The organism is Streptomyces roseoverticillatus (assembly GCF_000719265.1).
GTDB classification, from domain to species: Bacteria; Actinomycetota; Actinomycetes; order Streptomycetales; family Streptomycetaceae; genus Streptomyces; species Streptomyces roseoverticillatus.
On record NZ_JOFL01000012.1, the window covers coordinates 1 to 112,026 of the forward strand.

The 112,026-nt window shown below is 71.9% G+C and carries 107 protein-coding genes and 1 tRNA gene (1 of these 108 only partly in view); 51 read left to right on the forward strand and 57 right to left on the reverse strand.

Annotation, left to right across the window (positions count from 1 at the left end; genetic code table 11):
* Positions 1-103 precede the first annotated feature (103 nt).
* A complete protein-coding gene (locus tag IF61_RS0116165) occupies positions 104-1,138 on the reverse strand; it encodes a hydroxyacid dehydrogenase (protein WP_030367091.1) in 1,035 nt (344 codons plus the stop codon).
* A gap of 75 nt (positions 1,139-1,213) precedes the next feature.
* Here IF61_RS0116165 and IF61_RS0116170 point away from each other — a divergent pair, with 75 nt between their 5' ends.
* The 4 genes from IF61_RS0116170 to IF61_RS0116185 all read left to right on the forward strand — a co-directional run bounded on the left by IF61_RS0116170 (position 1,214) and on the right by IF61_RS0116185 (position 5,115).
* Positions 1,214-1,777 (forward strand): GNAT family N-acetyltransferase, encoded by a 564-nt coding sequence (locus IF61_RS0116170; RefSeq protein ID WP_030367092.1) that lies wholly within the window; start codon positions 1,214-1,216, stop codon positions 1,775-1,777.
* A gap of 31 nt (positions 1,778-1,808) precedes the next feature.
* A complete protein-coding gene (locus tag IF61_RS0116175) occupies positions 1,809-3,065 on the forward strand; it encodes a sensor histidine kinase (protein ID WP_052392742.1) in 1,257 nt (418 codons plus the stop codon).
* The gene (locus tag IF61_RS0116180) at positions 3,062-3,718 is read left to right on the forward strand and encodes a response regulator transcription factor (RefSeq protein ID WP_030367094.1); all 657 of its coding nucleotides are present in this window, start codon (positions 3,062-3,064) and stop codon (positions 3,716-3,718) included. Before IF61_RS0116175 ends, IF61_RS0116180 begins: the two co-directional genes overlap by 4 nt.
* Positions 3,719-3,855: 137 nt before the next feature.
* Complete coding sequence (locus IF61_RS0116185) at positions 3,856-5,115, forward strand: serine hydrolase domain-containing protein (protein WP_052392743.1); 1,260 nt, start codon at positions 3,856-3,858, stop codon at positions 5,113-5,115.
* 45 nt (positions 5,116-5,160) lie between these two features.
* On the opposite strand, the gene IF61_RS0116190 is transcribed toward IF61_RS0116185, so the two are convergent.
* The 6 genes from IF61_RS0116190 to IF61_RS0116215 all read right to left on the reverse strand — a co-directional run bounded on the left by IF61_RS0116190 (position 5,161) and on the right by IF61_RS0116215 (position 12,460).
* Entirely contained in the window at positions 5,161-6,870 is a 1,710-nt protein-coding gene (locus IF61_RS0116190) for a type IV secretory system conjugative DNA transfer family protein (RefSeq protein WP_030367096.1), read from the reverse strand.
* 29 nt (positions 6,871-6,899) lie between these two features.
* Entirely contained in the window at positions 6,900-8,303 is a 1,404-nt protein-coding gene (locus IF61_RS0116195) for an ATP-binding protein (protein ID WP_030367097.1), read from the reverse strand.
* 9 nt (positions 8,304-8,312) lie between these two features.
* Entirely contained in the window at positions 8,313-9,866 is a 1,554-nt protein-coding gene (locus IF61_RS0116200; protein ID WP_043189469.1) for an SCO6880 family protein, read from the reverse strand.
* A gap of 2 nt (positions 9,867-9,868) precedes the next feature.
* Positions 9,869-11,191: a hypothetical protein gene (locus IF61_RS0116205; protein ID WP_030367099.1), complete on the reverse strand. Its 1,323-nt coding sequence runs from the start codon at positions 11,189-11,191 to the stop codon at positions 9,869-9,871.
* Complete coding sequence (locus tag IF61_RS0116210) at positions 11,181-12,014, reverse strand: DUF8175 domain-containg protein (protein WP_030367100.1); 834 nt, start codon at positions 12,012-12,014, stop codon at positions 11,181-11,183. Before IF61_RS0116210 ends, IF61_RS0116205 begins: the two co-directional genes overlap by 11 nt.
* A gap of 137 nt (positions 12,015-12,151) precedes the next feature.
* Positions 12,152-12,460 (reverse strand): hypothetical protein, encoded by a 309-nt coding sequence (locus IF61_RS0116215; protein WP_030367101.1) that lies wholly within the window; start codon positions 12,458-12,460, stop codon positions 12,152-12,154.
* Between the two features lie 375 nt (positions 12,461-12,835).
* Between IF61_RS0116215 and IF61_RS0116220 the strand changes: the two genes are divergently transcribed.
* Positions 12,836-14,242 carry a serine/threonine-protein kinase gene (locus tag IF61_RS0116220; protein WP_078660253.1) on the forward strand — a complete coding sequence of 469 codons (1,407 nt, stop codon included), beginning with the start codon at positions 12,836-12,838 and terminating at the stop codon, positions 14,240-14,242.
* 40 nt (positions 14,243-14,282) lie between these two features.
* Here the strand turns inward: IF61_RS0116220 and IF61_RS0116225 are convergent, their stop codons facing one another.
* A complete protein-coding gene (locus tag IF61_RS0116225) occupies positions 14,283-14,489 on the reverse strand; it encodes a DUF397 domain-containing protein (protein WP_030367103.1) in 207 nt (68 codons plus the stop codon).
* 155 nt (positions 14,490-14,644) lie between these two features.
* Here IF61_RS0116225 and IF61_RS0116230 point away from each other — a divergent pair, with 155 nt between their 5' ends.
* Positions 14,645-15,631: a C40 family peptidase gene (locus IF61_RS0116230; RefSeq protein ID WP_043189472.1), complete on the forward strand. Its 987-nt coding sequence runs from the start codon at positions 14,645-14,647 to the stop codon at positions 15,629-15,631.
* A 205-nt stretch (positions 15,632-15,836) separates the two neighbouring features.
* The gene (locus IF61_RS0116235) at positions 15,837-16,568 is read left to right on the forward strand and encodes a phosphatase PAP2 family protein (RefSeq protein WP_030367105.1); all 732 of its coding nucleotides are present in this window, start codon (positions 15,837-15,839) and stop codon (positions 16,566-16,568) included.
* 417 nt (positions 16,569-16,985) lie between these two features.
* On the opposite strand, the gene IF61_RS0116240 is transcribed toward IF61_RS0116235, so the two are convergent.
* Positions 16,986-18,647 (reverse strand): FAD-binding oxidoreductase, encoded by a 1,662-nt coding sequence (locus IF61_RS0116240; protein WP_078660254.1) that lies wholly within the window; start codon positions 18,645-18,647, stop codon positions 16,986-16,988.
* 107 nt (positions 18,648-18,754) lie between these two features.
* Positions 18,755-18,931, reverse strand: a complete 177-nt coding sequence (locus IF61_RS36315; protein ID WP_169748824.1) for a hypothetical protein — start codon at positions 18,929-18,931, stop codon at positions 18,755-18,757.
* Between the two features lie 93 nt (positions 18,932-19,024).
* Here IF61_RS36315 and IF61_RS0116250 point away from each other — a divergent pair, with 93 nt between their 5' ends.
* Together IF61_RS0116250 and IF61_RS36320 are read left to right on the forward strand one after the other, a co-directional pair.
* On the forward strand, positions 19,025-19,972 hold the full coding sequence (locus IF61_RS0116250; protein ID WP_052392744.1) for an SCO4651 family lipoprotein: 948 nt from the start codon (positions 19,025-19,027) through the stop codon (positions 19,970-19,972).
* A gap of 202 nt (positions 19,973-20,174) precedes the next feature.
* Complete coding sequence (locus IF61_RS36320) at positions 20,175-20,348, forward strand: hypothetical protein (RefSeq protein ID WP_168092826.1); 174 nt, start codon at positions 20,175-20,177, stop codon at positions 20,346-20,348.
* Positions 20,349-20,516: 168 nt separating this feature from the next.
* Here IF61_RS36320 and IF61_RS0116260 read toward each other — a convergent pair whose 3' ends face one another.
* Positions 20,517-20,897 carry a metal-sensitive transcriptional regulator gene (locus IF61_RS0116260; protein ID WP_030367108.1) on the reverse strand — a complete coding sequence of 127 codons (381 nt, stop codon included), beginning with the start codon at positions 20,895-20,897 and terminating at the stop codon, positions 20,517-20,519.
* 229 nt (positions 20,898-21,126) lie between these two features.
* On the opposite strand from IF61_RS0116260, the gene IF61_RS0116265 reads away from it, so the two are divergent.
* Positions 21,127-21,747 carry a DUF47 domain-containing protein gene (locus IF61_RS0116265; RefSeq protein WP_030367109.1) on the forward strand — a complete coding sequence of 207 codons (621 nt, stop codon included), beginning with the start codon at positions 21,127-21,129 and terminating at the stop codon, positions 21,745-21,747.
* A gap of 6 nt (positions 21,748-21,753) precedes the next feature.
* Entirely contained in the window at positions 21,754-22,752 is a 999-nt protein-coding gene (locus tag IF61_RS0116270; RefSeq protein ID WP_030367110.1) for an inorganic phosphate transporter, read from the forward strand.
* Between the two features lie 224 nt (positions 22,753-22,976).
* Here IF61_RS0116270 and pstB read toward each other — a convergent pair whose 3' ends face one another.
* From pstB to pstS, 4 genes are all read right to left on the reverse strand, one after another.
* Positions 22,977-23,756 (reverse strand): phosphate ABC transporter ATP-binding protein PstB, encoded by a 780-nt coding sequence (gene pstB / locus IF61_RS0116275; RefSeq protein ID WP_030367111.1) that lies wholly within the window; start codon positions 23,754-23,756, stop codon positions 22,977-22,979.
* Between the two features lie 30 nt (positions 23,757-23,786).
* Positions 23,787-24,872 carry a phosphate ABC transporter permease PstA gene (gene pstA / locus IF61_RS0116280; protein WP_030367112.1) on the reverse strand — a complete coding sequence of 362 codons (1,086 nt, stop codon included), beginning with the start codon at positions 24,870-24,872 and terminating at the stop codon, positions 23,787-23,789.
* Positions 24,869-25,855 (reverse strand): phosphate ABC transporter permease subunit PstC, encoded by a 987-nt coding sequence (gene pstC / locus IF61_RS0116285; RefSeq protein WP_030367113.1) that lies wholly within the window; start codon positions 25,853-25,855, stop codon positions 24,869-24,871. The genes pstA and pstC overlap by 4 nt, the downstream gene beginning before the upstream one ends.
* A 113-nt stretch (positions 25,856-25,968) precedes the next feature.
* The gene (pstS, locus tag IF61_RS0116290) at positions 25,969-27,099 is read right to left on the reverse strand and encodes a phosphate ABC transporter substrate-binding protein PstS (protein WP_030367114.1); all 1,131 of its coding nucleotides are present in this window, start codon (positions 27,097-27,099) and stop codon (positions 25,969-25,971) included.
* Between the two features lie 398 nt (positions 27,100-27,497).
* Here pstS and IF61_RS0116295 point away from each other — a divergent pair, with 398 nt between their 5' ends.
* Both IF61_RS0116295 and IF61_RS0116300 read left to right on the forward strand, forming a co-directional pair.
* Positions 27,498-28,571 carry a C40 family peptidase gene (locus IF61_RS0116295; RefSeq protein WP_030367115.1) on the forward strand — a complete coding sequence of 358 codons (1,074 nt, stop codon included), beginning with the start codon at positions 27,498-27,500 and terminating at the stop codon, positions 28,569-28,571.
* A 305-nt stretch (positions 28,572-28,876) separates the two neighbouring features.
* The gene (locus IF61_RS0116300; protein ID WP_078660255.1) at positions 28,877-30,184 is read left to right on the forward strand and encodes a PP2C family protein-serine/threonine phosphatase; all 1,308 of its coding nucleotides are present in this window, start codon (positions 28,877-28,879) and stop codon (positions 30,182-30,184) included.
* Positions 30,185-30,318: 134 nt separating this feature from the next.
* Here IF61_RS0116300 and IF61_RS0116305 read toward each other — a convergent pair whose 3' ends face one another.
* The 4 genes from IF61_RS0116305 to IF61_RS0116320 form a co-directional block, all read right to left on the reverse strand.
* The gene (locus tag IF61_RS0116305; protein WP_030367117.1) at positions 30,319-30,666 is read right to left on the reverse strand and encodes a DUF2516 family protein; all 348 of its coding nucleotides are present in this window, start codon (positions 30,664-30,666) and stop codon (positions 30,319-30,321) included.
* Positions 30,667-30,775: 109 nt separating this feature from the next.
* Positions 30,776-31,399 (reverse strand): hypothetical protein, encoded by a 624-nt coding sequence (locus IF61_RS0116310; RefSeq protein WP_030367118.1) that lies wholly within the window; start codon positions 31,397-31,399, stop codon positions 30,776-30,778.
* 18 nt (positions 31,400-31,417) lie between these two features.
* Positions 31,418-31,795: a helix-turn-helix domain-containing protein gene (locus IF61_RS0116315; protein WP_030367119.1), complete on the reverse strand. Its 378-nt coding sequence runs from the start codon at positions 31,793-31,795 to the stop codon at positions 31,418-31,420.
* 247 nt (positions 31,796-32,042) lie between these two features.
* Positions 32,043-33,578, reverse strand: coding sequence for an alpha/beta hydrolase (locus IF61_RS0116320; protein ID WP_078660271.1), 1,536 nt, complete (start codon positions 33,576-33,578; stop codon positions 32,043-32,045).
* 179 nt (positions 33,579-33,757) lie between these two features.
* Here IF61_RS0116320 and IF61_RS0116325 point away from each other — a divergent pair, with 179 nt between their 5' ends.
* Complete coding sequence (locus IF61_RS0116325; protein WP_030367121.1) at positions 33,758-35,038, forward strand: sensor histidine kinase; 1,281 nt, start codon at positions 33,758-33,760, stop codon at positions 35,036-35,038.
* Complete coding sequence (locus IF61_RS0116330; RefSeq protein WP_397945912.1) at positions 35,035-35,763, forward strand: response regulator transcription factor; 729 nt, start codon at positions 35,035-35,037, stop codon at positions 35,761-35,763. Before IF61_RS0116325 ends, IF61_RS0116330 begins: the two co-directional genes overlap by 4 nt.
* Positions 35,764-35,791: 28 nt before the next feature.
* Here the strand turns inward: IF61_RS0116330 and IF61_RS0116335 are convergent, their stop codons facing one another.
* The 4 genes from IF61_RS0116335 to IF61_RS0116350 form a co-directional block, all read right to left on the reverse strand.
* Complete coding sequence (locus IF61_RS0116335) at positions 35,792-36,154, reverse strand: winged helix-turn-helix transcriptional regulator (protein WP_030367123.1); 363 nt, start codon at positions 36,152-36,154, stop codon at positions 35,792-35,794.
* Positions 36,155-36,373: 219 nt separating this feature from the next.
* Complete coding sequence (locus IF61_RS0116340) at positions 36,374-36,967, reverse strand: NADPH-dependent FMN reductase (protein ID WP_030367124.1); 594 nt, start codon at positions 36,965-36,967, stop codon at positions 36,374-36,376.
* Between the two features lie 209 nt (positions 36,968-37,176).
* Complete coding sequence (locus IF61_RS0116345; RefSeq protein WP_030367125.1) at positions 37,177-38,436, reverse strand: GNAT family N-acetyltransferase; 1,260 nt, start codon at positions 38,434-38,436, stop codon at positions 37,177-37,179.
* A gap of 84 nt (positions 38,437-38,520) precedes the next feature.
* Complete coding sequence (locus tag IF61_RS0116350; protein WP_030367126.1) at positions 38,521-39,111, reverse strand: RsiG family protein; 591 nt, start codon at positions 39,109-39,111, stop codon at positions 38,521-38,523.
* A 153-nt stretch (positions 39,112-39,264) separates the two neighbouring features.
* Between IF61_RS0116350 and dtd the strand changes: the two genes are divergently transcribed.
* On the forward strand, positions 39,265-39,690 hold the full coding sequence (gene dtd, locus IF61_RS0116355; protein WP_030367127.1) for a D-aminoacyl-tRNA deacylase: 426 nt from the start codon (positions 39,265-39,267) through the stop codon (positions 39,688-39,690).
* A 142-nt stretch (positions 39,691-39,832) separates the two neighbouring features.
* On the opposite strand, the gene ygfZ is transcribed toward dtd, so the two are convergent.
* The 6 genes from ygfZ to IF61_RS0116385 form a co-directional block, all read right to left on the reverse strand.
* On the reverse strand, positions 39,833-40,816 hold the full coding sequence (gene ygfZ / locus IF61_RS0116360) for a CAF17-like 4Fe-4S cluster assembly/insertion protein YgfZ (RefSeq protein ID WP_030367128.1): 984 nt from the start codon (positions 40,814-40,816) through the stop codon (positions 39,833-39,835).
* Positions 40,817-40,826: 10 nt separating this feature from the next.
* Positions 40,827-41,276 (reverse strand): Fur family transcriptional regulator, encoded by a 450-nt coding sequence (locus IF61_RS0116365; RefSeq protein WP_030367129.1) that lies wholly within the window; start codon positions 41,274-41,276, stop codon positions 40,827-40,829.
* A 19-nt stretch (positions 41,277-41,295) separates the two neighbouring features.
* Positions 41,296-42,321, reverse strand: coding sequence for an ABC transporter substrate-binding protein (locus tag IF61_RS0116370; RefSeq protein WP_030367130.1), 1,026 nt, complete (start codon positions 42,319-42,321; stop codon positions 41,296-41,298).
* Between the two features lie 26 nt (positions 42,322-42,347).
* Positions 42,348-43,121 (reverse strand): ABC transporter ATP-binding protein, encoded by a 774-nt coding sequence (locus IF61_RS0116375; protein ID WP_030367131.1) that lies wholly within the window; start codon positions 43,119-43,121, stop codon positions 42,348-42,350.
* 61 nt (positions 43,122-43,182) lie between these two features.
* On the reverse strand, positions 43,183-44,211 hold the full coding sequence (locus IF61_RS0116380) for a FecCD family ABC transporter permease (protein ID WP_030367132.1): 1,029 nt from the start codon (positions 44,209-44,211) through the stop codon (positions 43,183-43,185).
* Positions 44,212-44,538: 327 nt separating this feature from the next.
* Positions 44,539-45,135, reverse strand: a complete 597-nt coding sequence (locus IF61_RS0116385; RefSeq protein ID WP_030367133.1) for a heme-binding beta-barrel domain-containing protein — start codon at positions 45,133-45,135, stop codon at positions 44,539-44,541.
* Positions 45,136-45,407: 272 nt separating this feature from the next.
* On the opposite strand from IF61_RS0116385, the gene IF61_RS0116395 reads away from it, so the two are divergent.
* A complete protein-coding gene (locus IF61_RS0116395) occupies positions 45,408-45,773 on the forward strand; it encodes a DsrE family protein (protein WP_030367134.1) in 366 nt (121 codons plus the stop codon).
* Between the two features lie 16 nt (positions 45,774-45,789).
* On the opposite strand, the gene IF61_RS0116400 is transcribed toward IF61_RS0116395, so the two are convergent.
* The 6 genes from IF61_RS0116400 to IF61_RS0116425 all read right to left on the reverse strand — a co-directional run bounded on the left by IF61_RS0116400 (position 45,790) and on the right by IF61_RS0116425 (position 50,290).
* A complete protein-coding gene (locus IF61_RS0116400; RefSeq protein ID WP_030367135.1) occupies positions 45,790-46,047 on the reverse strand; it encodes a DUF3099 domain-containing protein in 258 nt (85 codons plus the stop codon).
* 120 nt (positions 46,048-46,167) lie between these two features.
* Entirely contained in the window at positions 46,168-46,455 is a 288-nt protein-coding gene (locus tag IF61_RS0116405; RefSeq protein ID WP_030367136.1) for a DUF1416 domain-containing protein, read from the reverse strand.
* Between the two features lie 39 nt (positions 46,456-46,494).
* Positions 46,495-47,337, reverse strand: coding sequence for a sulfurtransferase (locus tag IF61_RS0116410; RefSeq protein WP_030367137.1), 843 nt, complete (start codon positions 47,335-47,337; stop codon positions 46,495-46,497).
* 427 nt (positions 47,338-47,764) lie between these two features.
* On the reverse strand, positions 47,765-48,478 hold the full coding sequence (locus IF61_RS0116415) for an LmeA family phospholipid-binding protein (RefSeq protein WP_030367138.1): 714 nt from the start codon (positions 48,476-48,478) through the stop codon (positions 47,765-47,767).
* 110 nt (positions 48,479-48,588) lie between these two features.
* Positions 48,589-49,965: a hypothetical protein gene (locus tag IF61_RS0116420; RefSeq protein WP_030367139.1), complete on the reverse strand. Its 1,377-nt coding sequence runs from the start codon at positions 49,963-49,965 to the stop codon at positions 48,589-48,591.
* Positions 49,966-49,975: 10 nt separating this feature from the next.
* Positions 49,976-50,290 carry a MoaD/ThiS family protein gene (locus IF61_RS0116425; RefSeq protein WP_245684526.1) on the reverse strand — a complete coding sequence of 105 codons (315 nt, stop codon included), beginning with the start codon at positions 50,288-50,290 and terminating at the stop codon, positions 49,976-49,978.
* 115 nt (positions 50,291-50,405) lie between these two features.
* On the opposite strand from IF61_RS0116425, the gene IF61_RS0116430 reads away from it, so the two are divergent.
* Both IF61_RS0116430 and IF61_RS0116435 read left to right on the forward strand, forming a co-directional pair.
* Positions 50,406-52,139: an ABC transporter ATP-binding protein gene (locus tag IF61_RS0116430; protein ID WP_030367141.1), complete on the forward strand. Its 1,734-nt coding sequence runs from the start codon at positions 50,406-50,408 to the stop codon at positions 52,137-52,139.
* A 137-nt stretch (positions 52,140-52,276) separates the two neighbouring features.
* Positions 52,277-54,175, forward strand: a complete 1,899-nt coding sequence (locus IF61_RS0116435) for an ABC transporter ATP-binding protein (protein ID WP_043189486.1) — start codon at positions 52,277-52,279, stop codon at positions 54,173-54,175.
* A gap of 199 nt (positions 54,176-54,374) precedes the next feature.
* Here the strand turns inward: IF61_RS0116435 and IF61_RS0116440 are convergent, their stop codons facing one another.
* Positions 54,375-55,253 (reverse strand): alpha/beta hydrolase family protein, encoded by an 879-nt coding sequence (locus IF61_RS0116440; protein ID WP_078660258.1) that lies wholly within the window; start codon positions 55,251-55,253, stop codon positions 54,375-54,377.
* Between the two features lie 263 nt (positions 55,254-55,516).
* Between IF61_RS0116440 and IF61_RS0116445 the strand changes: the two genes are divergently transcribed.
* From IF61_RS0116445 to IF61_RS0116455, 3 genes are all read left to right on the forward strand, one after another.
* The gene (locus IF61_RS0116445) at positions 55,517-56,293 is read left to right on the forward strand and encodes a response regulator transcription factor (protein ID WP_030367144.1); all 777 of its coding nucleotides are present in this window, start codon (positions 55,517-55,519) and stop codon (positions 56,291-56,293) included.
* Positions 56,294-56,317: 24 nt separating this feature from the next.
* Entirely contained in the window at positions 56,318-57,346 is a 1,029-nt protein-coding gene (locus IF61_RS0116450; protein WP_030367145.1) for a LacI family DNA-binding transcriptional regulator, read from the forward strand.
* Positions 57,347-57,469: 123 nt separating this feature from the next.
* A complete protein-coding gene (locus IF61_RS0116455; RefSeq protein ID WP_030367146.1) occupies positions 57,470-58,297 on the forward strand; it encodes an aminotransferase class IV family protein in 828 nt (275 codons plus the stop codon).
* A gap of 163 nt (positions 58,298-58,460) precedes the next feature.
* On the opposite strand, the gene mshD is transcribed toward IF61_RS0116455, so the two are convergent.
* Positions 58,461-59,384, reverse strand: coding sequence for a mycothiol synthase (mshD, locus tag IF61_RS0116460; RefSeq protein ID WP_030367147.1), 924 nt, complete (start codon positions 59,382-59,384; stop codon positions 58,461-58,463).
* A gap of 182 nt (positions 59,385-59,566) precedes the next feature.
* Between mshD and IF61_RS0116465 the strand changes: the two genes are divergently transcribed.
* Both IF61_RS0116465 and IF61_RS0116470 read left to right on the forward strand, forming a co-directional pair.
* On the forward strand, positions 59,567-60,895 hold the full coding sequence (locus tag IF61_RS0116465; RefSeq protein WP_342668001.1) for an RNA-guided endonuclease InsQ/TnpB family protein: 1,329 nt from the start codon (positions 59,567-59,569) through the stop codon (positions 60,893-60,895).
* Between the two features lie 94 nt (positions 60,896-60,989).
* Complete coding sequence (locus IF61_RS0116470; RefSeq protein WP_030367149.1) at positions 60,990-62,858, forward strand: bifunctional metallophosphatase/5'-nucleotidase; 1,869 nt, start codon at positions 60,990-60,992, stop codon at positions 62,856-62,858.
* A gap of 48 nt (positions 62,859-62,906) precedes the next feature.
* Here IF61_RS0116470 and IF61_RS0116475 read toward each other — a convergent pair whose 3' ends face one another.
* Both IF61_RS0116475 and IF61_RS0116480 read right to left on the reverse strand, forming a co-directional pair.
* The gene (locus IF61_RS0116475) at positions 62,907-63,335 is read right to left on the reverse strand and encodes a YidB family protein (protein ID WP_245684527.1); all 429 of its coding nucleotides are present in this window, start codon (positions 63,333-63,335) and stop codon (positions 62,907-62,909) included.
* Between the two features lie 69 nt (positions 63,336-63,404).
* On the reverse strand, positions 63,405-64,265 hold the full coding sequence (locus IF61_RS0116480; RefSeq protein ID WP_030367151.1) for a helix-turn-helix domain-containing protein: 861 nt from the start codon (positions 64,263-64,265) through the stop codon (positions 63,405-63,407).
* Positions 64,266-64,410: 145 nt separating this feature from the next.
* Between IF61_RS0116480 and IF61_RS32385 the strand changes: the two genes are divergently transcribed.
* The 4 genes from IF61_RS32385 (at position 64,411) to IF61_RS0116500 (ending at position 68,781) form a co-directional block, all read left to right on the forward strand.
* Positions 64,411-64,872, forward strand: a complete 462-nt coding sequence (locus IF61_RS32385; protein WP_043189424.1) for a hypothetical protein — start codon at positions 64,411-64,413, stop codon at positions 64,870-64,872.
* Positions 64,873-65,037: 165 nt separating this feature from the next.
* Positions 65,038-66,300 carry an MFS transporter gene (locus tag IF61_RS0116490; RefSeq protein WP_030367153.1) on the forward strand — a complete coding sequence of 421 codons (1,263 nt, stop codon included), beginning with the start codon at positions 65,038-65,040 and terminating at the stop codon, positions 66,298-66,300.
* Positions 66,301-66,310: 10 nt separating this feature from the next.
* On the forward strand, positions 66,311-67,546 hold the full coding sequence (locus IF61_RS0116495) for an ATP-grasp domain-containing protein (RefSeq protein ID WP_030367154.1): 1,236 nt from the start codon (positions 66,311-66,313) through the stop codon (positions 67,544-67,546).
* Positions 67,547-67,713: 167 nt separating this feature from the next.
* Entirely contained in the window at positions 67,714-68,781 is a 1,068-nt protein-coding gene (locus IF61_RS0116500; RefSeq protein ID WP_043189426.1) for a threonine aldolase family protein, read from the forward strand.
* A 153-nt stretch (positions 68,782-68,934) separates the two neighbouring features.
* Here IF61_RS0116500 and IF61_RS0116505 read toward each other — a convergent pair whose 3' ends face one another.
* From IF61_RS0116505 to tgmA, 6 genes are all read right to left on the reverse strand, one after another.
* Positions 68,935-70,326, reverse strand: coding sequence for a sensor histidine kinase (locus IF61_RS0116505; protein ID WP_030367156.1), 1,392 nt, complete (start codon positions 70,324-70,326; stop codon positions 68,935-68,937).
* Entirely contained in the window at positions 70,323-71,048 is a 726-nt protein-coding gene (locus IF61_RS0116510; RefSeq protein ID WP_030367157.1) for a response regulator transcription factor, read from the reverse strand. Before IF61_RS0116510 ends, IF61_RS0116505 begins: the two co-directional genes overlap by 4 nt.
* Positions 71,049-71,122: 74 nt before the next feature.
* On the reverse strand, positions 71,123-72,241 hold the full coding sequence (locus IF61_RS0116515) for a S1C family serine protease (RefSeq protein WP_030367158.1): 1,119 nt from the start codon (positions 72,239-72,241) through the stop codon (positions 71,123-71,125).
* 118 nt (positions 72,242-72,359) lie between these two features.
* A complete protein-coding gene (gene tgmC / locus IF61_RS0116520; RefSeq protein ID WP_030367159.1) occupies positions 72,360-73,562 on the reverse strand; it encodes an ATP-grasp peptide maturase system methyltransferase in 1,203 nt (400 codons plus the stop codon).
* On the reverse strand, positions 73,546-74,514 hold the full coding sequence (gene tgmB, locus IF61_RS0116525; RefSeq protein WP_030367160.1) for an ATP-grasp ribosomal peptide maturase: 969 nt from the start codon (positions 74,512-74,514) through the stop codon (positions 73,546-73,548). The genes tgmC and tgmB overlap by 17 nt, the downstream gene beginning before the upstream one ends.
* Complete coding sequence (gene tgmA, locus IF61_RS0116530; RefSeq protein ID WP_030367161.1) at positions 74,511-74,813, reverse strand: putative ATP-grasp-modified RiPP; 303 nt, start codon at positions 74,811-74,813, stop codon at positions 74,511-74,513. The genes tgmB and tgmA overlap by 4 nt, the downstream gene beginning before the upstream one ends.
* A 565-nt stretch (positions 74,814-75,378) precedes the next feature.
* Between tgmA and IF61_RS0116535 the strand changes: the two genes are divergently transcribed.
* From IF61_RS0116535 to IF61_RS0116580, 10 genes are all read left to right on the forward strand, one after another.
* Positions 75,379-76,626: a helix-turn-helix domain-containing protein gene (locus IF61_RS0116535; protein ID WP_030367162.1), complete on the forward strand. Its 1,248-nt coding sequence runs from the start codon at positions 75,379-75,381 to the stop codon at positions 76,624-76,626.
* Positions 76,623-77,165: a flavoprotein gene (locus IF61_RS0116540; RefSeq protein WP_030367163.1), complete on the forward strand. Its 543-nt coding sequence runs from the start codon at positions 76,623-76,625 to the stop codon at positions 77,163-77,165. Before IF61_RS0116535 ends, IF61_RS0116540 begins: the two co-directional genes overlap by 4 nt.
* Positions 77,166-77,405: 240 nt before the next feature.
* Positions 77,406-78,410: a hypothetical protein gene (locus tag IF61_RS35895; protein WP_052392745.1), complete on the forward strand. Its 1,005-nt coding sequence runs from the start codon at positions 77,406-77,408 to the stop codon at positions 78,408-78,410.
* Between the two features lie 100 nt (positions 78,411-78,510).
* Positions 78,511-78,858 carry a DUF6247 family protein gene (locus tag IF61_RS0116550; protein WP_030367165.1) on the forward strand — a complete coding sequence of 116 codons (348 nt, stop codon included), beginning with the start codon at positions 78,511-78,513 and terminating at the stop codon, positions 78,856-78,858.
* Positions 78,859-79,002: 144 nt separating this feature from the next.
* Positions 79,003-79,425 carry a GntR family transcriptional regulator gene (locus IF61_RS0116555; RefSeq protein WP_043189430.1) on the forward strand — a complete coding sequence of 141 codons (423 nt, stop codon included), beginning with the start codon at positions 79,003-79,005 and terminating at the stop codon, positions 79,423-79,425.
* Positions 79,426-79,486: 61 nt separating this feature from the next.
* A complete protein-coding gene (locus IF61_RS0116560) occupies positions 79,487-80,425 on the forward strand; it encodes an ABC transporter ATP-binding protein (protein ID WP_030367167.1) in 939 nt (312 codons plus the stop codon).
* Positions 80,422-81,447, forward strand: coding sequence for an ABC transporter permease family protein (locus IF61_RS0116565; RefSeq protein WP_052392746.1), 1,026 nt, complete (start codon positions 80,422-80,424; stop codon positions 81,445-81,447). The genes IF61_RS0116560 and IF61_RS0116565 overlap by 4 nt, the downstream gene beginning before the upstream one ends.
* A gap of 168 nt (positions 81,448-81,615) precedes the next feature.
* A complete protein-coding gene (locus IF61_RS0116570; protein ID WP_245684528.1) occupies positions 81,616-84,162 on the forward strand; it encodes an RNA degradosome polyphosphate kinase in 2,547 nt (848 codons plus the stop codon).
* A gap of 196 nt (positions 84,163-84,358) precedes the next feature.
* Positions 84,359-85,477 carry a CHAD domain-containing protein gene (locus IF61_RS0116575; protein ID WP_030367170.1) on the forward strand — a complete coding sequence of 373 codons (1,119 nt, stop codon included), beginning with the start codon at positions 84,359-84,361 and terminating at the stop codon, positions 85,475-85,477.
* Positions 85,474-85,890: an NUDIX hydrolase gene (locus IF61_RS0116580; RefSeq protein WP_030367171.1), complete on the forward strand. Its 417-nt coding sequence runs from the start codon at positions 85,474-85,476 to the stop codon at positions 85,888-85,890. Before IF61_RS0116575 ends, IF61_RS0116580 begins: the two co-directional genes overlap by 4 nt.
* 221 nt (positions 85,891-86,111) lie before the next feature.
* On the opposite strand, the gene IF61_RS0116585 is transcribed toward IF61_RS0116580, so the two are convergent.
* Positions 86,112-86,921 (reverse strand): class I SAM-dependent methyltransferase, encoded by an 810-nt coding sequence (locus IF61_RS0116585; RefSeq protein WP_030367172.1) that lies wholly within the window; start codon positions 86,919-86,921, stop codon positions 86,112-86,114.
* 160 nt (positions 86,922-87,081) lie between these two features.
* Between IF61_RS0116585 and mshA the strand changes: the two genes are divergently transcribed.
* The gene (gene mshA / locus IF61_RS0116590) at positions 87,082-88,443 is read left to right on the forward strand and encodes a D-inositol-3-phosphate glycosyltransferase (protein ID WP_030367173.1); all 1,362 of its coding nucleotides are present in this window, start codon (positions 87,082-87,084) and stop codon (positions 88,441-88,443) included.
* Positions 88,436-88,957 carry a type III secretion system chaperone family protein gene (locus tag IF61_RS0116595; RefSeq protein ID WP_043189434.1) on the forward strand — a complete coding sequence of 174 codons (522 nt, stop codon included), beginning with the start codon at positions 88,436-88,438 and terminating at the stop codon, positions 88,955-88,957. The genes mshA and IF61_RS0116595 overlap by 8 nt, the downstream gene beginning before the upstream one ends.
* Positions 88,958-89,266: 309 nt before the next feature.
* Here the strand turns inward: IF61_RS0116595 and IF61_RS0116600 are convergent, their stop codons facing one another.
* Positions 89,267-90,640 (reverse strand): MDR family MFS transporter, encoded by a 1,374-nt coding sequence (locus tag IF61_RS0116600; RefSeq protein WP_052392747.1) that lies wholly within the window; start codon positions 90,638-90,640, stop codon positions 89,267-89,269.
* A 153-nt stretch (positions 90,641-90,793) separates the two neighbouring features.
* On the opposite strand from IF61_RS0116600, the gene IF61_RS0116605 reads away from it, so the two are divergent.
* Positions 90,794-91,555, forward strand: a complete 762-nt coding sequence (locus IF61_RS0116605) for a phosphoglyceromutase (RefSeq protein WP_030367176.1) — start codon at positions 90,794-90,796, stop codon at positions 91,553-91,555.
* 187 nt (positions 91,556-91,742) lie between these two features.
* Here IF61_RS0116605 and IF61_RS32390 read toward each other — a convergent pair whose 3' ends face one another.
* Positions 91,743-92,360: a hypothetical protein gene (locus IF61_RS32390; RefSeq protein WP_043189437.1), complete on the reverse strand. Its 618-nt coding sequence runs from the start codon at positions 92,358-92,360 to the stop codon at positions 91,743-91,745.
* A gap of 175 nt (positions 92,361-92,535) precedes the next feature.
* Here IF61_RS32390 and IF61_RS0116620 point away from each other — a divergent pair, with 175 nt between their 5' ends.
* Positions 92,536-93,423 carry a class F sortase gene (locus IF61_RS0116620; protein ID WP_078660261.1) on the forward strand — a complete coding sequence of 296 codons (888 nt, stop codon included), beginning with the start codon at positions 92,536-92,538 and terminating at the stop codon, positions 93,421-93,423.
* 327 nt (positions 93,424-93,750) lie between these two features.
* Here IF61_RS0116620 and phoU read toward each other — a convergent pair whose 3' ends face one another.
* Positions 93,751-94,440: a phosphate signaling complex protein PhoU gene (gene phoU / locus IF61_RS0116625; RefSeq protein ID WP_030367179.1), complete on the reverse strand. Its 690-nt coding sequence runs from the start codon at positions 94,438-94,440 to the stop codon at positions 93,751-93,753.
* A gap of 201 nt (positions 94,441-94,641) precedes the next feature.
* On the opposite strand from phoU, the gene phoR reads away from it, so the two are divergent.
* Both phoR and phoP read left to right on the forward strand, forming a co-directional pair.
* Positions 94,642-95,862 carry a two-component system sensor histidine kinase PhoR gene (gene phoR / locus IF61_RS0116630; protein WP_030367180.1) on the forward strand — a complete coding sequence of 407 codons (1,221 nt, stop codon included), beginning with the start codon at positions 94,642-94,644 and terminating at the stop codon, positions 95,860-95,862.
* Between the two features lie 139 nt (positions 95,863-96,001).
* Positions 96,002-96,673, forward strand: coding sequence for a two-component system response regulator PhoP (gene phoP / locus IF61_RS0116635; RefSeq protein ID WP_465269372.1), 672 nt, complete (start codon positions 96,002-96,004; stop codon positions 96,671-96,673).
* 248 nt (positions 96,674-96,921) lie between these two features.
* Here the strand turns inward: phoP and IF61_RS0116640 are convergent, their stop codons facing one another.
* Positions 96,922-97,584, reverse strand: coding sequence for a copper chaperone PCu(A)C domain-containing protein (locus IF61_RS0116640; protein WP_030367182.1), 663 nt, complete (start codon positions 97,582-97,584; stop codon positions 96,922-96,924).
* Positions 97,585-98,154: 570 nt separating this feature from the next.
* On the opposite strand from IF61_RS0116640, the gene IF61_RS0116645 reads away from it, so the two are divergent.
* From IF61_RS0116645 to ispF, 3 genes are all read left to right on the forward strand, one after another.
* A complete protein-coding gene (locus tag IF61_RS0116645) occupies positions 98,155-98,637 on the forward strand; it encodes a CarD family transcriptional regulator (protein ID WP_003953493.1) in 483 nt (160 codons plus the stop codon).
* 312 nt (positions 98,638-98,949) lie between these two features.
* Positions 98,950-99,723, forward strand: a complete 774-nt coding sequence (gene ispD, locus IF61_RS0116650) for a 2-C-methyl-D-erythritol 4-phosphate cytidylyltransferase (protein WP_030367183.1) — start codon at positions 98,950-98,952, stop codon at positions 99,721-99,723.
* Complete coding sequence (ispF, locus tag IF61_RS0116655) at positions 99,713-100,213, forward strand: 2-C-methyl-D-erythritol 2,4-cyclodiphosphate synthase (RefSeq protein WP_030367184.1); 501 nt, start codon at positions 99,713-99,715, stop codon at positions 100,211-100,213. Before ispD ends, ispF begins: the two co-directional genes overlap by 11 nt.
* A gap of 151 nt (positions 100,214-100,364) precedes the next feature.
* Here the strand turns inward: ispF and IF61_RS0116660 are convergent, their stop codons facing one another.
* From IF61_RS0116660 to IF61_RS0116670, 3 genes are all read right to left on the reverse strand, one after another.
* Complete coding sequence (locus IF61_RS0116660) at positions 100,365-100,772, reverse strand: PPOX class F420-dependent oxidoreductase (protein ID WP_030367185.1); 408 nt, start codon at positions 100,770-100,772, stop codon at positions 100,365-100,367.
* 159 nt (positions 100,773-100,931) lie between these two features.
* Positions 100,932-102,233, reverse strand: coding sequence for an acyltransferase family protein (locus tag IF61_RS0116665; protein ID WP_078660263.1), 1,302 nt, complete (start codon positions 102,231-102,233; stop codon positions 100,932-100,934).
* 91 nt (positions 102,234-102,324) lie between these two features.
* Positions 102,325-103,506: an acyltransferase family protein gene (locus IF61_RS0116670; RefSeq protein WP_078660264.1), complete on the reverse strand. Its 1,182-nt coding sequence runs from the start codon at positions 103,504-103,506 to the stop codon at positions 102,325-102,327.
* Positions 103,507-103,694: 188 nt separating this feature from the next.
* Between IF61_RS0116670 and cysS the strand changes: the two genes are divergently transcribed.
* From cysS to IF61_RS0116685, 3 genes are all read left to right on the forward strand, one after another.
* On the forward strand, positions 103,695-105,092 hold the full coding sequence (gene cysS / locus IF61_RS0116675) for a cysteine--tRNA ligase (protein WP_030367188.1): 1,398 nt from the start codon (positions 103,695-103,697) through the stop codon (positions 105,090-105,092).
* Between the two features lie 104 nt (positions 105,093-105,196).
* Entirely contained in the window at positions 105,197-106,147 is a 951-nt protein-coding gene (gene rlmB / locus IF61_RS0116680; RefSeq protein WP_030367189.1) for a 23S rRNA (guanosine(2251)-2'-O)-methyltransferase RlmB, read from the forward strand.
* Between the two features lie 140 nt (positions 106,148-106,287).
* Positions 106,288-107,949: a DoxX family protein gene (locus tag IF61_RS0116685; RefSeq protein WP_078660265.1), complete on the forward strand. Its 1,662-nt coding sequence runs from the start codon at positions 106,288-106,290 to the stop codon at positions 107,947-107,949.
* 108 nt (positions 107,950-108,057) lie between these two features.
* Here the strand turns inward: IF61_RS0116685 and IF61_RS0116690 are convergent, their stop codons facing one another.
* The 3 genes from IF61_RS0116690 to IF61_RS0116700 form a co-directional block, all read right to left on the reverse strand.
* Complete coding sequence (locus tag IF61_RS0116690) at positions 108,058-108,783, reverse strand: nucleotidyltransferase family protein (protein WP_030367191.1); 726 nt, start codon at positions 108,781-108,783, stop codon at positions 108,058-108,060.
* 72 nt (positions 108,784-108,855) lie between these two features.
* The gene (locus IF61_RS0116695; protein WP_030367192.1) at positions 108,856-109,263 is read right to left on the reverse strand and encodes a hypothetical protein; all 408 of its coding nucleotides are present in this window, start codon (positions 109,261-109,263) and stop codon (positions 108,856-108,858) included.
* Positions 109,264-109,490: 227 nt separating this feature from the next.
* Entirely contained in the window at positions 109,491-110,624 is a 1,134-nt protein-coding gene (locus IF61_RS0116700; protein WP_030367193.1) for an ABC transporter ATP-binding protein, read from the reverse strand.
* A 214-nt stretch (positions 110,625-110,838) separates the two neighbouring features.
* Here IF61_RS0116700 and IF61_RS0116705 point away from each other — a divergent pair.
* Positions 110,839-110,912: transfer RNA gene (locus IF61_RS0116705), tRNA-Thr, on the forward strand.
* Positions 110,913-110,999: 87 nt separating this feature from the next.
* Here the strand turns inward: IF61_RS0116705 and IF61_RS0116710 are convergent.
* On the reverse strand, positions 111,000-112,026 hold the end of the coding sequence (locus tag IF61_RS0116710) for an MMPL family transporter (RefSeq protein WP_052392748.1). 1,145 nt of this gene lie beyond the right edge of the window; 1,027 of the gene's 2,172 nt are visible here — the last part of the coding sequence; its start codon lies beyond the right edge, outside the window; the stop codon is at positions 111,000-111,002.

Consider the following 112,026-nt stretch of genomic DNA (forward strand, 5'->3'; position numbering starts at 1 on the left):
TGGGGGACCGTGTGGGAGAGTAGGACGCCGCCGAACAATTTTTAGAGAAAGCCCTGGTGGGAACCTTGAGTTCCCGCCAGGGCTTTTTCGCGTTTACCCATCCTTATGCCAGTCTCCCCAGCTCCTCTCTCCGTACCTCTCCCACCAGCCTTTCCCCTCTCAGCCACCGCCCCACTTCCTCCACCGCCCACACCCCGAGCCGCCGGCCCTCACTCCCCTGAGCCCCGGCAATGTGCGGCGTCACCATCACCTGCGGCAACGACAACAGCTGCTGTTCCTTTTCCAGCGGCTCCGGGTCCGTCACATCGAGCCACGCGCTCAGCCGCCCCGACGCGCACTCCCGCTCCAGCACCCCCGTGTCGACGATCGACCCCCGCGCCGTATTGATGACCGTCCCACCGTCCGGAATCAGCGCCAGGTGCTCTTCATCCAGCAGCCGGTGCGTCTCCGGGGTCTCCGGCGCGTGAACCGTCACGATGTCCGACGCCCGGCAGAGGTCTGCCAGGCAGGCCACGCGCTCCACGCCCATCCGTTCGGCGTCCTCGTCCGTCACGTACGGGTCGAAGAGCAGCACCCGGTATCCGGCCGCCGAGGCCCGTAGCCCAGCTGTCACCCTTCGGCCGATCCGCGAGGCGCCGATGACACCCACCGTGCGGCCGTCCGCTCCCCGCCTTTCCGTGAAGGCCGGCCAGCGGCCGTTCGCGTATGCCGCGGCCATCGGCAAGGCACCCTTCGCCGCGAGCGCGATCACCGCGAGGGTGAAGTCGGCGACCGGCCCCGCATTTGCCTCTGCCGCAGACGAGACGGCGATCCCGCGCTCCCAGACTTCCTCGGCTGCCACCAACCACTTCACTGACCCGGCCGCGTGGACGACGACCCTCAGCCGTGGCGCCCGGTCGAGCACGGCCTTTGTCAGTGGCGGGCATCCCCACCCCGTGACGAGGACCTCCACATCCTCCAGGCCTTCCGGTCCGGCTACCGGGATCTTCTCCCCGTCCTCACCGGTCTGAATGGGCTTCACCAGCACCACCCGGCCCGTCAATTCCCCCAGCCGCTCCAGCAGATCGCCAGGCATCACTACCCCCAGCTCTTCCGCGCCCATGACCACCGCAACACCACCCGCACGCGCTTCTGTCATGCGCAGCCCCCTGCCCTCCCGGCCGAGAGCGAAAACACATTGCCTGTGCCAACCATCTGGCGCGACGATCAAGAGATGGAGCACATCATCAAGCCTGTGCGCGCGGACGACTGGGAGAAGTCCAAGGAGCTGCGGCTGGTGGCGCTTTCGGATCCGGTGGCGCCCATCGCTTTCCTCGACAGCTACGAAAAGGCTTCCGCGCAGCCCGACAGCTATTGGCAGGAGAGGGCCCGGGCGAGTTCCGAAGCGTGCAGTGTCATCACGTTCGTGGCCGAGGCGCCCGACGGGACGTGGGACGGCACGCTCACCGTTCTGGTCGAGCTCCCGGACGCCGAGGAGGAGACCGTCTTCGGCGGCGCCCCGTCCGTTCCGCAGACGCACATCGTCGGGGTCTTCGTCCGCCCCGAAGCCCGCGGGAACGGCCTCATACAGGCGTTGTTCGCTGCGGCCGTCGCATGGTCCTGGCAGCTGTCCGAGCCCCGTGTCGAGCGCATACGCCTCTTCGTCCACGAGGACAACGGGCGTGCTCTCTCCGTCTACCGCAACGCCGGCTTCGTGCCCTCCGGCCTCACCGTGGCCATGCCCGACGATCCGCAGGCGAAGGAGTACGAGCTCGAACTCGTCCGCCCCGCCGGCTGAACTCCCCTGATTCTCCGCTCATACTCCAGTCATGCTCCACCGGATCCGGATCCGTAGCCCCTGGGCCGTCGACGCCCTGATCACCGCCGTGGTCCAGGTCGCCGTGACCATCCCCTTCGTGGTGCCGCGCGCGGCCGACGTACCGCCCGCGACCTGGGCGTTCTACGGGATGACCACGCTGTCCGTGCTGCCGCTCCTGTGGCGCAGCCGGGCGCCGCTGACCTGTCTTCTGGCGATCACCCTGGCCGGGTTCGTCTATCTGCCGATGGGCGGGCCCGGTCAGCCGATGCCGTACAGCCCGCTGGTGGCGATCTTCACGGTGGCCGCGCAGGGAGGAGCCCGGCAGCGGCAAGTGACGATCGCCGCCGGGCTGCCGCTCGTCGCCTTCGCGGTCGCCCTCCGGACCAACACCGCCCGCGAGTACCTCTTCGCGTTCTTCCTCTTCACGATGGTGTACGTGCTGGGTGTGCTGGCGCGGACCCGGCAGGCGTACACGCAGGCCGTCGAGGCGCGCGCCGCCGCGCTGGAGCGGGACCGGGAGCGGGAGGCCGAGCGGGCCGCCGAGCGGGAACGCGCCCGGATCGCACGGGAGATGCACGACGTCCTCTCGCACGCCGTCAGTCTGATGATGGTTCAGGCGGAGGCCGGGCCTCTGGTCGTACGGTCGGATCCCGACCGGGCGGAGGCGGCGTTCGACGCGATCGCCGGGGCCGGGCGGGACGCGATGGTGCAGCTGCGGCGCATGCTCGGCGTGCTCAAGGAAGACCCGGGGGCGGCCCCAGGTGAGGGCGACGCCCTGCACGGCCCGCGGCGCACGCCACAGCCCACCCTCGCCGGGCTGCACGGCCTCGTGGACCAGGTGCGGCGGGCCGGGCTCCCCGTGGCCCTGCTGACAGAGGGCGAGCCGCGGCCGCTCGCCGCCGACGCCCAGGTCACCGTCTACCGCGTCGTCCAGGAGGCGCTGACGAACGTCCTCAAGCACTCCGACGCGCGCACCGTGACCGTGCGGCTCGCCTGGGGACCGCCCGGCGGAGACAGGCTTTCCGTGACCGTGGACGACGACGGCTCCGGCGTCCGCAAGCCCGGCGGCGAGGGCAGTGGCAGGGGGCTGATCGGGATTCGCGAGCGGGCCGCCGCGCACGGCGGGACGGCGTCGGCCGGGCCGGGACCGGACGGCCGTGGCTACCGCGTTGGTCTGCAACTGCCCCTCGTGATCTCCTCACGGGCAGGAGCGGCAGAAGTGGCAGGAGGAGCAGGAGTGGCAACAGAGCAGGGGGAGACGACGTGACGATCCGTGTGGTGGTGGCCGACGACCAGGAGTTGGTGCGGAGCGGCTTCGCGATGATCCTGTCCGCTCAGCCGGACATCGAGGTCGTGGCGGAGGCCGGCGACGGCGCCGAGGCCGTGGCGGCCGTCCGGCGGCACGCGCCCGACGTCGTCCTGCTCGACATCCGCATGCCGGGCATGGACGGCATCGAGGCGGCCCGCACCATCTGCGCGGACAGCGGCTGCAAGGCCGTCATGCTCACCACCTTCGACCAGGACGACTACGTCTACGAGGCGCTGCACGCGGGCGCGAGCGGGTTCCTGCTGAAGGACGTCCGCAGGGACGACCTCGTGCACGCCGTACGCGTCGTCGTCGCAGGGGACTCCCTGCTCGCGCCGTCCGTGGCCCGCCGCCTGGTCGCCGACTTCACCAGTCGCGGGCAGCCGGCGGCCACCGCCGCGCCGGCCCTGGGGGCGCTCACCGCGCGCGAGCGCGAGACGCTCGTGCTGCTCGGCCGGGGCCTGTCGAACGCGGAGATCGCGGCCGAGCTGGTGGTCAGCGAGCACACCGTGAAGACGCACGTCAGCAACGTGCTGTCGAAGCTGGGGCTGCGCGACCGGATCCAGGCGGTCATCTGCGCGTACGAGACGGGGCTGATCGCCCCCGGCGGCTGAGCCGCCCGGCCCCGTCATCCCCCGCGCGAGGGAGGCCGGTGGCAGCGGATACCGCTCGCGTCGGCGATTCGCCGGCGCGCTCGGATCGCGACGATGGATTCCGCTGGGAAGAACCGTCACCACCAGGGGGAACCACCGTGCGCCGCAACAGAATCGCCGTCCTCGCAGCCACTGCTACCGCCACCACCACGGCAACCGTCATCGCGCTGGGCGCGATCGCCGCACCCGCCACAGCCTCGCCCGCCACCTCCCACGCTTCCGTGCAGTTCACCGGCAAAGCTGCCGACAAGGCCGCGGGCAAAGCTGCTGAAGCGGACAAGGCTACTGAAAAGGCCGCCGCCCTGCGGAAGGCGATCGACGGCCTGCCGGACGGCGCCGCCACGGCCGCGCAGGTCCGCTACAAGGACAAGGACCTGCGCTGGAAGGGGGCGTCGGGGGAGGCCGACGTGCGGACGCACGCGCCGGTCAAGGGCGACGAGCGGTTCCGCGCGGGCAGCATCACCAAGACGTTCACGGCGGCCGTCGCGCTGCAGCTCGTCCACGAGGGGAAGCTCGAACTCGACGGGACAGTGCAGCACTACCTGCCGGGCCTGCTGCCCGCGCACTACCCCGACGTCAAGGTCGGGCAGCTGCTGAACTACACGAGCGGCCTGCCGGGCGGGGACACCCGCGGGACCCCGAAGACCCCCGACTGGGACAAGGGCCGCTACACCACCTGGGACCACCGCGCCCTCGTCCAGGCGGGCTTCGGCAAGCCCATGGAGTTCGCTCCCGGCACGCAGCAGCACTACTCCAACATCGGCTACAACGTGCTGGGGCTGCTGATCGAGAAGGTCACGGGACGGACGTACGAGCAGGAACTGCGCGACCGGGTCATCAACCGAGCCGGCCTCAAGGACACCTACAGCCCCGGCACGAGCTTCCGCATCAAGGGCCGCCACACGCATGGCTACGAGGCGCTCAAGAACGCCGACGGCACCACCCGGCTCGTCGACACGACCGAGTGGGACCAGTCCGAGACGTGGGCCTCCGGCGACCTCATCACCACGACGGCCGACCTGGACCGCTTCGTCTCCGCGCTCTTCGCCGGCCGCATCGTGCCGCGGCAGGAGCTGAAGCTGATGTTCACCGTGCCGCAGGTCCCGCAGTACGAGAGCGGGAAGCCCGCCGTCTACGGCAGCGGCCTGGCGCGCGTCCAGCTCACCAAGGGCGGGCCCGTCTACTGGGGCAAGACCGGGAGCCGCTACGGCTACCTGAACGGCTTCGCCGCCACCCAGGACGGGAAGCAGTCGCTGATCTACTCCGTCAACTCCACGGACGCGAAGAGGGAGAACGTCTCGCCGGACTCGCGCGTCGGCCGGATCATCGCGGCGGGCGTCGGGACGCCTTCCGCGTAGAGCCGCCCTCGAAGAGCCGTCCCCGGACGACCACCGCATCGGTGCCTACCCGGCGAGCGCGCGGTGCGGCCACCGCGCGCGGGCCTGCTCCTCGGAGCGCATGAGCGCGAAGGTCGGCAGGCCCAGCGCCGCGCCGTCCGTCAGGAGGTCCGGGAGGGCGGGCACGGGCGCGACGGCGGCGACATCGTCCAGCACCAGGGACAGTGGTGGGTCGAGCCGACCGGCAGATGACCGTACGGCCATGCCCCGGCCGCGCTCGACCACGCTTGCGACGAGTGCGGTCAGCAGGGGCATCGCACCCGGGCGGGTGCGGGGATCCTCAATCGCCTCACCCACCACGTACAGGGTTCCCCCCTCGGCGACAAATGATTCCCATGCAAGGGAATCGGCCCGGTGCGGATTGCAGGCATCGCGGACGTGAACGGACGACAGTGCGCCCAGCGCACGCGCGGTCAGCTCCTGGGCCACCTCGCGGCGTTCGGGGTGCCCCGTGAGCGCTGATTCGAGCTCCCCGGCCGCGCCGCCCGCCGCCTTCACGTGCGTCCGCAGGATCCGTACCGGCTCGTGCGCCGCAGCGCCCTGCGACCAGCGGAGCACCTGGCGGAACGGGCGGGCGTCCACGGCGGCGGCATGCAGCCAGCAGCGCAGCAGCGTCTCCGCGACGTCGGCGGTGGCCGAATCGAGGGCGCTGTGCGGGCGTACGGGGGCCAGCAGGGCGGCCGCGCGGGCGGCGGCGGTCTCCCGGGCCGTGCAGCCCCCCAGAGGCGACCAGCGGAGCCGGTCGGGGGTGTCGAGGAGGTGGCTCGGGTCGAAGACATGCACAGGGCCGAGCTTGGCGCGGGCGTCCTTCGTGGCCGCCCACAGCGCGGCGTCACTCGTCGTGACGAGCACGGGGCCGGCGGCCTCCAGGACGGCGCGGACGGCGGTGTCGCCGCGGTCCGCGCCGTAGCGGACGCCGGGCGCGACGGGCCCGGCGGGGCTGCCGATCGCGCCCTGTGCGGCGGACGCACGGGGCACGGGCACGGACAGGACGCCCGTGGGGCCGCCCGGCCCGGTCCCGGACCCCGGCCCCGGAGCTCCGCCGGAGGGGCCGGCGGTGTGAGCCGCCCTGCCGTCGGCTCTGTCCGGCTGCGGGGAGCGCGGGGAGTGCGGGACGGCGTCCGGCGCCCTGGTGTCGTCACCGCTCCCGGCCGCGGCGAGGCCGGCCGGGCCTGTCTCCACGGCCCGGCCCGGCGGCCCTTGCGGCTCCGGGTGCCCGTCCGCGGAAGCGAAGGCCGTCTCCGTCTCCCCGGCGGTGCGGACGTCTGTCGTCCGCGCCTCGGCCGCGGTCCTGCCCGCCACGGAGGAGGCGTCCGCGCCGCTCCCACTGCCGGAGGCCGCACCCGCGAGGGAACCCGCTGCCCGGCGTCGCGCCCGTACCGCCTTCCAGCGCGCCACGGTGCCGACCACGAACACGCCCAGGACGATCAGCGTCAGCAGCTCGCCGATGAGGAGGCCCCAGAAGAGGCCGTAGCCCGAGAGGCTCTCCGCCGGGGTGTCCGGCCAGGCGGCATGCAGGTTGCGTGGCTGTGTCACCAGATGCCGCACGGCCATGGGCGTACGGGTGAGAGTGACGGCCTCAGGCCAGGCGCCGTGGGCGAACAGCGCTGCCAGGCCCGTCGTCCCCCACACGAGCAGCGTCATGCCCAGCAGCAGCCCTATGACCGCCATCAGCAGCCCGTCCGGGATGCCGCGCTCCGGCTGCCGGTCGCTCATCCGCCGTCCCCCGTTCCCCTGGCCCTGCCTCAGGCCACCGTCGATTCGGACTCCGGTGACGCATCCGCTTCCAGGGCCGCGGCCGCCCGCTCCGCGGCAGCGGCCTCCGCCGCGAGCTCGCGCGCGAAGTCGCCGTCCTCGGTCATCGCCCGGTCGGTGTAGACGAGCGGGCGTTCGATGTCGGTAATGAGGTGCTTGACGACCTGGACATTGCCGTTGACGTCCCAGACGGCGATGCCCGGCGTCAGCGTCGGGATGATCTCGACGGCCCAGCGGGGCAGGCCGAGCACCCGGCCCGTGGCGCGGGCCTCGTCGGCCTTCTGGGCGTAGATGGTGCGCGTGGAGGCCATCTTGAGGATCGCCGCGGCCTCGCGCGCCGCCGCGCCGTCGACGACGTCGGACAGGTGGTGGACGACCGCGACGAACGACAGGCCGAGCCGCCGGCCGAACTTCAGCAGCCGCTGGAAGAGCTGCGCCACGAACGGCGAGTTGATGATGTGCCAGGCCTCCTCGACCAGGAAGATCCGTTTCTTCCGGTCGGGCCTGATCCACGTGTGCTCCAGCCAGACGCCGACGATCGCCATCAGGATCGGCATGGCGATGGAGTTGCGGTCGATGTGGGAGAGGTCGAAGACGATCAGGGGGGCGTCGAGGTCGATGCCGGCCGTCGTCGGCCCGTCGAACATGCCGCGCAGGTCGCCGTCCACGAGCCGGTCCAGGACCAGCGCGACATCGAGGCCCCAGGCCCGTACGTCGTCTATGTCGACGTTCATCGTCTCCGCGGACTCGGCCTCCGGGTGCCGCAGCTGCTCCACGATGTCGGTGAGCACCGGCTGCCGGTCGAGGATCGTCTCGTTCACGTTGGCGTGGGCGACCTTGAGGGCGAAGCCGGCCCGTTCGTCGAGCCCGCGGCCGGTGGCGACTTCGATGATCGTGCGGAGGAGAGCGAGCTGGCCGGTCGTGGTGATCGACGGGTCCAGCGGGTTGAGCCGGATGCCGCCGTGCAGGGCGGCGGCGGGGTCGAGCCGGATGGGGGTTATCCCCAGCTGCTGGGCGATCAGGTTCCACTCGCCGACGCCGTCCTCGCCCTGGGCGTCCAGGACGACGACCTGCCGGTCGCGGAACCGCAGCTGGCGCAGGACGTACGTCTTCTCCAGCGCCGACTTGCCGTTGCCGGACTCGCCGAGGACGAGCCAGTGCGGGGCGGGCAGCTGCTGTCCGTAGAGCTGGAAGGGGTCGTAGATGTAGCCCTTGCCGGAGTACACCTCGCGCCCGATGACCACGCCGGAGTCGCCGAGGCCGGGGGCGGCGGTCGGCAGGTAGACGGCCTGGGCCTGGCCGGTGGAGGTCCGCACGGGCAGCCGCGTGGTCTCCACCTTCCCGAAGAGGAAGCTGGTGAACGCGTCGGTCAGGGAGGCGAGCGGGTCGAGCACGGCATGCCCCTATCGTCGGATGCCGGTCGCGAACGGCAGGGTGTTGACGAAGGCCCGGTGGTGCTCGCGGTCGCACCACTCCAGCTTCAGGTAGCTCTTGCCGGCCGAGGCTCTTATGGTCCGCTTGTCGCGCGCGAGCGCTTCCGGCGAGCGCGACGACACCGTGATGTACCCGACGAGGTTGACCCCGGCCGCGCCGCTGGCGAGGTCCTCGCCGCGCTGGTCGACCCGGGAGTGGTGGGCGACGTCGCGCGGGTCGACGACGCGGTTCATCTTGGCGGCGCGGGAGGCGTCCGCGTCGTCGTTGGTCTTCTCCGTCAGCATGCGCTCGATGGCCACGTCCGTCGGCTCCAGGTCCATGCAGACCGCGACCGTACGGATCACGTCCGGGGTGTGGACGAGGAGCGGCGCGAGGAAGTTGACGCCCACCGGGGTCATGGGCCATTCCTTCACCCAGGCGGTGGAGTGACACCAGGGTGCGCGGGTTGACGACTCGCGGGTCTTCGCCTGGAGGTAGGTGGGCTCCATGGCGTCCAGCTCGGCCGGCCAGGCGTTGCGCTGCGTCATGGCCTGGATGTGGTCGATGGGGTGGTCCGGGTCGTACATGGAGTGGACCAGGGAGGACAGCCGGCCCTGGCCGAGCGGCTGGCGGACCCGGATGTCGGCCTCGGCGAGCCGCGCGCAGATGTCGGTCAGCTCGCGCGCCATGACGACCGCGAGGCCACCGTCGCGGTCCAGCCTGCGCTTGGCGCCGTCGTGGCGGGAGGCGCGCGCGATGGCGTTGGCCTCGGCGGCCAGCTCGCGCGTGTAGTGCATGCAGGCGACGAGGTAGGCGCGGTGCTGCTCGGAGGAGGTCGACACCATCGACTGCAGCTGGTCGTAGGACTCCTTGAGCCACTGCGGGGAGCCGGCGTCGCCGCGCCGCTCGACGTCCTTGGCGTGGGCGTCGGGGTCGGCGGGGAGCGTGCGGGCGAGCATCTGGATGCGCGTCACGTAGCCGTCGCCGTTGGCGACGTGCTTGAGGAGCGTGCCGAACCGGTCGACCAGCGCCTCCTGGTCCTCGGAGTCGCGCAGGCCCACGCCGGGGCCCTCGATCTCGATGGCGGCGGTGACCGTGCGGCGGTCGGCGTGCAGCAGGACGGCGATCTCGTCGGGGCCGAAGGGCGCCGCGAGCCAGTTGATCCGCCCGATGCCCGGCGGCGGGCCGACCTCGATCTCGCGGCCGTCCATGCGCGTGCCCGCCTCGGCGGCCGCGGACCGGTAGGCGGTGCCGCGGCGCAGGGTGCGCTTGAACGAGCGGTTGATTTCGAACCACTTGTAGAACGTGCGGCCCTTGTACGGGACGTACACGGCGGCCAGCGCCAGCATGGGGAACCCGGTGAGCGTGACGATCCGCAGCGGCAGGACGGGCACGAGCAGGCCGCACATCATGCCGAGGAACGCCCCGGCGATGATCAGCGCGATCTCTCCGGTCTCCCGGTTCTTGCCGACGACCGCGTTGGGGCGCGCGCGGCCGATCAGATACGTACGGCGGGCCGCGACCGGCTGGGACTGGGCCTGGATCGTCAACTCCGCTCACCTCCTGTGTTGCTGCGGTTCTGGGCACGCGGCGCGGGACGGGTGGCGGAATTGCCGCTTCCGTTGCCCCTGTTGTCGCCGGTGCGGGCGGGGGGCCGGGTGCTGTGGGCGGCGACTCCGCCCGCCACGGCGTCGGCGGGCCGGTGCTGCTGGCCGCCCCCCGAGCCGCCGGAGCCGCGGGCGCTGTGGGCGGTGATGCCCTGCTTGACCAGGGCGGCGGGGGAGGAGATCACTGCGGCCGCCTGGCGCGACGCCGCGTCGTTGCTGGCGCTGCGGGTGCTGACGATCTCATCGCCGAAGCCGGGCACGAAGCGGTAGATCATCGCGCTGGCGAAGATGGCCAGGATGATGATCGCCAGCCCCGAGACGACGGCCGAGAAGGAGTCCGGCCCCTTGCCGGAGGACAGCGCTCCGGCGAGGCCCAGCACGACCACGATGATCGGCTTGACCAGGATCACCGCGATCATGATGCCCGCCCAGCGGCGGACGTGCTTCCACATGTTCTTGTCGACCAGGCCCGCGTAGACGGCGGTGCCGAGGAGCGCGCCGGCGTAGAGGAGAGCGGCCCGGATCACCAGCTCCAGCCAGAGGACGCCCGCGGCGAGCACGGAGACCAGGGACACGACGATCAGCATGATCGGGCCGCCGCCGATGCCGGTGCCCTTCTTGAGGGCGTCCGCGAAACCACCGAAGAAGGCGTCGTTGTTGGCGTTGGTGCCGCTGGCGATCGCCTGCGTGACGGCGTCGGTGGCCGAGACGAGCGTGTAGAGGATGAGCGGGGTGAAGGCCGAGGCCAGCACGGTCAGCCAGAGGAAGCCGACGGCCTCGGTGAACGCCTCGGTGAACGGCACGCCGCGGACGGCGCGCTTGGCGACGGCCAGCAGCCAGAGCACGAGGGTGAGCACGGTGGAGGCGGCGAACACCACGGCGTACTGGCGCAGGAAGGCGGCGTTGGTGAAGTCCACGTTGCCGGTGGCCTCGACGGCGCCGGACAGCTTGTGGACGATCCAGGACGCGGCTTCGCCGCAGCCCTTGGCGAGGGAGGCGAGGGGGTCCAGGGCGGTCTGGGGGTCGGGCGGGGAGTTCGACGTGCCCTTGTCGCCGGTGCAGATGTCCTTCGCCTGGCCCACGATGAGATCGCAGGGGCTCTTGTCGCCGCCCCGGCTGGGGCTGGACGAAGGGGCCGGTGAGGTGGACGGCGACGGAGGGGTGGGCGCTGCGAGAGCCTTCGAGGCCAGTGCGGTCACTGCCACCTGGGCGGACACAACTGCGGCTGTCAGGGAGAGGGCGCGGCGGCGGCTACCTGGCATAAGTGAACCCTCCGTACCCGTTGACCGCGTTGGTGATCTCGTCGGCGCTCGAAGCGCGGAGGTCGCCGCTGACCGGCGCGGGCCCCTGCTTCTGCTCGGACGAGGTGAGCTTCCAGTCGTCGTTCGTCCAGCGGAGCTTCTCGGTGACCGTGAACCAGGTCTGGGCGACCGGCTTGGTCGATCCCTCGCCGGCGATGCCCACCAGGCCGGTGCACCACACCTCGACGGTGGCCTCGGCCTCGTTGAAGGCCGTGGACTTCGTGCCGACGGGGATGGTGCGCGAGACGAACGTCTGTCCCTTGGGGGCCGAGCCGTCGTCGTTGAGGCCGAGGCTCTTGAGGAAGCCGGCGTTGTAGGCCTGGTCCAGCTTGCTCTGGAGGTCGCGCGCGGTGTCCGGCGTGTGGATGGCGTCCACGATGGCATGCCGTGACGCCTTCTCGAACATCCCGTCGCCGCCCAGCGCCACGGCGAAGTTCGCGGCCGCGGACTGCGATCCCTGCTGCGTACGGGCAAAACCGGAAGCGATCCCCCCGGTCTTCCCCCCCACCGGCTTCACCCCCGAAGGGGCCGTCGCCTCCGCGCTGACCTTGTCCCCGCTCTTCTCCGAGTCGTCCGAGCCGGACCCGCCGCCTCTGCTGGCGAAGGCGATGGCCGCGATGAGCAGCACGACGACGCCCACGACCGTGATCAGATTCCGGCTGGGCATTCCGGCGCGGGCGCCGCCTCTGCCGCGGCGGGGCGCGTACGGATCGCCCTCGCCCTCCGGCAGCCGGGTGCGGGTCAGACCGTGGTCCTCGTCGTAGCCGTCCTCACCGAGACTCATAGCGCGCACGTCCCCTCATACGTCGTCGCTGCTGTGGCACCCGCATATGACGGTAGCGGCGTGAGGGGATTCCCGGGGGAGGAGGACGAGGGGGTGTGAGGGGGCATCAGGTGGCAGCCTCGGGTGCGGGGGGTCGCTCAGACGGCCATGCCGTAGACGATGGTGAACAGGGTGCCGAGCGAACCGATGATGAAGACGCCCGTCAGCCCGGCGACGATCAGGCCCTTGCCCTGCTCCGCGCTGAAGGTGTCGCGCAGGGCCGTGGCACCGATCCGCTGTTTCGCCGCGCCCCAGATCGCGATGGCGAGGCACAGGAGGATCGCCACGGCCATGATGACCTCGATCATCACGCGAGCCTCGTTGCCCAGGCTACCGAACGGCCCCCAGTTGGGGGCGATTCCGCCAATAATGGTGTTGATGTCGCCCTTGCCGGCCGCCAAAAACATGTGCAACTCACCGCCCCTTATGGGTTGTTGTCAACACCCTCACCGCTGGGTAAAGGTCAGGACCTATCTTCGCCGAAGATCGCGCCTCGGCATGTCGACTTGGCGGCATTTCTTGGCGGAACTCGTACGCATGCTCCCCGTGGGGCCCTGACCTGCGACGCAGGGTGATGTCAGTGGGTGCTTCTAAGGTGACTCTGTGTATCACGGGCGTGGACGCCGGGCAACGTTCGGCGGGATGGGGGGTCACGGGGATGTACGGGCGAGAGTCTGTTCGGTCGGTACGCTGTCCCGAGCGCCGTCCGGGCGCCGATCGCGCCCCTGGGCCGTCGGGCCGGCCCGCGCGCCACGGGGGCATCGAGATCAAGGGTGGTACGGGTGCTGGTTGCCGATCGCTACCGGCTGGAGGAACTGCTCGGCCGCGGTGGCATGGGCGAAGTCTGGCAGGCGCAGGACGAGGTGCTGGGCCGTCAGGTCGCCGTGAAGTTGCTGCTGGGCGACGACGGCGACGAATCCGCCGCCTCCCGCTTCCGGCTGGAGGCGCAGACCGCAGCGCGGCTGAATCACCCTCAGGTGGTCGCCGTCTACGACTTCGGATCCTGGGAAGGCCGCTTCTATCTGGTGATGGAGCTGGTCAGGGGCCCGAGCCTGGCCCAGGAGCTGTCCGCCCGCGGCCCGCTCGCCCCGCGCCGCGCGGCCCGGATCGCCGCGCAGTCCGCGGCCGGTCTCGCCGCGGCGCACCGCCAGGGCGTCGTCCACCGGGACATCAAGCCCGGCAATCTGATGGTCGACGCCGACGACACCCTGAAGATCGGCGACTTCGGCATCGCCCGGTTCGTGGACGAGACCTCCGCCGCGCTGACCCGCGTCGGCCAGATCGTCGGCACGAGCACGTACCTCGCTCCGGAGCGGGCCCTGGGCAAGGTCGCCGGCCCCGCCTCGGACGTCTACGCCCTGGGCTGCGTGCTCTACCAGCTCCTGGCCGGCCAGCCGCCCTTCTGGGCGGACAGCCCGACCGCCCTGCTCTACCTCCATGTGGACACGCCCCCGGTGCCGCCCCGGCAGCACCGGGCGGATCTGCCGCCCGCCTTCGAGGCGTACCTGCTGCGGATGCTCGCGAAGAAGCCGGAGGACCGGCCGACCGCACAGGAGGCGGCCGACTGGTTCGCCGGGCCCTCCTGGGAGGAGCCGCCCCGTCCCGCACGGACGCCCATGCCGCAGCCGGTGTTCGGGTCTGCGCCCGCCGCGCCCGCAGGTGCGCCCGCCCGGCCGCCGGTGCCGCCGTCCATGCCGCCTGCCGCAGCCGTTCCCGGCGCCCTTGGGGCTCCCGGTGTCCCTGGGGCTCTTGGCGCCCCTGGTGTCCCGCCGGGCGTCCCGGCACCGGCACCGGTACCGGTACCGGCTGCCGCGGCACAGGGGCACCGCAGGTCCTCCGGTGGCGGCAGGGGCCCCCGGAGCTCTCACAGTGCCCAGAGTGCGGCCGGGCCCGGCGGCTTGGCTCCGGGTGGTGGAGGCAAGGGCATACGCAGCCCCAAGGTGCTGCTCAGCGTCGTGGCCGGCGCCGTGGCCTTCCTGGTGGCGGCGGTGATCGGCGCGTCCGTCTTCGGCGGCTCCGGCAGCGAGACGGGCTCGCAGCGGCCCGAGGCGCCGTCGACGGAATCCGCGGACCGCGCGCCGGGCGGGAACCCCGCGCCGCCGAAGGCCGTGCCGTCACCCTCCAAGAAGTCCAAGAGCAAGAAGAAGTCCAAGGACAAGGAAGGCAAGGACAAGGAAGACGACGACTGAGCCCGCGTCTGATCCCGCGTCGGCCGGGCCGCGGCCCGGCTCACGTCTCGGGGACGTCCACGAAGTGGTCGAACTCCCCGGCCCTGACGCCCAGGACGAAGGCGTCCCACTTGGCGGCCGTGGTGACCACCACTGTCTCGGGCTCGGTGTTCGTCCGGAGGTGCACGTCACCGTTCTCGGCGAAGGCGATCTCCAGGTACTCCGTCTCGTCGCCCTCGGTCACCGGGATCCAGTCCAGCTCCGGCATTGCCCCTCCTCCTCGCCCGCCTCGCCGATCCCGCTCACCGTAACGCCTGACGGCGACGGGGCGGCACTGCACGCCTGTTGACGGATCGATACAAATTGCGGATACGCGACGGGTCGTTGGGGGAGGATTGCGGGGTGCGGAAGCTCTGGGTGGGCATGACGGTGGGCATCGCGATGTGCCTGTGCTTCATCGGGCTGCTCGTGATCGGCGTGTACACCGCCGCGTCGAACCTGCTCGGGGGCGGCGGCGGAGGCACCGTGGGCCTGGCCAAGGGCGCCGTGCCGGACCAATACCAGGCGCTCGTGCAGAAGTGGGGCAATCTGTGCCCCGCCCTCAACCCCGCGATCCTCGCCGCGCAGATCTACTCGGAGAGCGCCTGGAACCCGAAGGCCGTGAGCCCGGCGGACGCGCGCGGGATAGCCCAGTTCATTCCGGGCACGTGGGACGCCCACGCGATCGACGCCAACGGCGACGGCAGGAAGGACATATGGGATCCGCAGGACGCGATCCCCTCCGCGGCCGTCTACGACTGCGAGCTCTCCAAGTACGTCAAGGGCGTCCCCGGCGATCTGTCGGACAACATGCTCGCGTCGTACAACGCGGGCTCGTACGCGGTCATCCAGCACGGCGGCATCCCGCCGTACCGCGAGACGCAGGGGTACGTGCGCTCGATCCGCACGCTGGAGAAGAGCTTCGCCCGGCCCGTCGGCAGGGTCGCGCCCTCCCGGCAGGCCGCCGGGGCGATCTACTACGCCCAGGAGAAGCTCGGCACGCCCTACCTGTGGGGCGGCGACGGCACCGCCGCGGACAACGGCCGCTTCGACTGCTCGGGCCTCACCAAGGCCGCGTACGAATCGGTGGGCATCACCCTGCCCCGCGTGGCCAACGACCAGTGGAACGCGGGCCCGCACCCCAAGCGGGACGAGCTGATCCCGGGCGACCTCGTGTTCTTCGCCACCGACCTGAAGGACCCGCGCTCCATCCACCACGTGGGCATCTACGTGGGCGGCGGGCAGATGATCAACGCCCCCTACACCGGGGCCGTGATCCGCTTTGACAAGATCGACATGCCGGACTACATCGGGGCCACCCGCGTGACCCAGGATGGCGCGAAAGCGCTGCTCGCGGGAAGCACCGCATGAACGCTCCGGAACGAACTGCGACGATGGGTCACCCTTCCATAACGTCCTGGTGATCATTGGGAGAAGAGTGGAACGCCCGGCCGGAGTGGCGCGTTCCATTGGGAGTGGGAAAGCAGCGCCACTGAGCGGGGGCTACAGCGACGCACGGACCACGGGGGTCGGCAACTGGACGTAGCGACAGGCGACAGATAAGGGGCCACGGCACATGGCTGGACTCGCGATGGGCTATCCCATGCCGCAGGCCAGGGGCGGGAACCCCGACACCAGCACGCTGTACGACATCAACGGCCTTGCCAAGGACGCCCCCGGCTGGCTCGACCGCACCATGGAGTTCGTCGGCGAGTACGGGATCGTTCTCGGCCTCGCCGTCCTCATGGTCCTCGCCTGGTGGAGCCTGCGCCGCCGGCCGGACGCCCCGGCCGCGGTCGCCGCGCTGCTCTGGGCGCCGCTCGCCGCCGGCCTCGCCCTGCTCGTCAACGTCCCGATCCGCGGCTTCGTCAAGCGGCCCAGGCCCTTCATGGACCACACCGGCCTGGAAGTGCTGGTCAAGGGCAAGACCGACTACTCCTTCGTCAGCGACCACGCGACGCTGACGATGGCCATCGGCGTGGCCCTCTTCGTCGCCAACCGCAAGTACGGGCTGATCGGAATCGGCCTCGCCTTCCTCGAAGGCTTCTGCCGCGTCTACATGGGCGTGCACTATCCGACGGACGTGATTGGCGGCCTCGCCCTGGGCACGGCGGTCGCGCTGCTGCTGGCGCCGCTCGCGATGATGGCCCTGACCCCGCTCACGCGGGCGGTCGCCCGCACGCGGGCGGCTTGGCTCGTCCGGGCGGCCGGGCCGGTTGTGGCTGCGCCGCCGCCTCTCGTCGCGGCCGAGGCCGCCGAGGCGGGGCGGGAGACGCCCCGGCACCGGGACAACGACCTCGCGGCGTAGGCCCTTCCGGCGGATCGGGGGGTACGCACCCGGTGCGGGCAGCTTCGGGTTCCGCCGGACCCTCGCCGTCGTGGCCGGGCGCCGTTGCGGCGGGCTTGAGGGGCCGGGCCTCTCGGCCGGTGACCGATGCGCGCTGTTTGAGGGGCCGGGCCTCTCGGCCGGCGACCGTTGCGGCGGGCTTGAGGGGCGGGATCTCTCGGCCAGTGACCGTTGGGCCGCTGTTTGAGAGGCCGGGCCTCCCGGCTGGCGACCGTTGTGGCGGGCTTGAGGGGCCGGGCCTCTCGGCCAGTGACACCGGTCCGCCGCACTGCAGGCCGCAAGCCCCCCGCCGCCGCGGTGCGCAACCACCACGGCGAGGGTCCGGCGGAATACGCAGGCACCGGCACCGGCACGTACCGCGAGACAAAGCAGCGCGCGCTAAAGCGCCTGCGGGAAGTCGAAGACGCGGTCCGGGTCGTACTGGCGCTTGAGTTTCGTCAGGCGGCCCTCCGCGTCGCCGTAGTACGCCTTGCGCCAGTCCTTCAGGCTCGCGTCCGCGTAGTTCTGGTACGCGGCCCCGGAGGCGTGGCGGCGCATCGCCGCGTGCGTGCCGTCCAGCCACGACGTCTGCGCGCTGCCCGAGCCGCCCGCCGCCCAGTGGGCCAGGTACTGGGCCAGGAACCGCGAGCGGCGGTGGACGAACGCCGTGGCCAGCGGCTGGACGCGGTTGACCGCGCCGCCCAGGGCCGTCAGCTGGACGGAGACGCCGCCGCTGCCGCCCCCACGGGCGAAACGTTCCACCTGATCGGTCAGGGCCCGTACCCCCGCCGCGTTCAGCGACCGGTCGTAGAAGTCCGAGCGGGCGCCGTAGGTCTCCCGCTCCAGCGTGCCGGACGCCTCGCGGCCGGGCGTGCTGCCCGGCAGGTGGCACTGCGTCTGCGACTTGTCGGAGCAGCCCGCGTAGGCGCGCACCATGTCGAGGTGGGAGCGGCGGCGCAGCCGTACGCCGTTGGACGTGCCGCCGACCTTGCCGACCAGCGCGTCCAGGGCGTTCTCCAGGTCGCCGTAGGTGCCGAGGGAGTACGCCGAGACGGAGATGCGCGGCGTGCCGCCCGCCGCGGCCGACAGGTCGCAGGAGGACCAGATCTCGTCGGGCCGGGTCGGCCCCCACTCCTGCCAGGCGCGGATCACGTCGGCGGCCCGTGACCAGGGCCAGGAGACGTAGCCGGTGATGCCGTCCGCCGCCTTGCGGGTGCGGAACCGGAGCTCGGTGACGACGCCGAAGTTGCCGTTGCCCGCGCCGCGCAGGGCCCAGAAGAGGTCCGCGTTGCGGCCGGCATCGCAGTCGAGGACCTTGCCGTCGGCGGTGACGAGCGTGGCGCCGGTGAGGTTGTCGCAGGTCAGGCCGTAGGCGCGGGACGTCACACCGTGCCCTCCGCCGAGGGCGAGGCCGGAGACGCCGACCGTGGGGCAGGAGCCGGAGGGGATGGTGACGCCGTGCGCGGCCAGCCCTGTCTGGACGTCGATGAGCTTGGCGCCCGCGCCGATCACCGCGGAGGAGGAGTCCGGGGTGCGGACGGTCCGCATCCGGGAGACGTCGATCACGAGCCGGTCGGTGCCGCTGGACCAACCGGCATAGCTGTGGCCGCCGTTGCGTATGGATATCAGGGTGCTGTAGCGGCGGGCGAAGGCGAGGCACTCGCGGATGTCCTGGGCGCCGGTCACGTAGGCGATGCCGGCCGGGCGCAGGCCGTCGAAGCGGGTGTTGTAGAGCTGCCGGGCGGCCGTGTAGTCGGCGTCGCCGGGGCGGACGAGGCCGCCCGAGAGGCCCTTGGCGAGGGCGGTCCAGTCGGCTTTGCCCGGGTCCGGGCGCCGGGAGGCGGGGACGGCGCGGGCCGAGGTGACCATCCGGGTGGGGTGCTCCAGGCCGCTGCTGTCGCTGCAGGAGGCCGCCCAGGCGCCGGCGGCGGCCAGTCCCGCGCCCGCGGCGAGCAACTGGCGCCGGCCGAGGAAGCCGTGGGAACGGGGCGCGTCCGTGCGGCCCGTCGTGCTTGTGTGCGTGCTGCTCCCCGCGCCCGTTCCGTTCCCGTCAACGGCCATGTCCGCCCCCGTCACCCGATGTGCTGCTGTTCCCCGGCGGGTTCTCCCCGCTGCTGAGACAGATGGAGTGCGGGTGGAGGCGGTTCCGTCAGCGGCCGGTCAACCGGTCAGCCGGTCGCGCCCGCCGCGGCCTCGTGGCCCGCGGCGTCGTCGCGGGCCAGGGAGCGGGCGCGGCGGGCGGGGCCGCGCCAGCCGCACGTGCAGTGGGCCGAGCAGAAGGATCCCCGCTCGCTGGTGCTGGTGGAGTGGGCCGCGGACGGCTCCGTGGATGGTGGCTCGGACACGTGACCACGCTACCCGGCCGTGACGGCCGCGCCCACGCCGTCGTTGGCAGTAACGGGTTCCACAGCGGGTCGGTGGCAGGGGGCTGGCAGGGAATGGTGGCGCGGAGAGAAGGCCGCAGCAGACGCGGAGGACACGGCCGTCGCAGTGGCGCGGCCCTCGCCGGAGTGACGGCCGGCGGCATCGTCCTCGGCCTCCTGGTGTCCGGCTGCGCGCTCCCCGGCCCGGCCGCCGGCGAGGCCCCCGAGCTCCGCGGCAGCATGAAGAGCCTGAGCGGCCGGGCCCGGCAGGCGGGCGACGAGAGCGACCCCGGGCGGGCGCGGGCCGCGGTGCGCGAGGCCGCGCTGACGCTGGCCCGGGCGGGCCGGGCGCGGGTGCGTACGTCCATGGAAACGGTCAGCGGCGGCACCCGGCTGACCATCCACGGCGCGGGCGGTTACGACTTCGAGCGGCCCGCCGGGCGGCTGACGGTGCTCGTGCCGGAGGATGCGGCCGGCGCCGCCGAGCACCGGCCGATCACGGAGCTCTTCTCCCCGGGCGCGCTCTTCATGAAGAACCGGGGCGCGGGCGTGCCGCCCGGCAAATGGGTGCGGCTCGCGACGGCCGCGCTCGCCGACGGGAACCTCCTCACGAACGGCGCCACCGACCCGCTCGCCGCGGCCGAACTGCTGGGCGGCGCCCGCGAGGTGACGTACATGCGGGACGAGCGGGTCGGAGGGGTGCGGGTGCGGCACTACTGGGGCACCATCGACCTCGGCCGGGCGGTGCGTGCCGCGCCGGAGCGGGACCGGGGGCCGCTCGCCACGGCGGCCAAAGGTTTCTCCAGCGGGACGGTGGCCTTCGACGCCTATCTGGACGACGAGGGCAGGCCGCGCCGGCTGCGGCACCGCTTCAGCGTGGCGAGCACGGGGCCGTCGGCTCCGCGGGCCCCGATGACGGTGACCTCGACGGTCGAGCTGTACGACTTCGGCGCCGATGTGGACGTGGACCTACCCGACGCCGCCGATATCTATGCGGGGAACGTCGGTTCGCCGCGGAATTGACGCGGCAGGGCGTAGTTGGCCATGGAAATGGTCCTTCTGTGCCATGCGCGCCATGTGTACCGATCACTAGGCTGGTTAGCCGAGGAACGAAAGACCAGTACGGCCAGTACGACTAGTACAGCCTGTACGGCCAGGACAACCGAGGCACGAGTCCGAGATCGAGTCCCGGACCCGAGGCGAAAGACCCGAGGAGGTGAATCACGTGGTTTCGCGACGCGGTTCGTCGGGCGGGCCGGATCCCGTGGCCCTCATCGAGATCGATCTCTACGGTGATTTGATGATCGCCGCGTCCAGTGCGGACGAGGACCGGCTGAGCGCCGATCGCATCGACGAGGTTCTGCGCGTCGTCCCCGCGGGGGGCAAGCGCGAGGACTGACGGTTCCGGTGTGTTCGGCACCGCCGGACCAGGCGTTTGTGGTTGCTCGCGGCGGCGGAGGAGGAAGAGCTGGCGCAGCCAGAGTTTTTGCCGCCGCCGCGGTGATCAGCCACCGCGGCGCGATCGGGCGGCGCCGGACCGGCCCGGCCCGTACGGCCGCGGAAACCGCTACGTCCGCAGCAGGCGCGCGATCGCCGCGCTCGCCTCCGCCACCTTCGCGTCGATCTCGTCCCCGCCCTTGACCGCCGCCTGGGCGACGCAGTGCCGCAGGTGCTCCTCCAGCAGCTGCAGGGCGAAGGACTGCAGGGCCTTCGTGCTCGCCGACACCTGAGTGAGTATGTCGATGCAGTAGACGTCCTCCTCGACCATGCGCTGGAGGCCGCGGATCTGGCCCTCGATCCGGCGCAGGCGCTTGAGGTGCTGGTCCTTCTGCTTGCTGTAGCCGTGCGGACCGGCCGGGGCGGTGGCCCCGCCGTGGCAGGCCGCGGCTGCGCCGCCGACCGCCGCCGCGTCATCGCCGCTGGTCAGTGGGGCTTCCGTGGTCGTCATGGCGTCCGTCCTCCTGCTGTCCGGCGGGCCTGTGGTGCGCGTATGTGGTGCGTACCCCGCTCGCATACCCCCAGAGGGTATATGGTACAGAATTTTGCCCGCGGCGGCGGTACCTGGCTTCATGAGCACTCTGCCCGATGGGCGACACTGAGGGAATGCCAGTTAGCTGTGGCTGGATGATGCGCCTAGCATCAACGAGACCGAATCCGTTGCACCCCGAGGATCCCACGTGCGCTTTCGTCTGACCCCCAGGGAGACGAGCTTCTACGACATGTTCGCCGCCTCCGCGGACAACATCGTCACGGGCTCCAAGCTCCTGATGGAACTGCTCGGAGCGGATACGTCCGCACGGGCCGAGATCGCCGAACGGATGCGCGCAGCGGAGCACGCGGGGGACGATGCCACGCACGCGATCTTCCACCAGCTGAACTCGTCCTTCATCACGCCGTTCGACCGCGAGGACATTTACACCCTCGCCGGCTCGCTCGACGACATCATGGACTTCATGGAGGAGGCCGTCGACCTGGTCGTCCTGTACCAGGTCGAGGAGCTTCCCAAGGGCGTCGAGCAGCAGATCGAGGTCCTCGCGCGGGCCGCCGAGCTGACCGCCGAGGCCATGCCGAACCTCCGCACCATGACGAACCTCACGGAGTACTGGATCGAGGTGAACCGTCTGGAGAACCAGGCGGACCAGATCCACCGCAAGCTCCTGGCCCAGCTCTTCAACGGCAAGTACGACGCCATCGAGGTGCTGAAGCTGAAGCAGATCGTGGACGTGCTGGAAGAGGCGGCCGACGCGTTCGAGCACGTCGCCAACACCGTCGAGACCATCGCGGTCAAGGAGTCCTGACCCCCGGTGGACACCTTTGCTCTCGTCGTGACCATCGGGGTCGCGCTCGGCTTCACCTATACCAACGGCTTTCACGACTCCGCGAACGCCATCGCGACCTCGGTGTCCACCCGGGCGCTGACCCCCCGCGCGGCCCTCGCGATGGCGGCCGTCATGAACCTCGCCGGTGCCTTCCTGGGCAGCGGCGTGGCCAAGACGGTCAGTGAAGGCCTGATCGAATCGCCGGTCGGCGACAAGGGGATGGGCATCCTCTTCGCCGCCCTGATCGGCGCGATCGCCTGGAACCTGGTCACCTGGTACTTCGGCCTGCCGTCGTCCTCCTCGCACGCCCTCTTCGGCGGCATGGTGGGCGCGGCGCTCGCGGGCGGAACCGGCGTCATCTGGTCGGGCGTCGTCGAGAAGATCGTCATTCCGATGTTCCTCTCGCCGTTCGTCGGCCTGATCCTCGGCTATCTGGTGATGGTCGCGATCATGTGGATGTTCCGCCGGGCCAACCCGCACAAGGCCAAGCGCGGCTTCCGGATCGCCCAGACGGTCTCGGCCGCGGGCATGGCGCTCGGCCATGGTCTGCAGGACGCCCAGAAGACCATGGGCATCGTGATGATGGCCCTGGTCATCGGCGACGTGCAGGCCAAGGGCGACGCCATCCCGGTGTGGGTCAAGCTCGCCTGCGCGATCATGCTCTCGCTCGGCACGTACGCGGGCGGCTGGCGCATCATGCGGACGCTCGGCCGGAAGATCATCGAGCTGGACCCGCCGCAGGGCTTCGCCGCGGAGACCACGGGTGCGTCGGTCATGTTCACGACGGCGTTCATGTTCCACGCGCCGATCTCGACGACGCACGTGATCACCTCGGCGATCATGGGCGTCGGTGCGACCAAGCGGGTGAACGCGGTCCGCTGGGGCGTCGCGAAGAACATCATCCTGGGCTGGTTCATCACGATGCCTGCCGCTGCGCTGGTCGCTGCGCTGGCTTATTGGGTGGTCAGCCTGGCGTTCGGCTAGCGGCTAGCGGCTAGCGGGCCGCGCGCTCCGAACCGGGGCTCCGCCCCGGACCCCGGCCCTCAAACGCCGGGCAGGCTTAATGATCAAAGAGGGCCCGCCCCCTGGTACGAACAGGGGGCGGGCCCTTCGCCTTGCGGCGGCACCGCCATGCAGCGCCGTAAGGCGGTCTTGCGGTCGGCGCTGACCGTTTACGGGGCGCCGCGCCGTTGTCAGGCGCGTAGCCCTTATCCGAACCGGCCCGAGATGTAGTCCTCCGTGGCCTGCACCGACGGGTTGGAGAAGATCCTCGCCGTCTCGTCGATCTCGACCAGCTTGCCCGGTTGGCCGACGCCCGCCAGGTTGAAGAACGCCGTGCGGTCGGAGACGCGCGCCGCCTGCTGCATGTTGTGCGTCACGATCACGATCGTGAAGCGCTCCTTCAGCTCCCCGATCAGGTCCTCGATCGCGAGCGTCGAGATCGGGTCGAGCGCCGAGCAGGGCTCGTCCATCAGCAGGACCTGCGGCTCCACCGCGATCGCCCGGGCTATGCACAGCCGCTGCTGCTGGCCGCCGGAGAGGCCCGCTCCCGGCTTGTTCAGCCGGTCCTTGACCTCCTTCCAGAGGTTCGCGCCCTGGAGGGACTTCTCCACCACGTCGTCCAGCTCGGCCTTGCGGATGCGGCCCCCGTTGAGGCGGATGCCCGCGGCCACGTTCTCGTAGATCGACATGGTCGGGAAGGGGTTCGGCCGCTGGAAGACCATGCCGACCGTGCGGCGCACGGAGACCGGGTCGACGCCGGCGCCGTAGAGGTTCTCGTCGTCCAGCATCACCTTGCCCTCGACGCGGCCGCCGGGGGTGACCTCGTGCATGCGGTTCAGGGTGCGCAGGAAGGTGGACTTGCCGCAGCCGGAGGGGCCGATGAAGGCGGTCACGGAGCGGGGTTCGACGGTCATCGAGATGTCGTCGATGGCCTTGTGGGTGCCGTAGTAGGCGGAGAGGCCGCTGACGTCGATTCGCTTGGCCATGGGGATCACTTCTGCTTTCTGCTATCGCTGTCAGCGATGGGTCTTCGGGGCCTTCCAGCGGGCGATGCCGCGGGCCACCAGGTTGAGGATCATGACGAAGGCGATCAGGACGAGCGCCGCCGCCCAGGCGCGGGCGTAGCTGGCGTCGTTGCCGGCCGCCCACTGCTCGTAGATGTAGTACGGCAGGGAGGACTGGGCCCCGTCGAACGGGTTGTTGTTGATCACCTGGGAGCCGAAGACCAGCAGGACGATCGGGGCGGACTCGCCGGCGATGCGGGCGATGGCCAGCGTGACGCCGGTCGCGATGCCGCCGATGGCCGTGGGCAGGACGACCTTGAGGATCGTGCGCCACTTCGGCACGCCCAGGGCCAGCGAGGCCTCGCGCAGCTCGTTGGGGACGAGCTTGAGCATCTCCTCGGTGGAGCGGACCACGACCGGCATCATCAGGATCGCCAGGGCCATCGAGCCGGCGAAGCCGGAGTAGCCGAAGTCGAGCATGAGGATCCAGAAGCTCAGGATGAACAGGCCCGCGACGATCGACGGGATGCCCGTCATGACGTCCACGAAGAACGTCACGGCCTTCGCCAGCCGGCCCCGCCCGTACTCGACGAGGTAGACGGCCGTCAGCAGGCCCACCGGGGCCGCGATGGCGGTGGCGATGCCGACCTGCTCCAGAGTGCCGATGATCGCGTGGTAGACGCCGCCACCGGGCTGGATGGTGAGGACACCGGCCATGGAGTGGGTGAGGAAGTTCCCGTCGAGGACCTTGATGCCGCGGGCGACGGTCTCCCAGACCAGGGAGACCAGCGGTACGACGGCGAGCAGGAAGCAGACCCAGACGAGGCTGGTGGCCAGCCGGTCCGTGGCCTGGCGGCGGCCTTCGACGCGCGTCGCGAGGGCGTACATCACGGTGACGAAGAGGCCGGCGGCTATCAGGCCCCACTGGACGCGGCTGCTCAGGCCGGCGCCCAGGCCGGTCCCGCAGCCCGCGGCGATCGCGAAGGCGGCGACGGCGGCCGGGGCCCAGCGCGGCAGGCGCGGCCGGTGCAGGGAGACGGACCGGGGCTGCGGGGCGCTGCCGGAGGCCAGCGGCTGGTCGATGCTCACGTCGCTCATTCCGAGTACTCCTTGCGACGCGCGATGATCAGCCGGGCCGCTCCGTTGACCAGCAGGGTCAGGACGAAGAGGACGAGGCCGGAGGCGATCAGGGCGTCCTTGCCGATCTCACCGGACTCCTTGAAGCTGCCGGCGATGTTCTGGGCGAAGGTGCCGCCGCCCGGGTCCAGCAGGCTCTTGCCGATGGTGAAGCTGGGGGAGAGGACGGTGGCGACGGCCATCGTCTCGCCGAGGGCGCGGCCGAGGCCGAGCATGGAGGCGCTGATCACACCGGAGCGGCCGAAGGGGAGGACGGCCATCCGGATGACTTCCCAGCGGGTGGCGCCGAGCGCGAGCGCGGCCTCCTCGTGCATCTTCGGGGCCTGCAGGAAGACCTCGCGGCTGACGCTGGTGACGATCGGCAGGATCATGATCGCCAGCAGGATGCCGATGGTGAAGAGGGAGCGGGCGGCGCCGTCGTGGTACTCGAAGACGCCGGTCCAGCCGAGGTAGTCGTTCATCCAGCTGTAGAGGCCGCCGAGGTGCGGCACCAGGAAGAGGGCGCCCCACAGGCCGTAGACGATGGACGGTACGGCGGCGAGCAGGTCGATCACGTACGCGAGCGGGGCGGCGAGCCGGCGCGGGGCGTAGTGCGAGATGAAGAGGGCGACGCCGATGGCCACGGGCACGGCGATGATCATCGCGATCAGCGAGCTGACGATCGTGCCGAAGGCCAGGACGGCGATGCCGAAGACCGGCGGGGTGGCGTTGGCGCTCCACTCGAAGGTGGTGAAGAAGTTGCCTTCGTTGTGGGAGAGGGCGTTGGTGGCCCGGACGGTGAGGAAGGCCGCGATGGCGGCCATGATCACCAGAAGCAGGAGGCCGGAGCCGCGGGAGAGGGCGAGGAAGATCCGGTCGCCCGGGCGGGTGGCGCCCTTCGCGGCCTGCTTCGCGGCCGTCGGCGCCGGTGGGCTGCTGTCGGCGGTTGAGCTGGTTATGTCCATGGGGATTTCTCCGGTCTGCGGGGCCGGGTCCCGGTGGGGGACGCGGCTCCTCGTGCGGCGGTGCACCGGACGGTGTGACGGGGCTCCGGTGCCGGAGCCCCGTCACACACGGCTCAGGACAGGCTCGCGACCGTCTCGCGGACCTTCGTGGCGATCTCGGCGGGCAGCGGGGCGTAGCCGAGGTCCTTCAGGACCGCCTGGCCGTCCGTGCTCGCGACGTAGGTGAGGAAGGACTTGACCGCGGGGAGGGTCTCGGCCTTGTTGCCCTGGTCACCGACGATCTCGTACGTGACGAGGGTGATCGGGTAGGCGCCCTCGGCCTTGGTGGTGTAGTTCAGCTTGAGGGCCAGGTCCTTGCCGGTGCCGGCGATCTTCGCCTCGGCGATGGCCTTGGAGGCGTTCTCGGAGCTGGCCTCGACCGGGGCGGAGGCGCCGGTGCTGAGCTTCACCGTCTTGATCGAGCTGGCCGTGGCGTAGGAGAGCTCGAAGTAGGAGATGGCGCCCTGGGTCTGCTTGACCTGCGAGGAGACACCGGCGGAGCCGTCCGCGGACTGGCCGCCCTTGGCCTTCCAGGCCTTCGCGGGCTCGTACGGCCAGGACTTGTCGGCTGCGGCCTTGAGGTACTTGGTGAAGTTGTCCGTGGTGCCCGACTCGTCGGAGCGGTGGAACGCCTGGATCTTGAGGTCCGGGAGCTTGGCGTCCTTGTTGAGCTTGGCGATCGCCTCGTCGTTCCACTTCTCGATCTTGCCGTCGAAGATCTTGGCGAGGGTGTCGGCGTCGAGGACGAGGTTGTCCACGCCCGGGACGTTGTAGCCGATCGCGATCGGGCCGCCGACCATCGGGAGGCTGATGCCCTGGCCGCCCTTGACGACCTCCTTGGACTTGGCCACCTCCTCCGGCTTGAGCGCCGAGTCGGAGCCCGCGAAGGCGGTCTTGCCCTGGAGGAACTCCTGGATGCCCGCGCCGGAGCCGGTGGGCTTGTAGTTGATCTGGACGTCCTTGCAGGCCGCCATGAAGTTCTTGACCCACAGGTCCATGGCGTTCTTCTGCGCGGACGAGCCCGAGGCCAGCAGCTGGCCTTTGCCCTCGCACTTGATGTTGCCCGCGGCCTTGGTGGAGCCGCCGCCGGTGGAACCGCCACCGCTGTTGTCGTCCGAACCGCACGCCGTGAGGACCAGGGCGCCGGAGGCGGCGATGGCGCCGAGAGCGACGGCGCGGAGCCGGTTCTTGCGCTGAAGCTTCACTTTCGGGTGTTCCTTCCGGGAGCCGCCGCTGGGGCGGCGTGCGAGAGGTTTCCGGTGCGGACGCTTCTGCCCGCACCCTCTATCGGCGAAATTAGGCAGATCAGGTGAAGCGGTCGATGGGGAAGGGTGAACGGCGGGTGAACCTCACCCGTCAGGGTGGTGACCCTCAAAAAGATCATGAAACCGGGGCGGAGGGCCCGGGTGGCCGGTCTCTTGCGGTCCGTTCGGCGATTGCAGGCCGGACTCCCCTGAGTGTGACGCAGATCTCTGTCGGTTTGCGGGGTGCCATGGCAGCATCCCTTCCTCGCGTGACGGTATGTCAGACGTGGGGGCGTTGACCGCGGAGGTGGTCTGTGGGGCGGAACGGCTGGAATGCGGACGCCGGAAACACTGGGAGCATGGCGGTCGGCAGAGGTGAGGGCTGCGGAGGCAGACGCGTGATCTCGGTGACCGCATTGATATGCGTCCTGGCCGTGGCCGGGGTGGTGGCCACCATGCCCGGCACCGCCTATGCGGAACCGAAGCCGCCGCGCACGCTGGAGGACGTCCACCAGGAGGTCGAGGGCCTCTACCGGCAGGCCGAGGCCGCCACGGACGCCTACAACGCCGCGAACGAGGCCCAGCGCAGCCAGGAGAAGTCGATCGCCGAGATCGCCAAGTCCGCGGCCGAGGCCCAGGAGCGGATGAACCGCCTCAAGAACCAGGCCGGCTCCCTGGCCCGCGCCCAGTACCGCGACGGCAGCCTGCCGCCCCAGGTCCGGCTCCTGCTCTCCGGCTCCCCCGAGAGCTTCTTCGACGGCGCGGCCCTCACCCACAAGGGACAGGCCGCCACGCGCGGGCTGATCACCCAGGTCGCCGCCGCCCAGAAGGCCATCGACGGCTACGCCAAGGCCGCCGGCGAGCGCTGGAAGACCCTCGACGGCGAGCGCCGCAAGAAGGAGGGCGCGAAGAAGGAGATCGAGGCCAAGCTCGCGGCCGCCAAGGAGCTGGAGTCGAAGCTGGAGGAGAAGGAGCGGGAGCGGCTGCGGCTGCTGGAGGAGGAGCGGGCCCGCCGGGCCCAGCAGAAGTGGCTCTCCTCGGACGCGGTGAAGGGCGCCGGGCTCAAGGGCTCGGGCGCGGCCACCGCCGACGGCAGGCGCGCGGTCGACTTCGCGACCGCCCAGATCGGCAAGAACTACGTGTGGGGCGCCGAGGGGCCGGACACGTACGACTGCTCCGGGCTGACGCTCAAAGCTTGGGCGGCCGCCGGACGGGCGATCCCGCGCACCTCCCAGGACCAGTGGCGCCTGCTGCCCAAGGTGGACCTCAAGGACATGCGGCCCGGCGACCTGATCATCTACTTCGGCGACGCGAGCCACGTCGGGATGTACGTGGGCGACGGCGCCATCGTGCACGCCCCGCGGCCGGGCCGGCAGGTGACGATCGCGGGCGCGGGCTCGATGCCGGTGCTGGGCGTCGTACGGCCGGGGTGAGGCGGCTTCGGCCGGGGGCGCCGGGGCGCCGAGGGGTTCCGCGGCCCCGGCGCCCCGGCGCGTGTGACGCGGCTCGCACACAGTGACCCCCGTCGGGGTGATGTTTGTCATCGCGTGTTTCTCCCCTCACGCGCCAAATGCCGCTCCGGCTAGGGCATATGACAGCGGCGAGTGGCTCCGCTCCATTCCGTTCGACCATGCCCTGACGCTAGGGTCGCGTTCGGCACCCCGCCGGTCGCGGGGGCCGTGCCTCAGGGGGCGGAGGCACCCCCAGCGGTCGCTGGGGGAGGAAGGAAACCGAAGACATGTCCGTACCCGTGCCGAGGTCCGCGGAGCCGGTGACCGCGTCGCCCGACACCGGGCTGACCCTCCTGGTGATCGAGGGCGACCCCGCCGGGCCCCTCTCGATGCCGGACATCACTGAAATGTCGGGCGCCGTGGGCAGCCCGGTCCGCATCCGCACCGCCCGCAACCTCACCGAGGCCGAGCGGCTCCTCACCGACGACGTCCACTGCATCCTCCTCGACCTGGCGGATGCCGGAGCCGCCACCGGCCCGGCCACCGGCCGGACCGACGAGCTGGACACCCTGCGCCAGGTGCTGCGCCTCGCCCCGCACCACGCCGTCCTCGCCCTGACCGCCGAGGAGGACACCGAGCGAGCGGCCGAAGCCGTGCGCGTCGGCGCCCAGGACTACCTCTCGCGCGACGAGCTCGACGGGCGCGTCCTCAGCCGGGCCATCCGTTACGCCGTCGAGCGCAAGCGCGCCGACCTCACCCAGCGGCAGCTCACCGAGTCCCGGCTGCGCGCCCAGGAGAACGCCCGCCTCGAGCGCGGCCTGCTGCCCACCCCGCTGCTCGCCGGCTCCGGCCTGCGCTTCGCCGCCCGCTACCGGCCCGGCCGCAGCCGCGCCCTGCTCGGCGGCGACTTCTACGACATGGTCCGCACGCCCGACGGCACCGTGCACGCCATGATCGGCGACGTCAGCGGCCACGGCCCCGACGAGGCCGCCCTCGGCGTCGAACTCCGCATCGCCTGGCGGGCGCTGACCTTCGCCGGGCTCTGCGGCGACGAACTGCTCGCCACCCTCCAGCAGGTCCTGGAGCACGAGCGCGCCGACGACGAGACCTTCGCGACGCTGTGCGCGGTCGACATATCGGCGGACGGGCGCCGGGCGGGCCTCAGCCTCGCCGGCCACCCCGCCCCGCTGCTCGTACGCCCCGGACGGGCGCCGCGGCTGCTGCCCCAGGAGGACGGCGGCCCCGCGCTCGGCCTGCTCCGGCGCGCCCGCTGGCCGCGCCGCCAGGTCGAGCTCGGCGGCCTGTGGAGCCTGCTGATGTACACGGACGGGCTGATCGAGGGCCGGGTCGGGGCCGGTGCGCGGCGCCTGGGCCAGGACGGCATGGTCGAGCTGATCAGCCGCGGGCTCGCGGAGGGCCTGCACGGCGAGGAACTCCTGGACGCGACGGTTGCCGAGGTGCAGGCCCTCAACGGCGGGGAGCTGACGGACGACCTCGCGGTGCTGCTGCTCGACCGGGGCAGCCGGGCTCCTGCGGAGGGCGACCGGCCCCACTGGCCGGCGGGGCCGGCGGCCGTGCGGTCGGTACGGACCTGAGCGCGGCGTCGCGCGGGGGCGCGTGACGGGCCGGGGAAACCGGGGTTTCCGCCGGGCGCTCGCCATTGCGGCGGGCTTTCTGCCGGAGTCTTTCCCGGTTTTCCCGGAGTCTTTTCCCGGTGTCTCTTCCGGCGTCAGCGACCGCCGTTGTACGGCCCGTAGGGACCGTCGGAGCTGGAGCCCCGGCCGCGGCGGCGCGGGCCGCGGCCGCCCGAGACCTGCTTGAGCGCGGGCCGGACGTCCACGGCGTAGACGATCGTGGCGACCAGGCCGAGGACCGGCAGGAAGCTCGTGATCCCCATGAACAGGTTCACGGCGACGGTGACACCGAGGATGATCAGCCAGAAGGCCTTGGACTGCTTGTCCGCGGCGCGGTAGGCGTCCTCGCGGTGCACGGCGGCGTTGACGAACGCGAAGAGGCTGAAGACGAGCAGGCCGATGGAGATCCAGTACATGACCTGCCCGAAGGCTTGCACCAGCACGTCGCCCACCTCGTCCGTCTCGTCCGGGCCCTGACCGCCACCGTACCCGGAGAACGGCCCGGGCACGCCATATGTGCCCGGACCGTCCCCGCAGGGCTTTGACCTGCGCTTACTCGCCGGCCTTGGCGTCGGCCCTCTTCGCCGCGGCCGTCTTCCGGGCGGCGGGCTTGCGGGCGGCGCCGGGCTTGGCGTCGTCGGAGGCGGAGGCCTCGGGGGTCTCGGAGGTCTCGGGGGCCTCGGAGCCGGTCGTGCCCGCGGCCTTGTCCTCGGCGGCCTTGTCCGCCGCCGGCTTGTCGCCCGCCGGCTCCGGCTCGATGGCCACGGCGATGTCGTGGAACTCGTCGGCGGCCTCGCCGCGCCACTGCTTCACGGCCACCCGGCCGCGCTCGGTCAGCTTCTCGAACTGCTCGCCCGCCACCGCCACGTACCCGACGGCCTGGCCGACGCCCTTGAGGGCGAAGTCCTGCGCGGTCTGGCCCAGGTTCTTCACGTCGCTGTCGAGCGAGCCGACGACCTCGTTGAACTTCGCGGTCAGAGTGGCCTGGGCCTCCTTGGCCTGCTGCTTCGCCCGCTCGCCCACGGCCTTGGGGTCGGTCTTCTTCAGCTTCTCGAGGCGCTCGGGGGCCTCGGTGATGAACTGCCCGAGCTTCTCCGCGGCGATGTCCGCGGCACCCGCCGCGGCGTAGGCGGTGTCGGTGGCGGCGGTGAGGACGTCCTGCTTGGTGATGGCCATGGCGATGGATCTCCCGGATCAGCTGGAGGGTTTGCTGGCGTCGTCCGTCGAGAGCCCGTTCTCCTTGCGGAAGGACTCGTAGATCTGCAGCAGCACCTGCTTCTGCTGCTCGTTGATCGAGGGGTCGGCGAGGATCACACTGCGGACCTCCGCCTCGTCCCGGTCCCGCTCGTCGAGGATCCCGGCCTGCACGTACAAGGTCTCGGCGGAGATCCGCAGCGCCTTCGCGAGCTGCTGCAAGATCTCGGCGCTCGGCTTGCGCAGGCCGCGCTCGATCTGGCTGAGATACGGGTTGGACACTCCGGCGGCATCGGCGAGCTGCCGCAAGGTGAGCTGCGCGTTGCGCCGCTGCTCGCGCAGGTACTCGCCGAGGTTGCCGACGTTGAGTGAAGCCATGCCCCGATGCTGCCGCATGTTGCTAACTTTTGCAAGCAGGTGCTTGCAAAAGTGTGCGCCGGTCTACGGGGCGCCCCCCGCCTCCGCACAGTCGGTACGACTGGCATCCCCGGAGTCGACCTGCGCCTCACCTGGGCAGGGTTCTAGGAGTACGCAGGCAGCCGGCACAGCTCGGGCGAGCGACGGTGCGTAAGGGCGGTGACACCTATCGTGCTTCGGCTCGGCGGGACTGCCGCCTCGGCCGGGGTCAGGCGCGGCAGGTCAGGTCCTCGGTCGGGAGCTTGCCCGTAATCAGGTAGGCCGTGGCGTTCTTGTCCGCGCAGGAAGCGGGGTCGATGCCGAGGACTCCGTGGCCCTCGCCGCCTTCGACGGTGAGCATCCGGGAGCCGCGCAGGGCCCGGTGCATGGCTTGGGCGGCGAAGAGGGGCGTCTGGGAGTCCCACTCGTTCTGCACGATCAGGGCGCCGGCCTTGTTGTCGATCCTGGTCTGCGGCTCGCTGCCCCGCTTCCAGAAGGCGCACGGCCTGATGGCGGCCGCGAAGTCGCCGTACAGCGGATACCTGGCCTTGTCGCGGATCGCGTCGCGGCGGTACCGCTCGGGGTCGCGCGGCCACGTGCCGGTGTCGGCGCACATGACGGACCAGGCGATCGAGGCGTAGTTGTCGTCGTTGTCGCTGCCGTCGCCGTTGCCGCCGGGCTCCTGGGCCTGGTCGTTCCGGGTCTGACCGGGCGTGCCGGACGGGGCCGGATTCTTGCCCTCGGCCGCCTTCTTCAGCGCGGCGATCCGCTCGGCGGCCTTCCGGACGTGGAAGAACGTGCCGTTGTCGGCGCGAATGCCGTCACCGGTGAGTTTCCGCCCCTCGAAAAGGATGGGCTTGCGGTTCGCCTGCGCCATCAGATCCCAGAAGGTCTTGCGGACCTCGGCCGGGGTGCCGCCCAGTCCGTACGTCGCGTGGTGCCGGGCGGTCCATTCGGTCCATCGCGTGAAAGCCTGCTCGTCCGCCTTCGCCATGTCCTGGAACGTTCCCCGGTAGATCCGCGTGGGGTCGTTCGCGCTGTCCAGGACGAACCGGTCGGCCCGCTGGGGGAACAACTGCAGGTATACGGCGCCGAGATAGGTGCCGTAGGAGGCCCCCAGGAAGGAGATCTTCTCCTCGCCCAGCGCGGCACGGATGGCGTCCATGTCGCGAGCGCTGTTGCGGGTGGTGAGGTGCGGCAGCTTGTCACCGGCCGCGGCCCGGCACTTCTCGGCGACCGTACGCGCCCGCTCCACGTCCTTCGCGAAGGTTTCGGCCTTGTACGGGTAGTTGATGTTCTGTTCGTCGGCGGTCAGGCCGCAGCTGACGGGAGAGCTCTGCCCGGCGCCTCTCAGGTCGAACCCGATGATGTCGTACTGCCGTTTCACTTCCGCGGAGAACTTCATCCCCGGGTCGACCGGCAAACGCAGACCCGGCGCGCCGGGGCCGCCCGGGTTGAGCAGCAGAACGCCGCGGCGCTCCTTCGTGCTGCTCGCCTTCAGGCGGGATATCGCGAGTTCGAGCTTCTTGCCGCCGGGATTTCCGTAGTCCAGCGGTACTTTGACCGTCGCGCACTCAAAGGCGGCGGGGCTGTTCGCGTCGCAGCGCTGCCACGCGAGCTGCTGCTGCTTCGTGTACGGCCTTAGGGGGGCCTCGGCGGCAGGCGCCCCGTCCACGGCAAAGGCCGTTGCGGGGGTCAGAGCCGAAAGGGAAGCCGCCGCTGTGATGCCGGCGGTCAGAAGAGGGGCGATCCTTCTGTCGGCGATCCGTCTGTTGCGCACGATGATGCTCGTCCTTGCTGGTGAGGAGAGTCAGCCGGTCGGTCAACCGGACGGCCACGATTCTGTTTCCCGGGATCCCGGGTGCACATCGCGGGAAGGCGGGAGAAAAAGCTCCCCCGATCGAGGGAGGTCGCGGGTGGGCCGCCCGGCCATACTGGCCGATCATGATCAGGGGAATTCGGCCGCTGCTGCGCGGCTCCACGTATTCGGGTGCGCTGTTCGCCTATTGCGGCGCACTGGTGAGCCTTCTGCTGCTGCCTTTCGCGGCCCTGCCGGCGCTGGCGTGGCCGTCCGCGGCCTATGAAGTGCGGCTCGTTCTGACCCTGCTGGTCTGGGCCGTACTGATCGGCGTGGCCGGAATGGCCCGCCCCACGCGGCGGGTGCTGATCGCGTGCGCCCGCCGGATGCTGGGGGTGCCGCTGCCGGACCCTGCGGGCGGCCGCCGGCGGGCGGGCGCGCCCGGCTCCGGTCCGGCCCCCGCCGCTCCGTCCGCCGCCGGCCGCTGGCGCACCCCGGCCTGGCTGCTGCTGCACGTGGCGCTGGGGTGGGCGGGCGCGCAGCTGAGCATCGTGCTGTTGTTCACGGGCCTGACCATGCCCGGGGACTGGGCCGGCGCCGAGGCGGGGATCAGCGTGAACGGCTGGTCGCTGCGCTCGGAGGCCGGCTGGCAGAGCTGGGTCGCGGCGACCTGCTGCGTGCTGCTGGCGGCGGCCTTGTGCGTGGCGGTGACGAAGGCCCTGCGGTGGCTGGCGCCCAGGCTGCTGGGGCCGTCGGCGGCCGAGCGGCTCGCCCTGGCCGCCGAGCGGGAGCTGGCGCTGGCCGAACGCAACAAGCTCGCCCACGAGTTGCACGACTCGATCGGGCACACGCTGACGGCCACCACGATCCAGGCCGCGGTGGCGGGCGAGGTGCTCTCCGCCGACCCGGTGGCGGCGCGGGCCGCCATGCGCAGCATCGAGGAGTCGACCCGGGCCGCGCTGGAGGACCTGGACTACGTGCTGGGCGTGCTGCGCGAGGAGAAGACGGGGGCGGAGCCCACCCGGACCCTGGCCGACCTGCCCGAGCTGCTGGACCGGGTGCGGCACGCGGGCGCGCCGGTGGAGGCGCAGCTGTCGGGCGAGCTGACGCAGGTGCAGGGGACGCTCTCCCGGGCGGCGTACCGGATCCTGCAGGAGGGGCTGACGAACGCGCTGCGGCACGGGGCGGGCGGGCCGGTCGGCGTCCGGGTGGCGGCCCTGCCGGACGGGCTGGAGCTCAGTGTGGTCAACCGGACCGGAGCAGAGGCGGCCACGGGCACGGGGCAGCGCGCCTTCCCGACGTCCGGACACGGCCTGCCCGGGCTGGCCGAGCGCGTGCGGCTGCTGCACGGCGAGTTCGAGGCGGGCCCGGACGGGCCGCAGACCTGGCGGCTGACGGTCCGGCTGCCGGTACGGTCGTCCGCATGATCGGCTCTGACGCGAGCACGGCCGTTATGGCCGGCACCAGCCCTGCCGGCCCTGCCAGTCCCACCGGCACCCCCGTCACGCTCCTCATCGCGGACGACGACGAGGTGACCCGCAGCGGCCTGCGCACGTTGCTCGCGGCACAGCCGGGCATCGAGGTCGCCGGGGAGGCCGCCGACGGCGTCGAGGCGGTCGAGCAGGCGCGGCGGCTGCGGCCGGACGTGGTCCTGATGGACGTACGGATGCCGCGCCGCAACGGCATCGAGGCCACCCGGCAGCTGCTGGCCGGGCCCGCCGCACCGCCGAAGGTCGTGGTGATCACCACCTTCGAGAACGACGACTACGTCACCGCCGCGCTCAGCGCGGGGGCCAGCGGGTTCGTGCTCAAGCGGCTGCCGGTCCGGCAGATCGCGGAGGCGGTGCGGGTTGTGGCCGCGGGAGAGGCGATCCTCTTCCCGGCGGCGCTGCGCCGGATGGTCGCCGCACGCCCGCTGGGCTCCGCCGAGGCGCTGCCGCAGGCGGCGCTGACGGGGCGGGAGGAGGAGGTGCTGCGGCTGATGGCCACGGGCCTGTCCAACCCGGAGATCGCGGAGTCGCTCACGGTGAGCCTGGAGACGGTGAAGACCCACGTGGGGAACGTGCTGACCAAGCTCGGCGCGCAGAACCGGACCCATGCGGTGGTGATCGCGTACGAGTCCGGTCTGGTGGTGCCGGGGATCGCCGGCTGACGGGGTGTGAGGTCCGCAGTCTCCTGCGCTACGCCGCCGGAGCCGTCGCGCTCACTGCTGCTGCCTCCTCCGCCTCCAGCAGGGCGATCCGCTCCTTGCCCCAGGCGTTCAGCGGTGCCAGGGCCGCGTTCAGGGCGCGGCCGCGCTCGGTGAGTGAGTACTCCACCTTCGGCGGCACCTGGTCGTAGACCTCGCGGTGGACGATGCCGTCCGCCTCCAGCTCGCGGAGCTGCTGCGTCAGCACCTTCTCGCTGATGCCCGGCAGCAGCCGCTTGGTCTCGCCGAAGCGGCGCGCGCCGCTGTCCAGCGCCCACAGAACGAGCACCTTCCACTTGCCGTCGATGACGTCGACGGCGGCGTCGATCCCGCACTGGTACGGACGCTGCTTCATCCATCTCCCCCTGTTGGTCCGGCCGTTCCGGCTGTCCGGCCGTCCTTCAGGCTAAGCGGCGCGCGGCGGCCGTGATTCCCGAATCAACCCCATCCGGGGGTATCTCACGGGCACTCGCCGGGAGGAGGGTGATGGGGCGCGCCTGCTCGGCACGACATGCCTGCCACCGGCCCCAACGGGGGTAGGGCCGGGGGCAGGAGTTCGTGTGCGCGGCTCGGGTCAGGCGCCGTACGGGCGGGCGGCGCGCGCCTCCCGCAGGGACAGGGCCCACCAGGTCAGCTGGTCCAGCATGACCTTCGCCGCGCCGGCGGCCTGCTCGCCCGCCTCCGCGTCCAGGTGCCGGCCGTCGGCGTCGAACTTGCCCCAGGGGCTGTGGAAGCTGACCTGCTCGCGGACGGGCACGGCGTGCAGCTCGGTGAAGACCGGGCGCAGGTGCTCGACCGCGCGCAGGCCGCCGGCCAGGCCGCCGTACGAGACGAAGGCGACGGGCTTGGCGCGCCACTGCGTGTAGTGCCAGTCGATGAGGGTCTTCAGGGACGCCGGGTAGCTGTGGTTGTACTCGGGCGTGAGGACGACGAACGCGTCGGCCCGCTCCAGGCGGGGCGTCACCTCGGCGAGCGCCGCGGCGTCCTCGGTGCTCGGCTCCCCGCTGAGCCGGGCCGGCAGCGGGTGGAGGGCCAGGTCGATGAGGTCGATCTCCATGCCGCCGTGGCGGGCGGCCTGCTCGGTGAACCACTTGGCGACGGTGGGGCCGAAGCGCCCGTCGCGGGTGGAACCGACGATGACGGCGAGGCGGTAGGTGCTCTCGGACACGATGGGACCTTCTGGGAGTCGTGGGTGGTGGGTGGTGCGGATGGTGGGGGTGGTGGGTGGCCCGTGAGCCGTTCCGTTGAGGGAAGTCTGGAACCTCAACACGGCTTGAGGTCAAGGGCGGTGGGGCCGGCCGCAGGGTTTGCCGGGTAAGTCCCCTTTTGAATGTCACCTTCCGGCGCCTACCGCCGCCCGCCGCACCCCCGTTGACCTCAGAAGACGTCGGCGCACCAGGGACGCCGCCCCGTGCGCAGCAGCGCGTCCGCCCGGCCCGCCGCGCCGGGCCGCTCCTCCGTCACCCGGCCGAGCGCCGCGAGCCGCACGGCGGACTCGTCGCCCAGGAAGAGGCTGCCCAGCGCGGCGGCGGGCAGCGTCAGGTCGGCCGGCCGCGCCGTACGGGTGCAGGTGGCGCCGTCAGGGCCGGCGTCCAGCAGGAAGCGGCCGGCGGCCGGGCCGGAGGAGCCGCCGGGACCTGCCGGGTCGGTGATGTCCAGGACGAGCGAGCCGGCCACGGGGTACGTGCGCGACTCCAGCAACGCCGGTACGTCCAGCGGCCGCAGCCACAGAAGGTCGGCGTGCGTGACCACGCGCGCGGCCCGCGGGTCCGGGAGCAGGTCCGGCAGGAGGTCGTCCGGCGCGCGGTAGCCGGTGCGGACGCCGTTGATCCAGTCGACGGACAGCAGGAACAGCCACAGGGCGCGCTCGGCGGCGGGGGAGACCGCGACGAGGTCCAGCACGGTCGCCGTCTGGTGCGGCAGCTTGGCCTCCCACCGGTCGTCGGCGGTGAAGACGAGCATCCCGTCGACGGTGCCTTCCGCGGACCGGTAGACCACGGCTGACGGCTCGGTCCAGGGGGCGTCGTCGATCGGGAGCGCGCCGGTGTTCCGCCGCCACCACGCGTCCGTGCGGTCGACGAGGCCGTGCCGGGCGGCCCGTACCCGCTCGTACAGGGCGGGGCCGTGCTCCCGCAGCTCGGCGATGTCCACGTAGTCGACGCGCCCGCCGTCGCCCGGGCCCGCGTGGCGCGGGTCCACGCCCGCGCGGGGCACGTCCACCTCCCACTCGGTCACCCGGGTGGCCGGGCCGAAGCCGAAGCGGCCGTAGATCGGGTACTCGGCGGCGACCAGCGTCGCCGCGGCGTCACCGCGCTCCGCGGCCTCCCGCAGATCGCGGTCGATCATGCGGCTGAGCAGGCCGCGGCGGCGGTGCGTGGCCGAGACGCTCACGTTGCTGACGGCGTTCGCGGTCACCGACGCCCCGCCCGGGACACTGATCCGCTGCGTGAAGCTGCGGCACGTGGCCACGCAGCGGCCGGCGTCGAACGCGCCCTGGGCGCGGGCGAAATCCACGACCTCGCGGCGGTACGTGAGCTCCGTCTTGCTCACGGCGGGCGACAGGACGAAGCCGGTGCGCATGGCCCGGACCCAGTTGGGGAGGTCGTCTTCGGTGATCGTGCGGACGTCGAGGCTCATGGCCGCGACGCTAGACGCGCGCCCGCCGCGCCCGCACGTGGATTTCCGCAGGCCGCAGGGCCGTGGGTCGCCGGGTCCGCCGCGTCACGCGAGGAGGTCGTCCACCTGCGCTTCCCCCTCGCGGTACCGGCGGGCGATCTCGGCGCTGCAGTCGTCCGCCGTCCGCTGCAGCTGCTGGCGCCGCACCGACACCTGCCGCTCGTACGAGGCCAGGCGGTCCATGGCCGCGTGCAGCTCGCCGTCCGTCCGGGCGCCCAGGTCCGACAGCTCCACCTCCGACAGCATGTCCTCGGCCAGCCGCCGGTACTCCTCGCTGTGCGGCGTGCCCACGGTCACGTGACGGGCGGACGAGCGGTGGTCCGAGGGGGCGTCCGCGAGGATCTCCGACAGCCGGTCCACGACGAGGCGGGCCATGACCGGCGAACCCGGCGAGGAGCGGCGCGCCAGCTCGGCCCGGAGGATGTCGATCCGGCCCTGGAGCAGCCGCCGCACGTAGCTGAGGTCCGCCTCGTCCCGCTGCGCGTCCCGGCGCAGGGCGCGCAGCTCCACCAGGCTCAGCTCGCCGAGACCGCGGCCGGGGACGTCCGCCTGCCGGCCGGAGCGCTGGCTGGGCGGCCGGGGCTGCAGGCTGTCGGCTGCCTTGAGCATGGGGCCGTCCTCAATGGGTGTGGTCATGCGCGTCTTCCGTTTCCCCTCGGGCGGTGTGCGGCCGCATCACATGTGCCCGCACAAGGCACCGCCTGCACGCATCGTGCCACTGGGTGAGGCCCGGGCGCAGGGTCTCCGCACCCGAACGGCCCTGGATGGACGCAAGGCATCATGGTCCGTATGCGTGCAGTGGTGCAGAGGGTGGACGGGGCGCGGGTCGTCGTCGACGGCGAGACCGTCGGAGAGATCATCGGACAGGGGCTGTGCGTCCTCGTCGGGGTGACGCACGACGACACCCCCGCGAAGGCGGAGCAGCTCGCCCGGAAGCTGTGGTCCGTACGGATCCTCGAGGACGAGAAGTCGTGTTCGGACGTGGGGGCGCCGCTGCTCGTGATCTCGCAGTTCACTCTCTACGGTGACGCCCGGAAGGGGCGGCGGCCGACGTGGAACGCGGCTGCCCCTGGCGGGGTTGCCGAGCCCTTGGTGGACGAGGTCGTCGCCCGGCTGCGGGCGCTGGGGGCGACGGTGGAGACGGGCCGCTTCGGCGCGGACATGAAGGTGTCGCTGACGAACAACGGCCCGTTCACGGTGATCGTGGAGGTGTGACGGGCCGGTTCGGCGCCGCCGGGCAGGTCGTGGACGGTTTCGCGCCGTCGCGGCGGAGAAAGAGGCCCCGGTCCCACCCTTTCACCGTTTCCCGGGGGCAAGCCCCCGGCCCCCCGGGAGGGGCCCCCGCCGCCGGACGGCGTTACGGCTCTACCACGACCTCCTGCGTCGCCGCCGTCTTCTCGCCCACCAGCAGCGGCGCGTCCACGGCGACATTGCGCTTGACCAGGGCCAGGGCGATCGGGCCCAGCTCGTAATGCCGGGCCGACGTCGTCACGAAGCCCAGCTGGCGGCCCTCCGGGCCGTCGGAGGCCAGCCGCACGGCGGAACCGTGGGGCGGCAGGGACACCTCGCTGCCGTCGAGGTGCAGGAAGACCAGCCGCCGCGGCGGCTTCCCCAGGTTGTGGACGCGGGCCACGGTCTCCTGGCCGCGGTAGCAGCCCTTCTGGAGGTGGACGGCCGGGCCGATGAGGCCGAGCTCGTGCGGGATCGTCCGGTGGTCGGTCTCCAGGCCGAGCCGGGGGCGGTGCGCCTCCACCCGGAGCGCCTCGTAGGCGAGGACGCCCGCGGCGGGGCCGTGCGCCGCCGCGAACGGCTCCAGCAGCGCGCGCGGCAGGAAGAGGTCCCGTCCGTGCGCCGTCTCGCGCGCCAGGGCGCCTTCGGGTGCTTCCGCGATCGAACCCGCGGGCAGGTACACCACGGCGTAGTCGTCCGTACGGTCGGCGACCTCGACCTGGTAGAAGAACTTCATGCTCTCCAGGTAGGCGATGAGCGCGTCCTGGGTGCCGGGCTCGACGTGGGCCCAGACGGTCTCCCCGTCGTCCACCAGGTACAGGGCGTGCTCGATGTGACCGTTGGCGGAGAGGATCAGCGCTTCCGTGGCCTGCCCCGGGGGGAGGTCGCTGACGTGCTGGGTGAGCAGGAGGTGCAGCCAGCTCAGCCGGTCGGGCCCGGTGACGGTGACGACCCCGCGGTGCGAGAGGTCGACGAATCCGGACCCTCCGGCGAGCGCGCGCTGTTCGCGGAAGAGATCGCCGTAGTGCGCGGCGACCCCTTCGTCGGGGGCTTCGGCGGCGACGGCGCCGGGCAGCGACAGCAGCGGGCTGGCTTTCGATTCACACGGCATGCGGTCAAGCCTACGGCGCGGCCGGCGGCTCCTTCGAGGCGCGCCCGGCGGCGCACTCCCGGCACCGGCCGAAGATCGCGAAGTGCTTCATGTCGGTCTCGAAGCCGAACTCCGCGCGGAGCCGGTCGGTGAACTCCGCGGCCACGGACAGGTCGGCCTCGACGACGCCCGTGCAGTCCCGGCAGACGAGGTGTATGTGGTGGTGCCGGTCGGCGAGGTGGTAGGTCGGAGCGCCGTGCCCGAGGTGGGCGTGGCTGACCAGGCCCAGCTCCTCCAGCAGCTCCAGGGTCCGGTAGACCGTGGAGATGTTGACGCCGCCGGCGGTGCGCCGGACCTCGGTGAGGATGTCGTCCGGCGTCGCGTGCTCCAGCCGGTCGACCGCCTCCAGGACGAGCTGGCGCTGCGGCGTCAGCCGGTACCCGCGCCTACGGAGGTTGCTCTGCCAGTCGGTGTCCACCACCCCACCAGTCTAGGCAGCGTCACCGCTCCCGGACCCCCTTGAGATACCGGGCGAGCGCAGCGATGGCGGCGGGGTTGCGGGGGCTCTCGACGAGGTCGACGTAGTCGAGGACGAAGATGCGGTCGTTCTTGACGGCCGAGACGCCCGCGAGCGGCGGGTACGACTTCAGGAACTCCTTCTTCTGCTCGGCCGTCACGTCGCCGTAGTTGTTGATGACGATGACGTCGGGGTTGCGCTCGACGACGGTCTCCCAGCCGACCGAGGGCCAGGTGTCCTTCACGTCCTTCATCACGTGGTCGCCGCCGGCCTTGGTGATGATGTCGTGCGGGCCGGCGAAGGCGCCGGAGGTGGTCGCCTTGTCGCGGCCGTCGTCGTAGAGGAAGACGGTGGGCCGCTTGCCGTCCTCCGGCACGCCGGCCTGCGCCTCGGCGACCTTCTTCTTGAAGTCCGCGACGAGCTTCGCCGCCCGGTCCTCCACGTCGAAGAGCTTCCCGAGCGTGGTGAGGTCGGTGTAGAGGGCCTCCAGGGGCGGCATGACGCCGCGCGCCTTGCCCGCGCCGCCGTTGCGGCAGGACTCGGTGAGGACGTACGAGCCGACGCCGAGCTTCTTCAGGGCGTCGGGGGTGAAGCCCCGGCCCTCGGCGAAGCCGTAGTTCCAGCCGGCGAAGACCAGGTCGGCCTTCGCGTCCAGCACGAGCTCCTTGGTGATCTCCTTCTTGGACAGCCACTTCACCTTCTCGTAGCCGTCCTTCCACGGCACGGCCTCGCGGTCGGCGCGGTAGCCGGGGGCCACGTAGCCGGCCATGCGGTCCTCCAGGCCGAGCGCGAACATGATCTCGGCGATGCCGACGTCGTTGGTGACGACGCGCTGCGGCGCCTTGTCGTACGTCGTCTTCACCCCGCAGTTCTCGATGGTCACGGGGTAGTGGCCCGAGGCCGCCTTGCCGGAGGTCTCCGTGCCGCCGCCCTCGGTGACCTTCGCCCCGCAGCCGGTGGCCAGGGCGAGGGTGGTGAGGAGGGCGAGGGCGGTACGGGCGGTGCGCATGGCCATGCGGGGGTCCTTAAGGGTCCTTACGAAGCGGGCAGGCGGTCGAACAGCAGGCGCGTCGCGCCGGTCTCCGGGTGCGGCACGCGGTGCGCCCGCACGCCGAACACGCCGGCGAGCAGCTCGGCGGTCAGCACCTCGTCCGGCGGCCCGGACGCGACGATGCGCCCGCCGCGGATGACGTACAGCTCGTCGCAGTGCGTGGCGGCCAGGTCGATGTCGTGCAGGGCGGCCAGGACCGTCAGGCCCGCGCCGCGCACCAGCGCCAGCACCTCCAGCTGCTGGGCGATGTCCAGGTGGTTGGTGGGCTCGTCCAGGACCAGCACCCGGGGCTCCTGGGCCAGCGCGCGGGCGATCAGCACGCGCTGTTTCTCGCCGCCGGACAGCGTGGGGAAGGCGCGCCCGGCCAGGTGGGCCGCGCCGACGCGCTCCAGTGCCGCCGCGCACACCTCGGTGTCGCGGGCCGTGACCCGGGTGCCGGAGCGCTGGTGCGGCAGCCGGCCCATGGCGACGACCTCGCCCGCCGTGAAGTCGAACTCGCTCGCCGACTCCTGCGGCAGGGCCGCCAGCCTGCGCGCGCCCTCCCGGGCGCCCAGGGCGTGGAGGTCGTCGCCGTCCAGGCGGACGGTGCCGGCGGCGGGCCGCAGCGCCCGGTACACGCAGCGCAGCAGGGTGGACTTGCCGCTGCCGTTGGGGCCGATGAGGCCCACGAACCGGCCGCTGCCGGCGCGCAGGGTGATGTCCGAGACCAGGCGGGCGCCCGCGATCTCGACCGACAGGTCCTCGATGTCCACCTGCATCAGGCGCCTCCGAAGGAGTAGATGTCCATCTGCATCAGGCACATCAGGTGCATCAGATACATCAGGCGCCCCCGAAGCTGTAGCGGCGGCGCCGCATCAGCAGCACGAAGCAGGGCACGCCGATGAGGGCGGTCAGGACGCCGACGGGCAGCTCCACGGGCGCGAGCAGCAGCCGGGAGGCGATGTCGACCCACACCAGCAGCACGGCGCCCAGCAGCGGGGCGACGGCCAGCACGCGCCGGTGGTCGGCGCCGACGAGCATCCGGGTGACGTGCGGGACCATCAGGCCGACGAAGCCGATCGCGCCGCTGACGGCGACGACGGCGCCCGTCACGGCCGCCGCCAGGACGAACAGCCCGCGGCGCATCCGGTCCGGGTCCACGCCCAGCGCGGCGGCCGTCTCGTCGCCCATGGCGAGCGCGTTGAGGCTGCGCGCCGACCACAGCAGCGCGCCGATCCCGGCCAGCACGACCGCGGCGGCGACCGGCAGGGACGCCCAGGTGGCGCCGCCCAGGCTGCCGAGCAGCCACATCATGGCCGAGCGGGCGGCCTCCCCGCGCTCCGCGGTGAAGATCATCAGGGTGGTGACGGCGGAGAACCCGTAGTACATCGCCGAGCCGGTGAGGACCAGCCGCAGCGGCGTCAGGCCCTGCGGGGTGCGGGCCGCCAGATAGACCAGCACCATCGCGGCGAGCGCCGAGACGAACGCCGCCCCGGACAGCGCCCAGACCCCCAGCGAGGCCAGCGCGCCGAACAGCAGGACGGCGTTCGCGCCGATCGCGGCGCCCGAGGAGATGCCCAGCACGAACGGGTCGGCGAGGGCGTTGCGGACCATGGCCTGCACGGCCACGCCGACGGCCGAGAGCCCCGCGCCGACGACGGCGGCCAGCAGGGCGCGCGGGAAGCGCAGCTCCCAGACGATGGTGTACGCGGAGACCTCGCCGGGCGAGATCGTCCCGCCGGTGAGCCCCGCCCGCAGGTAGCGCAGCGTCTCGGCCCACGTGACGCCCGCGGCGCCGAGCCCGGTGCCGCACAGGACGGAGACCAGGAGCGCGGCCGTCAGGACGGCCAGCAGGGGCGCCAGCGGCAGCCGCCGGGGCGGCGCGCCGGGGCCCGGCGGCGCCCCGGGCGCGGAGCCGGGACCCTCCGGGCGGAGGACCGGGAGATCTGTCGACACGGGCTGCGCCTTCGCCTCGGGCCGCGTCCGTACGTACGGAGGAGCGGCCCGGGGAGGGTGCGGTCGTGCGCCCGGGGAGTCCCCTCGCAGTCCACGGCGAGTTGTACGGGGATCATGCGCGCCGTGGGCGATCGGGCTTACGGAAAAGGCCCCGGAGGGCCTTTCCGCCTACCGTTGCGGGTCAGCGCCGGAATTCGACCGGACTTTCCCCACGGGGCGCGGTGCTGCTGGACGGGCGGCTCAGCCGGTGTAGGGCGTGCCGTCCGGGTTGTAGAAGGCGACGCCGTCGGGAGCGTCCTCGGGCAGGCTCGCGGCCCACTCCTGGAGGCTCTTCTGGTCGGCGATCTTCTTCAGGTGCGCCGACATGTAGGGGCGCAGCGGCACCTCGGGGGTGGCCTTCTCGCCGACCCACATCAGGTCGCCCTTGACGTAGCCGTACAGGCGCTTGCCGCCGCTGTACGGGCCGGAGGCCTCGGTGCGCGCGACCGCGTCCGTGGCCAGGTCGATCTGCGGCTTCTGGTCGGCCAGCTCGCCGTACCAGACCTCCGCGACGCCCGCGTCGCGGATCATGACGACCTCGACCTTGCGGTCCTTGTCGATCCGCCAGTAGCCGCTCTCGCTCTCCAGCGGGCGCACCATCTTGCCCTCGCCGTCGAGCACCCAGCTGTGCGACGTGTACTCCAGGAAGTCACGGCCGTCGTGGCTGAAGACGACCTCCTGCCCGAAGTTGCACTTCTCGGCACCCGGGAAGTCGGCGACGCCCGCACCCTCCCACTTGCCGAGGAGGAAGACGAGGGGCACGAGGTCCGGGTGGAGGTCGGACGGAATCTCGATCATGGGCTCAGACGATCTGTGCGAGGACGGGTAACTGGTCGGGTCAGCGCTGGCCCTGGTACAGCTTCTTCCAGGTCAGACCGGCGAACGCGAGAACGCCGACGGCGACCAGCACGAGCAGGGTGGTGAAGACTGCCTCAAGCACGAGCGCGCTCCTCGTCGGGAGTGAGGGTGTGTACGGACCGCTGCCGAGTCTAGTCGGCCCGGATTCCGGCGGCGCTGTGAGGTGGATCGTGGCCGCCCGCCCTTGCGCCCGCGGGGCTAGAGTGCCTGGCATGGCCAAGAAGCTGGTGATCAAGGTGACGGCGGGCGCGGACGCCCCCGAGCGGTGCTCTCAGGCGTTCACGGTGGCGGCCGTCGCCGTCGCGAGCGGGGTCGAGGTGTCGCTGTGGCTGACCGGCGAGTCGTCGTGGTTCGCGCTGCCGGGGCGGGCGGCGGAGTTCGAGCTGCCGCACGCGGCGCCCCTGCCGGACCTCATCGAGGGCATCAAGGCCGGCGGCGGGACGATCACGGTGTGCACGCAGTGCGCGGCGCGGCGCGACATCGAGGAGAAGGACCTGATCGAGGGCGCGCGGATCGCCGGCGCGCAGGTCTTCGTCCAGGAGGCGATGGCGGACGGCGTGCAGGCGCTCGTCTACTGATCACGGGCGGCAGCGGTCAGTACCGCTTCTTGCCGTCGAGCTCGTCCCACCACTCGTCCGACTTCGGGTCGCCGGAGGGGTCGTCCCACCAGCGGTCGTCGGGCCCCCGGCGGTTGGCGACGATGGCGGCGACGGGCGGGATGACCATGGCGAAGAGGCACATGCCCACCGCTGCGGGCACGGACCACAGGCGCACCACGGCCCACGCCAGGACGAACAGTCCGATGCAGACGCCCATCATGGCGAAGTACAGATGACGCCGCCGTGCGTACACAGCTCCACGGTACGGCGGCGGCACGGAGGGCCGCACCCCCCAAGGCGTCCAACCCGGGATGCGGCCCTCCGGCCGTCGGCGGCGTCCTGGGACGCATGTCTTCAGACGGCGATGGCGACCTCAGACGGCGATGGCGACCTCGGCCAGGCCGCCCTGCTGTGCCACGACCTTGCGGTCGGCGGTCGCGCCGGGCACCAGCGCGCGCACCGTCCACGTACCCTCCGCCGCGTAGAAGCGGAACTGCCCGGTCGCGGACGTGGGCACCTCGGCGGTGAACTCGCCGTTCGAGTCCAGCAGGCGCACGTAGCCGGTGACGGGCTCGCCGTCGCGGGTCACCGAACCCTGGATCGTGGTCTCACCGGGCTTGACGGCCCCGGCGTCGGGGCCGCCGGCCTTTGCTCCACACATAAGCGTTTCCTTCTCTTGCCTGTTGCAGGGGGAGGCGGGTCAGTTCGCGCCGAGCTGGATCGGCACGCCGACGAGGGAGCCGTACTCGGTCCAGGAGCCGTCGTAGTTCCGCACGTTCTGCTGGCCGAGCAGCTCGTGCAGGACGAACCACGTGTGCGCGGAGCGCTCGCCGATCCGGCAGTAGGCGATGGTGTCCTTCGACAGGTCCACGCCCGCGCCCTCGTAGAGCGCCTTCAGGTCCTCGTCGGACTTGAAGGTGCCGTCGTCGTTGGCCGACTTCGACCAGGGGATGTTGCGCGCGGTCGGCACGTGGCCGGGGCGCTGCGACTGCTCCTGGGGGAGGTGCGCCGGGGCGAGCAGCTTGCCGCTGAACTCGTCGGGGGAGCGGACGTCGACGAGGTTGAGCTCGCCGATCGCGGCCACGACGTCGTCGCGGAAGGCGCGGATGGAGGCGTCCTGCGGCTGGGCGCGGTATTCGGCGCGGGGGCGCTGCGGGACCTCGGCGACGAGGTCGCGGGAGTCGAGCTCCCACTTCTTGCGGCCGCCGTCGAGGAGCTTCACGTCCTGGTGGCCGTAGAGCTTGAAGTACCAGTAGGCGTACGCGGCGAACCAGTTGTTGTTGCCGCCGTAGAGGACGACGGTGTCGTCGTTCGCGATGCCCTTCGCGGAGAGCAGTTCCTCGAAGCCTGCCTGGTCCACGAAGTCGCGGCGGACGGGGTCCTGGAGGTCCGTCTTCCAGTCGATGCGGACGGCGGTCTTGATGTGGTTCTTGTCGTACGCGGACGTGTCCTCGTCGACCTCGACGATGACGGTCTTCGGGTCGCCTGCGTCGATGCGGGCCTGTACCCAGTCGGCGTCCACCAGGACGTCACTGCGGCTCATGCTGTTCTCCTCCGGGGCAGTTGCGGATTGCGCAAACGCTTGCTGGGCGCGCGGCGAGGGGAGCGCGCGGCGCTGCGCAGCGGGTGGGGTGGGAGACGAGACGGGGGAAGACTTCCCGTAAAAGCGGGGAACGTTTCCCGTCAGACATGACGACAGAGCATGGCGGCGACGCGGCACAGGTCGACTGCCCGCCGCTTCGTGAGGTCCGCCTGTCGCTTCATGGGCACGATGGTAGGGACGCCGGATTGGACTGTCACCGGTGTGTTGAATAGTGAGACAGAATCTTCCGGATTCTGGGATCCGGGAAGCCTGGAGGGATGCCGGAGGCGGGTCCGCGCTCCGCCCCGGGCGTCCGCGCCGCCAGGAAGTCTGCCCTCCGGACGACGTGTCTCGCAGCGTGGACCAGGTGGGGCGGAAAGCGGGCCGGTCAGCCGGCCAGGTTGACGTTCGAGCCGGTCAGCGTGATGTCGACACCGTCCTTCGTCGCCACGACCTTGTCCAGCTTGAGGCCCTTCGGCAGGCCGCTGATGCGCCGGTCGAAGTCCGTCTTCTGCCGGATCGCACGCTCCACGCCGGGGAAGGCCTTGGCCTCCTCGGGGATCTGGTCCGCCCGCACCCGGACGGTGTCGCCGTTCACGATCGTGACCGTGGAGACGACGCTGCGCTCGATGGGCATCCCCGCGAGCTCCACCTTGCCGGTGACCTTGACCTGGCTCTTGCCGGCGGTGCCCTGGCCGCCGAAGCCGACCTTCACCGTCGGGTCGTTCGTGGCCTTGCTGAGGTCCTCGTAGGAGAGGTGCGCCGTGCCCGTCGCCTTGGTCGCGACGGCCGAGCTGAAGCTGCTGTCGATCTTGACGTCCTGCAGCTTGGCGTCGAAGCCCGACATCCGGATCGACTGCCCGCCGGAGCTCGCGGTCGCGCCGTCCAGCTTGACCTCGACCTCCTCCAGGCGCGAGTCGGCGATCTGCGTGAGGAAGGGGAATCCCTTGATGGAGACCTCGGGCGTGCCCGTCAGCCCCTGACTGCTGCGGATCTTCTCGGCCGCCTGGTCCTCGGCGAAGTACACCGCCAGGCGGTCGGCGCCCACGAAGAGGGCCCCCAATATCACCGCGATGATCAGGATGATGCGTATCGCGCGCATGCGGTTTCTCCAGCTCCCCCGGGTCCCGGTCAGGCCCCTGCACTGACCTTGCAATGCCATGGAGCCTAACCGGACCACTGAGAGGGGAGGGAAGAGCGAGCGGCGGCGGCTCAGCCCAGGACGCGGCCCAGGACGTAGACCGCGGGGGCCGCGGCCGCCAGAGGCAGGGCCACGCCCGCCGTCATGTGCACGAACCGCGACGGGTAGTCGTAGCTCGCGACGCGCAGGCCGATCAGCGCGCAGGCGCCCGCGGCGAGGCCCAACAGGGCGCCGGCGGTGCCCAGGTCCGTCAGGCCGCCGGTGGCGATGCCCGAACCCGCGGCCGCGAGCAGCGCCACGACGGGCGCGGCCAGGGACGGCAGCGGCAGGGCCCGCGCCAGGGCGGTCACGGCCACGGCGCTCGCGCCGACCACGACGGCGTCGGAGGACGCGGCCAGGTGCCCGGCCGCGAGGACCGCGAGGGCGGAGGAGGCGGCGGCCGCCGTCAGGCCGTACAGCCGCTCGTCCGGCGAGGCGTGGCTGCGCAGCTGCAGGACGATGACCAGCAGGATCCACACGCCGAGGGTGCCGATGACGACGGTCGGCGCCTGCGAGCGGTCCGTGGCCAGCATGCCGATGTCGGCGGCCACGCCGCCGAGGAAGGCGAGCGCGATGCCCTGCCGGGCGGGCCACATGCCGTTGAGCCGGAACCAGCCCGCGGCCGTCACCGCCTGCAGCAGCACCAGCGGCACCGCCAGCGCGAACTGGCCGAGCGGCGCCGTGAGCGCGAGCAGCGCGGCGAGCGCCGTCGTCACCAGGGCGGGCTTGAGGCCCGGCGAGAGGATCTGCGCCCGGCCCTCGGCCTTCGCCTTCTCGGCGGCCGTCATGGGCCGCTCGCTGCCGCCGCCGCCGTGGCCGTCGCCGTTGCCGGGCTCGGCGAGGGGCGCGGGCTCGTGCACCGGCGCGGGCACGACCGAGGCCGCCGCGCGCGGCACGACGCCGGACGCGGCCGGGCGCTCCTCGGGCAGCGGGCTGCCGGCGGCGGACCAGGACGTGCCGTGGGAGCGGTCCTCCGCCTGCGGGACGGGCGGCTGCTGCCACGTGCCCGTGTCCCACGTCGGCGTCTGCCAGGTCTGCGTGACCGGCTCGTCGTGCGCGGAGAAGCCCTGCCCGCCGTTGGTCGTCGGCCACTGGTACTGCTGCTGCTGGTGCTGCTGTGCCTGCGGCTGCTGCTGGGCGTACGGGTCGTAGGCGCCGTACGAGTCGCTGTACGAGCCGTGCGCCTGGGACTGTCCCTGTTGCTGTCCCTGTCCCTGGTGCTGCTGATGTTGCCCGTGTTGCTGTTGTTGCCCGTGCTGCGCCTGCTGCTGCTGGTGGTCGTACGAGCCGTACGCCCCGTCCTGCTGCCCGTAAGACTGCGCGTCATAGCGCTGCGTCCGGGCGTCGTAGGCGTCGTACGAGTCGTACGGGTCCTGCGGGTCGTACGTATGGTGCGGCTGATTGCTCATGCTGCCGGGGTCACCCTCCTGCGAAGGGCGGGAGCACCTCTACGGTGCCGCCCTCGGCCAGTTGGACCGTTGCGTGGTCGCGGGTGCCGACCGGGGCGCCGTCCACGAGGAACGAGCAGCGCGTCAGCACCCGGGCGAAGTCGGGGCGCTCCGCGTGCCGCCGGCGGGCCGCTTCCAGCGCCTGCGCGAGCGTCCGCGCAGCGTACGGCTCCTCCGCCGTGCCGGCGGCGGCCTTCGCCGCGGCCCAGTACCGGATGGTGCCCACCGGGCCCGGCTGCCCCGGCAGGGCCGGTTTGACCGGGTGTGCCGGTTGTGTCGTCGCCACGGCGACCCCTTTCCTTCTTCTGCCGCCTCCCATGATGACGGGTGCCGCACGAGCGGAGCGCCGCCCGTGCAAATACGGAGGCCGCACGGCGAGGCGCTCGCTTAGGCTGCCGAGTGTGCTGGTCCGACTATCACGGGCATATCTGAGGCCCTACTCCACTTCGATCGCGCTGATCGTGCTCCTGCAGCTCGTCCAGACGCTTGCCACGCTCTACCTACCCTCTCTGAACGCCGACATCATCGACAACGGTGTCGTGAAGGGTGACACCGGCTACATCCTGTCCCTCGGCGGCGGGATGCTCGCGGTCACCCTGGCCCAGATCGTCTGCGCGATCGGGGCGACGTACTTCGGCGCCCGGACCGCGATGGCGGTCGGGCGCGATCTGCGCGCCGCCGTCTTCGACCGCGTGCAGTCCTTCTCCGCGCGCGAGATGGGGCACTTCGGCGCCCCCTCGCTGATCACCCGCACTACCAACGACGTGCAGCAGATCCAGCTGCTCGTCCTGATGGCATTCACGCTGATGGTGTCCGCGCCGATCATGTGCGTGGGCGGCATCCTGATGGCGCTCGACCAGGACGTGCCGCTGTCCGCCCTGCTGCTCGTCATCGTGCCCGTCCTCGGCGTGATCGTCTCGCTGATCATCTGGCGGATGCGACCGGTTTTCCGCGGCGTGCAGGACAAGATCGACACGGTCAACCGGGTGCTGCGCGAGCAGATCACCGGCATCCGCGTCATCCGCGCCTTCGTCCGCGACACCCACGAGCGGGAACGTTTCGACGGCGCGAACGCCGACCTGATGGACGTCTCGCTCAAGGCCGGCCGGCTGATGTCGCTGATGTTCCCGTCCGTGATGCTGGTCGTGAACCTCTCCTCCATCGCCGTGCTCTGGTTCGGCGGTCACCGCATCGAGAGCGGCGACATGGAGATCGGTGCGCTGACGGCGTTCCTCAGCTATCTGATGCAGATCCTGATGGCCGTCATGATGGCCACCTTCATGTTCATGATGGTGCCGCGCGCCGAGGTCTGCGCCGAGCGCGTCCAGGAGGTCCTCTCCACCGACTCCAGCGTCGTGCCGCCGGCGAAGCCGGTCACCGCGCTGCGCGGCGGCGGGCACCTGGAGCTCAGCGGCGTCGAGTTCCGCTATCCGGGCGCGGAGGAGCCGGTCCTCAAGGACATCTCGCTCGTGGCCCGGCCCGGTGAGATCACGGCCGTCATCGGCTCCACCGGCAGCGGCAAGTCCACGCTGCTGGGGCTGATCCCGAGGCTCTTCGACGCGACCGCCGGAACGGTCACCGTCGGGGGCGTCGACGTCCGCGAGCTCGACCCCGTCCGCTCCGCCGAGGCCATCGGCTTCGTCCCGCAGAAGCCCTACCTGTTCTCCGGGACCGTCGCCTCCAACCTCCGCTACGGGCGCCCCGACGCGAGTGACGAGGAGCTGTGGGAGGCGCTGGAGACCGCGCAGGCCCGCGACTTCGTCGCGAGCATGGAGGACGGCCTGGAGGCGCCGATCGCGCAGGGCGGCACCAACGTCTCCGGCGGGCAGCGGCAGCGGCTCGCCATCGCCCGCGCCCTGGTCCGCAAGCCGGACATCTATCTCTTCGACGACTCCTTCTCCGCCCTCGACTACGCCACCGACGCCCGGCTGCGGGCCGCGCTGGCCCGCGAGACGGGGAACGCCACGGTCGTCATCGTCGCCCAGCGCGTCTCCACGATCCGCGACGCCGATCGCATCGTCGTCCTGGACGAGGGCCGCGTCGTCGGCACCGGCACCCACGGCGAGCTGATGGCCGGCAACGAGACCTACCGGGAGATCGTGCTCTCCCAGCTCACCGAGGAGGAGGCGGCGTGACGACCCCGGAGAAACCGGCTTCCCCGGGCGGGGACAAGGCTGCGGGCGGCGGGCCCGCGGGCGGCAAGCCCGGCGCACCGGCCGCCGGCGGCCCCGCCCGCCGCGGGCCCGCCCCCGCCACCGGCATCGCCCGCTTCATGGGCGGCCAGCCCACCGAGCGGTCCATGGACTTCGCCGGGTCCGCCAAGCGCCTGCTGGGCACCCTCAGACCCGAGCGGTCCCTGATCACCGTCGCGCTCGTCCTGTGCGTCGCGAGCGTCACCCTGTCGGTCCTCGGACCGAAGATCCTCGGCCGGGCCACCGACCTGATCTTCGCGGGGGTCATAGGCAACAAGTTCCCCGACGGCATCACCAAGGCCGAGGCCGTCGAGCAGATGCGGCGGCAGGGCAACGGCACCGTCGCCGACCTGCTCGGCTCGGTCGACTTCACCCCCGGCCACGGCATCGACTTCGACGCCGTGGGCGAGGTGCTGCTGTGGGTCCTGCTGATCTACGTCGGCGCGTCCCTGTTCGGGCTCGTCCAGGCGCGGCTCGCCACCACCGTCGTGCAGCGCGCCGTCTTCCGGCTGCGCCGCCGGGTCGAGGAGAAGCTCGGCCGGCTGCCGCTCAGCTACTTCGACAAGCAGCCGCGCGGCGAGGTCCTCTCCCGCGCCACGAACGACATCGACAACATCGCCCAGACGCTCCAGCAGACCATGAGCCAGATAGTCACCTCGCTGCTGACGATCGCCGGCGTGCTGGCCGTCATGTTCTGGATCTCCTGGCTGCTCGCCCTGGTGGCGCTGGTCACCGTCCCCGTGTCCGTCATCGTCGCCACGAAGATCGGCAAGCGGGCGCAGCCGCAGTTCGTCGCCCAGTGGAAGACCACCGGCACGCTCAACGCCCACATCGAGGAGATGTACACCGGGCACGCGCTGGTCAAGGTCTTCGGCCGCGAGAAGGAGTCCGCGGAGATCTTCCGCAAGGAGAACGAGGACCTCTTCCAGGCCGGCTTCAAGGCCCAGTTCATCTCGGGCGTCATCCAGCCCGCGATGATGTTCATCGGCAACCTCAACTACGTGCTCGTCGCCGTCGTCGGCGGCCTGCGGGTCGCCTCCGGCGCGCTGTCCATCGGTGACGTACAGGCCTTCGTGCAGTACTCGCGCCAGTTCAGCCAGCCGCTCACGCAGGTGGCCTCCATGGCCAACCTCGTGCAGTCCGGCGTCGCCTCCGCCGAGCGCGTCTTCGAGCTGCTCGACGCCGAGGAGCAGTCGGCCGACCCGGCGGACGCCCCGAAGCCGGGCCGGGTGCACGGCGAGGTGGCCTTCGAGGAGGTCTCCTTCCGCTACGAGCCGGACAAGCCCCTCATCGAGGGCCTGTCCCTGACCGTGCGGCCCGGCCAGACCGTCGCCATCGTCGGCCCGACCGGCGCCGGCAAGACCACGCTGGTCAACTTGCTGATGCGGTTCTACGAGGTGGGCGGCGGCCGCATCACCCTCGACGGGACCGACATCGCCGCCATGTCGCGCGAGGAGCTGCGCTCCCACATCGGCATGGTCCTCCAGGACACCTGGCTCTTCGGCGGCACGATCGCGGACAACATCGCCTACGGGGCGCCCGCCGGCACCTCGATGGACAAGATCGTCGCGGCGGCCAGGGCCACGCACGTCGACCGCTTCGTGCGGACGCTCCCCGACGGCTACGACACCGTCATCGACGACGAGGGCTCCGGCGTCAGCGTCGGCGAGAAGCAGCTCATCACCATCGCCCGGGCGTTCCTGGCCGAGCCGGAGATCCTCGTCCTCGACGAGGCGACCAGCTCCGTCGACACCCGTACGGAGGTCCTCATCCAGCAGGCGATGGGCCGGCTGCGCACGGGGCGCACCAGCTTCGTGATCGCGCACCGGCTCTCCACGATCCGGGACGCGGACGTCATCCTCGTGATGGAGTCCGGCCGGATCGTGGAACAGGGCACGCACGACGGGCTGCTGGCGGCGGGCGGCGCGTACGCGCGGTTGTACGAGGCGCAGTTCGCGGAGCCGGCCGTGGAGGCGTAGCGCCTTTCCGGCGGATTGCGGGGGGGGGGGCGCCGGTTTCGGTGGCGCCGCATTCCGCCGGACCCTCGCCGCGGTGGCTTGGCGCCGCGGCGGTTCTGAGAGGCAGAGCCTCTCAACACCAGCGGCTGCCGGCGCCATGTTTGTCCCGCCGCCGCGGCGCGCAACCACCGCGGCGGCGTCCGGCGGTGCCGGTCCGGGCTCAGCCCGGCCCCCGTCGCAGCCGGGCTGTCGCCCACCCCGCGATGCGTTCCAGCAGCTCAGCGCGCGCAGCGCTCTCCGCATGGCCGAAGCCCCGCTCGATCCACAGTTCCGTGGACCGTGGGTCGCCCGCGCCCGCGAGGGCGTAAGGGTGGTCGAGCGGGAAGTACGCGTCCCGGTCGCCGTGCACGATCAGCAGCGGCCGGGGCGCGATCATCGGGACGGCCTCGACGGGCGAGAGCGGGACCGGGTCCCAGTCCTCCGCCTGGACCCGCGTCCCCAGCCCGTAGCGCGCGATCAGCCGCCCCGCGGGGCGTGAGATCGCCCAGTGCAGACGACGCATGGGTGCGGTACCGCGGTAATACCACCGTGCGGGCGCACTGACGGCCACGACCGTGTCGGAATGTGCGTCCGTGCGCCCTCCGTGCTCCCCGTGCCCGGCAGGCCGCTCGCGGCCGTAGAGCGCGGCGTGCCGCAGGGCCACCGAGCCGCCCATCGAAAAGCCGACGGTGGCCACGCGCTCGTGCCCGAGGGAGCGTGCCCAGCGCACGGCCGCGGCCAGGTCGAGCACCTCGCGGTCGCCGACCGAGGAGCGGCCGCCCGAGCCGCCGTGGCCCCGGAAGGAGAATGTGATCACGGCCGCACGCTGGGCGAACACCTGCGCCGCCCGGCGCAGGCCGGGCCGGTCGAGGGCGCCCGTGAAGCCGTGCGCGAGCACCACCGCGGGGGTGTCCGGAGGGGGGATCCGCGAGCCCGCGCGGGGCTCGTAGGCCGCTTCCACCCGGACTCCGTCGGCTGTCAAGAGCGCGATGCGATGACCACTCGAAGTGATCGACGGAACACAAGGTCGTGCAAAATCGTCCGGACCTCGGAAAGTCATGTGGGTTATTCTGCTGGGCAGAGAGGATCCGGGCAGAGTAGCCCCCGGGTCCTTTTGTGCATTCATGAGCTGAACACGTGCTGAACTTGTGCCCTCGACAGGTGCCGGGACGCACGCAACCGTACGAAGCAGTGCCGCACTCTCCCCCAGAGCAAGGCCTGGGTGGTACCCCTTCGCAGGGACCGAGGAGGAACCGACGTCATGGGCGAGCGAAGCGCGCGGGTCCGCAAGGACCGTACGACCAGTGAGGCGGGTGGCAGCCGATGAGTTCACTGCTGCTCCTGACCAATGCCCTCCAGCCCTCCACGGAGGTCCTGCCGGCGCTCGGCCTCCTCCTCCACAGCGTGCGGGTGGCCCCCGCCGAGGGCCCGGCCCTCGTGGACACCCCCGGGGCCGACGTCATACTGATCGACGGCCGCCGTGACCTTCCGCACGTGCGCAGCCTCTGCCAGCTGCTGCGCTCCACCGGCCCGGGCTGCCCGCTGATCCTCGTCGTCACCGAGGGCGGCCTCGCGGCCGTCACCGCCGACTGGGGCGTGGACGACGTCCTTCTCGACACCGCGGGCCCCGCCGAGGTCGAGGCGCGGCTGCGGCTGGCGATGGGCCGCCAGCAGATCTCGACGGACGACAGCCCCATGGAGATCCGCACGGGCGACCTCTCCGTGGACGAGGCCACGTACAGCGCGAAGCTCAAGGGCCGGGTGCTGGACCTCACGTTCAAGGAGTTCGAGCTGCTGAAGTACCTCGCCCAGCATCCGGGGCGGGTCTTCACCCGGGCCCAGCTGCTGCAGGAGGTCTGGGGCTACGACTACTTCGGCGGTACGCGCACGGTGGACGTGCACGTGCGGCGGCTGCGGGCGAAGCTGGGGCCCGAGCACGAGTCGCTCATCGGCACCGTCCGGAATGTCGGCTATCGGTTCGTGGTGCCGGAGAAGATCGACAATCCGGGGGAGGGCAAGCCCAAGGACTCCGCCAAGGCGCGGCGGGCGGAGGAGCCGGAGGCCGCGGAGAGCGGGGCCGCTCGCCCGGCCGAGCGGTGAGTGGACCCGCGTAGACTGCCGCGCGTGGCCAAGGTGACGCGGGACGATGTGGCGAGACTGGCGGGGACGTCGACCGCGGTGGTCAGCTACGTCATCAACAACGGGCCGAGGCCGGTGGCCCCGGCCACGCGGGAGCGCGTGCTGGCCGCGATCAAGGAGCTGGGGTACCGGCCGGACCGGGTCGCCCAGGCGATGGCGTCCCGCCGTACGGACCTCATAGGCCTGATCGTCCCGGACGCCCGCCAGCCGTTCTTCGCCGAGATGGCCCACGCCGTCGAACAGGCGGCGGCCGAGCGCGGGAAGATGGTGCTCGTCGGGAACTCCGACTACCTGGACGAGCGCGAAGTGCACTACCTGCGCGCGTTCCTCGGCATGCGGGTCTCCGGCCTGATCCTCATCAGCCAGGGCCCCAGCGAGCACGCGGCCGCGGAGATCGACGCCTGGGACGCCCGGGTGGTCCTCATGCACCGCCGGCCCGACGCGATCGACGACGTCGCCGTCGTCACCGACGACATCGGCGGCGCCCAGCTCGCCACCCGCCACCTGCTGGAGCACGGCCACCCCTACGTCGCCTGCCTCGGCGGCACCGAACGCACCCCGACCATAGGCGACCCCGTCACCGACCACGTCGAGGGCTGGCGCCGGGCCATGCGCGAGGCGGGGAAGTCCCTCGAAGGCCGCCTCTTCCCGGCCCCGTACAACCGCTACGAGGCCTACAAGGTCGCCCTGGAGCTGCTCTCCGGCCCCGACCGCCCCCCGGCCCTGCTCTGCGCCACGGACGACCAGGCCATCGGCGTGCTGCGCGCGGCCCGCGAGCTGCGCATCGACGTGCCGGGCGAGCTGGCGGTCGCCGGCTTCGACGACGTCAAGGAAGCCGCCCTGACCGACCCGCCGCTGACCACGGTCGCCTCCGACCGGCAGGCCATGGCCCGCTCGGCCGTGGATCTCGTCCTGGACGACTCGCTCCGGGTGACGGGCACGCGCCGCGAGCGGCTCAAGCAGTTCCCGTCCGCGCTGGTGGTGCGGCGGTCCTGCGGCTGCGGCGGCGACTGACGACGCAGGTGTGGCGCCGCGCCCGCCCGGGCCGGGGTTGACCTTCACACCGGTGTCAGGCTCTAGCGTCGACGCGTGAGCAGCCGTCCCCGCGCTGCCGCCCGTACCGCAGGAGTGACACCCATGGCCTCTTCCGGCACTTCTTCCGCCTCCCCTTTCGTCGTCCAGCGCGACGGCCGCGCGGCGACCGTCGCGGAACTGGCGCCGCTCGCCTTCGCGGGCTACGCCCACTTCACCGCGATGCAGGTGCGCGGGGGCCGGGTCCGGGGCCTCGACCTGCACCTGGACCGGCTGCGGTCCGCCTCGAAGGAGCTGTTCGGCCGGGCGCTGCCCGACGACCGGGTGCGGTCCCGCCTGCGGGCGGCCCTGGAAGGCGGTCCGGCCGACCTCTCGCTGACGGCCACGGTGTACTCGTCGGCGGGGGAGTTCACCGTCGCCGACCCGGACGCGGAGCCCGAGGTGCTGGTACGGACCGGGCCGGCCGCGTCCGGCCCGGTCGGCCCGCTGGCGCTCGCGCCGGCCGAGCACGAACGGTTCTTCCCGGCCGTGAAGCACGTGGGGGAGCCGGCCAAGACCCACTTCCTGCGCCGGGCCGCGGACCAGGGATTTGACGACGCCGTCTTCGTCGACCGCCGGGGCCGGCTCAGCGAGGGCACGATCTGGAACCTGGCCTTCTGGGACGGCTCGGCGGTGGTGTGGCCCGCGGCCGAGATGCTGACCGGCACGACGATGGGCATCGTCCGCCGGCAGCTGGACCGCCTCGGCGTCCCCCAGCGCGTCCGGGAGATCACGACGGCCGACCTGCCGGGGCTGGCCGGGGCCGTGGTCATGAACTCGTGGACGCCGGGCGTGGCGGTGCACCGGATCGGCCCGGTGTCCCTGCCGCCGGCACCGTCCTTCGTGGACCTGCTCCACCGGGCCTACGCGGCGGAACCGCTCACTTCGCCCTGAGGCGGGGGCGGGCGCCGGCCCCGGGGGGGGCGCTAGTGCGCCGAGAAGATCGCGTGCGCCGCCTCCGAGTTCACCGTGATCAGCTTGGCCGTGACCTCCAGGGTGGTCGGGGCGGCGCCACCCGGCCGCCCCGCAGCCCCTGTGAAGGTCCGCCGGGCAGGCCCTAGCTCTCCGTCCGGTACATCAGGTCCGTCTCGTGGATCTGGAAGCCCAGCCCCTCGTAGACCGCCACCGCCGCCGCGTTGTCGGCGTCCACGTAGAGCATCGCCGTCGGCAGGCCCTGGGCCGCCAGGTGGCGGAGGCCGAGCGTGGTGAGGGACTTGCCGAGGCCGCCGCCCTGGGCGCCGGGGGCCACGCCCAGGACGTAGACCTCGCCGAGGCCCTCCTCGGCGTGGATCTTCGTCCAGTGGAAGCCGATGACGCGGCCGTCCTTCTCGGCGAGGAAGAAGCCCTTGGGGTCGAACCAGTCGGCGGCCTTGCGGTCGTCGAGGTCCCGCTGGACGAGCGAGCCCTGTTCGGGGTGGTGGGCGAAGGCCGCCGCGTTCACGGCGAGCCACTCGGCGTCGTCCTCGCCGGGGCGGAAGGTCCGTACGGTCACGCCCGGGGGGAGCGCCGGCTCGGGGAGGACGAGGTCGTGCAGGGGGCGGCGCATCTGGCGGAGCTCGCGGAAGAGGCTCAGGCCCAGCACCTGCGCGAGGTGCCGCGCCGCCGGGTGCCCGCCGTGCGCCCACACCCGCAGCCGCTTGCCCGACTCGTGGAGCAGCGCGGAGCCGAGCGCCCGCCCGTGCCCGCGGCCCCGGTGCGAGGGGTGGACGACGAGCTCGCCCGCCGGCGCCTCGACGGGGTCGCTGTCCTCCAGTTGGCCGTAGCCCACGAGCAGTCCGTCGTCCGTCCGCAGCAGGACGTGCCGGACGCCGGTCCGGCGCCCCTTCAGCTGCAGCCGGCCCTGCTCGGAGACGGCCGGCTGCCCGTCGGTCTCCGCCGCCTCGGTGATCAGCTGCAGCACGTCCTGCGCCGGTCCGGGCGCGAGTTCGTCCAGGACCTCGATCGACCGCTGCCCGTTCGCGTTGTTCGTGACGTCGCTCATGGTGCGAGCCTACGACGCGGGTGACGGCGAATCGGCACAGCCGACCAGTGCCCGCTGTACCCGTCACGCGTGATCTCTTAAGGCCTGCTGGGCATGGTGGAGCTGAGGCCCCGCGCCGGCATTCGAGGTGTAGGCCGCGTGGGCGCGAATTCTAGACAACCTGACGACTCGTGCGTGCATCAATGCTGGGATTCCAGCATGGTGTCACAAGCCTGAATGCGCTCGCGTTCGTGAGTCAAGCCACCCTGGTGAAGCGGAAGTTCGGGCATCGCGCCCGGCTTGCACTCTCGCCTGCCGAGGAGCTGAAGCTGGACAGGCAGGCGCATGCTGCGCGGACGATGTGGAACCTGCTGCATGCCTGGTGGCAGATGGTGCCGAAGGACAAGCGCACTCTTGCCGCGGCAGATGCCGCGATACGCCAGGCCCGGAAAGAGGTGGATTTCCTCGCCGCACTCCCGGCACAGGCCGCCCAGGCGGTATTGAAGACGTACTTCCAGGCGTGGAAGAACTGCTGGGACGGTCATGCCGACGAGCCGAACTTCAAGGCCCGGATCCGGTCGGTGATGTCGGTGGACATTCCGCAGGGCCGGCATCTGCACATCGCGCGTGTGCACCGCCGCTGGGGCATGGTCAATCTGCCGAAGATCGGCCGGGTCCGCTTCCGCTGGACCAAGGACCTGCCCGTCGGCAAGCGCGCCGGCGAGGAGAACCGCATCACCGGGGCCCGGCTGGTCAAGGATGCCTTCGGCTGGCACATCGCCTTCCGCGCCCAGACCCTCGAACAGGCACCCGCACCGCACACCGGACCCGAGGTCGGTATCGACGCCGGTATCACCGTCCCTCTCGCCCTCTCGGACGGCAGCCACCGGACGCACGGCAATTGGCTGACCGAGAAGGAGCAAGCCAAGTTGCTCCGGCTGGAACGCCGGGCCGCGCAGCGCAAGGCACACCACAAACCGGGCGAGCGGACCAGCCGCCGCCTGGGCAAGACTTACGACCAGGCCGCACGGTTGCGCGCAAAAGCCAGGCGACGCCTCCAGGACTGGCAGCACCAGACCACCACCGCCATCGCCGACACATACGGCACGGTCGTGGTGGAGCAGTTGCAGATCACGAACATGGTCAAATCAGCTAAGGGGACCATCGAGCAGCCGGGAAGGAACGTCGCGCAGAAGGCCGGCCTGAACCGGTCCATCCATGCTGAAGCCTGGGGCCGCACCATCACGATGCTGACCTACAAGCTCGCACAGCGCGGCGGCGCCTTGCACAAGGTCCCGGCGCACGGGACCTCCCAGCGATGCTCCGTATGTGGTTTCACCACACCGGGCAGCCGGGAGACACAAGCCCTGTTCGTATGCAAGAACCCGGACTGCGGATGGTCGGGCAACGCCGACCACAATGCGTCCCGGAACGTTCTGCATCTGTACCGGATCGGCCTCGTGGCGATCCCGGCTGCCGAGAGGGCAGTCGTCAGGCGCGCTCGCCGCGTCAAGCCCACCACCGCAAGGTAGGGGGGAATCTCCCTCGCTGACGGGGAGACCGCTTTAAGCTGCGGCAGACCACTCCGTCCACCTCTCGTACGCAAACATGCACAAAGGGGAACACATGCACGCGACGCCGCCACGCAAGCGCCTGGCGAGACGGCTGACCACGACCGCCGCCGCGCTCGCCGCCACCGCCGGTGTCCTGGCCACCGCCGCCCCGGCCGACGCCGGCACGCACGGCCGTACGGTTGACGTCCAGCTGCTCTCCTTCAACGACCTGCACGGCAACCTGGAGCCGCCGCAGGGCTCGTCGGGCACGGTCACCGAGGCCCGGCCCGACGGCACGACGAAGGCCATACCCGCCGGCGGCGTCGAGTACCTCGCCAACTCGCTGCGCACCGCCCGCAAGGGCCACGAGTACTCGATCACCGCGGCCGCCGGCGACCTCATCGGCGCCAGCCCGCTGATGACCGGCCTCTTCCACGACGAGCCGACCATCGAGGCGATGAACAAGATCGGCCTCGACGCGACCTCCGTGGGCAACCACGAGTTCGACGAGGGCCGCGCCGAGCTGACGCGGATGCAGCGCGGCGGCTGCCACCCGAAGGACGGCTGCGCGGAGAAGGGCAAGACCTTCAAGGGCGCCCGCTTCCCCTACCTCGCCGCGAACGTCCTGGACGAGAAGACCGGCAAGCCGATCCTCAAGCCGTACACGGTCTGGGAGCACAAGGGCGTACGGATCGGCATCATCGGCCTCACCCTGGAGGGCACGCCGGACGTCGTCACCGCCGAGGGCGTCAAGGGCCTGAAGTTCGCCGACGAGGTCGAGACGATCGACAAGTACGCCAAGGAGCTCGACCGTCAGGGCGTGAAGTCGATCATCACGCTGGTCCACGAGGGCGGCATGCCGGCCTCCGGCGCGTACAACTTCGACTGCGACACCCCGGGCGCGGGCGCCGGCATCTCCGGCCCGATCGTGGAGATCGCCAAGAAGGTGACGCCCAAGGTCGACGCCTTCGTCACCGGCCACACCCACCAGGCCTACGCCTGCACCATCCCGGACCCGTCCGGCGCCCCGCGCACGGTGACCTCGGCCGCCTCCTTCGGCCGCCTGTACACCGACACCACGCTCACCTACGACCGGCGCACCAAGGACATCGTCCGCACCCCGGTCAAGAGCACGAACGGCAAGCAGGGCGCGTACGGCAACGACGCGTACGGCAAGGGCAAGGGCGGCAAGCCCGCTTCGAACCCGCGCACCGCGAACCACGTCGTGGACCGCAACCAGCCGAAGGCCGCGGACATGACCGCGCTCATCGACCACTGGAAGAAGCTCGCGGCGCCCGTCGCCGACAAGCCCGTCGGCTACATCACCGCCGACATCAACGGCCGCGGCTCCGAGGCGTACGAGAAGCCGCTCGGCGACGTCATCACCGACGCCCAGCTGGAGGCCCTCGCCCCGGCCGACAAGGGGGGCGCTCAGATCGCGTTCATGAACCCCGGCGGCATCCGCTCCGACCTGGCCTTCAAGGCGTCGGGCGGCGAGGGCGACGGCGTCGTGACGTACGGCGAGGCGTTCACCGTCCAGCCGTTCACCAACATGATGCAGAGCAAGGACCTCACCGGCGCGCAGCTCATCGCCGTGCTCCAGCAGCAGGTCAGCGGCCCGAACGCGGCCGAGCCGAAGATCCTGCAGGTCAGCAAGGGGCTGACGTACACCCTGGACCTGACGAAGAAGGGCGCCGACCGCGTCGTGGCCTCGTCGGTCAAGCTGAACGGCGCCGCCATCGACCCGGCGAAGACCTACCGCGTCGCGGGCAACGAGTTCCTGATGGGCGGCGGCGACGGCTTCCCCGCCTTCAAGGAGGGCACGAACAAGCGCGTCGGCGCGTCCGACCTGGACGTCTTCAACGCCTATCTGACGGCCCACTCGTCGAAGGCCGCCCCGCTGGCCCCGCCGGCGGCCGACCGCATCACGGTCGTCAAGTAACCCTCAGGGAGCGGGCGGCCCCGGAGCACACCGGGGCCGCCCGCCGCCTCACGACTGCTGCCGGATCAGGTCCTCCAGGGAGCCCTCGGGCACCTCGCCGGACGGGGTCAGCTTGTCCACCGCTTGCGGCAGCGTCTGCGCGAGCTGGTCCGCTGCCTCCTCCGGAGTCACGCCCGCCTGCTCCGCCACGTGGTCGAGCGCCTGGTACGGCAGGGCCTGCGCGACCTCCGGCCCGCTGACCTCCTGGTTCGCCCCCTTGCCGACCCACGAGTCGGTCTTCTCCCCGAGGCCGCCCTCCTTGAGGGTGTCCAGCAGCGCGCCGAGCGGATTGCTGCCCGCGCCGTGCGTGCCGGCGCCGCCGAGCGAGGTGAGCAGCGCGCCCAGCAGGCTGCCGCCCTTGCCGGCCTCCCCGCCGCCGAGCAGCCCGCCCAGCAGACTTCCCAGCTCATTGCCCATCGCCGCCGCCTCCTCGATCACCTCGGTAGCAGAGCCATACCCCCGGACGCCCCGCCCGGAGCACGATTCACCCGTTCACCTGCCGTTGAGTCACCTGCCCTCCAGCCCGCGGACGATGCCCAGGATCAGGTCCCGGGACGGCGCCTCGCCGAGGGCCACGGACTCCATGCGGTCGAGCACCATGCGGTAGCGGTCCAACTGGGCCGCGGCGTCCACCAGTTCCGAGCCATGCTCGCGGTCGACGTGCACGGTGTCCAGCTGCGGCACCGGGCCGACCGCGAACAGCGTCGACTGCCCGGAGCCGGGGAACGCGCCCGCGTCGAAGGGGATCACCAGCACCCGGACGTGTTCGCGCTCGCTCATGCCGAGGATGTGCCGCAGCTGCGCCCGCGCGACCGCGGGCCCGCCGAAGCGCATCCGCAGCGCGGCCTCGTGGACGATGGCCGTGTACGGGGTGGGGTGCTCGCGGTAGAGGACGGCCTGCCGCTTGATGCGGTGCGAGACGCGGTGCTCGACCTCCGGCGGGCACAGGGGCGGCACCATCTGGCGGAAGATCTCGCGGCAGTGCTCGGCCGTCTGCAGCAGCCCGGGCAGATGGGCCACGTACGAGGCGCGCAGGGCCACGGCGTGGTGCTCCAGTTCGGCGAGGTCCAGCAGCCCGGCCGGGAGGATCTCGCGGTACTCCTCCCACCAGCCGCGCTTGCGCTCGCCGGCCATGTCGATGAGGGCGGCGACGAGGGCCTCGTCCGAGCACGAGTAGTTGCGCGCGAGGGCGCGCAGGCGCTCGGCGCTCACTCCGTAGCGGCTCGCCTCGATGTTGCTGATCTGGGCCTGGTTGGTGCCGAGGAGCCGTCCGGCCTCGGTCGATGTGAGCCCCGCGCGCTCGCGCAGCTTGCGCAGCTCGGCCCCGAGCCGGAGCTGACGCGCCGTCGGGCTGTTCCTCACCGGCATCTCTCGCCTCTCCCGCGCGTCACCCACACGGGTGCTTACCGAAGTAGTTCTGCCGACGCCGCTAAATACCTTTGGCCAAGCGGCGTACGGTGGTGAGTCGCGCCATTCACCTGCTCGCCCCGCCTCGCTCGTCAGAGGAGCCGGCATGGCCACGGTATCGCCGCAGACCCCTTGGTCGTACACGCTCGACCTGCCCGACGACCCGCGGTCCGCCACCGTCGCGCAGTCCACCGTCCGCACCGTCCTGGAGGCGTACGCCCTGGAGGAACTGGCCGAAGAAACCGCCGGGTTGGTAGTGAAACTGCTCGCACCGGACCGCCCGGGCTACCGGGCCTCCGGAGCGCCCACGTCGCTGCGGCTCACGCATGTGCCGCCGCTCGGGGTGAGGGTCACGGTGTCGTACGGCCGGGGGCGGGAGGTCACCACGGTCGCGTGGTCGTCCCGGTTTCGCGGAGCGCATGACATGCCGACCACGCTAGACGGCCGGCTTGCCCCCGCAGGGGCGAAGGATCCGGGAACCGCCGGAAAAGGTGGTGACCGCACCGGTATTGACGGGCAGGGCCACGCAATCGTGTGTTCATCGGGACTTCATGCAATGCACCCGTAAAAGTGAAGGCCGAAAAATCAATCTTCCTTGCAAAAACATGACAGAGGGACAGGTCACACCCTGATCCATTGAACAGACCGTACGGTATGTGCTTGTGTGTGCAACGGCTGCCGGGCCAAGGAGGGGAGCGCGGCGGCCCCGCCGACCCGAGGAATCCGTACGGTCATGCAGTCCGCCATGAATGCCGCCATGAAGTCCGCCCTGGCGTCCCGGGCGCTCGGCAGTGCCGCGTACTACGTGATCTCGCCGTTCCTCGCCATCTGGTTGCACGGCACGCTCGGGATCCCCGTCGGGGTCGCGGCGGCCGCCGTCGGCGTGCACCTGCTGAGCATGCGGGCCGGCGCGGTCTACATGCAGTTCGTCGTCGTGCGCTTCCGGCTCCGGGCCGTCCTCGTGGGCGGCTATCTGGTGGCGGGTGCCGTCATGCTCGTGCCCGCCGTGCTGCGCCTCGACGACGCCGCGTCCTGGCTCGCCGTCCTGGCCGTGAACGGCACCGCCGTCTCCTGCGCCAACGTCGGCACCAAGGCGCTCATCGCGGGCGCGTGCGACGAGACCACCCGCCTCGCGGCGTTCGGCCGGCTGAACGCGGCGATCAACGGCGGCGCGGCGCTCGGACCCGTGGCCGGCGGCTGGCTGATGTCCGCCACCGGCCGTGCGTTCCCGCTGATCCCGGCCGGGGTGTTCGCCGTGGCGGCCGTGCTGGCCGCCCGCGCGCCGGGCGACGTGACGGCCGTCCCGCCGGAGAAGGGCGCGGCACGCTTCGGGCTGCCCAGCCGGCAGGTGCTGCTGTGGTCGTGCGTGACGGCGACGCTGTGGCTCGCGTACGCACAGTTCGCCAACGTGCTGCCGATGTACGTCGGGACGTCCGTCTCGCCGCGCGTCATCAGCATGCTGTTCCTCGTCAACGCCGTTCTGATCGTGCTGTTCCAGGGCGTCGTGGCCCGGCGGATGCAGAGCCTCGCGGGCCGGCGCGGCGACCGGGCCGTCATCGCGCTCGGCATGGTGCTGCTGGCCGGCGGGCTCGTGCTGTTCGTGCCCGGGCGGGGGCCTGCCTGGCCCGTCGTCTTCGTGGGCGCGGCCGTGTTCACGTTCTCCGAGCTCGTGTGGTCGCCCGCGGCGGACAGCATCATGGCCCGCAAGGCCGAGGGGAACAGCTTCGCCGCGTTCGGATTCGCCGGGCTGGTGTGGGGCATCGCGGAGTCCGCGGGCGGTGCCGTCGGCACGGCCGTGGCGGGCGGTTCGGACAGCGCCTGGACCGGCGGAGCGCCGTTCCTCGTAGCCGCGGCACTCACGTTGATCACGGCCGTGGCCGTAGTCGTCGCCCCCCGCCGCCGCACACCCCTCCCCGCGAAGCCGGTTCGAACCCGCCGTACCGATGAACCCGATCGAGCCGATCGCGCCGATCACACCGACCCCGTCAAGAAATGAGACCGGCACCATGGCCGATCGAGCAGATCACATCGTCATCGTCGAAGCCCTCACCAGCGGCACGGGCCTGCGCCTCGTCGAGGCCGCGGTCCGCCGCGCCGCCCGCGTCACCTTCGTCACCCGCGACAAGGGCCGCTACGCGAACGACCCGCTCCGCCACCTCCTGGACGCGGGCCCGATCGAGGTCCACGTCCGCGAGACGCGCTCCACGGAGGAGCTGACCGAGCTCTTCCAGGAGCTGCGCGACGGCGGCGAGTTCACGCTGATCGCACCCAACGAGCAGTACCTGCTGCCCGCCGCCACCGCGGCCGAGAAGCTGGGCATACCCTTCCTGCCCACGGCCTCCGTGCTGCTGACGCAGGACAAGCACGCCTTCCGGCAGGCCTGCGCCGCCGAGTCCGTCCCGGCGCCGCGCAGCACCGCGGCCGCGGACGTCGAGAGCGCACTCGCCGCGGCCGAGGCCACCGGCTACCCCGTCGTCCTCAAGCCCTCCATCGGCACCGGCAGTTACGGCGTGGTCTCCGCCGCGGACGCCGACGAGCTGCGCTGGCACTTCCCCGAGGTGCGCGACGAGTCCGACGGGCAGGGCGGCGTGCCGCTCGTCGAGGAGTTCCTCATCGGCCCGGTGGTCAGCGCGGAGGTGCTCTACTCCGGCGGCGTCCCGCACGTCCTCGGCATCAGCGACCGCATCATGAGCGAGCTGCCGTACTTCATGGAGCTCGCCATCCGCTTCCCGGTCGACCTCTCCCCGGAGGCCCACGAGCGGATCGAGCGGATCTGCGCCGACCTGGCCCGCCTCATGGCCTACGAGAACGGCCCCGCGCACATCGAGTTCGCCCTCACCGCCGACGGCCCCAAGGTCGTCGAGTTCAACCCGCGCTTCGCGGGCCGCAACGTCTCCACGATGGTCTCCGCCGCGCTCGACTGGAACGTCTTCGACGGCGTCATCGCCTCGTACCTGGGCGAGCCCGTCAACGCCCCCGCGCCCGTCGGCGCCGCCGCCGAACAGGCCCTGTACGCCAAGCGCGGCGGCCGCTTCGAGGACGTCGCGGGCCGCGAGCTGGCCGACCGCGTGCCCGGGCTCCGGGACATCCGGATCACCGCGCGGGCCGGGGACGTCCTGCCGGACGCCAAGGACCAGCGGAGCGAGTACGGAACGCTCTGGTGCACCGGCGCCACGGCCGACGAGGCGGGCATCCGCGCGGCATCGGCGGCGGGCTACCTGCGGCCGGTCTTCGGCGACTAGCACCTCGCCGGCTGTTCCACCCTCGCCGTCGCGGCACCCGGCCGCGGCGGCGAGGGAAGTCGTCGCCCCGCACTCCCGTCGCACCCTGACGGGCCGCTCCACCGGCGCACACCCACGCGCCGTCACTCACCGTAACCGCCATCTCGCAAGACGAAATGAGTACGTACGTGAGCACTTCCCAGCGCCCCCTCATCGACCTCTACAGCGACACCATCACGCTGCCCACCGCCGCCATGCGCACCTTCATGGCCGAGGCCCCGGTCGGTGACGAGCAGAAGGGCGAGGACCCCAGCGTCAACGAACTCACCGCCATGGCCGCCGAGCTGCTCGGCAAGGAAGCCGCCGTCTTCCTGCCCTCGGGCACCATGTGCAACGAGATCGCGCTGGCCGTCCACTCCCGGCCGGGCGACGAGATCCTCGCCGACGCGACCGCGCACATCATCAACTACGAGGTCGGCGGTCCGGCCGCGCTCAGCGGCATCAACGTCCGCGCGCTGGAGGGCGAGCGCGGCGTGTTCACGGCCGAGCAGTTCCGCGCGGCCATCCGCACGCCGAGCCGCTACGCGCCCGCGACGACCGGTGTCGTCATCGAGCAGACGTCCAACGCGGGCGGCGGCACGGTCTGGCCGCTGGAGCGCATCGAGGAGATCACGGCCATCGCCCGCGAGCGCGGCATGTGGGCGCACATGGACGGAGCCCGCCTGCTCAACGCCTCTGTAGCGAGCGGCATCCCGGCCAAGACGTACGCGCAGCACTTCGACTCGGTCTTCATCGACCTCAGCAAGGGCCTCGGCGCGCCGGTCGGCGGACTCCTCGCCGGCACGCGGGAGTTCATCGACAGCGCGTGGCGGCTCAAGCAGCGCTGGGGCGGCGCCATGCGCCAGGCCGGCGTCATCGCCTCGGCGGGCGTCTACGCGCTCCGCCACCACGTGGACCGGCTGGCCGACGACCACGCCAACGCCCGCCTCCTCGCGACGGAGCTCGCGAAGATCGAGGGCCTGGCCGTGCGGCCGGAGCACGTGGAGACGAACATCGTCCTCTTCGACGTGTCCGCCACGGGCCTGACGGCGGCGGAGTTCGGGGCGCGCACGATCGAGGAGCACGGACTGCGGGTCAGCGTCTTCGGCCCGACGACGGTGCGAGTCGTCACCCACCTGGACGTGACGGCGGAGCAGATTCCGGTAGCGGTGGAGGCGATAGCAAAGGTGACGGCGAGCGCGCTCGCCGCAGCCTGATAGCCGGAATACGGGCAGGAGGGGGCGGGGTGGGGTCGGCCCTGGGAGGGGCGTAAAGCGTGATTTGCGGCAGCGTTCGGGGCACCGTCAACGTCGTGCTCGGGCCGTAAATCATGCAGCCCCGGAAGGGTCGGCCCCACCCCGCCCCCGCCCCTACAGAGCGGGCGGAGCCACGGGCGCGCCCGGCAGCCGCACGGAAGCCACCGTCCCCCCGCCCGACGCCGGCCGCAAAGCCACCTCACCCCCGGCCTGCTGCACCGTACGGGCGACGATCGACAGCCCCAGCCCGCTGCCCGGCATGCTGCGGGCGGAGGGGGACCGCCAGAAGCGGTCGAAGACGTGCGGAAGCTCATCAGGCGCGATCCCGGGCCCGTGATCGCGAACGGTGAGCTCACCGGTGGACGACAGAGCCACGTCTACGGTGCCGCCGGGCGGACTGAACTTGACGGCGTTGTCGAGCAGGTTGACCAGGGCGCGTTCGAGGGCGGCCGGCTCGGCCCGCACGTACCAGCTCTCCAGGCGCACCTGGAAGGCCAGCCCCGCGCCCCGCAGCCGGGCCCGCTCGACGGCCCGCTCGGCGGCCTCGTGCAGGGCGATGACCTGCACGGGCTCCGTGCCGGGCCCGGCGTCGGGCCGGGAGAGTTCCTGCAGGTCGCCGATGAGGGCGGCCAGCTCGGCCATCTGCGCCCGGACGCTGGCGAGGAGTTCCTTGCGGTCCTCGGGCGGGATGGCACGCCCGGTCTCCTCGCTCCGCACGAGCAGGTCGATGTTGGTGCGGAGGGAGGTCAGCGGGGTGCGCAGCTCGTGCCCGGCGTCGGCGATGAGCTGCTGCTGCCGGTCGCGGGAGGAGGCGAGGGCGGCGGTCATGGCGTTGAAGGAGCGCGACAGGCGGGCGATCTCGTCCTCGCCCTCGACGGGGATGCGGACCGCCAGGTCCTCCGTGCGGGCGATGTGTTCGACGGCGCCGGTGAGCCGGTCGACGGGCCGCAGCCCGGCGCGGGCGATCCACGCGCCGGCGGTGGCGGCGAGGAGGACGCCGACGCCCGCGGTGACGGCGAGAACAGCCGCCAGGGCGTTGAGGGGCCGGTCGATCTCGCGGAGGGGCTGGGCGATGGAGACGGCTGTGCCGGGCACGGGCCCGGGCGAGGTCGCGACCCGCATCTCCGTGCCGTCCTGGGCCACCGCGTCGTGGAGGGCCTGTTCCTGCTGCCGCTGGGCGACCAGCAGATCGTCGGGCTCCACCTTGATGGGCGACTTGCCGATCGTGGAGCAGACGAAGCCGTCGCCGGTGATGATCTGCACGGTGTAGGGCCGGAAGAGGGTGGACGGCCCGGTGGGCACGGACCCGCAGTTGCGCAGGAGCGTCTTGACGGTGGCGTCGTCGGCGCGGACGCTCGTGAGGGTGGTGTCCCGCTGGTGCTCCAGCTCCTGGCGGGTGACCAGCCAGCAGGCGGCGGCCGCGGCGGCCACGGCGACGGCGACGGCGGCCGCGGTCAGCAGCGCCAGCCGGGAGCGGAGCGGCAGCCGCTGGAGTCTCGCGATCATTCGGCGCCGTCCGTGCGCAGGACGTAGCCCACGCCGCGCACGGTGTGGACGAGGCGCGGTTCGCCGCCGGCCTCGGTCTTGCGGCGCAGGTACATGACGTACACGTCGAGGGAGTTGGACGACGGCTCGAACTCGAAGCCCCACACGGCCTTGAGGATCTGCTCGCGGGTGAGGACCTGCCGGGGGTGGGCCAGGAACAGCTCCAGGAGCGTGAACTCCGTGCGGGTCAGCTCGACGGCCCGGTCGCCGCGCGTGACCTCGCGGGTGTCGAGGTTCATGCGCAGGTCGGCGAAGGAGAGGGTGGCGGAGGCGGCGGGCGCGGCCGTGGCGTAGGCGCTGCGGCGCAGGAGGGCCCGGATGCGGGCGAGCAGCTCGTCCAGCTCGAAGGGTTTGACGAGGTAGTCGTCTGCTCCGGCGTCCAGGCCGGTGACGCGGTCGCCGACGGTGTCGCGGGCGGTGAGCATGAGGATGGGCACGGTGACGCCGGAGGCGCGCAGGCGGCGGGCGGCGGTGAGGCCGTCCATGCGCGGCATGAGGACGTCCAGCACGATCAGCTCCGGGTCGTACGAGGCGGTCTTCGTGACCGCGTCGAGCCCGTCGACGGCCAGCTCGGTGGCGTACCCCTCGAAGGCGAGGCTGCGGCGCAGGGCCTCGCGGACGGCGGGCTCGTCGTCCACGATCAGGATGCGGGCGGGCTGGTCGCCGTGGTCGGCGGGGCTCATCGGCGGTACCTCACGGGTGCGGTCTTGCTTCGGTCAGGGCGCTTCTCGGCCTTCAGCGTCGCACGGCCGCGCGCTCAGCCGTTGCCGCCACCCGCGCCTCCGGCCCGGAGCTTGGCGAGGTCCGCCTTGACGGTGTCGACGGGGATCGCGAAGCCGAGGCCGACGCTGCCCGCGGACTCACCGGACCCGCCGCCGGAAGCGGGCGCGTACATCGCCGAGTTGATCCCGATGATCTCGCCGTTCATGTTGATGAGCGCGCCGCCGGAGTTGCCGGGGTTGAGGGAGGCGTCGGTCTGGATGGCCTTGTACGTGGTCTTGGAGGAGCCGGTGTCGCCGTTGTACTGGTTGCCGCCGAACTCGAAGGGCCACTGCGGGCCGCCGCGCTCGCGCTGCTGCCCGCCGCGCCCCTCCTCCTTGGAGACGGTCACGTCGCGGTCGAGGGCGGAGACGATGCCGCTGGTGACGGTGCCGGTGAGGCCTTCCGGGGAGCCGATCGCGACGACCTCGTCGCCGACCTTGACCTTGCCGGAGTCGCCCAGGGCGGCCGCCTTGAGGCCACTCGCGCCCTGCACCTTGATCAGGGCGAGGTCCTTGCCGGGGTCGGTGCCGACGACCTTGGCGGTCTTCTTGCTGCCGTCGCTGAAGGCGACCTGCACGGTGTCGGCGCCCGCGACGACGTGGTTGTTGGTGATGATCTCGCCGTCGCCGGTGATGACGACGCCGGAGCCGGTGGACTGCCCGCTGGTGGTCGAGGCCTTGATCTCCACGATGCTGGGGCTCACGGCCTTGGCGACGGCGGCGACACCGCCCGCGCTCTTGGAGGAGGCGTTCTGGACGGGAGTGGAGTGGCTGGTGCTGTCGCCCCGGCTGGTCAGCTCGCCCACGAGGGCCGCCGACCCGCCGCCGACGAGCGCGGCGACGATCGCCACGGCGGCGAGCAGCGTGCCGGTCTTGCGGGCGCGGGGGCCGCTGCGGTGACCGGGCGCCGCGGACCCCGGCTGCGGCTCGGAGAACCCGGCGTAGTGGCTGCCGCCCCCGCCGTTGCCGCCCCCGGCCCCGTCCCCGGGCCAGACGGTCACACCACTGGCCGTGGTGACCGGCGGCTGCGGCGGGTACGCGGGGGGCTGCGGGTACGCGTAGGGCTGCTGCGGCTGGGGTTCCTGGGCGCCGTAAGGGCGAGTGTCGTCCGTCATGCCGACGACTCTGCGGCCCGTACATGAAAACTGTCTGAGGGAGCACTGAAAAGGGGCCGAGAAGTCTGTTGGCTCGGCGTAAGGGCGGGGGCAGTGGCCGGAGGCAGGCGGAGGCGGGTCAGGCGGGGAGGCGCCAGCTCGGGCCGCCGGGGGAGCCGAGCCACACACTTTGCTGCTCCGGAGCGACGGTGACCCCGAAATCCGTGGGCGCCGGAAATCCGGCCTCGCCCCAGAGCGCGAGTGCCGCCTCGTACTCGTCCCAGAGACGGACACGGCTACGGCCACCCTGCCGGACGCTCCAGCCGCCGCCTTCGGTGGGTGTGAGGACGGCGAAGGCGCCGCCGTTTGCGGAGTCGAGGACGTAGGTGTGCGCCGTCCCGTTGCTCCCGGGCAGGGAGAAGAAGCGGGCTCCAGGCATGGCGAGCTGGGCGAGGAACCCACTGCCAGAGCCGGTGAGCAGGCCGGGCCCGTGCGGTGTTTCCCGGGCAGTGCCCTCGTCGGGCGCGGGGATCGTGCCGAGGCTGTCAGGTGCGTCCTGCTGGCGGGCGATCATGAAGCTCGGGTCTTCGGTGAGAAACCGCCCCTCGGCGCGTCCGTCGTGGCCGACGGTGAGGCGGATCAGCCCGAGGGAGCGCATCCACCCGCGGAGCGTGGTGAGGATGAGTCCACCGGGTCGGGCCTGCTGCACCCACGCGTAGGGGACGTGCCGTACTCCGCATGTGGCGATCGTCCGGTCGTAGGGTGCGCCCTCGGCGTGCCCGGCGAGTCCATCGCCGACGACGAGGCGGGACGCGAAGCCGCAGCGGGAGAGCGCGGCGCGGGCACGGCCGGCGACGTCGTGATCGGTTTCGATCGAAGTGATCCGGGCGGCGCCGAGGCGGTGGCACATGAGGGCGGTCGAGTAGCCCGTGCCGGTGCCGATCTCCATCACGTTCATGCCGTCGTGCACCTGTAGCTCTTCGAGCATGCGGACCACGAGTGAGGGGAGGGTCGAGGACGAGGTCGGGTGCGCGTTGCTGATGGGCTTCGGATCGTCCCAGTCGATTTCCTGGCCGTCGAACTGAGTGATGAGAGTGTCGTCGGCGTACGCCTGTCGCAGCCATTCCTCAGTGCCGACGAGCTCGGGGGTGACCGGTGTCCATGTGGTCAGGCCCGGCGCGTCGGTTTCCCGGTAGAAGCGGGAGACGAACTCGTGGCGCGGGACGGCCTCGACGGCTGTGCGCCAGCCCGGGGAGCGCAGCCGTCCGCCGGCGGTGAGGTGGTCGGCGAGTTGCTGCCGCAGCTTGGCCGCGGTGGTGTCGAAGTCAGGGGCGGCGGTCATGGGTGCCTCGTTCCAGAAGATCAGCGAGAGCCGCAGTCATGGGCAGGCCCGTGGGAGGTTCCATCCATGCCCATTGGCCCGAAGGGTTGCACTCGATGAACGTCCACTCGCCGGAGGGAGAGAGGGCGAAGTCGAAGGCGCCGAAGACGAGCCGGAAGTGCCGAAGGTACGCGAAGATCGCGTGCTCGACGTCCGGTGGTGGCGTGACCGGTGTGTAGATGTGAGTGCTGTAGTCGGTACGCCAGTCGAGCAGACCGGAGTCGATGCGCACTGCGAATGTGCGGTTGCCGATCACGGTTATGCGGACGTCAGCAGACTTGTCGACCTGGGCCTGGAAGAGGTGCATGGTGCCGGAGAGGCTGTCATCGATCTCGTCGGCCTCGACCACGGTCACGGGTACGGTCTGCGCCTTGCCGTCGACGAGGTAGAGCGGCACGGACAAGGGCTTGAAGATGACCGGTCCGTGCTTCCTGATGAAGGCACGGGCATCATCCGGCCGGTTGGTGATCAGGGTGGGAGGGACGGCGAAGCCGCTCGCTGCTGCTGCGGCGAGGCCCGCCGGCTTGTACTCGGCATCGCCGATGCGGTTCGGGTGGTTGACGTACAGACAGTCAGGGAGCGAGACGAGCACGCCGCCGAGGCCGAACCGCGCTTGCGCCGCGGCGAATCGTGCATCCTGCGTGTCGAGGTGAGGGAAGGCGAACCCGGAGGGACGCCGGTAGTACAGAGACCGGGCGGCCCGGAGCTCAGCGGTACGGGTGGGAGTCTGCACGCTTCCGCTCCACTGCGCCGCGTCGCCGCCGATGAAGGCGGAGCACGACAGAGCGGCGGGAAAGTCGCCGGAGTCGAACCGTACGACCGGGATACCCCGGTCGTACAACTCGGCGATCACCAGATCGGCGGTCGGGTCGTCGAGGTTGGTGACGACTAGCACCGGGCGGGTGTCGTTCACTGGTCGGTGTCGTTACCCGTGTCGCTGTCAGGCGAGTCGCTGCTGCGGTCGCCCTGACCGGTCGTACCGGTGGGCGGGTTGGTGCCGGAGGACGTCCCGTGTCCCGGTGCCGCCACCACGGTGCCGGTGGCGTCGAGGTACCGGGTCGTCTGCGTCGCGGGGTCGAGCTCGACGCGCGTGTACTCCGGCGCCTCGAACGGGGGGTACGGAGCGATGCGGCGCAGCCCCCACGGGGCGGGTGTCCGGTGCCCTTGCGGGAGCGGAGTTCCGGTCGGGAACCGGTCGGAGTAGGTGAACATCACGAGCCTTTCCAGGTGGAGACGGACCAGACTGTGCGGTCGTGCAAGCTATCTCGACTGTGCGTCGGCCGGAAGTTGCTGCTGTTCCGCTGCGACGGCGGGAGTGCCTTCACTCATACCAAGTCAGCGGAACTACCGGGTTGATCGGCCGTGCCGCCGGCCGCGGGGAGTGGTTCGCCCGAACCATTGCGTTCAGCTTCTCCGCGTCCGACGCGGGCCGTACGACCTCCGGGGCGGCTTCCCACTCGCACCCGCCGAGCGGCGGACGGAGTTGGAGCCGCGGGCCCTCGTGGCCCATCACCTGACCGACTTTGCCCCAGCGGGTGTCCACTACGAACGTGCCCGTCCGGGGCGCTTGATCGGCGTAGTGATCGGAGGCGGTCATCGGCGCACCTCGCAGCCGTGGGGGCGGGTGAAGAGGTCGTGCATTGCTGGCGCTCCTTGTCGGTATCGGCCATGCCCGCGAAGCGATTGCGCGGTCCCGAGCACTTGCACCGTAGAGGCGCTATAACGGTGCGTAGGCACGCGGATCGCGTGCGTTGCGGACCTGAATCGCGAGGGTCGGATGGATACGAGGGGCATCGGTCGGCGCATCGCCTACTGGCGTGGTCGTAGGAACCTGACGCAGACCGACTTCGGCGCGCTCATGGGCCAGTCACGCCGCTGGGTACAAGATCTCGAAGGCGGTCAGCGGCAGCAGGACCCGAGGCTGTCGGTGGTCGAGCGCGCGGCCCAAGTGCTGCGAGTCCCGCTGGAACTCTTGTTGTCCGACGTGGCCGTCGGTGGCGGCGCGTGCGCCGACGCGGAGGAGATCGAGGCGATCAGAGAGGTTCTCCAACGCCACGATGTCATCACCGGCACCTGCGCGGACGACGGTCGGGAGCCCCTGACTGTTGAGGTGCTGCGCCGGAACCTGGCCTACGGCCGCGCGGCGTTTCAATCGGGGCACTTCGCGAGCCTGGGACGTCTGGTCCCGGAGCTTCTGGCCGATGCGAACCTTGCAGCTGCTCGGTATGAAGGGAATGAGCAACTCGCCGCCTATGGCGTGCTGTCACTGACTCTGGAGCTGGCCGAGGCCGTGGCCGTGAAGTACGGTGACGGAGCCTTGGCGTGGCTGGCCGGACATCAGGCGGTCGCAGCGGCCGAACGGTCAGGTGCGCCGGTCATCATGGCCTCGGCGGCACGGCACCTCGTAGATGCAATGACCCACCATGGGCAAGCGCGAGCGGCCGCTGCGTTCGCGGTGGCCGCGGCCGACCGATTGGAGGCAGAACTCCTCGTCCGGGGATCGGATGGGCTGAGTGTGCTCGGCATGCTGTACCTCAAAGCGGCGATGGCGCTCGCCGCGGCCGGTGAATCCGCCGACCGCGACTCCGCGTCGGCAGCTGCGGCCGTGCCCTCCTTGCTCGACCAGGCAGAGGAACATGCCGAGCAGCTGGGCAATGACGGCAACGCAGTCTGGACCGCTTTCGGGCCGACCAACGTCCGCCTCTACCGGGTCGCCGCGCACGTCCGTCTGTCTCAGGGGGCCGAGGCGGTGGCCGTTGCGCAGGGCATCCCCGACCCGGCTCGGGCAGCCCTTCCGCGCGAGCGCCGTGCCCACCACCTCGCCGACCTCGCCCGTGGCTACACCCAGGCCGGCCTCCGGGAAGAGGCGGTGAACACGCTTCTGGAGGCGGAGCAGGAGGCGCCTGAGGAGGTCCGCTGCCGTCCGCACTCCCACGCGCTCGTCGAGGATTTGCGGCTTCTCGGCGCCGGGGCGGCCGAGGGGCGCTTGCGGGCGCTGGCCGGACGTTGTGGACTGCCGGGATGACGAACAGGACGCTGTATCTGATCTCTTGTGCCGCAGGGCCCGCACCCCGGGTTGATGTCGGCATCCGCGCCGCGCAGGCCGCCGGCTGGGACGTCTGCCTGATCCTCACTCCGTCGGCCTACCGCTGGGCCGTCGAGGACGCCGAAGGGGAGATCGACCGGCTGCGCGAGCTGACCGGTCATCCCGTCCGCCACCAATACAAGTTGCCGTCGCAGGAGGATGTCCTACCTGCCCCCGACGCGATGCTCGTCGCCCCTCTTACCGCCAACACCCTCAACAAATGGGCAGCCGGGATCAGCGACACCCTTGCTCTGGGGCTCATCACCGAGGGCATCGGCCTTGGCGTCCCCATCGTCGCGCTTCCGCACTGGAACGACGCCCAGGGAAGGCATCCGGCTGTTGCCCGCAGCGTCGAGACCCTGCGGAATGCCGGTGTCACCGTGCTGCTCGGCGAGGGCGGGTTCGTACCGCACCGGCCGAGGCAGGGTGACGCGGGCGCGTACCCGTGGCGGGCCGCCGTGGAAGCCCTCCCGGCATAGCTGGTCACCAGCCGTGGAGGAGCGGGCAGCGTAGGGCATCGGACCGGCCGACCGGCTCGGTAATGTGCGCTATTCACCCGGTGGGGGCGGTAGTTGACCGCCGTGGCGTGTTCGTATGCGTTTACGGGTTAGCGTGCGCACATCGGGTTGCCTCGTACGGAAACGAGGCGGCCCCCGGTGGTGCTGAGAACACCAACTCGGGGGCCTGCACCCGCAAGGAGCATAGGACTCCTCTTCAAGATGCTTAAGCATGCTATCCCTCCTGCGTCCTTCTTCACGCAGGTCTCCAACGAAATCCTCCGCCACCCCCGGCTGTCCTCCGACGCCGTCCGCCTCCTGACCTGGCAGTTATCGCTGCCGGACGGTGCGAACGAACCGCTGTCGAAGACCGCGGAGCGCGCGGGGATCAAGAAGATTGCGTTCCTTCGGGCGAAGCGCCAACTCCTGGGCGAGGGTTACCTGCACGAGTGGCGGCTCCAGGGTGAGGGCGGGCGGTGGTCGACCACGCAGCTGGTGTCGAGCGTGCCGCTGTCCGTAGAGGAAGCGCTGGCCGTACGGGACGGCGGGCGGCCACCGACGGGCGGTTTACCGGCCGCCGGTGAGCCGACCGGTCGGGCCGTCGGCCGTTACCCCGAAGACAACAACGGTGAGAACAACTTCCACCCTCCCTCCCCGGCGGCCGAGGAAGCGCCGGAGGAGGTGCCCGAGGAGGTGCCCGAGGAGGTGCCCGAGGCGCCGCCCGAGCCCCCCGAGCGGCCCCCCGCGCCCCTGGCCGAGCGCGGCGCCCGCGCGCTCGCCGCGGTCGTCCGCAGCGAACGGCGGCTGCGATTGTCCGCGCCGGACGTGGCACGGCTGGCGCCACTGGCGGGGGAGTGGTTCCTGCGGGGCGTCTCGATGGCGGATTTCCGGGAGGCGCTGACCGCCCATCTCCCCCGGGTGGTGCACTACCCGGCGGGCCTGATCCGGGACAGGCTGGTCCGTAAGATGCCGCAGGTCCCGACGTTCGCCGAGCAGCGGGCTTCGGAGCCGCGGGCCGGCGGCTCGGCGCCGTCCCGGGTGGCCGGGATGCGGGAGTGCGAGGGCGATCATGTCCAGCCGCGGCTGTTCCGGCCCTTGGCGGACGAGACCTTGTGCCGGGAGTGCTGCCGTGCCACGGCCGCGGCCGACACGACGGCCCCCGCAGCGGCGCTCCGGGGAGCGGGCGCCGTCCGGGCGGCCCTGCGCGGGGCGGCGCCTAGGCGGTGAGCAGCTCCCGTTTGACAGGCCGCGCCCCGTCCCGCGCCCTTTCACGGCCCACGAGCCGGTACGGTGCAGTCCGGAGCCTGCCGCGCCCTGGAGGACGAACGTGAGTGAACAGCTGAGCGGCCCCCACGGCCCGCTGATCCCGATGCCGGAGCTCACGCCCGATGCCCTACGGGCCGCGGCCTCCAAGATCGCCCCCAGTCGTATCCCCGCCCTGACGCGGCACTTGTTCGAGGCCACCACCAACGCCCAGAAGACCAGCAGCCTGGCCCCGCTGCGGGCCTTCGTCCACTCCTGGGCCGCATTCGTTGCCATCGAGCGTCACCCCGAGCGCGCTGCCAGGCTCCGCGAACTGGAGCGGATCGTGGACGAGGGAGAAGCCGACCCCGCCGGTGCGCTCGCCGAGATTCAGTCCATCCGCGAGACGGCCGAGACGGAAGCCGGGCTGTGAACGACTGGGAGTGATCCGGTAGTCCGTTGCCCCGAGCACGCGGCCGGCTCTCCCGGCCTCCCCGTACGCCGCGCAGGCTCCCGTTTGACAGGTCACCGTCCCGTCCCGCACCCTTTCACTAGTCAAGTAGTGAAAGGGGCCCGCGTGGTCGAGTTCCGCATCGACCGGCGCAGCGGGGTCGCCACGTACCTGCAGATCGTCCAGCAGGTCAAACAGGCCCTCCGGCTGGGGCTGCTCGCGCCCGGGGACAAGCTGCCCACGGCCAAGGAGGTCGTCGCGGCCACGGCGATCAACCCCAACACCGTCCTGAAGGCCTACCGCGAGCTCGACCGCGAGGGGCTCGTCGAGGCGCGGCCGGGGCTCGGGACGTTCGTGCGGCGGTCGCTGGCCCGGCCGCAGGCCGCCGCCGGGTCCCCGCTGCGCGCCGAGCTCGCGGACTGGATGCACCGCGCCCGCGAGGCCGGCCTCGAACGGGAGGACGTGTCCGCGCTGCTCGCCTCCGTCCTGGAGGAGGGGTTCGACGGGCCCGCGGGGACCACGGGAACAGCAGCGCGCGAAGCGACGTAGGGCGCGGCGGCGTACGGCTCAGCGACGTAGGACGCAGCGACGCAGAACGTAGGGGGAGTGGATGACCGGCCTGACGTTTCAACCCGATCGGACCGCCCTGGAGGCCGTGGGCCTCGGCGTGCGGTTCCGGCGCCGCTGGGCGCTGCGGGACTGCTCCTTCCGGCTGCCCGCCGGCCGGGTCTGCGCCCTCGTCGGGCCCAACGGCGCGGGCAAATCCACGCTGCTGTCGCTCGCCGCGGGGCTGCGCCGCCCCAGCGAGGGCTCGCTCACCGTCTTCGGCGGCCGCCCGGGCGCCGCGGACGTGCGCCCGCGCGTCGCCTACCTCTCCCAGGACAAGCCGCTCTACCCGCAGTTCACGATCGCCGACACCCTCCGCATGGGCCGCGAGCTGAACCCCGGCCGCTGGGACCAGGGCGCCGCCGAGCGCACGGTCGCCGACGGCGGGCTGTCGTCCGGGGCCCGCATCGGCGACCTCTCCGGCGGCCAGCGCACCCGCGTGGCCCTGGCCCTCGCCTTCGGCAAGCGCCCCGAAGTCCTGCTGCTGGACGAGCCGATGGCCGACCTCGACCCGCTCGCGCGGCACGAGATGACGGCGGCCCTCATGGCCCAGGCCGCCGAGCACGCCACCACCGTCGTGATCGCCTCCCACGTCCTCGCCGAGCTCGAAGGGGCCTGCGACTACCTGCTGCTGATAGCCGACGGCCGGGTCCGGCTCGCGGGCGAGGTCGAGGACCTGCTGGCCGCGCACACCCTCCTCGTAGGCCGGCACGAAGGGCCCGGCCTGCCGCGGGAGTTCGCCATGCACACCGTCGTCGAGGCCCGCGCCACGGGACGGCAGCTGACCGCCCTCGTCCGGGCCGACGGACCGGTCGCCGGGCAGTGGCGGGCCTCCGAGCCCTCCCTCGAAGAGCTCCTTCTCGCCCACCTCCGCGCCCCCGACGCGCCTCCGCTCCTCGCCCCCAGCGCCGAACCGCGCCGCGCGCTCAGGGCGGCCGCGTGAGCGCCACGACCGTCAGCCGTACTGCCGCCGCCTCCGTCGTACGCCGGCCCCGGGCCCTCGGGATCACCTGGGTGGTCCGGCGGCAGCACCGCACCGCCGCCTGGATCGCCCTCGCCGTCCTCGCCGCGCTCTGCGCCGAACTCCTCTGGCTGCGCGGCGCGATGACCGGATACGTCGCGGAGCACGGCCTGGCCGTCCCCTGCCGCCCCGAGGGCGACTGCGCGGCGTTCACGGCCGCCGTCGACGGCTTCAGGCTCCGCTACGGCGACGTCCTCGGCTACAACGTCCTCCTGCTGGAGTTCCTGCCGCTCTTCGCCGGCATGTTCGTGGCCGGTCCCGTGATCGCGCGTGAGCTGGAGAGCGGCACGTACAAGGTGGCGTGGACGCAGTCCGTCTCGCCACTGCGCTGGTTCGCCGCGAAGCTCGGTCTGCCGGTCGCCGCCCTGCTCGTGGGGGCCTCGGTGCTGTCCGCGGTCTTCACCTGGAGCTGGCGGCCGGTGGGGCATCTCGACGACGGCCTGCTGGTGGACGGCACGCGCTGGTACGAGGCGTTCGACGCGCTCGGCCCCGCGCCCGTCGCGGGCGTGCTGTTCGGCGCCGCGCTCGGGGCGCTCACCGGCCTGCTGGTCAAGCGCACGCTGCCGGCCATGGCCGGCACGGCCTTCGCGTGCGTGCTGCTGTCCTGGCCGCTGACCACCGTCCGCCCGTACCTGGTGGACCCGGTGACGACGACCCGCTCGGCGTCGTCGGACTACCCTCCCTCGCTCCACGGCGGCGATTCCTGGCACTACGAGCGCGGGATGACCACCCCCTCGGGCGGGCGCCTCCCCGACGCGGGCTGCATCGAGGCCGCCGGGATCTCGCGCTGCGTCACCCGTCACGGAGCGGACGGCTGGTACCTGGACTCCCACCCGCCCGCCCACTTCCGGCGCCTGGAATGGGCTCAGGCGGGGCTCGTGGCGGCCGCGGCGGGCGTGTGCGCGGCGGGGGCGCTGTGGCGCGTGCGACGGCTCTGTCCCTGATGCGTCGGCTCTATCCCTGACGTGTCGGCTCTGCCCCTGATGCGAGGCCCGGTGCCTGAGGCCCGAGGCCCAGGGCCGCCCGCGATCCGCCCGCAATCCGCCGGACAGGACGCCCACACGCCATGTGGACGTTACCCATGATTCAACCGCGGTTGCGAGCCTGGCGGAATGCAGCCCGCCGTGCCCCCCGCACCCGCTCGAAGGCTCCGCGCCGCCCCCGGCGCGCCCGCCGCCGACGCGCCCGGCCCGCCCCCGGCGCGGCACCATGGGAACATGACCCAGTCGTCCCGCGCACAGGCCCACGACCAGCAGCACGGCGACCGCAGCGACGACGTCACCGGCCGCCGTGCCCGCAACGGCCGCACCACCGACTCCGGCGACCGCCTCGCCGAGGCGTTCGGGAACCCGCAGCCTTCCGTCGGCTCCATCGCCGCGCACCGGCCCTACGCCGTCGCCGGCCCCACCGCCTCCCCGGGCCTGGAGCCCGACCTGGACGCCGACCTCGGTCCGTACCCGTACGGTCACGACGTGTACGACGACGACGGCTACGGGCACGACGGGTACGGCCACGACGGGTACGGCTCCCGCCCGGCCCGCGAGCCCGGTCAGGGGGACGCCGGCGACGACTCCCAGGGCGACGGGCCCCTCCCGCAGGGCCGCTTCCTGGACCGCGAGCGCAGCTGGCTGGCGTTCAACGAGCGCGTCCTGGAGCTGGCGGAGGATCCGGCCACGCCCCTCCTCGAACGCGCCAACTTCCTCGCGATCTTCGCGAGCAACCTGGACGAGTTCTTCATGGTGCGCGTCGCCGGCCTCAAGCGCCGCATCGCCACCGGCGTGGCCACCCGCTCCGCCTCCGGGCTGCAGCCCCGCGAGGTGCTGGAGCTGATCTGGACCCGCTCCCGCGAGCTCATGGCCCGGCACGCCGCCTGTTACCAGCAGGACGTCGCCCCCGCGCTCGCCGAGGAGGGCATCCACCTCATCCGCTGGAACGAGCTGACCGACAAGGAGCAGGGCCGCCTCTTCACCCTCTTCCGGCAGCAGATCTTCCCCGTGCTGACGCCGCTGGCCGTCGACCCCGCGCACCCCTTCCCGTACATCTCGGGGCTCTCCCTCAACCTGGCCGTGGTCGTCCGCAACCCGGTCAGCGGGCACGACCACTTCGCGCGGGTCAAGGTGCCGCCGATCCTCTCCCGCTTCCTGGAGGCGTCCCCGCAGCGCTACGTCCCCCTGGAGGACGTCATCGCCGCGCACCTGGAGGAGCTCTTCCCCGGCATGGAGGTGCTCGCGCACCACATGTTCCGCGTGACGCGCAACGAGGACCTGGAGGTCGAGGAGGACGACGCCGAGAACCTGCTGCAGGCCCTGGAGAAGGAGCTCATGCGGCGCCGCTTCGGCCCGCCCGTACGGCTGGAGGTCGAGGAGACCATCGACCCGTACGTGCTCGACCTCCTCGTCCGCGAGCTGAAGATCTCCGACGCCGAGGTCTATCCGCTGCCCGGCCCGCTCGACCTCACCGCGCTCTTCCGCATCGCCGCCCTGGACCGGCCCGAGCTCAAGTACCCCAAGTTCGTGGCCGGCACCCACCGCGACCTCGCCGAGGTCGAGTCGGCCTCCGCGCCCGACATCTTCGCCGCCCTGCGCGAGCGCGACGTCCTCCTGCACCACCCGTACGACTCGTTCTCCACCTCCGTGCAGGCGTTCCTGGAGCAGGCCGCCGCCGACCCGGACGTCCTCGCCATCAAGCAGACGCTCTACCGCACCTCCGGCGAGGACTCGCCCATCGTCGACGCCCTGATAGACGCGGCCGAGTCGGGCAAGCAGGTGCTCGTCCTCGTCGAGATCAAGGCGCGCTTCGACGAGCAGGCCAACATCAAGTGGGCGCGCAAGCTGGAGGAGGCGGGCTGCCACGTCGTCTACGGGCTGGTCGGCCTGAAGACGCACTGCAAGCTGTCCCTGGTCGTGCGGCAGGAGGGCGACACCCTGCGCCGCTACTCGCACGTCGGCACCGGCAACTACCACCCCAAGACCGCCCGGCTGTACGAGGACCTCGGCCTGCTCACCGCCGACCCGCAGGTCGGCGCCGACCTCTCCGACCTCTTCAACCGGCTGTCCGGCTACTCCCGCCGCGAGACCTACCGGCGGCTGCTCGTCGCCCCCAGATCGCTGCGGGACGGGCTCGTCGCCCGGATCGCCAATGAGGTCGCGCACCACCGCGCCGGGCGGCCCGCGTCCATCCGCATCAAGGTCAACTCGATGGTCGACGAGACCGTCATCGACGCCCTCTACCGCGCCGCCCGCGCCGGCGTGCCGGTCGACGTGTGGGTGCGCGGCATCTGCGCCCTGCGGCCCGGCGTGCCAGGCCTCTCGGAGAACATCCGCGTCCGCAGCGTCCTCGGCCGCTTCCTGGAGCACTCGCGGGTCTTCGCCTTCGGCAACGGCGGCGAGCCCGAGGTGTGGCTCGGCAGCGCCGACATGATGCACCGCAACCTCGACCGGCGCATCGAGACGCTCGTCCGCGTCACCGACCCCGCGCACCGGGCCTCGCTCAGCCGCCTGCTGGAGGCCGGCATGTCCGACACCACCGCCTCCTGGCACCTCGGCCCCGACGGCGGCTGGACGCGGCACGCGACCGACGGCGACGGGCAGCCGCTGCGGAACGTCCAGGAGATGCTCATAGACGCCCGGAGGCGCCGGCGTGGCTCAGCGACCCCATGACCTGGCGCCCACGGACACGGATACGGGCACGAGTACGAGTACGAGCCGGAGTCCGAGCACGGACACGACCCGGAGTCCGAGCACGAGTACGAGCCGGAGTCCGAGCACGAGCACGGACACGGATATTGACGCGCTTGCCGCGACCGACGACGCGCTTACCGCGCTCAAGGACACCGCCGCCGGGGGGCAGGACACGATGACGACGAAGTACCCGGCCGTGCGCACCGCCGCCGGTCCAGCCGGTCCCGCCGGTCCGGCCGGTTCAGCTGTTTCCACCGGGGCCGGACCCGCCGGTTCCACGGGCTCCGCCGACGCGGCGAGCGCCGGCGACGTCCTGGCCGGCTACCTGCACGGCCAGGCGGTGGAGTTCCTGCGCAGCCTGCGCCTCCACGGCGAGAGCGGCTCCGACGCCGACGAGGCGGGCGAGGCGGCCCGGCTGCTGCGCCGCTCCGCCCGGCGCATCGCCGGCGCTCTCTACGTCTACCGCCCGCTGACGGACACCGACTGGACGGACCAGATCCGCACGGAGCTGGTGTGGCTGTCGGAGCTGCTGGGCCGGGAGCACGCCTACGCGGCGCGGCTCGCCCGGCTGCGGGGGGCGCTGCACCGGCTGTCCGGGGCGGAGGGCGGCGGGGGAGCGGGCAGCGGCCTGACGGTCGGGGCCGCCCGGGCCGGCGCCTTGTTGGAACGGCAGCTCACGCTCGCCCGGACGCGCGCCCACTCCGCGGCCCTGCACGCGCTCGGCACCTCGCGCTTCCACGCCGTCGCCGATGCCGCGGCCCTGCTGGCCTCCGAGGCGCCCCTGGACCCCGGCGCGCGCGGCATCCCCGCCCGCGAGGCCCTGCCCCGGCTCGCCGAGCAGACCCAGCGGCGGCTGGCCGAGGCCGCCGACGCGCTCCCGCTGTCCGTCGCGGGACACCCGTACAACGCCGAGGCCCTCGCCCACGGCCTCGCCGCCTCCCCGAGCCCCGACGGGCCGCCCGCCGAGGGGCGGCAGGACGCGCCCTGGCACCAGGTCCGGCGGCTCGTACGGCTGCGGCGGTACGCACAGGAAGTGCTCGACGAACACCTCCAGACCGAAGCCGAGCCCTCCCTCTCCGTACGCCTGCTCGGCGCCGGGCAGGCCCTCGACCGGCACCGCGACGCCGCCGAGGCCGCCGCGGCCGCCGCGGCGGCGGCCCGCACCCCCCGCATCGCCCCGGCCACCGCCTACGCCCTCGGCATCCTCCACGCCGACCAGCGCCACGAGGTGGAGGCGGCGCGCTTCGCCTTCGGGCGGATCTGGCAGCGGGTCACGGTGGCGGCGCCGTCATGACGGCGCCGGAAGCGCCGCTGCTGGCGGCGGGCTGCGTGCTGTGGCGGCGGGGACAGGGCGGGGACCTGGAGATCGCCCTGGTTCATCGACCGAAATATGATGATTGGTCCCATCCGAAAGGCAAGCTCAAGCGCGGCGAGGACGCGCTGTGGTGCGCTCTGCGCGAGGTTCGCGAGGAGACCGGCATGGAGTGCGAGCCGGGCGCGGTGCTCCCCACCGCCTGCTACGTGGCGGCCGGCCGGCCGAAGGAGGTGCGCTACTGGGCGGCGCGCGCCACGGGAGGCACGTTCGTGCCGAACAAGGAGGTCGACCGCATGGCGTGGCTCCCGCCGCGGGAGGCGAGGGAACGGCTGACGGAGCCCCGGGACAGGGAACTGCTGGACGCCTTGATGGCACTGCTGCCCGCCGACTGACGCCCGCCGACTGACGCCCGTGGGCGGCAGGGGAGCTTCGGTACCGCCGGTCTGCGACGTTGCGGCTCGACGCCGTCGCGGCGGCTGAAAATCCCGCCGGCCGCACGCCGGAATTCCCCCTGACGCGACGCCGGAATTCCCCCGCCGCAACGGCGAGAAACCCCCGCGGCGTGCGCCGCTGGCGGAACGCGGGGCCACCGGAACCCGTAGGAGCCCGCCCGCTAGCCCCGCGGCGCGAGGGACTCCCACGCCACCGTGACCTCCCCCTGCCGCCACCGCCGCACGCCGTCCACCACGGGCCAGTCCACCCGCAGCGCGGACACCGTACGGATCCACCGCTGCCGCGAGCTCAGCGCGGCGTAAGGCGCGGCGGCCGCCCAAGCCCGGTCGAAGTCGCGCAGGAACGCGTGCACCGGCTCGCCGGGGACATTGCGGTGGATGAGCGCCTTCGGGAGGCGTTCGGCCAGGTCGGACGGGGTGTGCAGGGAGCCGAGCCGGGTCGCGAAGGTGACCGTGCGCGGGCCCTCGGGGCCGATCGCGACCCACACGTGCCGCCGCCCTATCTCGTCACACGTGCCCTCCACGAGCAGCCCGTCCGGCGCGAGCCGCGCCCGCAGCCGGTCCCAGACGGCGGTGACGTCGTCCTCGTCGTACTGGCGCAGCACGTTCGCCGCCCGTATCAGCGCGGGCCGCCGCCCGCCGTCGAGCGGTATCTCGAAGCCGCCGTGCCGGAAGGACAGACCGTCCCGGGCGTACGGCTGGGCGCCCGCGACGCGCGCGGGCTCGATCTCTATGCCGACGACCGACGCGTCCGCCCGCACCGTGCGCAGCCGCCCGAGCAGCTCGACCGCGGTCCACGGCGCGGCGCCGTAGCCGAGGTCGACGGCGACCGGGTCGGTGCTGCGGCGCAGCGCGGGCCCGTGGGCGTCGGCTATCCAGCGGTCCATGCGGCGCAGCCGGTTCGGGTTGGTCGTACCCCGGGTCACCGCACCGACGGGGCGGCTGGGGGGAGCGGAGGTGCGTACGGCCATGCCTTCGAGAGTAGGCGCTGGTCAGGGCGGCCGGAGACCGGCCGGACGAGGGCTGGGTCACTCTTTGGCAAAGCGGAAATGCGACTCCGCCCCGCGGCGTTGCACCGTTGATAACGGTGACGCACGCCCCCACCCCTCACGCTGACGGAGGACACGCACGGTGAGCCAGTACGCATCCAGGCTCGGCGCCCGCCGCGGCCGCGCGCTCGGCACCCTCGCGGGCACCCCGCTGCGCCGCCTCGGCGCCTCCCGCAAGCCCCGCCGCATCGCGATGCTCAGCGTTCACACCTCGCCGCTCCACCAGCCCGGCACCGGCGACGCCGGCGGGATGAACGTGTACATCGTGGAGCTGGCCAAGCGGCTCGCCGCGATCAACATCGAGGTCGAGATCTTCACGCGCGCCACCACCGGCGCCCTCCCGCCCGCCGTCGAACTGGCGCCCGGCGTCCTGGTCCGGCACATCGACGCGGGCCCGTACGAGGGCCTGGCCAAGGAGGAGCTGCCGGCGCAGCTGTGCGCGTTCACGCACGGCGTGATGCAGGCGTGGGCCGGCCACCGGCCCGGCCACTACGACCTCGTCCACTCCCACTACTGGCTCTCCGGCCACGTCGGCTGGCTCGCCGCCGAGCGCTGGGGCGTCCCCCTCGTCCACGCCATGCACACCATGGCCAAGGTCAAGAACGCCGCCCTGGCCGCGGGCGACACGCCCGAGCCCGACACGCGCGTCATCGGCGAGACCCAGATCGTGCGCGCCGCGGACCGGCTCATCGCCAACACCGAGGGTGAGGCGCGGGAGCTGGTCCACCACTACGACGCCGACCCCGGCCGGGTCGCCGTCGTCCACCCGGGCGTCAACCTGGACCGCTTCCGTCCCGCCGACGGGCGGGCGGCGGCCCGCGAGCGGCTCGGCCTGCCCGCCGACGCCCTCGTCCCGCTCTTCGCCGGCCGCATCCAGCCCCTCAAGGCCCCCGACGTGTTGCTGCGCGCGGTCGCCGAGCTCCTCGACCGGCAGCCGGCGCTGCGCTCGCGCATCGTGGTGCCGGTGGTCGGCGGCCCCAGCGGCAGCGGCATGGCCAAGCCCGAGGGGCTGCAGAAGCTCGCCGCCCGGCTGGGCATCGCCGACGTCGTCCGCTTCCGCCCCCCGGTCGGCCAGGAACAGCTCGCCGACTGGTACCGGGCCGCGTCCGTCCTGGTCATGCCGTCCCACAGCGAGTCGTTCGGACTGGTCGCCGCCGAGGCCCAGGCCTGCGGCACGCCCGTCCTCGCAGCGGCCGTCGGCGGCCTGCCCGTGGCCGTGCGGGACGGTGAGAGCGGCTTCCTCGTCGACGGCCACGACCCCGCCGACTACGCCGCCGTGCTGGGCCGCTTCGCCGACGAGCCGGGCCTGGCCGGGCGGATGGGCGACGCCGCGGCCCGCCACGCGCGCCGCTTCGGCTGGGGCACGGCCGCGGCCGCCACGGCCGAGGTGTACACCGAGGCGATGGCCGAGCGGCGGCGTCGCCTACGCTCGTCGCATGTCTGACGCGAAATCCGTCATCGAGCAGACGTTCCGCGAGGCCGGGCTCGAATGGGAGAACCCGGCCGACGGCACGTATGTGGTGAAGCTGCCCGGCACGCGCAAGCTCTCCACGACCGTCTCCCTGGTCGTCGGCAAGCACTCGCTCTCCGTCAACGCCTTCGTGGTGCGCCGCCCCGACGAGAACCACGAGGCGGTGCACCGCTGGCTCCTGGAGCGCAACACCCGGCTGTACGGGCTGGCTTACGCGATCGACCAGCTGGGTGACATCTACCTCGTCGGCCGGCTGCCGCTGGCCGCGGTCACCCCGGACGAGATCGACCGGCTCCTCGGCACGGTGCTGGAGAACGCCGACGGCAGCTTCAACACGCTGCTGGAAATGGGCTTCGCCAGCGCCATCCGCAAGGAGTACGCGTGGCGGACGGCCCGCGGCGAGTCGACCCGGAACCTGGAGGCGTTCGCCCGCTTGACGTCGGATCAGCGGGAGGGGGAGGGCGGGGACGGATCCACAGGGTCGTGACCGGCTGACCGGCTGACCGGGGCGGCCCGGCGGGAGGTTTTCCCGCCGCAATGGCGGGACGCTACGACGGCGCAGCCCGGCGGTGCCGAACCGCGCCGGGGAGGCGAGCGTCTCTCCCGGCGGCTCGCCGGGAGGTTTTCCCGCCGCAATGGCGGGACGCCACGACGGCGCAGCCCGGCGGTGCCGAACCGCGCCGGGGAGGCGAGCTCTCTCCCGGCGGCCCGCCGGGACGTCTTCCCGCCGCAACGGTGGGATGCCACGACGGCGCAGCCCGGCGGTGCCGAACCGCGCCGCCCGCCCGGCCAGGGCCTAGGCCGGCGAACCCGCCGGATCCGCGGCCGAAGGCCGTGCGCCGGGCTTCTCCGCAGCCGCCCCCGCAGCCGCCTCAGGAGCCGTCTCCGCAGCCTTCTCAGGAGCCGTCTCCGCAGCCACTCCCGGAGCCGTATCCGCCGCCGCCCCCGTCGCGAGACCCGTCGCCGGAACCCTCCGCATCAGGAGCCAGTACCCACCCGCAGTCACCGTCCCCACCACCGCGCACCCCGCCCACAGCACATCCGCGCCGAACCGGTCGATGACCGTGCCGCCCGCGATCGGCGCGATGAGCGACGCAGTCGCCCACGACAGGGTGTACATGCCCTGGTAGCGGCCGCGGCCGTGCACCGGCGAGAGGCGGGCGACCAGGCCCATCTGGATGGGCGAGTTGATGATCTCCGCGAGCGTCCACACGCACACGGTCAGCATGTACACCGCGAGCGAGCCGGCGAAGGCGGTGAGCCCGAAGCCGTAGCCGCCGAGGAGGGCCGCGAGGACCATCAGCATCCGCTGGTCCCGGTGCTCGATGAAGCGGGTGACGGGGATCTGGACGGCGACGATCAGGACGCCGTTGACGGCGATGGCCATGCCGAAGTCCTTCGTGGAGAACCCGCCGTCCGCCATGGCCACCGGCAGGGCGACCTGGGACTGCAGGAACACCACGGCGAGGAGGAAGGACAGGCCGACCACGGCCATGAAGCGCCCGTCGCGCAGCACGGTGCCCATGCTGACGGCCGGCTCGCCGCCCTTCGCCGCGCCGCCGGCCGCCACGGCGTCCGGCCGGGACTCCGGCAGCTTCACGAAGACCAGCACCGCGCAGAGCATCGTCATCGCGGCTTCGCCGAGGAAGCCGATCAGGTAGCTGTACTCGGCGACGAAGCCCGCGGCGACCGACGAGATCGCGAAGCCGAGGTTGATCGCCCAGTAGTTCAGGGCGAAGGCCCGCACCCGGTCCTCGGGGGCGACGATGTCCGCCATCATCGCCTGGACCGCGGGGCGGGAGGCGTTGCTGGCCATGCCGACGACGAACGCGACGACCGATATGGCCACCGGGTCGGTCATGAAGCCCAGCACCGCGACCGACACGGCGGTCGAGGCCTGGGCGATCAGCAGGGTGGGCCGGCGGCCGAGCCGGTCGGTCATCACGCCGGCGCCGATGGACGAGACGACGCTGCCGAGGCCGAGCAGGGCGCCGACGAAGCCGGCGAACGAGGCGGAGTGGCCCTGGTCGGCGGTGAGGAACATGGCCAGGAAGATGGAGACGAAGGCGCCCAGCCGGTTGACGAGCGTGGAGGCCCACAGCCACCAGAAGGCCCGGGGCAACCCCGAGACGCTCTCCTTCGCGGCTCGTCTGACGCTCGCGACGGACATTCCGGATCCCCCCATGTGTAAGTGCCGAACACGCTAGGCGCAAGTTACACACACCTGAGGTGAACCTGCCATCCGATTGCCGTTCGCCGTCAATCGACGGCGGTCCCGGCAGCGCGCACGGCACCACCCACGCGGTCGATTACGCTCATGGGCATGGCCGACGCACCGTACAAGCTGATCCTCCTCCGCCACGGCGAGAGCGAGTGGAACGCCAAGAACCTGTTCACCGGCTGGGTGGACGTCAACCTGAACGAGAAGGGCGAGAAGGAGGCGGTCCGGGGCGGCGAGCTGCTCAAGGACGCCGGTCTGCTCCCCGACGTGGTCCACACCTCCCTGCAGAAGCGCGCCATCCGCACCGCGCAGCTCGCCCTGGAGGCCGCCGACCGCCACTGGATTCCGGTTCACCGCTCCTGGCGGCTGAACGAGCGCCACTACGGCGCCCTGCAGGGCAAGGACAAGGCCCAGACCCTGGCCGAGTTCGGCGAGGAGCAGTTCATGCTCTGGCGCCGCTCCTACGACACCCCGCCGCCCGCCCTTGAGGACGGCACCGAGTTCTCCCAGAGCGAGGACCCGCGCTACGCCTCGATCCCGACCGAGCTGCGCCCGCGCACCGAGTGCCTCAAGGACGTCGTCGTCCGCATGCTGCCGTACTGGTACGACGGCATCGTCCCGGACCTCCTCGCCGGCCGCACCGTCCTCGTCGCCGCGCACGGCAACTCCCTGCGCGCCCTGGTCAAGCACCTGGACGGGATCTCCGACGCGGACATCGCGGGCCTGAACATCCCCACCGGCATCCCGCTCGCCTACGAGCTCGACGCCGACTTCCGCCCGGTCAAGCCCGGCGGCACGTACCTCGACCCGGAGGCCGCCAAGGCCGCCATCGAGGCCGTGAAGAACCAGGGCAAGAAGAAGTGACCCCGGCCCCCTGACGGGGGCTCATGGGACGGCAGGCCCCCTGCCGGCGCGTAAAAGCGCTGGTGGGGGGCCTCTTGCTGTGGCGAACGGGTTGCATGGTCACCGAATGGAGCAAGACGGATACGGTGCGGATGCGGCGGGCGTGTCTTCAGGTGAGCCTCGGAAGCAAGGAGGTAACACCATGCATTCAATCCGCTCCGCCATATGCGGTGCAGCCACCGTCGTCGCCGTCGTCGCGGCGCCCGTCGTCCCCGCCTACGCCCTCGGGGGCAGCATCGCCCCGACGGCCGGCGAGGCCGCCGCCGTCCCGGCCACGGGCCACTGCGGTGACGACGACCACGGTCGTCACGACCATGACCACGGCCGCGGCGATTGCGGCCGCCACGACCACGACGGCTGGGGCGACCACGACGGCCGTGGCGACCACGGCCGCGGTGACCACGACGGCTGGGGTGACCACGACGACGGTTGGGGTGACCACGGCCGCGGCGATAACGACCACGGCCGGGGTGACCACGACCACGGGCGCGGCGACCACGACCACGGCCGGGGTGACCACGACCACGGGCGTGGCGACCACGATCACGGGCGCGGTGACCACGACCACGGCCGGGGTGACCACGACCACGGCCGCGGCGATCACGATCACGGGCGCGGTGACCACGGACGCGGCGACCACGACCACGGGCGAGGCGACCACGACGGCCGTGGCGACCACGGCCGCGGTGACCACGACGGGCGCGGCGACCACGACGGACGTGGTGACCACGACGGGCGTGGTGACCACGACCACGGCCGTCCGCACCACTCCTCCCACGCGGGTGGCGGCGCTACCGCGCTCGCGGCCTCCACGGAGTCGACGGACGCCCCGGTGCTCATCCTGGCCGGTACCGCGACCGCCGGTCTCATCGGCGGCATGATCTGGTACCGCCGCCGCGCCGCCGGCGCCGTCAAGTAGTGACGGGGAGCGAACGGGCGTCATGTCAGAAGCGCGTGCGGGCGGCCGTAACCGCCTGCTGACGAGGGTGGCCTGGGCAGCCTTGCTGCTGGTCCTGTGCCTGATCGGCAACGACAGGGCCGAGGAGCCGGAGACCCCGGCCCCGGGCCGCCACAGCACCGCGGCCAAGAGCCACCCCCACGCGCACGGCCTGCCCCCGGCACACGATCCGTTGCCGGGGGCCGGCCCCCAGACCCTGGAGGTCAAGGTCCTGGGGCTCAAGGCCCCGATCGAGGGCCACGGCCTCGACAAGCTGGGCGGCGTCGAGCTGCCGCCGTACGAGCGGGCCGACGCGGTCGCCTGGTACAAGGACGGCCCCTCGCCGGGCAGTGAGGGCCCCGCCGTCATCGTCGGTCACGTCGACACCGAGAAGGCCCCGGCCGTCTTCGCCGGGCTCAGCGTCCTCAAGCGCGGCGCGAAGATCCATGTGACCCGTACGGACGGGATCGTCGCCGAGTTCACCGTCGAGGACATCGCCGTCGTCCCCAACGACCCCTTCGACGCCGACAAGCTCTACGGGCCCCTCGACACCGACCGGGCGGAACTCCGCCTGGTCACCTGCGGCGGCGACTACGACCGCAAGAAGCACCTCTACAGCGCCAACGTCGTCGTCAGCTCGTACCTGACCGGCGCGGCGCAGGCACCACAACCGCAGCAGCAGCCACCGCAACCGCAGAAGCCCCAGGAGCAGCAGCCTCAGCAGCCGCCGCCCCAGCAACAGCAGCCTCAGCAGCAACCGCCCCAGCAGCCTCAGGCTCCCACCCAGAAGCCGAGCCCGGCCGCCCCGGCGCCCGCCGTCCCCGGAACCGGCGAAACCGGCGAGACGGACGAGAACGAAGCCGACCCCGAGGACGAGCGAGCCGAGCAGTGAGAGAACCCCCGGCCGGAGCACCGGCCGGGGGTTCTTCCCGTGAGTGACGTGCGAGGTGCGGGGCTAGCTGCAGCCGCCGCCGCACTGGCACGAGCCGCCGGACTGGCATCCGCAGGAGCAGCCTGGGCCGCACGTGCAGCCTGCCTGAGTACGTGCGGGAGGGGTCTGGGTCATGTGCGGGTACCTCCTCGAAGGGTGGTTGCCTGCCCCCAGTCAATGACCGCCCGATCCGTCCGTCAATGCCCCTCGCGTACGTACGTACGGGCGCACAGAGGGCGCGTGGAAGCACTCACGAGGGGCTGCACTCCCTCGCTCGCACGCCCCGGCTCAAGCGTCGGCGTCCCCGCCCGTCCGGCCCTCCGACTGCGTCAGCTCGTCCGCGTGCTCGCCCGTGACCAGGTAGACCACCCGCTTCGCGACCGACACCGCGTGGTCCGCGAACCGCTCGTAGTAGCGGCCCAGCAGCGTCACGTCGACCGCCGTCTCGATGCCGTGCCGCCAGCGGTCGTCCATCAGGTGCTGGAAGAGCGTCCGGTGCAGCAGGTCCATCGCGTCGTCGTCCTGCTCCAGCTGCAGCGCCAGGTCGACGTCCTTGGTGATGATCACCTCGCCGGCCTTGGCCATCAGCCGCTGCGCCAGCTGGCCCATCTCCAGGATCGTCGCGTGCAGGTCGCGCGGCACCGCAGTGTCCGGGAAGCGCAGCCGCGCCAGCTTGGCGACGTGCTGGGCCAGGTCGCCCGAGCGCTCCAGGTCCGCGCTCATGCGCAGCGACGTGACCACGATCCGCAGATCCGTGGCGACCGGCTGCTGCCGCGCGAGCAGCGCGACGGCCCGCTCCTCCAGGTCCCGCTGGAGGTCGTCCACCTTCGCGTCCGCCGCGATCACGGACTCCGCGAGCTTGAGGTCCGCGTCCAGGATCGCCGTGGTGGCGCGCCCGATCGCCGACCCGACGAGCCGGGCCATCTCCACCAGGCCCTCGCCGATCGAATCCAGCTCCTCGTGGTACGCGTCCCGCATTGCCTGACCTTCTCTCTGCCGAGTGAAACAGTGGGCCGAACCGTATGGCCGCCCACGCTCCCACGTTCTGACCGGAACGCGACGGCTGCGGCGCCCTGGAGTGAACCCGTACCGACGCCGAGGTGAACTCTCGGCAACGTGTGTTCGAGGCGGCACCCATTTGGCTGTGGACGGTCCGCACCACCCGCATAACCTGGACTCATGAACGTGGACGCGGCCCTCGCCGCAGCGGCAGCGCTCGCCGGGCTGTGCACCGGTGTGATCGCGATGCTCGCGTTCCGCTGGAGCGAACGCGACCAGGCCCGCCCGACCCGCAGCTCCCTGCACACCGACGCCGTGCTCCCGCCCGGCGTCGACACCGTGCTCTCGGTGCTGCGCTCGTCGGCCGTGGTCCTGGACGAGGCCGACGCCGTGGTCAAGGCCAGCTCCGCCGCGTACGCCCTCGGGCTCGTACGCGGCGGGAAACTGGCCGTCGAGCCCATGCTGCAGATGGCCCGCGACACCCGGCGGGACGGCGAGATACGCCAGGTCGAGCTCGACCTCCCCAGGCGCGGCACCGGCCGCGGCGAGGCCCTCGCGGTCTCCGCCCGCGTCGCCCCGCTCGGCTCCCGGCTCGTCCTGCTGCTGGTGGAGGACCTCACCGAGGCCCGCCGCATCGAGGCCGTCCGCCGCGACTTCGTCGCCAACGTCAGCCACGAGCTCAAGACGCCGGTCGGCGCCCTCTCCCTGCTCTCCGAGGCCGTCATGGACGCCGCCGAGGACCCCGAGGCGGTCCACCGCTTCGCGGGCCGCATGCAGATCGAGGCCACCCGGCTCACCAACCTCGTCCAGGAGCTCATCGACCTCTCCCGGGTGCAGAACGACGACCCGCTGGAGGACGCCGAGCCCGTCCGCGTCGACGAGCTCGTCGCCGAGGCCATCGACCGCTGCCGCCACCAGGCCTCCACCAAGCAGATCACCATGGCCGCCGGAGGCACCGCCGACCTGCACGTCTGGGGCAACCGCGGCCAGCTCGCCGCCGCCCTCGGCAACCTCGTCGAGAACGCCGTCAACTACAGCCCCGCCCGTACCCGCGTCGGCATCGCCGCCCGCCACATCGCGGCGCCCGGCGGCGCCCTGATCGAGATCGCCGTCACCGACCAGGGCATCGGCATCTCCGAGAAGGACCGCGAGCGGGTCTTCGAGCGGTTCTACCGCGTCGACCCGGCCCGCTCGCGCGCCACCGGCGGGACCGGCCTCGGCCTTGCCATCGTCAAGCACGTGGCCGCCTCGCACGGCGGTGAGGTCACGGTCTGGAGCGCCGAGGGCCAGGGCTCGACGTTCACCCTGCGACTCCCCGAGGCGGGCGCGGTCCGTGACCGCGACCGCAATCCCCACCCTTCCGTTGTCGAACACCTTCCCGCCCCGGAGGTCCTTCCGTGACCCGAGTGCTCGTCGTCGAGACTGCAATCCCCCGGGGAGCGACCCCCCGGACTCCCACGTCCGGCGTGGATGCGGGCCGCCTGTTCCGTACCGCTCTGTATGGCCCTGAGACCCGACCGGAGGTCAAGTCGTGACCCGAGTGCTCGTCGTCGAGGATGAAGAGTCCTTCAGCGACGCGTTGTCCTACATGCTGCGCAAGGAGGGGTTCGAGGTCGCCGTCGCGGCCACGGGGCCCGACGGGCTGGACGAGTTCGAGCGCAACGGCGCCGACCTGGTCCTGCTCGACCTCATGCTGCCGGGCCTGCCCGGCACGGAGGTCTGCCGGCAGCTGCGCGGCCGCTCCAACGTCCCGGTCATCATGGTGACCGCGAAGGACAGCGAGATCGACAAGGTCGTCGGCCTGGAAATAGGAGCCGACGACTACGTCACCAAGCCCTTCTCCTCGCGCGAGCTCGTGGCCCGCATCAGAGCGGTGCTGCGCCGCCGCGGAGAGCCGGAGGAGGTCGCACCGGCCGCGCTGGAGGCCGGCCCGGTCCGGATGGACGTCGACCGCCACGTCGTCACGGTCTCCGGCGCCAAGGTCGACCTCCCGCTGAAGGAGTTCGACCTCCTGGAGATGCTGCTGCGCAACGCGGGCCGCGTGCTCACGCGCATGCAGCTCATCGACCGGGTCTGGGGCGCGGACTACGTCGGCGACACCAAGACCCTCGACGTCCACGTCAAGCGGCTCCGAGCCAAGATCGAGCCGGATCCGGGCGCGCCCCGGTACCTGGTGACGGTCCGCGGCCTCGGCTACAAATTCGAACCGTAGAGAACCGTAGACACGTACGAGAGAGAACCGTAGGCACGTACGAGTCCGGTGACCGCGTATTCCGCCGGACCCTCGCCGTCGTGGTGTCCCGCCGTTGCGGCGGGAGAGAGTGTGCTGCCGCAGCATCTTTCTTCCGCCGCGACGGTGCTCAGCCCGAGCGGCGGAGGCCGGCGGTGCCGTGCCGAGCTCACCCGTACGAGCGAAGGGCCCGGAAGCGCGATGCTTCCGGGCCCTTCGTCGTGGCCTGCTCAGTGACCGGCGTGCTGGGCGCCCTGGGACGCTTCGCCCGCCGGAGTGGAGGGCTTGCCCGCCGCGCCGGACGGGGTGCCCGCAGGAGCGGAGGGCTCCCCGCTCGGCTTGCCGCCGCCCGGCTTCGCGGCCGGCGTCGGCGCGGCCTCGGACGGGCCCCAGTCCTTGAAGTAGCTCGTCGCCGGGACGACGAACGCCCCGACCCGCACCTCGCCCGTGTTGCTGAAGTCGAACGCCAGGCGCTGCTGCTCGCCGTCCTTGATGGCCTCTCGGCCGTCCGGCAGGACCGCCGAGGCGTTGTCCTTGCCGCCCAGCAGCACGGAGCCGCCGGCCGGCACGACGACGTCGCCGGAGCCCTTGGCCGCGGTGAGCTTCACCTTGGCGCCGTTCTTGCCGGGCAGGGTGATCGCGCGGAGCGTCTGGTCCTTGCGGCCGTTGTTGAAGACCTGGCCGGTGATCACGGCGGGGCCCTTGGCGGCAAGGTCGGGCTGCGTGATCACGTTGACGTTCTGCAGCTTGATGTCGCCGACCGAGGTGGCGGCGTTGTCCGGCTTCACCTCGAGCGTCTGCGCGCTGTTACCAGCCGCGCAGGCGGTGAGCGAGGCGATCGAGAGCACGAGGGCGGTGGCGGCGAGAGTGCCGCGTCGAAGGCTGCTGCTCACGGCGGCGGCATCTCCTTGACGAGGTGAGAGGTGTAAGCGGTGCAAGCGGTGTAAGCGTGGTGTCAGCGCGCTTAGGTTACCGACCCCCTCGGAGGCGGCCGCACCCGACCCGCCCCCATGGTCAACTTCGGCCCTGTCCGGCGGACGGCCGAATATCGACGCCGTGCGCCCCGCGCGGATGTCCGCGGGTGCCTGTGCGCATTATCGGTGCGGAATGCGCGGGCGTGCGGAAGCCCTTCCTGAATTGATCAAGTTCGCGGTGATCAATTCCGGATTCCGGTCGGTGAACGCGCCCGGCGCCCCGAACGGAGTAGCGGAAGTCAGCCGAGCGGACCCCGGCAAAACGGGACGTTCGACCGCTCGCGAGCGGCTCTCCACGCGTGTAACGTGCCCGTTTCGCCTTGCCCGAAGAACCGCTCCCACCTGCGAATACCCGCTTCCGGAAGCCCTCCGCAGCACGTCCCGGTTGCTGTTGTCAAGCCCCGAGATATGCCCTGACCTGCGAAAACGCCATTCAGAACGGGGAGTTCCCGTGTTAGACTGGATAGCCACGGAAGGGGTACCTGTCACATGACGTTCAAGGTTGGCGACACCGTGGTCTATCCCCATCACGGGGCCGCGCTGATCGAGGCCATCGAAACTCGCCAGATCAAAGGCGTGGACAAGACCTACTTGGTGCTGAAGGTCGCCCAGGGTGACCTGACGGTTCGGGTGCCGGCGGACAATGCGGAGTTCGTCGGTGTGCGCGATGTGGTCGGCCAGGATGGGCTGGACCGGGTCTTCGAGGTGCTCCGCGCACCGTATGCGGAAGAGCCGACGAACTGGTCCCGCCGCTACAAGGCAAATCTCGAGAAGCTCGCGTCGGGCGACGTGATCAAGGTTGCCGAGGTCGTGCGCGACCTGTGGCGCCGCGAGCGCGAGCGCGGTCTGTCCGCCGGTGAGAAGCGCATGCTGGCCAAGGCACGCCAGATCCTGGTGAGCGAGCTCGCCCTCGCGGAGAACACCAACGAGGACAAGGCCGAGGCCCTGCTCGACGAGGTCCTCGCGTCCTGAGGCCGTTACGAGCCGACGGCCTGCATGCCGATGCCCTCGCGTCCCGACGCACAGGTGCCGGACGTGAAGACCGTACGTACGGGATGCACCGGACGTAAAGAAGTGCCGCGGTGCCCGCGCGGTGACGCAAGTCATCCGCCGGGCGCTGCGGCATCTCTGGATGCGGGCACGCGTACCCGCCGTGCTGAGAGTGCCGGGCCCGGGCAGCCGGCCCGCCCAGCTGTCACGGAAGGGGCTGGTCGGGGCTTGTTGCCCGGCACTCCCCAGGCCATACCCAATCCGGCCGAGGAAGCAAACCTGAACGCGAACGCAATGTCTGATCGAGCCCCTGCCGTCACTCCTTCGCGCACCGCCGCCGTGATCCCCGCCGCGGGCCGCGGGGTCCGGCTCGGCCCGGGCGCCCCCAAGGCCCTGCGCGCCCTGGGCGGCACCCCCATGCTCGTCCACGCCGTCCGGGCGATGGCCGCCTCCCGCGCCGTCTCCCTCGTCGTCGTGGTCGCCCCGCCGGACGGCGCCCCCGAGGTCCGCGCCCTCCTCGACGACCACCCCCTCAGCGGCCACGACCGCGCCGAGGTCCTCGTCGTCCCCGGCGGCGGGACCCGCCAGGAGTCCGTCCGCCTCGGCCTCGCGGCCCTCCCGGCCGACGTCACCACCGTCCTCGTGCACGACGCCGCGCGCCCCCTGGTGCCCGTCGACACCGTCGACGCCGTGATCACCGCCGTACGCGAGGGCGCGCCCGCCGTCGTCCCCGCGCTGCCCCTCGCCGACACCGTCAAGCAGGTCGGGCCGCGCACGGGCGCCGCGGAGGGCGAGCCCGAGCTCGTCACCGGCACCCCCGAGCGGGCGCTCCTGCGGGCCGTGCAGACCCCCCAGGGCTTCGACCGGCGCACGCTGGACGCCGCCCACGAGAAGTTCGCCGCCCTGGAGGGCGAGGGCGCCACCGACGACGCCGGCATGGTCGAGCGCCTCGGCACCCCCGTCGTCCTCGTGCCCGGCCACGAGGAGGCCTTCAAGGTCACCCGGCCGCTGGACCTCGTCCTCGCCGAGGCCGTACTCGCCCGCAGGAGGGCCAACGATGGCTTCTAGCCCGCTCCCCGCCCTGCCCCAGGTGGGCATCGGCACCGACACGCACGCCTTCGAGGAAGGCCGCGAGCTGTGGTGCGGCGGCCTGCTGTGGCCCGGGGAGACCGGCCTCGCCGGTCACTCCGACGCCGACGTCGTCGCCCACGCCGCCTGCAACGCCCTCTTCTCCGCCGCCGGCCTCGGCGACCTCGGCGCCCACTTCGGCACCGGCCGCCCCGAGTGGGCCGGCGCCTCCGGCGTCACGCTGCTCACCGAGGCCGCCCGCATCGTGCGCGAGGCCGGCTTCGTCATCGGCAACATCGCCGTCCAGGTCGTCGGCGTCCGCCCGCGGATCGGCAAGCGCCGAGAGGAGGCCCAGAAGGTCCTCTCGGAGGCCGTGGGAGCCCCGGTGACGGTCTCCGGCGCCACGACGGACGGCCTGGGCTTCCCGGGCCGCGAGGAGGGCCTCACGGCCGTGGCGACGGCGCTCGTCGCTCGCTCGGCGGGCTACTAGGCCCTCAAGGCCTGCGGCCGGGCATTCCGCCGGACCCCTCGCCGTGGTGGCCGAGCACCGCTGCGGCGGGGCCTTCTTGCCCGGGCAGGCGCATCTCTCCGGCGCCGTGATGCCGGGGTGCCCGGATGCCGGGGTGCCGGGAGCGCCGGGTCTAGATCGACCCCACGACCTTCCGCGGCGTCACCCGCACGACCACCCGCTGCGCGTCGTCCTTCGCCGCCGGGTTGAAGTCCGCGTAGTCCTTCCCCGTGTACTTCCGCGAGAGCTCGTCGATCAGCTCCGGGCCGCCCTCGGTGGTGAGCGTGGCCGTGCCGCGCACCTCGGCGTAGGTGTACGGAGCGTTCGGCGGGTTGATCATCACCGTGACGCGCGGGTCGCGGCGCATGTTCTTCTCCTTGCGCCGCCCGACGGTCGTGGAGATCAGCAGGTCGTCGCCGTCGCGCGTGACCCAGGTGACCGTGAGCTGCGGGCTGCCGTCCGGCTGGACCGTGGCGACCGTCGCGAAGACGGGTGCGTCGTCGAGGAGCTTCTTCAGGTCGTCGGAGAGCGTGGCAACCACGGCGGTTCCTTCCCTGGGGAGCGTACGCGATCGCGCTCACCGTATGCCGCCGGCGCGGGAAAGGGGCGCGTACAAGCCGGGACAAGCCGGAACGCGCCCGTACGGGTCAGGGCCGGACCGTGAGGTCCGGCCCTGACCCGTACGGTCAGCGGTGAGGGGTCAGGGCCCGTCCGGCCGGCCCACGGCCACCCGGTCGCCCGCCGGCTGCTCGTACGTGCCCGTCTCGTACGCCCGCAGCCGCTGCGCCACCGCGCCCTCGCGGACCTCCTCGCGCCCGGCGTGCTGCTCGGGCACCGGCGAAGCGCCCTGCGGAGCGCCTTGTGCGGCTCCCGGCGAAGCCGGCGCCGCACCACGCCGCGGGGAGTGCTGCCGCACCTCTTCCATGCTGGAGCGCAGCACCTTGCGCAGCCTCGTGCCCAGCGGCCGCTCCACGAGCTTGTGCAGCAGCCACGCCGCGCCGAGCATCACCAGGACCAGGCCGATGACCAGCACGTGCCGGGGGACGCGGTCGCGCAGGCCGTAGATGACCGTCATGCCGATGTACTGGTGGAGCAGGTACAGCGGGTAGGTGAGCGCGCCCGCCGTGGACAGCCAGCGCCACTGGATCCGGTTGAACTTGCCGCACGCGATCAGCGCCATCAGCACGAACGCGACGAAGACGATCACCCGGGCGGGCCAGGCGGGGATGTTGTGCGTGGTGTTGTCCGCGACACGCCGCGTGATGTGGTGCTCGGCGAGGAGCAGGGACATGGCGGTGATGCCCCAGAGGAGGGCGTTGGGGCGGTAGCGGTACATCAGGTAGAAGGCGATGCCCGCGACGAAGTACGGCTGGTAGAGCGGCATCGCCCACTGGTCGAGGACCTTGATGTCCGCCTGGACCGAGGCCAGTGCGACGACCGTCCACAGGACGCAGAAGAGCACGCACTTGCGGTACGTCACGCCCGTAGCCACGACGACCGCGAACATTACGTAGAACTTCAGCTCGATGAAGAGCGTCCAGTAGACGCCGTCGACGTCCCAGACCCCGAGCCCCGACTGGAGCATGGTCAGGTTGGTGAGGACGCCGTCGAAGCCGCCGTTGATCTGGCGCACCTGCGGCCACAGCGTGACGACCGAGGCCGTCAGGAGGATCGCGACCCAGTAGGCGGGGTAGACCCGCGACACCCGGGAGATGAAGAAGTCCCCGAGCGAGCGGCCCCACGTGCTCATGCAGATCACGAAACCGCTGATGAGGAAGAAGATCTCGACGCCCGTCCAGCCGTACTGGGCGAACTTCCACAGGTTGGGGAAGATGTGCTCGGGATCCTGGCCCCAGCCTCCCCGCAGCGCCACGTAGTGGAAGAAGACGACCATGAGGGCGGCGACGATCCGGAGCCCGTCCAGGACGTAGAGCCTGGGAGCCGCGGGTTTCTGTCCGGCTACCAGGCCGCCATCGAGATCTCCTCGGCTGGCGAAACGCATGTGGTCCTCTCCATCGGGCTCAGGACGGCTCATCCTACGAGGGCCGTCCGCGGGCATGCTGACACAAGGACCCCCCGGCCCGCCGTGACAGTTATCTCCTGTCTCTGCCGTAATTCCAACCCCCGGCCTGGAACGTCTCCGGGGTGATCTTGTGACGATCTTGTGGGGGGCCGGACAGACCGGTACGGATCTCCGCCGCCGAGCGCTGCAGCCCGCGCCGCAGCATCCCGGCCAGCGGCCGCTCCACCAGGCGGTGCACCAGCCACGCGGTCACCAGCATCCCCGCCACCAGCGCGGGCAGCAGGACGGCCGGGGGCACGTCACGGCCGGTCCGCCGGATCACCAGCCAGCCCACCCGCTCGTGGATCAGATAGAGGGGATAGGTCAGCGCGCCGGCCGTGGTCAGCCACCGGTGCGTGAGCCGGTGCGTCCAGCCGAGCGCGACCGCCGCCATGGCGGCGAAGAACACGGCCAGCAGCACCGCCGTCGGCCAGTGCGGCACCCGGTGGCCCATGTGGCCCTCCGCGCGCGCCTGGGCCGCCACCAGGTCGTGCTGGGCGACGAGGAAGCACCCGGTGACCAGCAGCCACAGCGCGAGGTTCGGGCGGTGGCGGTGCATGAGGTAGAAGGCGATGCCCGCGATGAAGTACCAGCAGTCCTCCGGCAGCAGCACCTGGTCGAGCAGCGGCTCGTCCACCGCGGCCGCGACGGCCGCCGCGAAGCCCCAGACCACGCAGAAGCCGACCGCCCGCGCGTACGTGAGCCCCTTCCCCGCGACGACGAGCGCGAAGAGCAGGTAGAAGCGCAGCTCGACCCACAGCGTCCAGTACACGCCGTCGACCGCGTCCACCCCGAGGGGTGACTGGAGCATGGTCAGGTTGACCGCGACGTCACGCGAGCGGAGGGTTTCGTCCGCCACCGGCCACAGACAGACGACGAGGGCGACGGCCAGGACGGAGAACCAGTACGCGGGGAAGAGCCGGGTGATGCGCGACACGGCGAACTCGCCGGGCCCCCGGCCCCAGCAGCTCATGCAGATCACGAAGCCACTGATCATGAAGAACAGCTGCACCCCCAGCCAGCCGTACGACGCCGGCGCGCAGGCGGTGGGGAAGACCTCCGGCGGCGGCCCCGGCCACGCCCCCTTGTCGAACGCCACGTAGTGGTACGCCACCACCATCAGCGCCGCGCACAGCCGCAGCCCGTCCAGTGCGGCCAGCCGGGCGCGCCCGCGGCTTCCGTCGTGCTGTACGGGCAGCAGGGTGGGGTGCAACGCCCCTCCAGGAGGGAAGGTGAGGCAGTGCCCGGGAAGCTATCACGCAGATCTGTACTTTTGCCGTATTAGGCCGTATTAGGAAGATAGGTGGGCAAGAGGTGCGGTTCCCCCGCGGAACCCCTCGTTCCCTCCCTTCCGTGCCCCGATTGCCGGGGGCACTGCCGAACGCCCACTACTCTGGTTGCGTGACCATTCGCCTGTACGACACCAGCGCCCGGCAGATCCGCGACTTCTCCCCGCTCACTCCGGGCTGCGTCTCGATCTACCTGTGTGGCGCGACCGTGCAGGCCGCCCCGCACATCGGCCACATCCGCTCCGGCCTGAACTTCGACATCCTCCGCCGCTGGTTCGCCTACCGCGGCTACGACGTCACCTTCGTCCGCAATGTCACGGACATCGACGACAAGATCATCAACAAGGCGGCCGACCAGAACCGCCCCTGGTGGTCCATCGGCTACGAGAACGAGCGCGCCTTCAACAGCGGCTACGACGTCCTCGGCTGCCTGCCGCCCACCGTCGAGCCCCGCGCCACCGGCCACGTCACCGAGATGGTCGAGATGATGCGCGGCCTCATCGAGCGCGGCCACGCCTACGCCGCCGACGGCAATGTGTACTTCGACGTGCGCTCCTTCCCCGGCTACCTGCAGCTCTCCAACCAGGAGCTGGACAATCTCCTCCAGCCCTCCGGCGAGGGCGAGACCGGCAAGCGCGACCCCCGCGACTTCGCCATGTGGAAGGCCGCCAAGCCCGGCGAGCCCTCCTGGGAGACCCCCTGGGGCCGCGGCCGCCCCGGCTGGCACCTGGAGTGCTCCGCCATGGCCCACAAGTACCTCGGCGAGGCCTTCGACATCCACGGCGGCGGCCTCGACCTGATCTTCCCCCACCACGAGAACGAGATCGCCCAGGCCAAGGCCTTCGGCGACGACTTCGCCTCGTACTGGGTGCACAACGCCTGGGTCACCATGAGCGGCGAGAAGATGTCGAAGTCCCTCGGCAACTCCGTCCTCGTCTCCGAGATGGTCAAGCACTGGCGCCCCATCGTCCTGCGCTACTACCTCGGCACCCCGCACTACCGCTCGATGATCGAGTACAGCGAGGAGGCCCTGCGCGAGGCCGAGGCCGCGTTCGCGCGGATCGAGGGCTTCATGCAGCGCGCCACCGAGCTCGCCGGCAAGACCGTCGAGCCCGCAGCCGAGGTCCCGCCCGCCTTCGCCGAGGCCATGGACGATGACCTGGGCGTCCCCCAGGCCCTCGCGATCGTGCACACCACCGTCCGCCAGGGCAACTCCGCCCTGACCGCGGACGACAAGGAATCCGCCGTCGCCCGCCTGGCCGAGGTCCGCGCCATGCTCGGCGTCCTCGGCCTCGACCCCCTCGACGAGCAGTGGGCCGACGCCTCCGCCGGCCGCGGCGACGACCTCCACGGCGTCGTGGACTCCCTGGTCCGCCTCGTCCTCGACCAGCGCCAGGCCGCCCGCACCCGCAAGGACTGGGCTGCCGCCGACGCCATCCGCGACCAGCTCCAGCAGGCCGGCCTCGCCATCGAGGACACCCCGTCCGGCCCCCGCTGGTCCCTGTCCTAGCCGGCGATCCGAGCGTCGCAGTCCGTCCTGAGGGACACTTTTCGTACGTACGTTTACAGAAGTCGCGGCCAGCGACTCTGAGCAGTGAAGAAACAGGTGCACCCATGGCCGGCAACAGCCAGCGCAGGAACCGCCGCACGTCCAACAAGAAGGGCGCGCAGGTCGGCAGCGGCGGTCAGCGACGCCGGGGCCTGGAGGGCAAGGGCCCGACGCCGCCCGCGTCCATGCGGAAGGGCCACAAGAAGAACCGCATCGCCAACGCCAAGGTCCGCCACGAGACCAAGCGTCCGGCCCCGCGCCGCGGCGGCCCCAAGGGCACCAACGAGCTCGTCGTCGGCCGCAACTCCGTCGTCGAGGCGCTGCGCGAGGGCGTGCCCGCCAACACCCTGTACGTCCAGCAGTACCTCGACAACGACGAGCGCGTCCGCGAAGCCCTCCAGCTCGCCACGGACAAGGGCCTCAACCTCATGGAGGCCCCCCGTCCCGAGCTGGACCGGATGACCAACGGCCTGAACCACCAGGGCCTGGTCCTCTCCGTGCCGCCCTACGAGTACGCCCACCCCGAGGACCTCACCGCCGCCGCGTTCGACGACGGCGAGGACCCGCTGATCGTCGCCCTCGACGGCATCACCGACCCGCGCAACCTCGGCGCCGTCGTCCGCTCCGTCTCCGCCTTCGGCGGCCACGGCGTGGTCGTCCCCGAGCGCCGCGCGGCCGGCATGACCGCCAGCGCCTGGAAGACCTCCGCCGGCACCGCCGCGCGCACCCCGGTGGCCCGCTGCACCAATGTGACGCGGATGCTGGAGGGCTACCAGAAGGCCGGCCTCACGGTCGTCGGCCTCGCCGCCGACGGCGACGTCGAGCTCCACGAGCTCGAAGCCCTCGAAGGCCCGGTCGTCATCGTCGTCGGCAGCGAGGGCAAGGGCCTCTCCCGCCTCGTCGGCGAGACCTGCGACTTCCGCGTGCGCATCCCGATGCCGGGCGGCGCCGAGTCGCTCAACGCCGGTGTCGCGGCGGGCGTCGTGCTCTACGAGGCGGCGCGCCGCCGGGCCTGAGAAAACTCTCCTCAAGCGCAGGACGGGCCGGTTCACCGGCCCGTCCTGCGCTTGTGCGCACGGTTGACGGGCCGCGTTGACGCGACCCGGACAGTTCGACTCGGTCAAGGCAGTGTCCTAATCAGAAGTCACTCGGTTAGATGAGTGTGGACACCAGAACACCCCGCACACCCACGGGGGGAAGCTCTTCCGGGTACGACGACCAGCCCGCGCTGAGTACGGTGAAGGTTCCGTCCGACCCGGCGCAGATCGCCGTCAACCACGTGAGTTTCCGCGTGCAGCTCGCCCGGCCCCCGCGCGTCGCCCGCCAGTACGCAGGCATCGCCGACACGGCGCAGCTGCCCACCGTCAAGAGCACGCCCAAACGGCGCGCTCCCGTGGTGTGGAGCGGGCGGGCCGCACCCGGCGACGCCGCGCCCACCGAACTCCTGCAGGCCGTACGGGACTCCGCCGTCACCGACGCGGGCTCCACCCAGGTGCTGCCCCGCATCCGCGTCGGCGACCAGCCCCCCTCCGTCGTCGGCCCCCGCAGCCACGGCGAGCGCACCGGCCCCGGCGAGCTCGTCGACGCCGCCGGCCCCGCCGCCCCCGAGACGCAGCTCCTGCACGGCGTCCGCCCCACCGGAAGCGCGTACGACGAAGACCGGTACGGCTACCCGCAGTTCGGCGGCCCGGACGACCCCGACGGCTACGACGCGGAATACGACGAGGGCGCCGAGGGCGCGGACGGCGAGGAGGGCGCCGCCAAGCGCCACAACGACTCCGTCCGGCACGCCTACTACCCCGGCCGCCGCATGAACCTCGGCGTCGTCCTGCTGCCCCTGCGGATCTTCCTCGGCCTGATCTCCATCTACGCCGGCATGGGCAAGCTCTGCGACCCCGTCTACTTCGACGGCGGCAAGCGCGGCTCCATGGTCGCCTGGCTCACGGCCCTCCACCCCTGGCCCGCCGCCGAACCGCTGCGCGACCTCGCCCTCGCCCACCCCGTGGGCGCCGGCCTCACCGTCGCCTTCCTCCAGGTCGTCGTCGGCGTGCTCACCATCTTCGGTCTCTGGCAGCGCCTCGCCGCCTCCGTCGGCGTGCTGCTGTCCGCCGTCCTGATCGTCACCGTCAGCTGGCGCAGCACCCCCGTCTACGACGCCCCCGACATCATCTACCTGGCCGCCTGGAGCCCCCTCGTGATCGCCGGGGCGCCCTTCTACTCCATCGACGGACGCCTCGCCGGCGAGGCCTGGCGCCGCCTCGGCCCGCGCGCCGAGCTGTGGGACCTGCGGCGGCGCGTCCTGCGCCGCGGCACGATCATGGCCACGGTCGTCATCGGCCTCACCCTGCTGGTCGGCTCCACCCTCGGCGGCGCCGTCCGCTCCTCCCAGACCGTCAGGGTCCCCGGCCCCAGCGACCCCCCGGTCAACAACCTCCCCGGCTCGCCGTACCCGCAGAGCCCCACCGCCGCCACCCCGCGCGGCGGCACCCACGGCCCGTCGGCCGCCGGCACCCCCACGCCCACGGCCCCCGGCACCCACTCGGCGACGCCGTCCGCGACCGCCCCGGCCGCGCCCGGCGCCGCCCGCACCCCCACCGGCGCCGCAGCGGGCGGCGCGGGACGGCCCGGCGCCAGCCAGGGCGTCCGCCCCGCCCCGCAGACCCCGCGGCACCAGGCCCCGCCGGCCGCGCCGCGCAGCCCCTCGGGCGGCTCGTCGGCCTCCAGCGGCGCGGGCAGCACGTCGAGCAGCACGGGCGGCGGCTCGTCCTCCGGCGGCTCGTCCGGCGGCACGGGCGCGCTCGGCGGCCTCCTGGGCTGAGCGACCCCGCACAGAACGGCCCCCGCACCCTTCCGGGTGCGGGGGCCGTTCTCGTCGCCGTTGCGGCGGCACGGGCGCGCTCGGCGGACTCCGCGGCCAACCGCAGTCCTACGCGCCGGCCAGCTCCTTGGCCGCCTCCGTGAGGTCCTTCGCGGTGTCGATGGCCCGCCAGTACGCGCCGTGCGGCAGCGGATAGCCCGCGAGGCGCCGCTCGCGCGCCAGCCGGGGGAACGTCGTGCGCTCGTGGTCCCCGCGCTCCGGCAGCAGGTCAGTGAAGGCGGCGGAGAAGACGTAGACGCCCGCATTGATCAGGTACGGGGAGGGCGGGGACTCGATGAAGTCCAGCACGTGCCCGAACTCGTCGGTCTCGACGGCCCCCCAGGGGATCCGGGGCCGGGCCAGGGCCAGGGTGGCCGCCGCGTCACGCTCGTGGTGGAAGGCGGCCATCTCGCGCAGCGAGAAGCGGGTCCAGATGTCGCCGTTGGTGGCGTACCAGGGCCGGTCGGGGTGGGGCAGCGAGGCCGCCGCGAACTTCAGGCCGCCGCCCCGGCCGAGCGGCTCCTTCTCGACGACGGTGGTCACCCGCAGCGGCAGTTCGGCCGACACGAGCCAGTCCTGCAGGACCTCCGCCAGATGGCCGCACGAGACCACGGCGTCGGTGACGCCCTCGGCGGCCAGCCAGGCCAGCTGATGGCCGATGATCGGGGTCCCGGTGCCGGGGATCTCGACCATCGGCTTGGGTCGGTCGTCGGTGTACGGGCGCAGCCGCGACCCCTGGCCGCCGGCCAGGATCACGGCTTGGGTGGGGTACGGATACGCGTGCGTGCCGGTCATGCCCCGCACGATATGCGGTGCCGTCCGCGGGCGGACCGGTGGTGGCGCGGCAGCCGTGCCCCTGGCGGCGGGTCAGCGGGCCTGGACGCCGGTGGCGTACGAGGTGTCGCAGACGGGCCGGGCGTAGCTCTGGGCCTGCTTCGGGCCGTACTTCGCGACCGCCGCGCGGCCGAGGCTGCGTGCGATCTCGACGCAGTGCCTGGCCAGCGAGGGACGGCCGTTGGTGGCCTGCTGGAGGTGGGTGAGGGCTACGCCCGGGTTCTTCTCCTGCATCTCGGTCAGCAGCTTGTCGCGCAGCACCTCGTGCGGGGCGAGGCCGCGGGCCTGGGTGGAGGCGGTATTGGAGGACGCGGTGAGCACCTGCGAATCGGCAGGCGCGGCCCACGGGACGCGGGTCACCGCGAGGGTTCCCGAGAGGACGAGAACGACGGGGAGTACGAAGGCAAGGGTTCTGCCGATGTGGCGGGCGGCCTGGTTCATGCCGCAGATGGTAGCGAGGGGTAATGACGCCGCGACATCTAGTCACCCGGTCGAGGGATACGTCAGGGGGCGCGGCGCGTCGCCGAGTTGACGCACGCCACTCGAAAAGGGCGATCTGCCGGGGAAAACGGCAACCGGTGCGGCTTCGACCCGAAAAACACCCCGCCCCCGGCCTTTCGGCGGCACGGGGGCGGAGGTTTCGTCCGGGCGCGGGCCCGGCGCCGGCGTCAGTCGCTCAGGCGCTCGCCGGAAGAGGTCGAGAAGACGTGCAGCTCACCCGGGCGCGGGACGACGTGCAGGATGGAGCCCTTCTCGGGCACGTTGCGGCCGTTGACGCGGACGACGAGGTCCTTCCGCTCGCCGCCGACCTCGGCCGTGCCGTACACGTATCCGTCGGCGCCGAGCTCCTCCACGACGTTGACGGTGACGGCGAGGCCCGCCGGGGCGTCCTTCGACTCCTTGCCGAGCGACCGGGCCGCCTCGCCGTTCTGTTCGACCACGTCGAAGTGCTCGGGACGGACACCCACCGTGACCGTACGGTCACCCTTGCCGGTGCCCGCGAGCGCCTCGCGCGACACCGGGACGACGCTGTTGCCGAACTTCACGCCTCCGTCGGTCACCGGCACCTCCACCAGGTTCATGGCCGGCGAGCCGATGAACCCGGCGACGAACAGGTTCGCCGGCCGGTCGTACATGTTCCGCGGAGTGTCGACCTGCTGCAGCAGCCCGTCCTTGAGGACGGCCACGCGGTCGCCCATCGTCATGGCCTCGACCTGGTCGTGGGTGACGTAGACGGTGGTGATGCCGAGGCGGCGCTGCAGCCCGGCGATCTGCGTGCGCGTCTGCACGCGCAGCTTCGCGTCGAGGTTCGACAGCGGCTCGTCCATGAGGAACACCTGCGGCTCGCGCACGATCGCCCGCCCCATCGCCACGCGCTGGCGCTGACCGCCCGAGAGCGCCTTCGGCTTGCGCCCCAGGTACTCGGTGAGGTCGAGGATCTTCGCCGCGTCCTCCACCTTCTGGCGGATCTCCGACTTGGGCACGCCCGCGATCTTCAGCGCGAAGCCCATGTTGTCGGCGACGGTCATGTGCGGGTAGAGCGCGTAGTTCTGGAACACCATGGCGATGTCCCGGTCCTTCGGCGGCAGATGGGTGACGTCCCGGTCCCCGATCCGGATCGATCCTCCGTTGACGTCTTCCAGCCCCGCGAGCATCCGCAGCGAGGTCGACTTCCCGCACCCGGACGGGCCGACCAGGACGAGGAACTCACCGTCCTCGATGGTGATGTCGAGCTGATCGACGGCGGGCTTGTCGGACCCGGGGTAGATCCGGGTCGCCTTGTCGTACGTGACCGTGGCCATGGTGATGCAGTCCCTTCACCGGCAGGAACGTGCCGGACGATCCGTTGTAGAGGGAGTGGTCCAGTCCAATTGGATCGGACTGCTGGTGACGGTACCCGGGGAGCGGCTTTCTGTCAGTAGTTCCGGAAGGCCGCCGGCAACAAGCTTGTGGCTGGTGGAACTGGCCGCTGTGTAGAGTGGAGCCGCGTTCGCGGGCGATGTCCGTGCACGTCACGCCGCCTTAGCTCAGTTGGCCAGAGCGTCGCTCTTGTAAAGCGAGGGTCGTCGGTTCGAATCCGACAGGCGGCTCAAGGAAGCACAGTTCAGCGCAGCAACGGCCCTCCGTGAAAGATCACGGAGGGCCGTTGCTCTTTGCGCTCGCGTACGGCTAGCGCCTCAGCTGTGGACCTCCTCGTCCGCCGCGCGGTGACGGCCCTGGCCCTGGGCGGGGACGGACTCGGCCGCGGGCCCGGGCCGCGGAGCGTCCTGGTGGCCCGGCCACCAGGCCTTGTGGCCCAGGAGGGACGTGATCGTCGGGACGAGGAGCATGGCCATCACGAAGGCCGTCAGCAGTATGCCGAAGGCGACGGCGAAGCCCATCTGCTGGAGCATCGAGTTGTCGGCCAGCAGGAGGACGCCGAAGGTGCCGGCGAGGATGATCGCGGCGGAGGCGATGGTGGGGGCCGAGCGGGCGACGGCGGTGCGGACGGCCTCGCGGGCCGGGACGCCGCGCCGGACCTCCTCCCGCAGGCGGGCGACCATCAGGATGTTGTAGTCGGTGCCGATGGCGACGACGAAGAGGTAGACGATGACCGGCAGCATGAACAGCAGGCCGTTCTTGTGCTGGAGGTCCTGGAAGAGCCAGACGGTGGAGCCGAGCGTGGCGCCGAAGCCGAGGGCGACGGCGATCATCAGGTAGAGCGGGGCGACGAGGCTGCGGAGCAGCAGGCCCAGGATGACCATGATCGCGAGGCCGGCGATGGGGAAGACGAGCTTGTAGTCGTGGTTGACGGCCTTCTCGACGTCGGCGAGGACGGCGGAGGTGCCGCCGACGTAGGCCTTGGCGCCGTCGGGCGCGGCCTTGTGGGCGCTGTCGCGCAGCGCGCCGCCCGCGATTTCGATGGCCTTGTCCTCGGTGGGGCGGTACTTGAGGACGACGCTGTACTGGGCGACGGTGCCGTCGGGGCTGACGACCGGGTCGGAGACGCCGCCGACGCCGTCGACCCCGGCGAGTTCCTTCTTGTACGTGCCGAGGGCGCCCTTGTCGAGGGTGCCGCCGCGGGATTCGACGTAGACCATGGCGGGGTCGGACTGGCCGGCGGAGAAGCCGCGCTGCAGGTCCTTCATGGCCTGGACGGACTCCAGCTTCTGGGGCAGCTGGCTGTCGGTGTCGAACTCGGCCTTGAAGCTGAGGGCGCCGAGG

What these genes read in the sequence shown, in the direction of transcription:
- IF61_RS0116510 (WP_030367157.1), bottom strand. Translation starts at nt 71,048, where the DNA reads ATGAGCCCCGCCGACCACGGCGACCAGCCCGCCCGCATCCTGATCGTG.
- IF61_RS0116445 (WP_030367144.1), top strand. Translation starts at nt 55,517, where the DNA reads ATGAGTTCACTGCTGCTCCTGACCAATGCCCTCCAGCCCTCCACGGAG.
- IF61_RS0116385 (WP_030367133.1), bottom strand. Translation starts at nt 45,135, where the DNA reads ATGATCGAGATTCCGTCCGACCTCCACCCGGACCTCGTGCCCCTCGTC.
- tgmA (WP_030367161.1), bottom strand. Translation starts at nt 74,813, where the DNA reads ATGTTCACCTACTCCGACCGGTTCCCGACCGGAACTCCGCTCCCGCAA.
- IF61_RS0116335 (WP_030367123.1), bottom strand. Translation starts at nt 36,154, where the DNA reads ATGAAGCAGCGTCCGTACCAGTGCGGGATCGACGCCGCCGTCGACGTC.
- IF61_RS0116690 (WP_030367191.1), bottom strand. Translation starts at nt 108,783, where the DNA reads ATGACCGGCACGCACGCGTATCCGTACCCCACCCAAGCCGTGATCCTG.
- IF61_RS0116600 (WP_052392747.1), bottom strand. Translation starts at nt 90,640, where the DNA reads ATGTCCGTCGCGAGCGTCAGACGAGCCGCGAAGGAGAGCGTCTCGGGG.
- tgmC (WP_030367159.1), bottom strand. Translation starts at nt 73,562, where the DNA reads ATGACCGCCGCCCCTGACTTCGACACCACCGCGGCCAAGCTGCGGCAG.
- IF61_RS0116240 (WP_078660254.1), bottom strand. Translation starts at nt 18,647, where the DNA reads ATGGCCGTTGACGGGAACGGAACGGGCGCGGGGAGCAGCACGCACACA.
- dtd (WP_030367127.1), top strand. Translation starts at nt 39,265, where the DNA reads ATGCGTGCAGTGGTGCAGAGGGTGGACGGGGCGCGGGTCGTCGTCGAC.
- IF61_RS0116540 (WP_030367163.1), top strand. Translation starts at nt 76,623, where the DNA reads ATGACGAACAGGACGCTGTATCTGATCTCTTGTGCCGCAGGGCCCGCA.
- IF61_RS0116415 (WP_030367138.1), bottom strand. Translation starts at nt 48,478, where the DNA reads ATGCGCGCGATACGCATCATCCTGATCATCGCGGTGATATTGGGGGCC.
- IF61_RS0116480 (WP_030367151.1), bottom strand. Translation starts at nt 64,265, where the DNA reads ATGCCGGTGAGGAACAGCCCGACGGCGCGTCAGCTCCGGCTCGGGGCC.
- IF61_RS0116420 (WP_030367139.1), bottom strand. Translation starts at nt 49,965, where the DNA reads ATGAGCAATCAGCCGCACCATACGTACGACCCGCAGGACCCGTACGAC.
- IF61_RS0116410 (WP_030367137.1), bottom strand. Translation starts at nt 47,337, where the DNA reads ATGAGCCGCAGTGACGTCCTGGTGGACGCCGACTGGGTACAGGCCCGC.
- IF61_RS0116330 (WP_397945912.1), top strand. Translation starts at nt 35,035, where the DNA reads ATGATCGGCTCTGACGCGAGCACGGCCGTTATGGCCGGCACCAGCCCT.
- IF61_RS0116505 (WP_030367156.1), bottom strand. Translation starts at nt 70,326, where the DNA reads ATGATCGCGAGACTCCAGCGGCTGCCGCTCCGCTCCCGGCTGGCGCTG.
- IF61_RS0116595 (WP_043189434.1), top strand. Translation starts at nt 88,436, where the DNA reads ATGTCTGACGCGAAATCCGTCATCGAGCAGACGTTCCGCGAGGCCGGG.
- IF61_RS0116310 (WP_030367118.1), bottom strand. Translation starts at nt 31,399, where the DNA reads ATGGCCATCACCAAGCAGGACGTCCTCACCGCCGCCACCGACACCGCC.
- IF61_RS0116295 (WP_030367115.1), top strand. Translation starts at nt 27,498, where the DNA reads ATGGCGGTCGGCAGAGGTGAGGGCTGCGGAGGCAGACGCGTGATCTCG.
- IF61_RS0116515 (WP_030367158.1), bottom strand. Translation starts at nt 72,241, where the DNA reads ATGACGGACGACACTCGCCCTTACGGCGCCCAGGAACCCCAGCCGCAG.
- IF61_RS0116570 (WP_245684528.1), top strand. Translation starts at nt 81,616, where the DNA reads ATGCAGCCCGCCGTGCCCCCCGCACCCGCTCGAAGGCTCCGCGCCGCC.
- IF61_RS0116700 (WP_030367193.1), bottom strand. Translation starts at nt 110,624, where the DNA reads ATGGCCACGGTCACGTACGACAAGGCGACCCGGATCTACCCCGGGTCC.
- phoR (WP_030367180.1), top strand. Translation starts at nt 94,642, where the DNA reads ATGAACGTGGACGCGGCCCTCGCCGCAGCGGCAGCGCTCGCCGGGCTG.
- IF61_RS0116575 (WP_030367170.1), top strand. Translation starts at nt 84,359, where the DNA reads ATGACGACGAAGTACCCGGCCGTGCGCACCGCCGCCGGTCCAGCCGGT.
- phoU (WP_030367179.1), bottom strand. Translation starts at nt 94,440, where the DNA reads ATGCGGGACGCGTACCACGAGGAGCTGGATTCGATCGGCGAGGGCCTG.
- IF61_RS0116440 (WP_078660258.1), bottom strand. Translation starts at nt 55,253, where the DNA reads ATGACTTTCCGAGGTCCGGACGATTTTGCACGACCTTGTGTTCCGTCG.
- ygfZ (WP_030367128.1), bottom strand. Translation starts at nt 40,816, where the DNA reads ATGCCGTGTGAATCGAAAGCCAGCCCGCTGCTGTCGCTGCCCGGCGCC.
- IF61_RS0116230 (WP_043189472.1), top strand. Translation starts at nt 14,645, where the DNA reads ATGACGGTGGGCATCGCGATGTGCCTGTGCTTCATCGGGCTGCTCGTG.
- IF61_RS0116470 (WP_030367149.1), top strand. Translation starts at nt 60,990, where the DNA reads ATGCACGCGACGCCGCCACGCAAGCGCCTGGCGAGACGGCTGACCACG.
- IF61_RS0116645 (WP_003953493.1), top strand. Translation starts at nt 98,155, where the DNA reads ATGACGTTCAAGGTTGGCGACACCGTGGTCTATCCCCATCACGGGGCC.
- IF61_RS0116210 (WP_030367100.1), bottom strand. Translation starts at nt 12,014, where the DNA reads ATGAGTCTCGGTGAGGACGGCTACGACGAGGACCACGGTCTGACCCGC.
- IF61_RS0116620 (WP_078660261.1), top strand. Translation starts at nt 92,536, where the DNA reads ATGTCAGAAGCGCGTGCGGGCGGCCGTAACCGCCTGCTGACGAGGGTG.
- ispD (WP_030367183.1), top strand. Translation starts at nt 98,950, where the DNA reads ATGTCTGATCGAGCCCCTGCCGTCACTCCTTCGCGCACCGCCGCCGTG.
- IF61_RS0116165 (WP_030367091.1), bottom strand. Translation starts at nt 1,138, where the DNA reads ATGACAGAAGCGCGTGCGGGTGGTGTTGCGGTGGTCATGGGCGCGGAA.
- IF61_RS0116235 (WP_030367105.1), top strand. Translation starts at nt 15,837, where the DNA reads ATGGCTGGACTCGCGATGGGCTATCCCATGCCGCAGGCCAGGGGCGGG.
- IF61_RS0116665 (WP_078660263.1), bottom strand. Translation starts at nt 102,233, where the DNA reads ATGCGTTTCGCCAGCCGAGGAGATCTCGATGGCGGCCTGGTAGCCGGA.
- IF61_RS0116300 (WP_078660255.1), top strand. Translation starts at nt 28,877, where the DNA reads ATGTCCGTACCCGTGCCGAGGTCCGCGGAGCCGGTGACCGCGTCGCCC.
- IF61_RS32385 (WP_043189424.1), top strand. Translation starts at nt 64,411, where the DNA reads ATGGCCACGGTATCGCCGCAGACCCCTTGGTCGTACACGCTCGACCTG.
- IF61_RS0116190 (WP_030367096.1), bottom strand. Translation starts at nt 6,870, where the DNA reads ATGAGCGACCGGCAGCCGGAGCGCGGCATCCCGGACGGGCTGCTGATG.
- pstC (WP_030367113.1), bottom strand. Translation starts at nt 25,855, where the DNA reads ATGGACATAACCAGCTCAACCGCCGACAGCAGCCCACCGGCGCCGACG.
- IF61_RS0116435 (WP_043189486.1), top strand. Translation starts at nt 52,277, where the DNA reads ATGGGCGGCCAGCCCACCGAGCGGTCCATGGACTTCGCCGGGTCCGCC.
- pstA (WP_030367112.1), bottom strand. Translation starts at nt 24,872, where the DNA reads ATGAGCGACGTGAGCATCGACCAGCCGCTGGCCTCCGGCAGCGCCCCG.
- IF61_RS0116225 (WP_030367103.1), bottom strand. Translation starts at nt 14,489, where the DNA reads ATGCCGGAGCTGGACTGGATCCCGGTGACCGAGGGCGACGAGACGGAG.
- IF61_RS0116695 (WP_030367192.1), bottom strand. Translation starts at nt 109,263, where the DNA reads ATGAACCAGGCCGCCCGCCACATCGGCAGAACCCTTGCCTTCGTACTC.
- IF61_RS0116585 (WP_030367172.1), bottom strand. Translation starts at nt 86,921, where the DNA reads ATGGCCGTACGCACCTCCGCTCCCCCCAGCCGCCCCGTCGGTGCGGTG.
- IF61_RS0116580 (WP_030367171.1), top strand. Translation starts at nt 85,474, where the DNA reads ATGACGGCGCCGGAAGCGCCGCTGCTGGCGGCGGGCTGCGTGCTGTGG.
- pstB (WP_030367111.1), bottom strand. Translation starts at nt 23,756, where the DNA reads ATGGCCAAGCGAATCGACGTCAGCGGCCTCTCCGCCTACTACGGCACC.
- IF61_RS0116315 (WP_030367119.1), bottom strand. Translation starts at nt 31,795, where the DNA reads ATGGCTTCACTCAACGTCGGCAACCTCGGCGAGTACCTGCGCGAGCAG.
- IF61_RS0116370 (WP_030367130.1), bottom strand. Translation starts at nt 42,321, where the DNA reads ATGCGCACCGCCCGTACCGCCCTCGCCCTCCTCACCACCCTCGCCCTG.
- IF61_RS0116260 (WP_030367108.1), bottom strand. Translation starts at nt 20,897, where the DNA reads ATGACGACCACGGAAGCCCCACTGACCAGCGGCGATGACGCGGCGGCG.
- IF61_RS0116325 (WP_030367121.1), top strand. Translation starts at nt 33,758, where the DNA reads ATGATCAGGGGAATTCGGCCGCTGCTGCGCGGCTCCACGTATTCGGGT.
- IF61_RS0116405 (WP_030367136.1), bottom strand. Translation starts at nt 46,455, where the DNA reads ATGTGTGGAGCAAAGGCCGGCGGCCCCGACGCCGGGGCCGTCAAGCCC.
- IF61_RS0116495 (WP_030367154.1), top strand. Translation starts at nt 66,311, where the DNA reads ATGGCCGATCGAGCAGATCACATCGTCATCGTCGAAGCCCTCACCAGC.
- ispF (WP_030367184.1), top strand. Translation starts at nt 99,713, where the DNA reads ATGGCTTCTAGCCCGCTCCCCGCCCTGCCCCAGGTGGGCATCGGCACC.
- rlmB (WP_030367189.1), top strand. Translation starts at nt 105,197, where the DNA reads ATGGCCGGCAACAGCCAGCGCAGGAACCGCCGCACGTCCAACAAGAAG.
- IF61_RS0116170 (WP_030367092.1), top strand. Translation starts at nt 1,214, where the DNA reads ATGGAGCACATCATCAAGCCTGTGCGCGCGGACGACTGGGAGAAGTCC.
- IF61_RS0116490 (WP_030367153.1), top strand. Translation starts at nt 65,038, where the DNA reads ATGCAGTCCGCCATGAATGCCGCCATGAAGTCCGCCCTGGCGTCCCGG.
- IF61_RS0116465 (WP_342668001.1), top strand. Translation starts at nt 59,567, where the DNA reads ATGCTGGGATTCCAGCATGGTGTCACAAGCCTGAATGCGCTCGCGTTC.
- IF61_RS0116250 (WP_052392744.1), top strand. Translation starts at nt 19,025, where the DNA reads ATGGTGGCGCGGAGAGAAGGCCGCAGCAGACGCGGAGGACACGGCCGT.
- IF61_RS0116605 (WP_030367176.1), top strand. Translation starts at nt 90,794, where the DNA reads ATGGCCGACGCACCGTACAAGCTGATCCTCCTCCGCCACGGCGAGAGC.
- IF61_RS35895 (WP_052392745.1), top strand. Translation starts at nt 77,406, where the DNA reads ATGCTTAAGCATGCTATCCCTCCTGCGTCCTTCTTCACGCAGGTCTCC.
- IF61_RS0116685 (WP_078660265.1), top strand. Translation starts at nt 106,288, where the DNA reads ATGAGTGTGGACACCAGAACACCCCGCACACCCACGGGGGGAAGCTCT.
- IF61_RS0116345 (WP_030367125.1), bottom strand. Translation starts at nt 38,436, where the DNA reads ATGAGCCTCGACGTCCGCACGATCACCGAAGACGACCTCCCCAACTGG.
- IF61_RS0116395 (WP_030367134.1), top strand. Translation starts at nt 45,408, where the DNA reads ATGGCCAAGAAGCTGGTGATCAAGGTGACGGCGGGCGCGGACGCCCCC.
- IF61_RS0116205 (WP_030367099.1), bottom strand. Translation starts at nt 11,191, where the DNA reads ATGCCAGGTAGCCGCCGCCGCGCCCTCTCCCTGACAGCCGCAGTTGTG.
- IF61_RS0116375 (WP_030367131.1), bottom strand. Translation starts at nt 43,121, where the DNA reads ATGCAGGTGGACATCGAGGACCTGTCGGTCGAGATCGCGGGCGCCCGC.
- IF61_RS0116535 (WP_030367162.1), top strand. Translation starts at nt 75,379, where the DNA reads ATGGATACGAGGGGCATCGGTCGGCGCATCGCCTACTGGCGTGGTCGT.
- IF61_RS0116455 (WP_030367146.1), top strand. Translation starts at nt 57,470, where the DNA reads ATGGCCTCTTCCGGCACTTCTTCCGCCTCCCCTTTCGTCGTCCAGCGC.
- IF61_RS0116175 (WP_052392742.1), top strand. Translation starts at nt 1,809, where the DNA reads ATGCTCCACCGGATCCGGATCCGTAGCCCCTGGGCCGTCGACGCCCTG.
- IF61_RS0116560 (WP_030367167.1), top strand. Translation starts at nt 79,487, where the DNA reads ATGACCGGCCTGACGTTTCAACCCGATCGGACCGCCCTGGAGGCCGTG.
- IF61_RS0116350 (WP_030367126.1), bottom strand. Translation starts at nt 39,111, where the DNA reads ATGACCACACCCATTGAGGACGGCCCCATGCTCAAGGCAGCCGACAGC.
- mshD (WP_030367147.1), bottom strand. Translation starts at nt 59,384, where the DNA reads ATGAGCGACGTCACGAACAACGCGAACGGGCAGCGGTCGATCGAGGTC.
- IF61_RS0116215 (WP_030367101.1), bottom strand. Translation starts at nt 12,460, where the DNA reads ATGTTTTTGGCGGCCGGCAAGGGCGACATCAACACCATTATTGGCGGA.